Here is a 115,343-nt window from a genome sequence, read left to right on the forward strand (position 1 = left end):
TGCGCGGCGCGGCTGAGGAAGTGCTTGGCCAGGGTCGGGATGTCTTCGCGACGATCTGACAGGCGCGGGATGTGGATGCGGATCACGTTGAGGCGGTGGAACAAGTCCTCACGGAATTTCCCGGCATGCACCAGGGTTTCCAGGTTCTGGTGGGTCGCGGCGATGATTCGCACATCAACCTTCACCGGAACATGACCGCCAACGCGGTAAAACTCGCCATCAGCCAGGACTCGCAGCAAGCGAGTCTGGGTGTCAGCCGGCATGTCGCCAATTTCATCGAGGAACAACGTGCCGCCATCGGCCTGTTCGAAACGCCCGCGACGCAGGTTTGCTGCACCGGTGAACGCGCCTTTCTCGTGACCGAACAGCTCGGATTCCATCAGGTCTTTGGGGATCGCCGCCATGTTCAGCGCGATGAACGGCGAAGCCGCGCGAGGGCTGTGGCGGTGCAGGGCGTGGGCAACCAGTTCTTTACCGGTACCCGATTCGCCGTTGATCAGCACGGTGATGTTGGAGTGACTCAAGCGGCCAATGGCGCGAAACACTTCCTGCATCGCCGGTGCTTCACCGATGATTTCCGGGGTGCGGGTCAAGGTCGGGGCGACTTCCAGGCCTTGTTGTTCCTGGGCGTGCTGGTTGGCGCGTTTGACCAGGGAGACGGCTTCGTCGACATCGAATGGCTTGGGCAGGTACTCGAAAGCGCCGCCCTGATAGGACGCGACAGCGCTGTCCAGATCGGAATGAGCGGTCATGATGATCACCGGCAGCCGGGGGTGCTGCTCGCGAATCCGCGCCAGAAGGTCAAGGCCGCTGGCACCGGGCATGCGGATGTCGGAGATGATCACGTCCGGTTGCTGGCGCGCCAGGCGGCTCATCACGCCATCGGCGCTGTCGAAGCTTTGCGTGGTCATGCCTTCTTGTTGCAAGGCTTTTTCCAGGACCCAACGGATAGAACGGTCGTCATCGACGATCCACACGGTTTCACTACGGCTCATGTCGATGTGGCTCCTTGTTCCAGTGGCAGAAAGATCGAGAACGTGGTGTGGCCGGGGTGGCTGTCACACTCGATCAGGCCCTGGTGCTGGCTGATGATGTTCTGGGTAATGGCCAGGCCCAGCCCGGTACCGTCCGGACGACCGCTGACCATGGGAAAGAAAATGGTTTCCTGGAGTTCCGCAGGAATGCCCGGACCGTTGTCGATGATTTCGATCTTGGTCACCAGGCGATGGCGCACGTGGCCGATGGTGAACTGGCGCATGGCGCGGGTGCGCAGGCTGATGCGGCCCAGGCGCAGCTCGTTCTGGCTGCTGATGGCCTGCATCGCGTTGCGCACGATGTTCAGGACGGCCTGGATCATTTGTTCACGATCGATCAGGACGTCGGGAATGCTTGGGTCGTAGTCGCGCACCAAAGTGATGCAACCTTGGCTTTCGGCTTCGACCAAGTGGCAAACACGCTCCAGCACTTCATGGACGTTGCACATGGCCAGCGACGGCAGCTTGTTGGAGCCGAGCATGCGGTCGACCAGATTGCGCAGGCGGTCGGCCTCTTCGATGATCACGTTGGTGTAATCGCGCAGGCTTTCTTCCGGCAGCTCACGGGCCAGCAACTGCGCCGCACCGCGAATACCGCCCAGCGGATTCTTGATTTCGTGGGCGAGGCCGCGCACCAGCATCTTGCTGGTTTCCTGTTTCGAGAGCTGCGCTTCTTCCTTGGTGATCCGCAGCAAGCGATCCCGTGGATGGACTTCGAGCAGCAGCAGCGTGTCGCCGTTGCTGAGGATTGGGGTGACCGCGTAATCAACCGTCAGGGTCTGGCCGGTGAGGGCGGTGAGCATCGCTTCGCGCTTGGTAAACGGGTGCGCCTGCTGGACCGCCTGGCGCAAGGAATTCAGCGCCTCGGTGGATTCGGTGAACAACTCGCTGATGAACTGCCCGTGGCTGCGCTGGCCGCTGATGGCCAGGAGCATCTCCGCCGCCGGGTTCATGTACTCAAGGCGCAATTCGGCATCGAGCAGGATGGTCGCGGTGGTGAGGTTGTCGAGTAGCAAACGGTGGAGTGCGTCGCTAATGGTCATCGGGACCTCTTTTAGGGCGGAGCATGCGCAAGAAAAAAGCGCTGACACGAGGAAAATGCAAAAACCAAACCAAGGCTCCGAAAAGAAGCGTTCAACCCCTGAAACGGGCGTTTGACGCTCGATTGCGTGGCGCTCTTTCAGCTTTCACGGGTACTTTCGAACCAAAATGGGATGCAATCGGCGCACCGTGCAACCAATCGCACCAATATAGTGCGCAAAGCTGAACGAGGTTAGAAGAACCGCAGGAACGGATTTTTTTCTTCGGCGGGTTTATCGCTGAGCGGGCATTCCGGCCGTTGGCCGTAGTCGTCGAGGGTGCAGGGTTTGACCTTGCGTTTTTGCGCGAGCGACATGCGTTGCATGTGGAATGGCTGATTGGCGGTGCGTTCGACGGTCCGGCCCTGTTCGTCGAGGATTTCCACTGACAGTTGATGAGTGCCTCGGTCGACGTTGCTCAGCGGAAATACCGGACTCGGTCCAGGGTCGGCGGTGGGTTGGCCATCAAGCAGCAATCGATAGCGATGGCCCCGTTGCAAGCCTGGCTCGCTGGTGACGCTGACGATGATTTCGCCGGCACTGCTGCGCACGGTGGCGTCAGGCTCCGGCACCAGAATGCGTAGCATGTCGTAGTGGAACAGTGGTTTTTTCTCGGCCTTCTTTGTGGCAATCGCCGCTGACGTACCTGGTGCGGCCATGCGATTGCCGGTTGCCAGCGGCACACGTTTGGCGTTGCCGGTATTGGGTTGATCGGTGAAAACCCGATTGCCCTGTGCATCAATGTAAGTAAAAACCTCCGCCGTTGCCGGCAGAGCGAACAGGCAAGCGATCAGCAGCCAACACTTCAAGGCTTGTGCACCCGTTGCACGGTAAAGGTCACGCTGGGGCTTTGCTGGACCACGGTTTCGCCGTCGATCACCTGCACGGCGAGGCTATGCATGCCGCGGTCGATGTTCACCAGTTGCAGGATCGGAACATTACTCGGCTGGCCATAGGGTCGTTCGTCCAGTACCAGTCTGAGCAGATGCGGCCCTTGAAGGCGCGGTTTGATCAACACGTTGACGGTGAAAGTGCCGTTGTTGGCGCGCAGGGCTTCGGTGGTGGGCAGGCCGGTCAGTTCCAGTACCTCGTAGGCGTTCTGGGGTTGTTCGTTGGTATTGGGTTGCGTGGGTGCTGCTGGAGGGGTTTGCGGCTCCACGCTGTTGAGCGGTGGCAGCTCGACCGTTTGGGCCTTCACGCCATCCGGCGGTTGATTGCTGTACGCGGTGTTGCCATCGGCGTCCGTGTACTTGTAGATCTGCGCTGCGGCAGGCAGGGCGATCAGCACCAGGATGAAGAGAAAAGCACGACCCATAAAATCAACCGCAAACGAAAGCATTGGGTTGCAGCATAGGTCAGGGGCGGCGGTTGGCCCAGCTTGTTCATGTTTGGGTACAGAAGATCTTTTGATTTGTGATCATAAAAAAGGCCTCCCGAAGGAGGCCTCTTTTTGTCACGCCGCTTGCGCTGGCGCTACCGGATCAGCAGCTGTAGTACAGCTCGTATTCCAGTGGGTGTACGAAGGTGCGTACCTTGATTTCTTCTTCGCTTTTCAGAGCGATGTAAGCGTCGATGAAGTCGTCGGAGAACACGCCGCCTTTGGTCAGGAACGCACGACCTTTGTCCAGCTCTTCCAGGGCTTCTTTCAGGCTGCCGCAAACTTGTGGGATCTCTTTCGCCTCTTCAGGCGGCAGGTCGTACAGGTTTTTGTCAGCTGCGTCGCCAGGGTGGATCTTGTTCTGGATGCCGTCCAGGCCAGCCATCAGCAGTGCAGCGAAGCCCAGGTACGGGTTGGCTGCTGGATCCGGGAAGCGGGCTTCGATACGGCGAGCGCGAGGGCTGGACACGTAAGGAATACGGATCGAAGCGGAACGGTTGCGAGCCGAGTAGGCCAGCATTACCGGAGCTTCGAAACCTGGGACCAGACGCTTGTAGGAGTTGGTCGACGGGTTGGTGAAGCCGTTCAGGGCCTTACCGTGCTTGATGATACCGCCGATGAAGTACAGAGCGGTGTCGGACAGGCCGGCATAGCCTTCGCCTGCGAAGGTGTTCTTGCCATCTTTGGCGATGGACAGGTGGACGTGCATGCCCGAACCGTTGTCGCCGTACAGAGGCTTAGGCATGAAGGTCGCGGTGCGGCCGTATGCATCAGCAACGTTGTGTACGCAGTACTTCAGGGTTTGAACTTCGTCGGCCTTGGCAACCAGGGTGTTGAACTTCACGCCGATTTCGTTCTGGCCGGCAGTTGCCACTTCGTGGTGGTGAACTTCGATGACCAGGCCCATTTCTTCCATGGCGTTGCACATGGAGGTACGGATTTCGTGGTCGTGGTCGAACGGAGGAACCGGGAAGTAGCCGCCTTTGACGCCTGGACGGTGGCCTTTGTTGCCGCCTTCCACGTCCTGGTCGGACATCCACGAACCTTGTTCGGAGAAGATCTTGAACATCGAACCGGAGATGTCGGACTTGAACTTCACTTCGTCGAAGATGAAGAATTCTGGCTCTGGACCTACGAATACGGTGTCACCGATACCGGTCGACTTCAGGTATTCCTCGGCACGCTTGGCGATCGCACGTGGGTCGCGGTCGTAGCCTTGCATGGTCGAAGGCTCGATCACGTCGCAGACCAGGATCAGGGTCGGCTCTTCGGTGAAGGGGTCGAGAACGGCAGTGCTGTCGTCCGGCATCAGGATCATGTCGGAAGCTTCAATGCCTTTCCAGCCAGCGATGGAGGAACCGTCGAACATTTTGCCTTCTTCGAAGAAAGCGTCATCCAGCGCGTCGCGAGCCGGCATGGTCACGTGGTGCTGAGTGCCTTTGGTGTCCGTGAAGCGCAGATCAATCCACTTGACGTCATGATCTTTGATGAGTTGAACCGACTTCGACATACTGTCCTCCGGGTGGATTAGGGCTGGTAGTGGATGCCCTTAAATGTTTGTGATGCCGGCGCGAATACTCTGCCAAGGCAACCTGCCTCACAAGGGAGCAAATTGCATGCCAGTGCCCCACCATGGGTTTTTTGCCCCAAATTCACGCTAATAAAGGTGCAAAGCGCCTTAAAGCGGAAAATCTCGCCCTACAATGTGGCGTTAAAATCTGAAAATGACCTGTTTTGGTGCGTGCAAAACCTTCTGCACATTAACTGGTTAAACCTTGAGCAATTTCCGCTATAATCCGCGCGCCCCTTTTTCGGCAGGCCCTGCGCGCGCTGTTTCCATGAAATTAATCGTAAAAGTCTTCCCCGAGATCACCATCAAGAGCCGCCCGGTACGGATGCGTTTCATCCGCCAATTGGCCAAGAACATCCGTGCCGTGCTCCGCGATCTGGACCCGGCTGTGGTGGTGAATGGCGTGTGGGACAACCTCGAGCTGGAAACCCGCGTCAGTGATCCCAAGGCCCTGAAGGAGATGGGCGAGCGCCTGAGCTGCATGCCGGGCATCGCGCACTTCCTGCAAATCGACGAATACCCGCTGGGCGATTTCGACGACATCGTTGCAAAGTGCAAGCAGCACTACGGCGATGCGCTGGCCGGGAAGATTTTCTCGGTGCGTTGCAAACGCGCCGGCAAGCACCCATTTAGCTCCATCGATATCGAAAAATATGTCGGCAGCCAGTTGCGCCGTCAGTGCGGTGCCGCCGGGATCGACCTGAAAAAGCCGGAAATCGAAGTCCGCATCGAAGTTCGCGACCAACGGTTGTTCGTGATCCACAGCCAACACAACGGCATCGGCGGTTATCCGTTGGGTGCGCTGGAGCAGACGCTGGTGCTGATGTCCGGTGGTTTCGACTCCACCGTGGCGGCCTACCAGATCATGCGCCGCGGCCTGATGGCACACTTCTGCTTCTTTAATCTGGGCGGACGAGCCCACGAACTGGGCGTCATGGAAGTCGCGCATTTCATCTGGAAGAAGTACGGCAGCTCCCAACGCGTGTTATTTGTCAGTGTGCCGTTTGAGGAAGTGCTGGGAGAAATTCTCGGTAAAGTCGATAACAGTCATATGGGCGTAGTTTTGAAGCGTATGATGTTGCGCGCTTCCTCGCAGATTGCCGATCGACTGCAGATTGAAGCGCTGGTCACCGGTGAAGCGATCTCCCAGGTTTCGAGCCAGACACTGCCAAATCTGAGCGTGATCGACTGCGTGACCGACAAACTGGTCTTGCGTCCGCTCATCGCCAGCCACAAGCAGGACATCATCGACCTGGCCAACGAGATCGGTACCGCCGATTTCGCCAAGCACATGCCGGAATACTGCGGGGTCATCTCGGTTAATCCTAAGACCGCAGCCAAGCGCCATCGCGTCGAGCATGAAGAGAAAGAATTCGATATGGCGGTACTCGAGCGTGCGCTCGAAAACGCCAAACTGGTGCCGATCGATCGCGTGATCGACGAATTGGGCCAGGACGTTCAGATTGAAGAAGTCAGCGACGCGCTGGCCGGTCAGATCGTGATCGACATCCGCCACCCGGATGCCGCCGAGGATGACCCGCTGGAACTCGCTGGTATCGAGGTACAAACGATGCCGTTTTATGCACTGAACGCTCGTTTCAAGGAACTGGACCCTACTCGCCAGTACCTGCTGTATTGCGACAAAGGCGTGATGAGTCGCCTGCATGCCCACCATTTGCTCAGTGAGGGGCATGCCAATGTGCGCGTTTATCGACCGAGCTAAGAGCCCGGGGCTGTATGCCTGTGGCCTGCGTCACCGGCCCCCCGACTCTGCCGTCAAGCTGTAACGGCAAGGCCTGACTCTACTGTAATCGCTGCCAAGACTTGTCAGCACACCGAATCCTCTGATCGAGATACACAAGTGATCGAAAATCTACGCAACATCGCCATCATTGCTCACGTTGACCATGGTAAAACCACCCTGGTAGACAAACTCTTGCGTCAATCCGGCACCCTGGAGCGCAACGAGCTCAACGACGAGCGCGTGATGGACTCCAACGACCAGGAGAAAGAGCGCGGTATTACCATTCTGGCGAAAAACACCGCCATCAACTGGAACGGCTACCACATCAACATCGTGGATACCCCGGGCCACGCCGACTTCGGCGGCGAAGTTGAACGCGTAATGTCGATGGTCGACTCCGTTCTGCTGCTGGTTGACGCCCAAGACGGCCCTATGCCGCAAACCCGTTTCGTGACCAAGAAGGCATTCGAAGCCGGCCTGCGTCCAATCGTGGTCATCAACAAGGTTGACCGTCCAGGCGCGCGTCCGGACTGGGTTCTGGATCAGATCTTCGACCTGTTCGACAACCTGGGTGCTACCGAAGAACAGCTGGACTTCAAAGTGGTTTACGCCTCTGCCCTGAACGGTATTGCTGGTCTTGACCACACCGCCATGGCTGAAGACATGACCCCGCTGTACCAGTCGATCATCGACGACGTACCAGCACCGAAAGTTGACCGTGACGGCCCGTTCCAGATGCAAATCTCGGCACTGGACTACAACAGCTTCCTGGGTGTCATCGGCGTTGGCCGTATTGCTCGTGGTCGCATCAAGCCAAACACTCCGGTTGTCGCTATCGACGCCGATGGCAAGAAGCGTACCGGCCGTATCCTGAAGCTGATGGGTCACCACGGTCTGCACCGCATCGACGTTGAAGAAGCAGCTGCGGGCGACATCGTCTGCATCAGCGGCTTCGACCAGCTGTTCATCTCCGACACTCTGTGCGATCCACTGAACGTCGAAGCGATGAAGCCGCTGACCGTTGACGAACCTACCGTATCGATGACCTTCCAGGTTAACGACTCGCCGTTCTGCGGCCGTGAAGGCAAGTTCGTCACCAGCCGTAACATCAAGGAACGTCTGGACAAAGAGCTGCTGTACAACGTTGCTCTGCGCGTTGAAGAAGGCGACTCGGCTGACAAGTTCAAAGTGTCCGGCCGTGGTGAGCTGCACCTCTCCGTACTGATCGAAACCATGCGTCGCGAAGGCTTCGAAATGGGTGTTGGTCGTCCTGAAGTGATCATCCGCATGGTTGATGGCGTCAAGCACGAACCGTACGAAAACGTGACCATCGACCTGCCGGAAGAATCCCAGGGCGCGATCATGGAACAAATGGGCCTGCGTAAAGGCGATCTGACCAACATGGTTCCGGATGGCAAGGGCCGTGTGCGCCTTGAGTACAACATCCCGGCCCGTGGCCTGATCGGTTTCCGTAACGAGTTCCTGACCCTGACCTCCGGTGGCGGCATCCTGACTTCGATCTTCGATCGTTACGACGCGATGAAGTCCGGTGACATGTCCGGCCGTCAGAACGGTGTTCTGGTTTCGGTTGCTACCGGTAAGGCTCTGACCTACTCGCTGGAAACCCTGCAGGCTCGTGGCAAGCTGTTCGTTGAACACGGCCAGGATATCTACGAAGGTCAAATCGTTGGCTTGAACAGCCGCGACAACGACCTGGGTGTAAACCCAACCAAAGGCAAGAAGCTCGACAACATGCGTGCTTCGGGTAAAGACGAAACCATCGCTCTGGTTCCGCCTGTCAAGTTCACTCTGGAGCAAGCTCTGGAGTTCGTACAGGAAGACGAGCTGTGTGAAGTCACTCCTAAGTCCATCCGTCTTCGCAAGAAGATCCTGGGTGAAAGCGAGCGTACCCGCGCTGCGAAGAAGTCCGGTAACTAAGTCATTTAGTTAGCTGGCAAAAAAACGCCCCCGACCGCAAGGCCGGGGGCGTTTTTGTTTGTCTGGGGTTTGTGCGGGACCTTGTGGCGAGGGAGCTTGCTCCCGCTCGGCTGCGCAGCAGTCGTAAAATCTTGGGGTCGCTTCGCAACCCAGCGGGAGCAAGCTCCCTCGCCACAGTTAATGCAATGCGGATCAGAACCGCTCGATCGATCGAGAATTCCGCTCGCGCTCCACTTCCTTCGGCTTGTACGCGCAATACCCCGGCCGTGGGCCGATTTTCGGGTGGTTGCGGCAAGTATCCGGGCGCTTTTCATAAATAGTGCACAGACGGCTCTTACGATCCAGGTAGTAGCAATCATTGTTGCTCATGCGCTGGAGTGTGAAGATTCCTGACTTCTGGTTGAAACGCTCGACCAAACCTTCCTTTTGCAGGCGCTTGGCGATGTTCTTTGGCGGGTCACCCAGCTCGAATTCATCGACGACGCCGATACGGACCAGATCCTTGATCTTGACCTCGACCGGCAGGGTGCAGCAACTGGACATGCACGAGCCGCACATCGGGGCGGAGTACTTGGCCCAGGTATCGAGTCGGTCGATCTCCGCGGCGGCGATCAGGTTCGGCTTCATCATCGGTTGTTACCAGCGTGTGCATCAGGGCGCGCGATCATACCGGGACTGGTGGATTTTTGAACAACCTTTCGCCAGATTTTTTTCTTTGCTGCCTCACAACACCGTTAATCCGGCACGGCCCCTGCATTGATTCAGGCACATGACAATGTATTGCCGACCCGATTCGCACTAACAGGAAAAACTGCCGAACCAGAGCCTCTACCGCCTGTCAGACCGTCTAGGCTCAGACAACTCCAAGCTCGCTCGAGGTCCTATCGATGACTCAAGAACCACTTGTTCGCGAAGCAGAGGTGGCCGCATTCCGCGACGCCGTCTTGACCAAACTCACCTACGCGGTGGGCAAAGACCCGGATCACGCCTTCGACCACGACTGGTTCGAAGCCATTGCCCTGGCCGCGCGGGACCACATGGTCGAGCACTGGATGGACCATACGCGGCAGATCTACCGCAAAGGTCAGAAGCGCGTTTACTACCTTTCCCTGGAATTCCTCATCGGCCGATTGCTCTTCGACAGCCTTAGCAACCTCGGCCTGCTCGACGTAGCCCGCGAGGCCCTGACCGAGCTCGGCGTCGACCTTGAGCGCATCCGCCTGCTGGAGCCCGATGCGGCGCTGGGCAACGGCGGCCTGGGGCGTCTGGCGGCGTGCTTCCTGGAAAGCATGTCGACCCTCGGCATCGCCGGTCACGGTTATGGCATCCGCTATGAACACGGCTTGTTCCGCCAAGCCATCGTCGATGGTTGGCAGCAGGAACAGACCGAACACTGGCTGGATTTCGGTAACCCGTGGGAATTTGAGCGGCCGGAGGTGGTATATCCGATCGGTTTCGGTGGCAGTGTCGAGACCGTCACCGATGAAAGCGGCAAGTCCAAGCAGGTCTGGCACCCGGCGGAAACCGTACGGGCCATTGCGTATGACACGCCGGTGGTCGGCTGGCGCGGGGCGAGCGTGAACACCTTGCGTCTGTGGCGCGCACGAGCCATGGAAGATTTGCACCTGGAACGCTTCAACGCTGGCGACCACCTGGGTGCGGTCGCCGAAGTGGCCAGGGCGGAAAGTATTTCCCGCGTGCTGTACCCGGCGGATAGCACCGAAGCCGGGCAGGAACTTCGTCTGCGCCAGGAATATTTCTTCGTCGCCGCGTCCTTACAGGACTTGCTGCGCCGTCATCGCAACATGCACACCTCGGTGCTGACCTTGGGCGATCACGCCTCGATTCAGCTCAACGACACCCACCCCTCGATCGCTGTGGCCGAGCTGATGCGTCAATTGGTCGACGTGTATGACGTGGCCTGGGACGCGGCATGGCAGGTCACGGTCGACACGCTTTCCTACACCAACCACACACTGCTGCCCGAAGCGCTGGAAACCTGGCCGGTCGGTTTGATGGAACGCATGCTGCCGCGACACATGCAGATCATTTACCTCATTAACGCCCAGCACATTGACTCGCTGCGCGCCAAAGGCATCCACGACTTCGACGTACTGCGCGCGGTTTCGCTGATCGAAGAAGACAACGGCCGCCGCGTGCGCATGGGCAACCTGGCGTTCCTTGGTTCCCACAGCGTCAACGGCGTATCCGGGCTGCACACGCAGTTGATGCGCAAAACGGTGTTCTCCGAGTTGCACAAACTCTACCCGGAACGGATCAACAACAAGACCAACGGCATCACCTTCCGCCGGTGGCTGTATCAGGCTAACTCCGAGCTGACCTCGATGCTGGTCGATGCCCTCGGTCCGGAACTGTTGGACAATCCCGAAGAACGGTTGCTTGGTCTTGAGCCGTTCGCCGAGAAGACCGCGTTCCGCAAAGCTTTTGCCGAACAGCGGCTGCACAGTAAAAAAGCCTTGGCCTACCTGATTCACGAGCGGCTGGGGATTGCGGTCAATCCGGCGGCGATGTTCGACGTGCAGGTCAAGCGCATCCACGAGTACAAACGTCAGTTGCTCAACCTGATGCACACCGTGGCGCTGTACCAGGCGATTCGCGCCGAGCCGGAAATCGACTGGGTGCCGCGGGTGAAAATCTTCGCCGGTAAAGCGGCGGCCAGTTATCACCAGGCCAAGCTGATCATCAAGTTGACCAACGACATCGCCCGGGTGGTGAACAACGACCCGACCGTGCGCGGCTTGCTCAAAGTGGTGTTCCTTCCCAACTACAACGTCAGCCTGGCGGAAAGCATCATTCCGGCAGCGGATTTGTCCGAGCAGATTTCCACCGCCGGTTTCGAAGCCTCGGGCACCAGCAACATGAAGTTCGGCCTCAACGGCGCCCTGACCATCGGCACCATGGACGGCGCCAACGTGGAAATGAGTGAGCGCATCGGCACCGAGCACATGTTCATTTTTGGTCTGAGCGCACAGCAGGTCGAGGCGCGCAAACAGAACCACGAGTTCAACGCGGCGCCGGATATTGCCGCGTCACATCGGCTTAACGATGTGTTGCAGGCCATTCGGGGCGGGGTGTTCTCGCCGGATGACCCGTCCCGCTATGCCGGCTTCATCGACTCGCTGGTGGACTACGACCGGTTCCTGGTCTGCGCCGATTTCGATTCCTACTGGAGCGCGCAGATGCGCGTCGAAGCCCATTGGCATGACTCGCAGCAATGGTGGCGTTCAGCGGTGTTGAACACGGCGCGGATGGGCTGGTTCTCGTCGGACCGGACGATTCGTGAATATGCCACCGAGATCTGGAAGGCGTTGGAGTAAGTCTTCGGTCGGATCGATATACTGGCGCGCCGCAAAAGATCGCAGCCTTCGGCAGCTCCTACAGGATCGCGTATTAAAGCGCTTTTGTAGGAGCTGCCGAAGGCTGCGATCTTTTGTCTGTGGCTACGCTAATCTTTCTGGATTGCGCTCAAGGATATCGACCATGCAATGGATGTTGATGCTGATTGGCCTGGTGCTGGGCTGGATACTCGATGAGTCTTTCGGCGATGCGCTGCTGGGCGCTTTGCTCGGGTTGGCGATCGGTCAGGCCTTTCGTATCGGCAAATTGGCTTCGCAGGCCGACGAGCAACGCCGCTTGTTGGAGAGGGCGCAGGTTGCGTTGCATGGCGTGGAGCAGCGTTTGGCCGTATTGGAACTACCCGGTTTCACTGCCCCTGAAACCCTTGAACCTGATATCAGTGAATCCGTTCCGGCACCTGAGATCATCGTCGCGCAATCCCCTATCGAAACGCCTGAACTGATCTGGGAACTGCCTCCCGACCCCGTCGATGCCTGGAAACCCGAACCGGTCACCCGCGAGCAGCAACAACCGGCCATCCCGAGCGGCCCCAACTTCATCGAGCGCGCCATCAACGGCGCTCGCGCCTGGCTGTTCGGCGGCAACACGGTGTTGCGGGTCGGCGTGGTGTTGTTGTTCCTCGGTTTGGCCTTTTTGTTGCGCTATGCCACCGAAGGTGTGGTGGTGCCGATCGAGTTGCGTTACGCCGGTGTCGCGGCGGCGGCGCTGGGCCTGCTTGGTCTCGGTTGGTGGCTGCGATCGCGAAACAATAATTACGCGTTGATGCTGCAGGGCGCCGGGGTCGCGGTGTTGTACCTGACGGTGTTTGCGGCGATGCGCTTGCATCCGCTTATCGATCCTTCGGCGGCGTTTGGGCTGCTGGTCGCGGTGACGGTGTTTTCGGCAATTCTCGCCATCACCCAAGACTCCTTGGGACTGGCCTCAGTGGCAGCATTGGGCGGCTTCGCCGCGCCCATCCTGGCCTCCACCGGCAGCGGAAGCCACGTGGCGTTGTTCAGCTATTTCGCCTTGCTCAACGCCGGCATCCTTGGCATCGCCTGGTTCAAGGCCTGGCGCCTGCTGAACGTGATCGGCTTCGTCGGCACGTTCGGCATCGGTTTCGCCTGGGGTGCACGGTCCTATACGCCGGAGCTGTTGTGGAGCACCGAGCCGTTCCTGATCCTGTTCTTCCTGATGTATCTGGCCATCGGTCTGTTGTTCGCCCGACGCAAGCTGCTGGAAATGGGCGATGCACCTGAGGATGGCAGCCGCGAGGCGCTGCTGCACTGGTCGGCGCGCAAGGGTGACTACGTCGACGGCACGCTACTGTTCGGTCCGCCCTTGGTGGGCTTCGGTTTGCAGTTCGCGCTGGTGCAGCATCTGGAGTTCGGCGCAGCGTTCAGTGCCTTGGCGCTGGGCATCATTTACATGGGCCTGGCCCGTTTGCTGTTCGCCGGTCGTACGTTGCTGCTGGCGGAAACCTGCCTGGCCCTGGGCGTGATCTTCACCAGCCTGGCGATTCCCCTGGGGCTCGATGCGCGCTGGACCACCGCCGCATGGGCAGTGGAGGGCGCGGGGATCTTGTGGCTGGGCCTGCGTCAGCAACGAGCGTTGGCCCGAGCCTTTGCCTTGCTGCTGCAACTGGGCTCGGCGCTGGCGTTTCTCAGCGAGTTGCGCGATGGGCAGAGCAGCCTGCTCGAAGGCGCACCGTTGGGTGCGCTGATGTTGGGTATCGCGCTGCTGTTCAGTTTCTATCAGTTGCATAAAGCGCAGCCCGAGCAGACGTCGGCATGGGAGCGCAAAGGCCTGCCGGTGTTGGCGTGTCTCGGCCTGTCGTTCCTCTACCTGCTGGCGCCGCTGTTTTTCTTCGCCCATGGCACGGCGATCAGTTGGGCATTGGCCGGGTTAGTCACGTTGCTGGTCGGTTTGCGCCTGCGTTCGCGGACATTTGTCTTCACTGCTTTCGCTGTGCAGTGGCTGGGTGGTGCGTTGTTCCTGGTCGCCGAACCCATGCTCGATGAAGGCTTGCGTCCATTGGCCCATGGCGAATTCTGGACGCCGTTGGTGCTCGGTGTGGCGGGGTTGGTCGGGGCCTGGCGCTTGCAGCTCGCCAGCCTTGCCGGGCTGAGTGCGCAACGCTTGTCCCAGGCATTGCTGGTGTGGGGCGCAGGCTGGTGGGCGCTGGCGTGGGTCAGTGAAGTGCTGCGCTTTGCCCCGTTGTCCTTGCAGGCGACGCTGCTGCTGGCTGTCGCGACCTTGAGTGTTGCGTTGTGGACCGTGCTGGCGCTGCGCCTGAAATGGCCATCGCTGGGGCTGCTTTGCACCGTGCTGATCCCGGCGGCCGGGCTGGTGTTGCTCGCAGCCTGGCATTCGCGCTATCACCCGGCGGCCAGCTTCGGCTGGTTGGCGTGGATAGCGGTGTTCGTCGTGCATTTCATCTCGCTGCGACGCTTGGCGCCGATGCTCCCTGCGTGGGTGCTCAGTACCGCCCATGTGCTCGGTTGCTGGCTGCTGATCGGCGTGCTGGCCCTGGAGTTGCGATACGGCTTGCTGCTGTTGTCCGAGCAATACAATGCCTGGCGCTGGCTGGGTTGGGCGATTTTGCCGAGCCTGTATCTGGTGTTGATGGCCGCGCCGCGTGCCTGGCCATGGCCGATATCGGAGTATTCCCGCGAATACCGCGTGTATGCCGCCGCGCCCTTGGCGTTGTTGATGCTGGGCTGGTTCTGGCTGGCCAACATCTTCAGTGACGGCTTGGCCGAGCCGCTGCCCTACGTGCCGCTGATCAACCCGCTGGAGCTGGGTTTGCTGTTTGCACTGTTCGGCGTTTACGTCTGGTTTCGCAGCGCCGTGTCGCAAGTCGAGCTGCGCCAGGATTTCGCCTCCTCCGCCACACAACTGATCGCTGGCGTCTCGCTGTTCGTGTTCTTTACTGCACTGGTGATGCGCACGGCTCATCACTGGAGCGGCGTGCCGTACGAACTCGATGCGCTGCTTGAATCGATGCGGGTGCAGGCCGGTCTGTCGATCGTCTGGACCTTGATGGCCTTGAGCTTGATGATCGGCGGCCATTTGCGTCATCGCCGCGAAGTCTGGCTGATCGGCGCGGCGCTGATCGGTGTGGTGGTGGCCAAATTGTTCTTTGTCGAATTGAGTAACCGCGGCGGACTGGCGCGGATCGTGTCGTTTATCGGCGTCGGCGTGTTGCTGCTGGTAGTGGGCTACTTCGCCCCGTTGCCGCCCAAGCGCGTCGAGGCTGTGCCGGAAGCTGAAAGACCGGCCCCGGAAACCGAAGGAGTGTCGTCTTGAGTCAGAAGCTGAACCTATGCTGGTTGGGCGCTGTTGCGATGGGCATGGCGCTGACAGCCGTTGCTCAGGAAAAACCGGCGGACTTCGCCACGCAGGTAGCGTTGTCGGTGAGTGGTGAAGGCCCTTGGTATCGCCTCGAATTGCCGCTGGCCGTGCAACTGAATGCACGGCAAAGCGACCTCAGTGATGTGCGCGTCTTCAATGCTGCCGGCGACCAGCAGGCTTACGCCCTGGCCCGCGAAACTGCGCAGACCGACGCCAACCGCACACTGACCGACGTCAAATGGTTCCCGCTGTACAACTCGGCAGACGCCACCGAGCGCGCGCCGAGCGTGCGGGTGCAATCGAGTGCCAACGGCACGCTGGTCGAAGTGCAGCCCTCCAGTCAGCTGGAGGCAGGCGAAGAAGAGTTGCGTGGCTGGCTGCTCGACGCCAGCGGAATCAAAGCACCGTTGCAGCAGTTGATCCTCGACTGGACCAGCGAGCGCGACGGTTTCCAGCGATTTACCATCGAGGCCAGCGACGATTTACAGCATTGGCAGTCGTGGGGCGAAGGGCAGGTCGCGCGGCTGACCTTTGCCGATGAACGGGTCGAGCAGCACGAAGTCGGCCTGCCGGGGCAGTCGGCGCGTTACTTGCGTTTGTTATGGGAAACGCCGCAAACGGCGCCGACCCTGACGTCGGCGCAACTGCAAAACAACCGCAGCCTGCCGTTGCCGTTGGTCTGGTCGCAAGCGTTGGCCGGCAGCAGCGTGAAGGCCGGTGAGTACATCTGGCAACTGCCGATGGGCCTGAACGTCGAGCGTGTGCGGGTCGAGTTGGAACAGCCCAACAGCCTGGCGCCTGTAACCTTGTCGGGTCGCCGCGACAGCAGTCTGCCGTGGCAGGCGTTGAGCAGTGGTTTGCTCTATCGCCTGACCCAGAATGGCCAGGACGTGGTGCAGAACGAATTGCAGTTGTCGGGGCAAATCGTGCAACAACTGAAGCTGACCGTGGACGAACGCGGCGGCGGTCTTGGAGCGCAAGCGCCAACGCTGAAGTTCGCCGTGCGCGCCACGCAATTGGTCTTTCTGGCCCGAGGCCCAGGGCCTTATACGCTGGCGCTGGGCAATTCGACGGTCAAGGCGGCGAACCTGCCGTTGTCGACACTGATTCCGGATTACAACGCTGCGAAGCTGACGACGCTTGGCAGGGCTTCAGTCGATGGCGCGGTGGTGACGGCCTCGACTGCGGCGACAGTACCGGTTGCCGTGGGCACCGACTGGAAGAAATTCGGCCTGTGGGCGGTGTTGCTGCTTAGCGTGTTGTTCCTGGCGGCGATGGCGTTCAGTCTGCTGCGCAAGCCGCCGGTCAAACCCTGAGAAATGCGTACTCCTTGTGGGAGCGAGCCTGCTCGCGATGGCGGTTTATCTGGCGGTAAAAATGTCCATTTCCTACTACGCTGAACCCCGCGCATGAACTCTCTTCAGCCGATCACGTCTGATAGGAGGAAATGCGCCCCGACTCGCGTTAAACTGCGCGGGTTTTTAGCCCCCCATTCCACCGGAGCCTTCCATGTCCCGCGTTACCTTGAGTCGCTATTTGATTGAGCAGACCCGCAGCAACAACACTCCTGCCGATCTGCGCTTCCTGATCGAAGTGGTGGCGCGTGCTTGCAAGGAGATCAACCACGCCGTGTCCAAAGGCGCCCTCGGCGGCGTTCTGGGCAGCATGGGCACTGAAAACGTTCAGGGCGAAGTGCAGAAGAAACTCGACGTGATCTCCAACGAGATCCTGCTCGAAGCCAACGAATGGGGCGGTCACCTGGCCGGTATGGCGTCCGAAGAAATGGACAACGCCTACCAGATCCCGGGCAAATACCCGAAAGGCGCGTACCTGCTGGTATTCGACCCGTTGGACGGTTCGTCGAACATCGACATCAACGCCCCGGTCGGCACGATCTTCTCGGTACTGCGTTGCCCGAACGAGTACCTGAGCCAGAACGAACCTTTGAATGAAAAGGCCTTCCTGCAGCCAGGCACCCAACAAGTCGCCGCCGGTTATGCGATCTATGGCCCACAGACCATGCTGATCCTGACCCTGGGCGACGGCGTGAAAGGCTTCACCCTGGACCGTGAAATGGGCAGCTTCGTACTGACCCACGAAAACATCACCATTCCTGAAGCTACCCAGGAATTCGCCATCAACGCCTCCAACCAGCGTCACTGGGAAGCCCCGGTACAGCGCTACGTCGGCGAATTGCTGGCAGGCGATGAAGGCCCGCTGAAAAAGAACTACAACATGCGTTGGGTTGCCGCGATGGTTGCGGACGTGCACCGCATCCTGACCCGTGGCGGTCTGTTCATGTACCCACGTGACAGCCGTGAGCCATCCAAGCCGGGCAAACTTCGCCTGATGTACGAAGCCAACCCGATGTCGTTCCTGGTGGAACAAGCGGGCGGCGCGTCCACCGACGGCCACCAGCGCATCCTCGACATCCAGCCAGAAGGCCTGCACCAGCGCGTAGCGGTGTTCCTCGGTTCGAAAGAAGAAGTTGCACGCGTCACGGCTTACCACAAGGAATAAATCATGAACGCGCCCTGGCAGCCGTTGCTCGATTGGTGGTTCGGTACAGCCGAAACCTCCAGGGCAATCGCGGCTGACAAGGGCAAGTTGTGGTTCGGCAAGCGCGACAGCCAGGACCTCGAAGCGCGGACGCGTTTCGGGGACCAGGTCGAGCAGGCACTGGCCGGCGGATTGACCGAATGGGCGCAACGCCCCGAAGGTTGGCTGGCACTGGTGCTGTTGCTCGATCAACTCCCGCGAATGATCTTTCGCGACTCCCCCAAATCCTTTTCCGGCGATCTCAGGGCGCAAGCGCTGGTGGCGCAAGGCATAGCCGCGGATTTCGATCGGCAGTTAAGGCCGATCCAGCGAGTGTTCATCTACCTGGTGTTCGAACACAGCGAGAACCTCGCGGTGCAGAACGAATGCATCTCGCGCTACATCGAGCTGGTGGCGCAACAGCCTGAAGTTGACCGGACTCTGTTTGCCGATTACCTGGATTACGCCGAGAAGCATCAGAAAGTGATTGCGCAGTTTGGACGGTTTCCGCATCGCAATGCGGTGTTGGGGCGGGAGTCTACGGCTGAGGAGTTGGTGTTTCTGTCGAAGCCGGGTTCACGGTTTTAGCGATTGTCCAAGCTCACGTGTTCCCTTGAAGCAGTCGCTTCATGAGCAGCGCGGGTAGACTTTTTCGCGAATCAGCAATGATGTGGATGTAAACGGTTTGCTCCCGAACTTCATATATGACTCGGTTCATACCTGAGAGGACTTGCCGGTATTGACTGAGATTGAGCTTCTCGATTTCTTCTGGGATCGATCCTGAATAAGGCTGCAATCCCAAATGACGGATAGCAGTCTTGAGGCTGGCATAGGTGGTTTGCCAGGTTTGGGTAGAGAACTGTTTGACTAGATAAGCGCGAAGTTCTTTCAAGTCGGTTTCGGCGGACTGAAGAATGACGACCTTCAAACTCATTGATGGTCAGCCCCGTCCAATTCAGCGAAGACATCTTCGACGTCGCGAAACTTACCTTCTTCAATTTCGCGATTACCCATCGCCAGAAGCTTTAGCAAGGCCATTGTGTCTTCTTGCTCTTCGAAGCTTTTCACGTCCATGACTACCAGCTTCGCTTCTCCGTTTTGGGTGATCACCAACGGCTCTCGGCTCTCTGTGAGTTGTTTGACGATTTCGGCGGTATGACTTTTCAGGTAGCTGATCGGTTTGATTTGAGATGAAAGCTTCATGGGATAAGCCGCTTCAAGTTGAGTAGGACTGAGTTTAGTCTTAATTCAGTCCTGAGTCAGGTCGAGCCGACCAGCGATTTCTGCGGAGGGAGTGATACCGCAATCGCGAGCAGGCCCACAGTGGATTTGTGAACACCACAGATCAAATGTGGGAGTGAGCCTGCTCCGGGCGGCGTTCCGGCGATGAGGCGGGGGAGTGCAGCTTAAATTCTGAAACTACCCACCAACTGCTTCAGCCGCGCCGCCTGCTGCTCAAGATCCGCACACGCACGCAAGGTCGACTGCAGGTTCTCCACGCCTTCCTGGTTCAGCGTGTTGATCTCGGTGATGTCGACGTTGATCGATTCCACCACGGCCGTTTGCTCTTCGGTGGCTGTGGCGACCGACTGGTTCATGCCGTCGATCTCACCGATGCGCTGGGTCACGCTGCCAAGACGCTCGCCGGCCTGGTTGGCGATGCCGACACTGCTTTCGCTCTGGCGCTGACTGTCGGTCATGGTGCTCACCGCTTCGCGGGCGCCGACTTGCAGTTCTTCGATCATCTTCTGCACTTGCTGCGCCGAATCCTGGGTGCGGTGGGCGAGGTTGCGCACTTCATCGGCAACCACCGCAAAACCACGTCCGGCTTCACCGGCGCGGGCGGCTTCGATGGCGGCGTTGAGCGCCAGTAGGTTGGTCTGCTGGGAGATGCTGGTGATCACTTCCAGAATCTGCCCGATATTGACCGTGTTGCTGTTGAGCGTTTCGATATTGCCGCACGAGTCGCTGATCTTCGCCGAGAGCTGTTGCATCGCCGCGATGGTTTTATCCACCACCTGCTGACCGTCTTCAGCGAGGCTGCGCGCGTCGCTGGAGTGTTGCGAGGCGAGGGCGGCGTTCTGCGCGATTTCCTGGGCGGCGGCGCCGAGCTGGTTGATTGCGGCGGCGACGCTGCTGGTGCGCGAGGCTTGCTGGTCGGAGTTGAACATCGACGAGTTGGAGGCAGCCACCACGCGCAGCGCCACTTCGTTGACCTGGCCGGTGGCCGAGGACACTTCGATGATGGAGGTGTGAATACGCTCGACGAAACGGTTGAACGACAAGCCCAAAGCGCCGAATTCATCGTGGCCGTGGATGGTCAGGCGTTTGGTCAGGTCGCCTTCACCTTCGGCGATGTCGTGCATGGCGCGGCCCATGGTCAGCAGCGGCTGCATCAGCAAGTTGATCAGCATGCCCAGCAACGCAATGATGATCACCACCGCAATCACCATGGCAATGATCGCCGAGGTGCGGAATTCGCTGAGCATCGAGAACGCGGTGTCCTGGTCGAGCACCAGTGCCACATACCAATCCGCCGACGGCACGCCGTTGACGTGGGTGAAGGAGATGAACTGGCGCTTGCCGTCGATCTCGACCTCTTTCATGCCCGGGCTGACTTTCGGCGCACCGTTGGAGTAGGCCTCGGTCAGGTTCTTGAGCACCAGTTTGCTGTCCGGATGGATAAGGATCTTGCCATCGGCGCTGACAATGAACGCATGGCCGTGACCGCCGAAGTTCAGCGAGTTGATGATCGCGCTGACGCTGGTCAGGTCGATGTCAGCACCGGCAACGCCGATCATCTGGCCCTGACGCTGTACCGGGGTCGCTACGGTGATCACCAGTTTGCCGGACGAAGCGGCGATGTACGGTTCGGTAACGATGGTCTGTTGCGCGCTGTTGGCCGCTTTGTACCAGCCACGTGCGCGTGGGTCGTAGTCCGGCGCGCGGTTGCCCGCCGGGATCGAGAACATCACGCCGTCCGCACCACCGAAGTAGCTCAGCTGGAAATTGCCGGTGTAGGCGGGCAGGTCGATGATCCGCTTCAGGCTGGCAGGGGCATTGCCGTCGGCGCTGACTTGCTGGGCCATCGACTGCAGCAACTGCATGCGGCTTTCCAGCCAGGTCTGGATGTTGCTGGTGGTCAGGCTGCCGAGTTCCTGCATCGAGGCCTCGGTGCTGCTGCGCAGGGTCTGGCGCTGGCGATAGTCGTTGAACAGGATGAAACAAGCGAATGCGACGGCCACCACGAGGGCGGCAGCCAGCAAGATCTTGTGGCTGAATTTCATGTTTCTGGTCATTGGATGAGCTACCGCAGGGATCTGGTCAACGAAGAGGGGCAAACGCCACGGGCGTGGCTTTGCGTTGCGTTTTATGTCGACTGAGCGGCGCCAAAGATTAGACACTTTTGACTAAAACCGACGAAATGCCCGATAGCCGCACAAAGTGGCTGATTCTTGGAGAAATGGCAGACGAGCGGCCCAATAAATAGCGGGTCGGCGAGGGAACCAGATGGGGGTTTTCTCTTCTAAGGTTCTGCTTGGCAGCCATGCCAATCCCTTCGCCCCTGGAGTTACACCATGTCGCTGCGATCCATCGCCCTGCTTTCGTTCTGCGTGTTGTTGGCTGCATGCAGCAAGGTCAATCAGGAAAACTACTCGAAGCTCTCGGCCGGCATGGCCAAGGCCGACGTGGAAACCTTATTGGGCAAACCCGCCGATTGTTCAGGCGCGCTCGGCATGTCCAGTTGCACCTGGGGCGACAAGAACAGCTTTATCAGCGTGCAGTACGCCGGTGACAAAGTGCTGATGTTTTCCGGCCAAGGCCTGAAGTAAACCGGGGCTACGCGCCCACGGGAGAAAAACAATGAAGCGGTTATTGATGATTCTTTTTGCCGGCCTGGTACTGGCCGGCTGTGCCAGTTCTGGCCAGGATCCGTTGGCGCCGAAAACGGCCAACAGCGTCAACCTCAAGCGCTACCAGGGCACCTGGTACGAATTGGCGCGCTTGCCGATGTATTTCCAGCGCGACTGCGCGCAATCCGAAGCTCATTACAGCCTGTTGCCCGACGGTAACGTCGCGGTGTTGAACCGCTGCCTGACAGCGCAGTGGCAATGGGAAGAGGTCAAGGGCACGGCTTATCCACAGGTGCCGGGCAAGACCGACAAGTTGTGGGTCGAGTTCGATACCTGGTTTTCCCGGCTGATTCCGGGCATTGCGAAGGGTGAGTACTGGGTGTTGTACGTCAGCGATGACTACAAGACGGCCATCGTCGGCGACCCGAGCCGCAAGTACCTTTGGTTGCTGTCGCGCACGCCGACCGTCAACGGTGTGGTGCGTGAAGAGTTGCTGAGCAAGGCGCGTCAACAGGGCTACGACACCACGCGGCTGATCTGGCGGGCGTCGGATACGCAGATGGCGAAAACCTCGAACTAGCAGGCAGCCTCTAACAAATGTGGGAGCGGGCTTGCTCGCGAAGGCGGACTGTCATTCAACATCTCTGTTGAATGTGACGTCCTCTTCGCGAACAAGCCCGCTCCCACATTTTGTTTTGCGTTAGCCCAGGAGATCGCGCAGGACCTGGGTGAACGCGCGGTTGCTCTCTTCTTCATCAGCATGCCGGCCATCACGCACGACCCACTGCCCATTCACCAGCACATCGCGCACCTGTCGATCACCACCGGCAAACAACCAGCGATTCAAAATCCCGTCGCCACTGGCCGTTGCCAGATACGGATCGTTGCCGTCCAGCACCAGCCAATCCGCACGTTTGCCAACCTCCAACGCACCAATCGGCTGCCGCAACGCCTGCGCGCCGCCATCGAGCGCGGCATCAAACAGCGTGCGCCCGACTATCGGCTGATCCGCGCCATACAAGCGGTTGCGCCGCTGGTCACGCAGACGCTGGCCGTATTCCAGCCATCGCAATTCTTCCACCACGCTCAACGACACATGGCTATCGGACCCGATGCCCATGCGCCCGCCCTGAGCGAGAAAATCCACTGCCGGGAATATCCCGTCGCCAAGGTTGGCTTCGGTGGTCAGGCATAGGCCGGCGATGGCGCGACTCTTGGCCATCAGCGTGACTTCTTCCGGGTTGGCGTGGGTCGCGTGGACCAGGCACCAGCGCTGATCGACGTCGACATTTTCGTACAGCCATTGCAGCGGACGGCGACCGCTCCAGGTCAGGCAGTCGTCGACTTCTTTTTGCTGTTCGGCGATGTGGATGTGCACCGGGCACTGCTTGTCGCTGGCCGCCAGCACTTCGCTGATCTGTTGCGGCGTGACCGCGCGTAGCGAGTGGAAGCAAAGCCCCAGAGCCTGCGCCGGTTGCTGCGCGAGGATTGGTTGCAGCCGCGATTGCAGCTTGAGGTAGTTTTCGGTGCTGTTGATGAAGCGGCGCTGGCCTTCGTTCGGTGTCTGGCCACCGAAACCGGAATGGCTGTAGAGCACCGGCAACAAGGTCAAACCGATACCGGCGGAACTGGCGGCCTGGCTGATGCGCAGCGCCAGTTCGGCCGGATCGGCGTAAGGCTGACCATTGAGGTCGTGGTGCACGTAGTGAAATTCCGCGACCGAGGTGTAACCGGCCTTGAGCATTTCGATGTACAGCTGACGGGCGATGACGCCGAGTTGTTCCGGGCTGATTTTTCCGACGAGGCGATACATCAAGTCGCGCCAGGTCCAGAAGCTGTCGTTCGGATTGCCCGCCACTTCCGCCAGCCCGGCCATGGCCCGCTGGAAGGCGTGGGAGTGCAGATTCGGCATGCCCGGCAGCAGCGGACCGCTCAACCGTTCGGCGTCATCTGCATGGGAATCGGCCCGGATATGGGTCAATACGCCGTCGGCGCTGACCTCAAGACGTACATTGTTGGCCCATCCACTAGGCAGCAGCGCGCGTTCGGCAAAGAAGGCGGACATGGTTCAGCACCCCATCGTGTGTTATTTGTATATACATATACAGACGTTTGCCTGCCCGGTAAACTCCGGCAAGCTAGCAACCCTATCCAAACGAACAAGGATTAACCGTGCCGACTCCGCCTCCAGTCTCTCCGTTGGCCGCGAACATGGGCGACAGTCCGGCGCCCTTGTACGCCCGCGTCAAACAAATGATCACCCAGCAAATCGACAGTGGAAACTGGCCGCCGCACTACCGCGTTCCGTCGGAAAGCGAGCTGGTCAGCCAACTGGGCTTCAGTCGCATGACCATCAACCGCGCCCTGCGCGAGATGACCGCCGATGGCCTGCTTGTGCGCATGCAAGGCGTCGGCACGTTCGTCGCTGAACCGAAAAGCCAGTCCGCCCTGTTCGAAGTGCACAACATCGCCGACGAAATCGCCTCTCGCGGCCATCGCCACACCTGCAAGGTCATCACTCTTGAGGAAGAGGCCGCGGGCTCCGAGCGCGCCCTGGCCCTGGACATGCGCGAAGGGCAGAAGGTATTCCACTCGCTGATCGTGCATTTCGAAAATGACATTCCGGTGCAAATCGAAGACCGTTTCGTCAACGCGCTGGTGGCACCGGATTACCTCAAGCAGGATTTCACCCTGCAAACGCCATACGCCTACCTGAACCAGGTCGCGCCGCTGACCGAGGGCGAGCATGTGGTCGAGGCGATCCTCGCCGAGTCGTCCGAATGCAAATTGCTGCAGATTGAAAAGGGCGAGCCGTGCCTGCTGATCCGTCGCCGCACCTGGTCCGGGCGTCAGCCGGTGACAGCCGCTCGCTTGATCCACCCCGGTTCCCGTCATCGCCTGGAAGGTCGCTTTCATAAATGAGCAGTCTGAAAGTTTTACGCGCCAAAGATTACCCACGCATGCCGTGGAAAAACGGCGGCGGCAGCACCGAAGAAATCACCCGCGACGCCGGCACCGGTCTGGATGGGTTTGGCTGGCGCCTGTCGATTGCCGACATTGGTGAGTCGGGCGGGTTTTCCACCTTCGCCGGTTATGAGCGAATCATCACCGTGTTGCAGGGTGATGGCATGAGCCTGTCGGTTGACGGTCAGAACACACGGTCACTGCTGCCGCTGGACCCGTTTGCCTTCAGTGGTGAGAGCAAGGTTTCCTGCACGTTGCTTGGCGGTCCGATTCGCGACTTCAATCTGATTTATGCGCCGCAGCGTTATGACGCGCGGTTGCAGTGGTTGAGTGGCGAGCAGCGGTTCTTCAGCTCGGCGGGGACAGTGTTGGTGTTTAGTGTCAGCGAAACGCTGGAAGTGAAAGTCGGTAACAGTGCTTCGCAGCTTGGTCGGCATGATTGTTTGCAACTGGGCGGTAACACCGATCTGCTGGACGTATCCATCAATGGCGCATGCTGCGTGATTGAACTGGCTGCACGCTGATCCAAAATCCTTCCCTGTAGGAGCGAGCTTGCTCGCGAAAAACCAGAGGGCGCCGCTGGGCATCTGGTTTTACGCGTCATCGTTCACGACCATCGCGAGCAAGCTCGCTCCTACAGAAAGATCGTTCCCCAAAGCGCACCACTTTGTTACCGAACGCCCCAGCGTGGCGCAAAACCCCGCTCAAGTAACAACGCACACGTCCTCCACAAAATCCCTCCGAAAAATTTCATCTACGCCAGAACCCTTGTTTCAGGCGCTCTCCAGCCGTTTAAGAATTTTTCTTGAATGCCCATCCAACAAGTTGGCCGCTTGATTGCATATGCTTGTATGTACAAGTAAAGACGTATGCGTATGAGTCACGAAGACTCAACCGTCGTCCACTGATTCGCCGGTGTGCACTGATGCCCATCGGCTTGCTCGCCCACTGCCTGGGTTGGTTTTGGATTGATTGCTGAGGAGTTCTTTTCGTGACTAAATTTCGTGACGTTGAAATCCGCGCTGCCCGCGGTAACAAGCTGACCGCCAAGAGCTGGCTGACCGAAGCGCCGCTGCGCATGCTGATGAACAACCTCGACCCGGAAGTCGCCGAGAACCCTAAAGAACTGGTGGTTTACGGTGGCATCGGTCGTGCGGCACGTAACTGGGAATGCTACGACAAGATCGTTGAAAGCCTGACCAACCTGAACGACGACGAGACCCTGCTGGTGCAATCCGGCAAGCCGGTCGGCGTGTTCAAGACTCACACCAATGCACCACGCGTGCTTATCGCCAACTCCAACCTGGTTCCACACTGGGCGAGCTGGGAACACTTCAACGAACTCGACGCCAAAGGCCTGGCCATGTACGGCCAGATGACCGCCGGCAGCTGGATCTACATCGGCAGCCAGGGCATCGTCCAAGGCACCTACGAAACCTTCGTCGAAGCCGGTCGCCAACACTACAACGATGACCTGAAAGGCAAGTGGGTACTGACCGCTGGCCTGGGTGGCATGGGTGGCGCTCAGCCTCTGGCTGCAACCTTGGCCGGCGCTTGCTCGCTGAACATCGAATGCCAGCAGATCAGCATCGATTTCCGCCTGAAAAGCCGCTATGTCGACGAGCAGGCCACCGACCTCGACGACGCGCTGGCCCGCATCGACAAATACACCAAAGAAGGCAAAGCGATTTCCATCGCACTGCTGGGCAACGCGGCTGAAATCCTCCCGGAACTGGTCAAGCGTGGCGTACGCCCGGACATGGTCACCGACCAGACCAGCGCCCACGACCCGCTCAACGGCTACCTGCCGGCCGGCTGGACCTGGGATCAGTACCGCGAACGCGCCAAGACTGAACCGGCCGCTGTAATCAAGGCCGCCAAGCAATCGATGGCCGTGCACGTTAAAGCCATGTTGGACTTCCAGAAAATGGGCGTGCCGACCTTCGACTACGGCAACAACATCCGTCAGATGGCCCAGGAAGAAGGCGTGGAAAACGCATTCGACTTCCCAGGCTTCGTGCCGGCTTACATCCGTCCGCTGTTCTGCCGTGGCATCGGCCCGTTCCGTTGGGCTGCACTGTCGGGCAACGCTGAAGACATCTACAAGACCGACGCCAAAGTCAAAGAGCTGATCCCGGACGACGCTCACCTGCACAACTGGCTGGACATGGCTCGCGAGCGCATCAGCTTCCAGGGTCTGCCGGCGCGTATCTGCTGGGTTGGCCTGGGTCTGCGCGCCAAGCTCGGCCTGGCGTTCAACGAAATGGTTCGCAGCGGCGAGTTGTCGGCGCCAATCGTGATCGGCCGCGACCACCTGGACTCCGGTTCGGTCGCCAGCCCGAACCGTGAAACCGAATCGATGCAGGACGGTTCCGACGCCGTGTCCGACTGGCCACTGCTCAACGCTTTGCTGAACACCGCAAGCGGCGCTACCTGGGTTTCCCTGCACCACGGCGGCGGCGTCGGCATGGGCTTCTCCCAGCACTCGGGCATGGTGATCGTCTGCGACGGTACTGACGAAGCGGCCGAGCGTATCGCTCGCGTTCTGCACAACGACCCGGCGACCGGCGTTATGCGTCACGCCGATGCCGGTTACCAGATCGCGATCGACTGCGCCAAGGAACAAGGGCTGAACCTGCCGATGATTACCGGCAAGTAATGCTTGCCCCTGTAGGAGCAAAGCTTGCTCGCGATAGCGATGTGTCAGCCAACGCAAATGTTGAATTTGCCGGCCTCATCGCGAGCAAGCTCAGCTCCTACAGGGGAATCACACCAACCCAGAATAACAATCCACAGAGGTTGAACCATGGCTGTTAACAGCGAACGTGCAGGCAACAAACCGTTGATCGAGAAGCGCTCGATTGACTACATCCCGGAAGCGGAAAGACACGGTCGTCTGTTCAGCCAGTTCACCCTGTGGATGGGTGCCAACCTGCAAATCACCGCGATTGTCACTGGGGCCCTGGCCGTGGTGCTGGGCGGTGATGTGTTCTGGTCGTTGATCGGTTTGCTGATCGGGCAACTGCTCGGCGGTGGCGTGATGGCGCTTCATGCCGCGCAAGGTCCCAAGCTTGGCCTGCCACAGATGATCTCCAGCCGCGTGCAGTTTGGCGTTTATGGCGCGGCCATCCCGATCGTGCTGGTGTGCCTGATGTACCTCGGTTTCACCGCAACGGGCACGGTACTTTCCGGCCAGGCGCTGGGCCAGTTGTTTGGCGTTAGCGACAGCGTCGGCATCCTCATTTTCGCCAGTGTCATCGTGCTGGTCACGGTGCTGGGTTATCGGGTGATCCATTGGATCGGCCGTATCGCCAGTGTCATTGGTGTGATTGCCTTCGTTTACCTGTTCGCTCGCCTGATGAGCCAGACAGACGTCGGCGCGCTCCTGCAAATCCGCCACTTCAGCTGGAGCAGCTTCCTGCTCGCGGTGTCGCTCGCGGCATCCTGGCAGATCGCCTTCGGCCCTTACGTGGCTGACTATTCGCGTTATTTGCCGAGCAAGGTTTCCTCGGTGAAAACCTTTTTCGCCGCTGGCGCAGGTTCGGTGATTGGCGCACAAGTGGCGATGGTCCTCGGCGTGTTTGCTGCAGCTTCTGCCAATGGGCAGTTCGCCGGGCACGAAGTGGCTTACATCGTTGGTTTGGGCGGTACTGGTGCCACCGCCGCGCTGCTGTATTTCAGCATTGCGTTCGGCAAGGTCACCATCTCCACGCTGAACTCCTACGGCAGCTTCATGTGCATTGCGACCATCATCAGCGGTTTCCGTGGTGACCTGAAGGTAACGCGCTTACAGCGTCTGGTCTTCGTGCTGGTCATCGTCGGTGCCGCGACCCTGATGGCGTTGCTCGGTCAGCACTCGTTCCTCGGTGCGTTCAAGTCCTTCATCCTGTTCTTGCTGGCGTTCTTCACGCCATGGAGCGCGATCAACCTGGTGGACTACTACTGCATCACCCGCGAGCGCTATGACGTACCGGCACTGGCCGATCCGAACGGTCGCTACGGTCGTTGGAACCTTCTCGGCATCAGCGTCTATGTTTTCGGTGTGCTGGTGCAGTTGCCGTTCATCTCCACCAAGTTCTATACCGGTTCAATGGTGGCGGCCCTGGGTGATGTGGATATTTCCTGGATCATCGGCTTGGTACTGCCTGCCGTCGTGTATTACGTGTGCGCAAAAAAATGGCACGGCAGCGTGCCCGATCAATTGATTCTGCCGGTCGAGCAGGACAGCGTTGAACAACCAAAAACAAGCGGGGCCGGTCGCGCTGCGGCGCAGGCCTGACTGGACGTGGACAGGGCTGGATGCCTCTTGACTGCCGTAAGCCCATTCATGATTAGGAGCGTCAATACAATGAAATCGAACAAGACCCTGCTGACCACTTTGCTTTCCATGGGCCTGCTGGCCAGCGCCGGCGCCACTCAGGCGGCGGGTTGGTGCGAGTCGGGCAAACCGGTGAAATTCGCCGGCCTGAACTGGGAAAGCGCCATGCTCCTGACTGACGTGATGCAAGTCGTGCTGGAGAAAGGCTACGACTGCAAGACTGACAGCCTGCCGGGCAACTCCATCACCATGGAAAACGCCCTGGGCAGCAACGATATTCAAGTGTTTGCCGAAGAATGGGTCGGCCGTAGCGAAGTCTGGAACAAGGCCGAGAAGGCCGGCAAAGTCGTCGGCGTTGGCGCACCTGTAGTGGGCGCAATCGAAGGCTGGTACGTGCCGCGCTACGTGATCGAAGGCGACGCCAAGCGCAAGCTGGAACCTAAAGCGCCGGACCTGAAAAACATTGCCGATCTGGGCAAATACTCCGCCGTGTTCAAGGACGCCGAAGAGCCATCCAAGGGCCGCTTCTACAACTGCCCGGCCGGCTGGACCTGTGAGCTGGACAACAGCGAAATGCTCAAAAGCTACGGCCTGGAAAGCACCTACACCAACTTCCGCCCGGGCACTGGCCCGGCGCTGGATGCCGCCGTGCTGTCGAGCTACAAGCGTGGCGAGCCGATCCTGTTCTACTACTGGTCGCCAACGCCGCTGATGGGCCAGGTCGATGTGGTGAAACTCGAAGAGAAGCCAGGCGTGAACAAGACCGTGACCATCAAGGTCGGTCTGTCCAAGACGTTCCACGACGAAGCGCCAGAACTGGTCGCCGTGCTGGAAAAGGTCAATGTGCCAATCGACATCCTGAACCAGAACCTTGGCCGCATGACCAAAGAGCGGATCGAGTCGCCAAAACTGGCCAAGATCTTCTTGAAGGAACATCCTGAAGTCTGGCACGCATGGGTGAGCGAAGACGCAGCCAAGAAAATCGACGCGGCCTTGTAGGTTGAGCTTCTCCGGCTGTCGGCAACGGCAGTCGGATGCTTGATCGCAACCCCTTGATTGAGAGTCTCTTATGTTTCCCGAAAGCTTTACCTTTTCCATCGCCGACTGGGTCAACGGTTGGGTCGATTCGCTGGTCACCAACTACGGCGACGTGTTCCGTCACATCTCCGACACCCTGTTGTGGGCCATCGTCAATCTCGAAAGCCTGCTGCGTGCGGCACCGTGGTGGTTGATGTTGGCCATCGTCGCCGGCGTGGCCTGGCACGCGACCCGCAAGGTCGTGACCACCGCCGTGATCGTCGGCTTGTTGTTCCTGGTGGGCGCGGTCGGCCTCTGGGACAAGCTGATGCAGACACTCGCGCTGATGATGGTGGCGACGGTCATTTCGGTACTCATCGGCATTCCGCTGGGCATCCTTTCGGCGCGCAGCAATCGCCTGCGTTCGGTGCTGATGCCGCTGCTGGACATCATGCAGACCATGCCGAGCTTCGTGTACCTGATCCCGGTGCTGATGCTGTTCGGTCTGGGTAAGGTCCCGGCGATTTTCGCCACCGTGATCTACGCCGCACCGCCGCTGATCCGCCTGACCGATCTGGGCATCCGCCAGGTCGACGGTGAAGTGATGGAAGCGATCAACGCCTTTGGTGCCAATCGCTGGCAGCAACTGTTCGGTGTGCAGCTGCCGTTGGCCCTGCCGAGCATCATGGCCGGGATCAACCAGACCACCATGATGGCCCTGTCGATGGTAGTAATTGCCTCGATGATCGGTGCCCGTGGCCTGGGTGAAGACGTGCTGGTGGGGATTCAGACCCTCAACGTCGGACGTGGCCTCGAAGCCGGTCTGGCGATCGTGATTCTGGCTGTGGTGATCGACCGCATTACTCAGGCGTATGGTCGGCCACGGCATGAGGTGAGCAAATGAACAACGCAACCGTGAGCAAGATCGAAGTCAAAAACGTCTTCAAGATTTTCGGCAACCGTTCCAAGGAAGCGCTGGCCATGGTTGGCCAGGGCAAAACCAAAGAGCAGGTGCTGAACGATACTGGCTGCGTGGTCGGTGTGAACGACTTGTCCCTGAGCATCGGCAGTGGCGAGATCTTCGTGATCATGGGCCTGTCGGGTTCCGGCAAATCGACACTGGTACGGCACTTCAATCGCCTGATCGACCCGACCAGCGGCGCGATCCTGGTGGACGGCGTGGACATCCTGCAATACGACATGGAAGCCCTGCGCGAATTTCGTCGACGCAAGATCAGCATGGTGTTCCAGAGCTTCGGCCTGCTGCCGCACAAGAGCGTGCTGGACAACGTTGCCTACGGTTTGAAAGTCCGTGGCGAAAGCAAAGCCATGTGCAGCGAACGTGCGCTGCACTGGATCAACACCGTGGGCCTCAAGGGCTACGAAAACAAATACCCGCATCAGCTCTCGGGTGGCATGCGTCAGCGTGTGGGCCTGGCCCGCGCCTTGGCGGCGGACACCGACATCATCCTGATGGACGAAGCCTTCAGCGCCCTCGACCCGCTGATCCGCGCCGAGATGCAGGACCAGTTGCTGGAGCTGCAAAAGACCCTGCACAAGACCATCGTCTTCATCACCCACGACCTCGACGAGGCCGTGCGCATCGGCAACCGCATTGCGATTCTCAAGGACGGCCGCCTGATCCAGGTCGGCACGCCACGGGAGATCCTGCATTCGCCGGCGGATGAGTATGTCGACCGGTTCGTGCAGCGTCGGGCGGCGGTGGTTTAAGAGATTTGCGGTGCTTGTTCTGGCCTCTTCGCGAGCAAGCCCGCTCCCACATTTGGAGTGCGATTTTCTGTGGGAGCGGGCTTGCTCGCGAAGGCGTCAGTAAAGCTGCATCAATATTTGGATGAGGTCAAAGATGTCCCAGGCTGAAAAAATCGTTATCACCCAAGCGCAGGTCACCTGGCAGGACGTGGTCGCCGTGGCCCGCGATGGCGCGCAACTTGAGCTGTCGACCTCGATCTGGGCGCGCATCGAAAACGCCCAGGCCATCGTCCAGCGCATCGTCTCCAGCGGCGAACGCGCCTACGGCATCAACACCGGCCTGGGTGCCTTGTGCAACGTCTCGCTGCAGGACGAACAACTCAGCCAGTTGTCGCGTAATACCTTGCTCAGCCACGCCTGTGGCGTCGGCGCGCCGCTGACTAACGAGCAGACCCGCGCGATCATGTGCGCCGCCGTCGTCAACTACAGCCACGGCAAATCCGGCCTGCATCGTCAGGTGGTTGAAGCGCTGCTGGCGCTGCTCAACCGCGGCATCACTCCGCAAGTGCCGTCCCAGGGTTCGGTGGGTTACCTCACCCACATGGCGCACATCGGCATCGCGCTGCTGGGTGTGGGCAATGTCAGCTATCGCGGGCAAATCGTTTCGGCTCAGCAAGCGCTGGCTGAAGAAGGCCTGCATCCGGTAAAGCTCGGCGCCAAAGACGGTTTGTGCCTGGTCAACGGCACGCCGTGCATGAGCGGCCTGAGCTGCCTGGCCATCGCCGACGCCACGCGCCTGCTGCACTGGGCCGACGTGATCGGCGCCATGAGCTTCGAAGCCCAGCGCGGGCAGATTGACGCGTTTGATGCCGAGATCATCGCACTCAAGCCGCACCCGGGCATGCAACAGGTCGGGATCAACCTGCGCGCCATGCTCGACGGCAGTGAAGTGATTGCAAAGAGCAAAGGTATTCGCACCCAGGATGCGCTGAGCATTCGCTCGATCCCGCAGGTGCACGGCGCCGCGCGTGATCAACTGGTGCACGCGATCAAGCAGATCGAAACCGAGCTCAATGGCGCTACCGACAACCCGCTGGTGCTGGGCACTGCGGACAATTACCGCGTGGTTTCCCAGGCCAACCCGCACGGTCAATCCGTGGCGTTGGCGGCGGACCTGCTGGCCATCGCCATGGCGGAAATCGGCTCCATCGCCGAGCGTCGTCTGGACCGTTTGATCAATCCGCACGTCAGCGGTCTGCCGGCATTTTTGGTGGCCAATCCGGGGGTGAACTCCGGGATGATGATCGTGCAGTACGTCGCCGCTTCGCTGTGCGCGGAAAACCGCCAGTTGGCGCAACCAGCAGTGCTCGATAACTACGTCACTTCGGGCCTGCAGGAAGATCACCTGAGCATGGGCACCAATGCCGCGCTCAAGCTGCATCGCGCCTTGGAAAACTGCACGCAGATCCTCGCCATCGAGTATCTGTTGGCGGCCCAGGCGTTTGAATTTTTGAAAGAGCAGCGCTTCGGCGCCGGCACCGATACTGCTTGGCGTCTGCTGCGTGAGCGGGTTCCGGCTTACGATCAGGATCGTTGGCTGGCGCCGGACATTGCCGCCGCTGCCGGCGTGTTGAAAGAAGCGAATTTGCTACACAAAGCTTTACCGAACCTGAACTGATTTCTACATAAGCCAGCGTGCCAAGGCGCCAGCCCCCCAAAAGGTGGGAAGCGACGGACAACGGACATCTCCGGAGCGTCTGGTTAGTTAATAAAAACTCTCAAAAGGAGAATGAACGTGACTGCGCTTAATTTGATCCCTGGCCAACTGACCCTCGCCCAACTGCGTGAGGTGTATCAGCAACCGGTGAAACTGACCCTCGACAACAGCGCCTCGGCGCAGATCGAAGCCAGTGTTGCCTGCGTGGAACAAATCCTCGCCGAGAACCGCACCGCTTACGGCATCAACACCGGTTTTGGTCTGTTGGCCTCGACCCGCATCGCCAGCGAAGACCTGGAAAACCTGCAGCGCTCGCTGGTGCTGTCCCACGCCGCCGGCGTCGGCCAGCCGATCAGCGACGAGCTGGTGCGCCTGGTCATGGTGCTCAAGGTCAACAGCCTGAGCCGTGGATTCTCCGGCATCCGCCGCGTGGTGATCGACGCGCTGATCGCCCTGATCAACGCCGAGGTATACCCGCACATCCCGCTGAAAGGTTCGGTCGGTGCATCGGGTGACTTGGCGCCTCTGGCCCACATGTCGCTGGTACTGCTGGGCGAAGGCAAGGCGCGCTACAAAGGCGAGTGGATGGAAGCCACCGAAGCGCTGAAAGTCGCCGGTCTGGCGCCGCTGACCCTGGCCGCGAAAGAAGGCCTGGCGCTGCTCAACGGCACTCAAGTATCCACCGCGTTTGCCCTGCGTGGCCTGTTCGAAGGCGAAGACCTGTTCGCCGGCGCCCTGGCGCTGGGTGGCCTGACCGTTGAAGCGGTATTGGGCTCGCGCTCGCCATTCGACGCACGCATCCACGCTGCCCGTGGCCAGAAAGGCCAGATCGACGCCGCTGCCGCTTACCGCGATCTGCTGGGCGAGCGCAGCGAAGTGTCCGACTCCCACGAGAACTGTGAAAAAGTCCAGGACCCGTACTCGCTGCGCTGCCAGCCGCAAGTCATGGGCGCCTGCCTGACTCAGTTCCGTCAGGCCGCCGAAGTGCTGGCCGTCGAAGCCAACGCGGTCTCCGATAACCCGTTGGTTTTCGCTGCCGAAGGCGACGTGATTTCCGGCGGTAACTTCCACGCTGAGCCGGTGGCCATGGCCGCTGACAACATGGCTTTGGCCATCGCCGAAATCGGCTCCCTGAGCGAGCGTCGCATCTCGCTGATGATGGACAAGCACATGTCGCAACTGCCGCCATTCCTGGTGGCCAACGGCGGCGTGAACTCCGGCTTCATGATCGCTCAGGTGACGGCTGCCGCACTGGCCAGCGAGAACAAGGCACTGTCCCATCCGCATTCGGTGGACAGTCTGCCGACCTCCGCCAACCAGGAAGACCACGTATCGATGGCTCCGGCAGCGGGCAAGCGTCTGTGGGAAATGGCGGAAAACACTCGCGGGATTCTCGCGGTGGAATGGCTGGCGGCGGTGCAGGGTCTGGACCTGCGCAACGGTCTGAAGACGTCGACGAAGCTGGAAAAGGCTCGCGCCATCCTGCGTAAAGAAGTGCCGTTTTATGAGAAGGACCGGTTCTTTGCGCCGGACATCAATGCGGCGACTGAACTGTTGGCTTCGCGTTGCCTGACTGAATTGGTTCCGGCCAAGTTGCTTCCAAGCCTTTAACCTGTAACCGATCGTTCCCACGCTCTGCGTGGGAATGCCTCTAGGGACGCTCCGCGTCCAGTGACGCAGAGCGTCACGGGCTGCATTCCCACGCAGAGCGTGGGAACGATCATTGTGGAGACTAAGGGATGAAAACCCTCTGGCAACACTGCCACGTCGCAACCATGGCGCAAGGCGTCTACTCGAACATCGAGGATGCGGCCATCGTGACGTCCGGTGCGCTCATAGAGTGGATCGGCCCGCGCGCTGAACTGCCGGCGGGCGAGTACCCGGCGGTCAATGATTTGAACGGGGCCTGGGTCACGCCGGGCCTGATCGACTGTCACACCCACACGGTGTTCGGCGGTAACCGCAGCGGTGAATTCGAACAGCGTCTGCAAGGCGTCAGCTACGCGGAAATTGCCGCTGCCGGCGGCGGCATCGCCAGCACCGTACGCGCCACCCGCGCCGCCAGCGAAGACGAGTTGTTCGCCAGCGCCGCCAGGCGCCTGAAAAGCCTGATGCGCGATGGCGTCACCAGCATCGAGATCAAATCCGGCTACGGTCTGGACCTGGCCAACGAACGCAAGATGCTGCGCGTGGCCCGCCGCCTCGGCACCGAACTGCCGGTCAGCGTGCGCAGCACCTGTCTGGCGGCTCACGCCTTGCCGCCGGAGTACAAGGATCGCGCCGACGACTACATCGATCACATCTGCACCGACATGCTCCCGGCCCTGGCCGCCGAAGGGTTGGTCGACGCGGTGGATGCGTTCTGTGAATACCTGGCGTTCTCGCCTGCTCAGGTCGAGCGCGTCTTCATCACCGCTCAGGAACTGGGCTTGCCGGTGAAACTGCACGCCGAGCAATTGTCGTCGCTGCACGGTTCGAGTCTGGCAGCGCGTTACCACGCATTGTCCGCCGATCACCTGGAATTCATGACCGAAGACGACGCCATTGCCATGGCTGAATCCGGCACTGTCGCCGTGCTGTTGCCCGGCGCTTTCTACTTCCTGCGCGAAACCCAATTGCCGCCGATGGACGCTCTGCGCAAACACGGCGTGAAAATCGCCATCGCCAGCGACCTCAACCCCGGCACCTCGCCAGCACTGTCGTTGCGCCTGATGCTGAACATGGCGTGCACCTGTTTCCGCATGACCCCGGAAGAAAGCCTGGCGGGCGCAACGATTCATGCCGCTACTGCTTTGGGCATGGCCGACACCCACGGTTCGCTTGAACCGGGCAAGTTTGCGGACTTCGTCGCCTGGCAAATCGATCGTCCGGCCGACCTGTGTTACTGGCTGGGCGGCGACCTGGAAAAACGCGTCGTGCGCCACGGCGTCGAAACGAGTCTGTAGGAGATCTGTTGTGGATAAGGTTCTGAACTTCAAACAAGGCCGCGTGCCGCTGCTGATCAGCATGCCGCACGCCGGTGTGCGCCTGACGCCTGCGGTCGAAGCCGGGCTGATCCCCGACGCGAAAAGCCTGCCGGACACCGACTGGCACATCCCGCAGCTTTACGACTTCGCCGCCGAACTGGGCGCCAGCACCCTGGCCGCCGAGTACTCGCGATTTGTCATCGACCTGAATCGTCCGTCTGACGACAAACCGCTGTACGTTGGCGCCACCACCGGCCTGTATCCGGCGACATTGTTTGACGGAATTCCGTTGTTCCGAGAAGGGCTGGAGCCTTCGAAAGAAGAACGCGCGACGTATCTGGAAAAGGTCTGGACGCCGTACCACAGCACCCTGCAAAACGAACTGGCGCGCCTCAAGGCCGAGTTCGGCTATGCGCTGCTGTTCGATGCGCACTCGATCCGCTCGATCATTCCGCATCTGTTCGACGGCAAGCTGCCGGACTTCAACCTCGGCACCTTCAACGGCGCCAGTTGCGATCCACAGCTTGCCACTCAACTGGAAGCGATCTGCGCCGGACATCCGGATTACAGCCATGTGCTGAACGGGCGCTTCAAGGGCGGCCACATCACCCGGAACTACGGCAATCCGGCCGAGAACATCCATGCCGTGCAACTGGAGTTGGGGCAGTGCACGTATATGGAAGAGTTCGAGCCGTTTCGCTATCGGCCGGATCTGGCGGAGCCGACGCGGGTGGTGTTGAAGGAGTTGTTGCAAGGGTTGTTGGCTTGGGGCGAAAAACACTACCAGCGCTAATGTCTGGCGCATAACCCTGTGGGAGCGAGCCTGCTCGCGATAGCGGTCTGCCTGTCACATCTATGTCGACTGATCCACCACCATCGCGAGCAGGCTCGCTCCCACAGTTAAACCTCATCGCCACATTGAACAGTCGCCACTGTGCAAATCACGGTCGCCACAGTTCGCTTTTACCGCTCGTCTGCTGCGTAATGTTCTGGCCACGGTGCACAAAGACACCGGCCTCACAATAATCCGCTGCCGCACGAGACTCATCCCGATGAAAAGACTGTTCACCCGCTGTCTCTCAATCTTCTGCGGCACCGCTCTGTTGAGCGCGGGAGTCATGGCCGCTGACGATGCCTCCTGTAAAGCCGTGCGCATGGGTGTGGTCAACTGGACCGACGTGATTGCCACCAGCGGCATGGCCGATGTGCTGCTCAATGGCCTCGGCTATGAAAGCAAACAGACCAGCGCCGTGCAGCAAATCATCTTCGCCGGCATTCGCGACAAGCGTCTGGACATCTTCCTCGGTTACTGGAAACCGGCGATGGACAAGAACATCGCGCCGTTCCTGGCCGCCAATCAGGTGAAGGTCCTGGACAAGCCAAGCCTGGCCGACGCCCAGGCCACTCTCGCGGTTCCTGACTACGTGGCGGCTGCGGGTTTGAAAACCTTCGCCGACATCGCCAAATTCAAAAACCAGCTCGGCGGCAAGATCTACGGCATCGAGCCGGGCAGCGGCGCCAACACCACGATCAAGACCATGATCGAAACCAATCACTTCGGCCTGAAGGACTTCAAACTGATCGAGTCTGGCGAGGCCGGCATGCTCGCTGCCGTTCAGCGCGCGGTGAACCGCAAGGAGTTCGTGGTGTTCGTCGGCTGGACTCCGCACCCGATGAACATCAACATGAAGATCGCCTATCTGACCGGCAGCGAAGACGTCTACGGGCCGAACGAAGGGGCGGCGACCGTCTCCACCGTGACCGCGCCGGATTACGCCCAGCGGTGCCCGAACGTCAATCGCCTGCTGGAGAACCTGACCTTCACCGCCGCCCAGGAAAGTCAGCTGATGGTGCCAATCATGGAGCGCCAGACGCCCCAGGACGTCGCCAAAAAATGGCTGCGTGACCATCCGGAGGATTTGCAGCGCTGGCTGGCCGGTGTCAGCAGTTTTGATGGCAAGGACGGCGTGGCCACCGTTCAGGCCAGCCTGAAAAACTGACAGCACCGGCTTCTTTGTAGGAGCAAGGCTTGCCCGCGATGGCGGCCTCAAGATCGCCATCGCGGGCAAGCCTTGCTCCTACAAGATTGTCGTAGGTGCATGCAATTGGGCTAATGAAATGTCGGCTTATAGGTTTCAAGCTAATGGCTCACTATCCGCTTTCTGAACAGATGACCGCGTTCGTCGACAAAACCCTGAGTTTCAACACCACCGAAAGCAGCCTGAGCGGCTTGCGCCAGGCCTACAGCGAGATGTGCCGGGCATTCACCCCGCCACGTCCCGCCGGGCTGTATGTCGTCGATTTCGAGTTGGCCGGTGTGGCGGTGCGGTCTTACCAGCCGCCGGCTTCATCGTCGACCGAGGCTGTTCCGTGCATCGTTTATCTGCATGGCGGCGGGTGGGTGGTTGGCGACTTGGATTCCCATGACTTCATTTGCGCCGAGCTGGCCTCGACACTGGGCGTGTTGGTGATCGCTGTCGATTATCGTCTGGCGCCGGAGCATCCGTTTCCGGCGGCGTTCGATGACTGTCTCAGTGTCTGGCGTGCTCTGCGCACCGGTCCGTTTCGAATCGATCCCGAACGCACACTGGTGGCAGGTGACAGTGCAGGCGGCAATCTTGCTGCGGCGCTATGTCTGGCGTTGCGCGACGCGGGTGAGCCGTTGCCGGCTGCGCAGGTGCTGATCTATCCGGGGTTGGGGGGCGATCAACGGTTAGCGTCGCGCAGTGAATGCGTTGATGCGCCATTGCTCAGCAGCAGTGATGTGGATTGCTATCACGCGTTGTATTTGCGCGGCACGGCAAAACCGGGCGCCTATGCGATGCCGTTGCTCGCAGCGGATTTCAGCGGACTGCCACCGGCATGGATTGCCGTTGCGCAATTCGACCCGCTGCGTGATGACGGCGTGCTATACGCCGAACGGTTGAACGCCGCCGGTGTGACCGCGTCGCTGTATTACGGCAACGGACTGATTCATGGTTGTTTACGGGCGCGGGGGCAGGCTGACGAGGTGGATGCGTTGTACGAAACGCTGCTCAGGTATCTCGCGGAAAAACTCTGACCCTGCAAGGGCATGCTCATTGACGTAAATCGGGTTTATGATGCCCAACGGCAGAATAATAGAAGTCCCCCCAGGGATGACCTCGACCCCTTACGGAGCGCGCAATGCAGACTTTGTACCCGCAGATCAAACCCCACGCCCGGCACGATCTGGCCGTCGACGAAACTCACACGCTGTATGTCGACGAAAGCGGTTCACCGGAAGGTTTGCCGGTGGTGTTCATCCACGGCGGCCCCGGTGCCGGTTGTGATGCCCAGAGTCGTTGCTACTTCGATCCCAACTTGTACCGGATTGTCACTTTCGACCAGCGCGGTTGCGGTCGCTCCACGCCTCACGCCAGCCTGGAAAACAACACCACCTGGGATCTGGTCGCCGACCTCGAGAAGATTCGCCAGCACCTGGGTATCGACAAGTGGGTGCTGTTCGGCGGCTCGTGGGGTTCGACCCTGGCGCTGGCCTACGCGCAAACCCACCCGGAGCGTGTGCACGGCCTGATCGTGCGCGGGATCTTTCTCTGCCGTCCGCAGGAAATCGAATGGTTCTATCAGGCGGGTGCCAGCCGTCTGTTCCCGGATTACTGGCAGGACTACATCGCACCGATTCCGCTGGAAGAGCGCGACGACCTGCTGACAGCATTCCATAAACGCCTGGTGGGCAACGATCAGATCGCCCAGATGCACGCGGCCAAGGCCTGGTCCTTGTGGGAAGGTCGCACCGCGACCCTGCGCCCGAATCCGTTGGTGGTTGATCGCTTCTCCGAGCCTCAGCGCGCGTTGTCCATCGCCCGCATCGAATGCCACTATTTCAGCAACAACGCATTCCTTGAACCGAACCAGTTGATTCGCGACATGGGCAAGATCGCTCACTTGCCGGGCGTGATCGTCCATGGTCGCTACGACGTGATCTGCCCGCTGGACAACGCTTGGGAACTGCACCAGGCCTGGCCGAACAGCGAGCTGCAAGTCATTCGCGACGCCGGCCATGCCGCTTCCGAACCGGGCATCACCGATGCACTGGTGCGTGCCGCTGATCAGATGGCACGACGTCTGCTCGATCTGGCTCCCGACGAAGCATGAAGGGCCTGCTGCAACGCGTGCGAGGCGCGCGAGTGGAGGTAGCGGGAGAGGTGGTCGGCGCCATCGATCAGGGATTGCTGGTGCTGGTGGCCGTTGAGCCCGACGACACGCGGGCCAGCGCCGACAAACTTCTCAATAAGCTGCTTAACTATCGAGTGTTCAGTGACGCCGAGGGCAAGATGAATCTGTCCCTGGCGGATGTAGGCGGCGGGTTGCTGCTGGTCTCGCAGTTCACCCTGGCCGCCGACACCAAAAGCGGGTTGCGCCCGAGTTTTTCGACCGCGGCGCCTCCGGCCTTGGGTGAGGAGCTGTTCGACTATCTATTAGGCAAAGCGAAACAGGTGCATGGCACTGTGGCATCAGGTAGATTCGGCGCGGATATGCAGGTGCACCTGGTCAATGATGGCCCGGTAACCTTCCTGTTACAGACCTGAAAGCGCTTGAAACATCTTTTTAAGCGCTTTTCGACTGAAAACAGGCGTTTTTACCGATAAATACTTTGTTACCCCTGATGCGTTGTAACGCGGCCTACTAGATAATCGCGCGCTACGGGGATCAGCGTTCGTTGGTCCATTTTGACTTAGGTAGAGACTTGTACGGATCCGATTGGGGAATCATTTCGCCCCAGCGGAGTCGGAACAATGCTCGCCAACTTGGCAAGAGTGGTCTGCAAGGTCGGCTTTTTCATGCCGCGCACCGTGCAGACCCTTTAACTGGCCGTTGGTTTTTTGATCTGTTTTCGGCGAGGGTTGCTCGTGATTGTTAGTCCCTGTAACGCACCAAAATTGTCTGCCAAACGGTTTCGTAGCGCTCTGGTAGCAGGTTCGGCATTGCTCTGCCTGCTCAGCGCCGGCCAGCTTTGGGCATTCAATCTGGATGATGTGTCGGTCAAGGCAAAAGAGCTGGCCGGTCAGAAGTACGAAGCGCCGCGCAGTAACTTGCCGACCGAATTCCGCGAGATGAAATTCGCGGACTATCAGAAAATTCGTTTTCTGACGGAAAAAGCCGAGTGGGCTGATCAGAAAACCCCGTTCAAGCTGTCGTTCTATCACCAGGGCATGCACTTCGATACGCCGGTTAAAATCAACGAAATCACAGCGAACACCGTCGAAGAGATCAAATACGACCCGAGTCGTTTCGATTTCGGCGACCTCAAGTTCGATCCTAAAGCCACCGAACAACTGGGTTACGCCGGTTTCCGTGTGCTGTATCCGGTCAACAAGGCTGACAAGCAAGACGAAATCATGACCATGCTCGGCGCGAGTTATTTCCGCGTTGTCGGCAAGGGCCACGTCTACGGTTTGTCTGCTCGCGGCATGGCGATCGATACCGCATTGCCGTCCGGCGAAGAGTTTCCGCGTTTTCGCGAGTTCTGGATTCAGCAGCCAAAAACGGGCGACAAGCACCTGGTGATCTTTGCGCTGCTGGATTCGCCACGTGCGACCGGCGCCTATCGCCTGACCCTGCGTCCGGGCAGCGACACCATAGTCGACGTCAAGGCGCAGATGTTCCTGCGTGACAAGGTCGGCAAACTGGGTATCGCACCACTGACCAGCATGTTCCTGTTCGGCGCCAACCAGCCGTCGAAAGTCCTGAACTACCGTCGCGAGCTGCACGACTCCAGCGGCCTGGCGATCCATGCCGGTAACGGCGAGTGGATCTGGCGCCCGCTGAACAACCCGAAACACCTCGCCGTGAGCAACTTCTCGGTCGAGAACCCGCGTGGTTTCGGCTTGCTGCAACGTGGCCGTGACTTCAGCCACTACGAAGACCTCGATGACCGTTACGACAAGCGCCCAAGCGCCTGGATCGAACCGAAAGGCGACTGGGGCAAGGGCTCCGTCGATCTGGTAGAGATTCCGACCGCCGACGAAACCAACGACAATATCGTGGCTTTCTGGAGCCCGGAAACGATGCCTGAGCCAGGCCAGCCGCTGGACTTCGCTTATCGCATGCACTGGACCATGGACGAAGCCGCGTTGCACGCACCGGACAGCGCCTGGGTCAGCCAGACACTGAAGTCCACCGGTGACGTCAAACAGTCCAACCTGATTCGTCAGCCGGACGGCAGCGTTGCCTACCTGGTGGACTTCGAAGGTCCGTCCCTGGCGGCATTGCCACCGGACACCGATGTGCGCAGCCAGGTCAGCGTCGGCGACAACGCCGAACTGGTCGAGAACAGCGTGCGCTACAACCCTGAAACCAAGGGCTGGCGCCTGACCCTGCGCATGAAGATCAAGGACGCCGGCAAGTCCACCGAGATGCGTGCGGCCCTGGTGCAGAACATCATGCCTGCCGACCTGAAGACTTCGATTCCAGCGTCCACCTCTTCCGTTGCCAAGGCCGACAAAGTCGCTGCCAAGCAAGCCGAGAAAGTGGAGAAGGACGCGAAGGCCGCCGAGGCCAACAAGGCCGAAGCCAAGCCGGTTGCAGATGCCAAGGACAAGGCGAACAACAATGACGCCAAGCAGCCTGCTGCTGCCGACGCGGCCCCAGCCACACCGGAATCGGCGCCGACTGAAGAAGTCCTGACCGAGACCTGGAGCTACCAGTTGCCTGCCGATGAGTAATTCTCAAGTACAGCCAGAGACTCTTTCCGAGTATCTGGCGCATCTGCCGATGACCGACCAGCAGCGCGCGGAACTCGCGGGCTGCCAGTCCTTCAGCGAACTGCACGAACGCCTGTCGTCTTCGACGTTCGACGCCCCGACCGAGGCCGCCCAGGCTTCTGTCGGCAAGCGCCTGACCCTGAGCACCGCCGAAGAATTGCAGGACGCCGAAATGCTGGCGCTGGACGCCAGCGGTCGGGTCTGCCTCAAGGCCACGCCTCCGATTCGTCGGACCAAAGTCGTGCCGGAGCCATGGCGCACCAACATTCTGGTGCGCGGCTGGCGTCGCCTGACCGGTCGCACCAATCCGCCCCAGCCGCCGAAGGATGAAAATGTCCTGCCGGCTGCGCGCTGGCGCACCGTCGGTTCGATCCGTCGCTACATATTGCTGGTGTTGATGCTCGGTCAGACCATCGTTGCCGGCTGGTACATGAAAGGCATCATGCCGTACCAGGGCTGGTCGTTCGTCGACCTCGAAGAAGTCCTGCACCAGCCGTTGCTGCAAACCGCCACGCAAGTACTGCCGTATGCGTTGCAAACCAGCATCCTGATCCTGTTCGGGATTCTGTTTTGCTGGGTCTCGGCGGGTTTCTGGACCGCGCTGATGGGTTTCCTTGAGTTGCTCACCGGTCACGACAAATACCGTATCTCCGGTAAAAGCGCCGGTAATGAGCCGATTCCGAAAGACGCGCGCACCGCACTGGTGATGCCGATCTGCAACGAAGACGTGCCGCGTGTATTCGCCGGTCTGCGCGCAACGTTCGAATCGGTCGCGGCCACGGGTGACCTGGATCGCTTCGACTTCTTCGTCCTCAGCGACAGTAACGACGCCGACATCTGCGTTGCCGAGCAACAGGCCTGGCTGGACGTCTGCCGCGAAGCCGGTGGCTTCGGCAAGATCTTCTATCGCCGCCGTCGTCGTCGCGTAAAACGTAAAAGCGGCAACCTCGACGACTTCTGCCGTCGCTGGGGCGGTGACTACAAGTACATGGTCGTACTCGACGCCGACTCCGTAATGAGCGGCGAGTGCCTGACCAGTCTGGTGCGCTTGATGGAAGCCACGCCGGACGCCGGGATCATCCAGACCGCGCCGCGTGCGTCGGGCATGGACACCCTGTATGCGCGCATGCAGCAGTTCGCCACCCGTGTGTACGGTCCGCTGTTCACCGCCGGTCTGCACTTCTGGCAGTTGGGCGAATCGCACTACTGGGGCCACAACGCGATCATCCGCATGAAGCCGTTCATCGAGCACTGCGCCCTGGCGCCGTTGCCCGGTAAAGGCGCGTTCGCGGGTGCGATCCTGTCCCACGACTTCGTTGAAGCTGCGCTGATGCGTCGTGCCGGTTGGGGCGTGTGGATTGCCTACGACTTGCCGGGCAGCTACGAAGAACTGCCGCCGAACCTGCTGGACGAACTCAAGCGTGACCGTCGCTGGTGCCACGGCAACCTGATGAACTTCCGCCTGTTCCTGGTCAAGGGCATGCACCCGGTACACCGCGCGGTGTTCCTGACCGGCGTGATGTCTTACCTGTCGGCGCCGCTGTGGTTCTTCTTCCTCGTGCTGTCGACGGCGCTGCTGGCGGTCAACACGCTGATGGAGCCGCAGTACTTCCTCGAACCGCGCCAGCTCTATCCGTTGTGGCCACAATGGCACCCGGACAAGGCGATCGCGCTGTTCTCGACGACGATCGTGCTGCTGTTCCTGCCGAAACTGTTGAGCATCATCCTGATCTGGGCCAAGGGCGCGAAGGAGTTCGGTGGCAAGTTCAAGGTGACGCTGTCGATGCTGCTGGAGATGTTGTTCTCCATGCTGCTGGCGCCGGTGCGGATGATCTTCCACACCCGTTTCGTCCTCGCCGCGTTCCTTGGCTGGGCCGCGACCTGGAACTCGCCGCAACGTGATGACGACTCCACGCCGTGGAGCGAAGCGGTCAAGCGCCACGGTCCGCAGACCTTGCTGGGCTTCTTCTGGGCCTTGCTGGTGATCTGGCTGAACCCGAGCTTCCTGTGGTGGCTGGTGCCGATCGTCGGTTCGTTGATGCTGTCGATCCCGGTATCGGTGATCTCCAGCCGTGTGGGTCTGGGCCTGAAGTCCCGTGACGAGAGCCTGTTCCTCATTCCTGAGGAATACAATCCGCCACAGGCATTGCTGGCCACTGACCAGTACACCCACGAAAACCGTTACCACGCATTGAACGACGGCTTCGTCCGTTCGGTGGTCGATCCACAGCAGAACGCCCTGGCGTGCTCGCTGGCGACCTCCCGTCACAATCAGGCCGAGCCGATTGAATGGCTGCGGGTGGAGCGGGTGCGGCACGCCATGAAGGTCGGCCCTGAAGGCCTGACCAACAACGAGCGTGTGCAACTGCTGAGCGATCCGGTGGCACTGGCCCGCTTGCATGAGCAGGTCTGGAGCGAAGGGCATGCTGAGTGGCTGGGCGCATGGCGCAGGTCGGTCAATGCCGACCCCCATGCACCGCTGTTGCCGCTCAAGCCGTTGAGTGTGCAGCCTCAGATGGCGTAATGAAAAAAACCCGCGAAAGCGGGTTTTTTTATGCATTGGATTAATCCTTGGATGGATACTGCCGACAGTGCTGATCCTGTAGGAGCGAGCCTGCTCGCGATAGCATCGCCTCGGTCCCAAGCGAACGGAGGCCCTCGCATCACCTCAAACCCTGAACTTGCCCACCAACATCTGCAAATGCGTCCCCAACCGCGCCAGCTCAACGCTGGATGCCGCTGTTTCTTCACTCGCTGCCGACGTCTGGTCCGACACATCCCGCACATTCAGCACGCTACGGTTGATCTCTTCAGCCACGGCGCTTTGTTGTTCGGCTGCGGCGGCGATCTGCTGGTTCATCGCCTGGATCGCCGAGACGGTACGGGTGATGCTTGCCAGTGAGTCACCGGCGCGGCGGGTCAGTTCGACGCTGCTGTCGGTCAGGCTGCGGCTGTTGTCCATGATGGTCGCGACCTGCTGGGTGCCGTTTTGCAGGCCGACGATCAGCTCTTCGATCTCTTCCGTGGACTTCTGCGTGCGCTGCGCCAGGCTGCGAACTTCATCGGCGACCACGGCAAAACCGCGCCCGGCTTCACCGGCACGGGCCGCTTCGATCGCGGCATTGAGCGCCAACAGGTTGGTTTGCTGGGCCACGGACTTGATCACGTCGAGGACGCTGCCGATCTTGTCGCTTTCGCGCTTGAGTTCGCCCATGGCTTCGGTGGAGTTGCCGACTTCCTTGGCCAGACGCTCGATCTGGGCGATGGCTTCGCCGACCACTTTGTCGCCCTCGCGGGCCTGCTGATCGGCGGCGACTGCGGCTTCGGAGGCCTCTTCCGCGTTGCGCGCGACTTCCTGCACGGTCGCGGTCATTTCGTTCATGGCGGTGGCCACCTGGTCGGTCTCGACCTTCTGGCTGTTGACCCCGGCGCTGGTCTGTTCGGTGACGGCCGACAGCTCTTCGGCGGCGCTGGCGATTTGCGTGACGCCATCGCTGATGCCGCCAATCAGTTCGCGCAGGCCCTGGGTCATGCTCTGAATGGCACGTTGCAGCTGACCCAATTCGTCCTGGCGTATGGAGGTCAGGTTGTGGGTCAGGTCGCCGGCGGCAATGCGCTCGGCCACTTTAAGAGTCTGGTTCAACGGGATCACGATCTGCCGGGTGATGGCCCATGCGGCGAATAGACCGAAGATCAGCGCAAGGCCAGTGGCGAGCAACAGCATGTTCTTGGCGTGCGCCACGTCGGTATCGCGCACGAGGGTTTGCGAGACGGTGAGCTTGTTGCTGACGTCGAGCAGGATTTCACCTTGGGCGGCCATGCGTTTGAGGGCTTCGGCACTGGCGACCTGGGAATCGCGGTACTGGCTGACCGCAGCGCGGTAGGCTTTGAGCGAGTCGGACGCCTGTTGCAGGTTGGCAATGTGTTCTTCAGGCAGTTTGGCCGGCAGGCTTTCGAGGTTTTTCAGGGCGTTGTCGATCGCGTCGAGGGCCGGTTGTTCGGCCTCGCTTTTGCCGCTGTAAGTGTAGCCACGCACCTGGAAGCGCGCTTGCTGAAGCAGTTTGCTCAGGTCGATCACGCTGTTGAACGCGGTCACGCTGTCGCCTTGCAGCATGGATTTTTCGACTTCAGCGACCTTGGCCACGGCATTGTCGGCGGTGGCGCCCAGTTTGCTGCGCGCATCTTCACGGTTGGCACCGGCCTGGATCATGGCGGCGAACGCTTGCCTGTACTGGCTTACGGCGGCCAGTTGCTGGTCGATCTTGGCCACGTCGGCGGGCTGCTCGAGCATCTGGCGAGCGGCTTGCAAACCAGTGTCGAGCTTGCCCAACAGGTCGTTGACCGCACCGGGGCCTTGTTCGCCGCGACGCATTTCGTAGTCCAGGCGGGCGATGCGCAGGTCTTTGGTCAGCCCGTTGATCTCGGAAATGAATCCCAGTTTATCGCCGCGGCTGGTTACATCGCTCAGGCCGGTCCAGCCTGTGACGGTGATCAGCAATGTCAGCAGCAACACCAGACCGAAACCGACGCCCAGTTTGCGGTTTACACCTACGTTTCCCAGCTTATCGGCCAGCCATTGGTACATGCTGAAACTCCCTCGGACCACACATTGGTTTTATGGGAGTTGTATCGGCTGTGGGCAGGCAATCTATAGGTGCGGTCTGACAAGCGGATAGGAACGGTTTAGAAGAGTCGAGCCAACAGCGCGGTAACGGCGGTTTCGACGCGCAGGATGCGCTCGCCAAGCTGCACCGGTTGCAGGCCGGATTTGCCGAGCAAATCGATTTCGTAAGGAATCCAGCCACCCTCGGGGCCGATCGCCAGGGTCACCGGTTCGCTCAGCGCGCGGGGGCAGGGCGCGTAATTGCCCGGATGGCCAACGAGACCGAGGGTGCCCTCAGTGATGGCAGGCAGGCGATCTTCGACGAAGGGCTTGAAGCGCTTCTCGATCACCACTTCCGGCAGCACGCTGTCCCGGGCCTGTTCGAGACCGAGGATCAGTTGCTCGCGAATGGCTTCCGGCTCAAGGAACGGGGTTTGCCAGAAGCTCTTCTCGACGCGATAGCTGTTCACCAGCACGACGCGCGGCACACCCATGGCCGCCACGGTCTGGAACACCCTGCGGAGCATTTTGGGCCGTGGCAGGGCTAGCACCAGGGTCAGTGGCAGCTTGGCTGGCGGTGGTTGATCGAGGGTGACGCGCAACTCGGCTTCAGCGGCGTCCAGGCGCAGCACCTCGGCCGCGCCCATCAACCCGCCAATCCGGCCGACGCGCATGCTGTCGCCGACTTCACAGCGGTGGACTTCCTGCATGTGCGTCAACCGGCGATCACGCAGGATTACCCGGTCGGCCGCAATGAAATCGGCCTCTTCGAGGAGCAGCAGGTTCACGCTTGGGTCGCTGGCGGCTGGTCGTTGTGATCGTCAGCCGGTTGGTCGTCCGGGTGCTCGCCACGTTTGCTGATCAGGCTGCCGAACAGGATGCCGATTTCGAACAGTAACCACATCGGCACGGCCAGCAGGGTCTGCGAGAAGATGTCCGGCGGGGTCAGGATCATGCCGACCACGAAGCAGCCGATGATCACGTACGGGCGGATTTTCTTCAGGTATTTGACGTCGACCACGCCGATCCACACTAGCAGTACCACGGCCACCGGAATCTCGAACGCTACGCCGAAGGCGAAAAACAGCGTCATGACGAAATCGAGGTAGCTGGTGATGTCGGTCATCATTTCCACACCGGCCGGGGTGGCGGCGGCGAAGAACTTGAAGATCAGCGGGAACACCAGGAAATAGGCGAACGCCATGCCCGCGTAAAACAGCACGATGCTAGAGCACAGCAAAGGCACTGCGATGCGCTTTTCATGCTTGTACAGGCCAGGCGCGATGAAACCCCAGATCTGATGCAGGATCACCGGGATCGCCAGGAACAGCGAGACCATCATCGTCAGCTTCAACGGCGTCAGGAACGGCGACGAAACGTCGGTGGCGATCATCGTCGCCCCGGCCGGCAGGTACGCGCGCAACGGCGTCGAGACGAAGGTGTAGATCTGCTGGGTGAAAGCGAACAACCCGGCAAAAATGATGAAGATCGCCGCTACGCAGCGCAGCAGTCGGGTACGCAACTCGGTGAGGTGCGAAACCAGCGGCATGTGCTGGTCGTTTTCAGGGAGATCGCTCATGGGGCTCGCGCCGGCAAAGTGGTGTCATTGGGCGCTGGCGTGGTCGGCGCGGCGGCTGGAGCAACGGGTTCAACCGGAGTTGCTGCCACAACGGGCGCTGGCTCCGTAGCCGCTACGGCAGGTGCAGGTGTTGTTGCGACAGTAGCGGCAGGTGCATTAATCGTCTGCGCTCCCACATGCTCAACCGGCGTCGGCTCCTGCTGGATCGGCGTGAAGATCTTCCGCGCCTCCTGCTCAAGCGACAGGATGTGTTCGTTGTGCAGTTGCCGACGAATTTCGTCGGCACCGATTTCACGTTCAACTTCCTGTTTGATCGCGTTGAAGCTGCGCTTCAAACGCCCGACCCACAGGCCGGCGGTGCGCGCAGCGCCCGGCAAGCGCTCGGGGCCCAGCACCAGCAGGGCGACGAGGCCGACGAGCAGCAGTTCAGAGAAGCTGATACCAAACATTAGTCAGTGCTCACACGTCTTTGCGGATCGGCTCTTCAACTTTCTGCGCCTGCACGTCGATGGTGTGCGGCTGGTTTACAGAGGCCTGCGGCTGGACCGGTGGCACCGGTTGGGCCGGGGTCGCAGTCGGGTCGGCCGGTTTTTCGTCGTCGTTCATGGCTTTCTTGAAGCCCTTGATCGATTCGCCGACGTCGGTGCCAAGGTTTTTCAGTTTCTTGGTGCCGAATACCAGCACGACAACAACCAGGATGACGATCCAGTGTTTCCAGTCAAAAATGCCCATGTTGCTGCTCCTCTCTAATCGTTATTCAGGCGGACGGGCGCGAGGCTTTCTCGGCGTGTCCGGACAGACCGAAACGACGGTCAAGTTCATCGAGTACAGCCTGTGGATGCTGCCCCAATTGGGCGAGCATGACCATGCTGTGGAACCACAAATCGGCGGTTTCGTAGATCACATCGCTGCAGTCACCGCTGACGGCGGCATCCTTGGCGGCAATGATGGTTTCGACCGACTCTTCGCCGACTTTTTCCAGAATCTTGTTCAAGCCCTTGTGGTAAAGGCTGGCGACATACGAGCTGTCGGCAGCGGCGCCTTTGCGCTCTTCCAGCACTGCGGCCAGGCGGGTCAGAGTGTCACTCATGTTTGTGTCCTGCGGAATAGATGGCGTGCGGATCTTTCAGAACCGGGTCGACGGTTGCCCAGTCGCCGTTCTCATAGACGCGGTAGAAGCAGCTCTGGCGGCCGGTATGGCAGGCGATGTCGCCGATCTGCTCGACCATCAGGATGATCACGTCGGCATCGCAGTCCAGGCGCATCTCATGCAGGGTTTGCACGTGGCCGGACTCTTCGCCCTTGCGCCACAGCTTGCCACGGGAGCGGGACCAGTAGATCGCGCGATTCTCGGCAGCGGTCAGTTCCAGCGCTTCACGGTTCATCCAGGCCATCATCAGGACGCGCCCGGTCTTGTGATCCTGGGCAATCGCCGGCACCAGGCCGTCGGCATCCCACTTGATCTCGTCCAGCCAGTTTTTCATCTTCAGTTCCTGAAGCAGCCCCAAGCATAAGCTTCAAGCCGCAAGTGAAAGCCAGTGCGCTTCGATCCTTCGTATTGTGCAACGCATATCTACAGGCGTGAATTAAACATGAGTGCTATGAACATCGCTTGAAGCTTGAAGCTTATAACTTGCAGCTGATTGATGCTATCGACGAACGACCAGATACAAACCGACGGCCATCATGATGCCCGCTGGCCAATAGGCCAACTGATTCAGCGGCCCACCCGCGGCGAGGATCGCGCCACCGGCCAGATGTGCCGTTCCGAGCAGGCGCAGGAACCAGTCGTCACGGCGTCGGTGCCACGGTGGCGGCGGGTCGTAGGCGTGGGGCTGGGACATGCGTTCGAGCAGGTCGCGGGCCATGTTGGCCAGGTGCGGGAGCTGTTCGAACTGGCTCTGCACGTTGCCGATCAAGGCTTTCGGGCTGACGCGATCGCGCATCCAGCGCTCAAGGAACGGCTGAGCGGTGTTCCACAAGTCGAGGTCCGGGTACAGCTGACGGCCCAGGCCTTCGATGTTCAGCAGGGTTTTCTGCAACAGAACCAGCTGCGGCTGTACTTCCATGTTGAAGCGGCGCGCGGTCTGGAACAGGCGCATCAACACCTGGCCAAATGAAATGTCTTTTAACGGTTTTTCGAAGATCGGCTCGCATACGGTACGAATCGCCGCTTCGAATTCGTTGAGCTTGGTTTCCGCCGGCACCCAGCCCGAATCGATATGCAGTTGCGCCACACGACGGTAATCACGCTTGAAGAACGCGAAGAGGTTACGCGCCAGGTAATCCTGGTCTTCCGGGGTCAGGCTGCCGACAATGCCGCAGTCGATCGCAATATACTGCGGGCTCCACGGATTCACGGTGCTGACGAAGATATTGCCGGGGTGCATGTCGGCGTGGAAAAAGCTGTCGCGGAACACCTGGGTGAAGAAAATCTCCACGCCGCGTTCGGCGAGCATTTTCATGTCGGTGCGCTGGTCGGCCAGGGTCGCGAGATCGGTGACCTGGATGCCGTAGATGCGCTCCATCACCAGCACTTTCGGCCGGCACCAATCCCAATAGACTTGCGGCACATACAGCAGCGGCGAGCCTTCGAAATTGCGCTTCAACTGGCTGGCGTTGGCCGCCTCGCGCAGCAGGTCGAGTTCGTCGTAGATGGTCTTTTCGTAGTCGCTGACCACGTCCACCGGGTGCAGCAGACGTGCATCGGCCGAGAGTTTTTCGGCGGCGCGGGCGAGGATGAACAGCCACGCCAGGTCCTGGGCGATGATCGGCTTGAGACCCGGACGAATCACTTTGACGACGACTTCTTCACCGGTTTTCAACTGCGCGGCGTGCACTTGCGCCACCGAGGCCGAGGCCAGCGGTTCGACGTCGAAACGGCTGAACACTTCGCTGATTTTCTTGCCGAGCTGTTCTTCGATCAGCTTGACCGACACTTGCGAATCGAACGGCGGCACGCGGTCCTGCAACCTCATCAGCTCATCGGCGATGTCTTCCGGCAGCAAATCGCGGCGAGTGGACAGGATCTGCCCGAACTTGATGAAAATCGGCCCGAGGTCCTGCAACGCCAGGCGCAATCGTGCGCCACGGCTCAGATCGAGGGTCTTGCGCGGAAACCAGCGCCACGGCAAGGCATAGCGCAGCGCCCGCAAGAACCAGGGCAGCGGCAGGGCGAACAGCAGGTCATCGAGGCGGTAGCGGATCACGACGCGCTGGATGCGCAACAGACGGCGGACGGCAAGCAGCTTCATGCGTTATCGCTTGGGTCGAGGGATCGGGAAAGGCGCTCGAAACGCGCCTCGAGACGTTCCAGATCGAGTTTGATCTGGTCCAGTTCACTGAATCGGGCTTCGGCTTCGCGTTGACCGACGAGGGTGCGCGATTCTTCGGCCAGGTATTCGCCCAGGTTCTGGCCCAGGCTGGCAAATCCTTGCTGATACCAGCGGGCGCGGCTGCGCAGGTGACCGCCGACCAATTGCGTGGCAACGGGGCCGAGCCAGCGCGAGAGCTCGTACTCCCAGTCCAGTTCGAGGTCCTGAAGGATCGCCGCCAGTTCCAGCAGCACGCCGCTGTCGCCATCGAGTTCGACTTCAGGGCCATGCAGAACGGAAGTCTTGTCCTTGCTCATCGCCAGTTTCAACAGGCTCGAGGCCGGTGCACGCAAGGTGCAATCGGCGCCGGTTTCCCACTGGGAGGCGAGCATCAGGCCTTCATCGCTGGGCAGGATGAACAGTTGCAGCGCCGGGCTGCGGCAGTCGACGGCGATCACTCTGCCGCTCAAATGCGCGAGCCGGGGCAGCGCCGTGCTGTCGAGGCGCAGCACCCGGTTCAGGCCGAGTTCAACGCTGGCGAGCAGGCCGGCGAGCAGCATCAGGGCTTGATGCCGCGGTGCAGGGCAACGATGCCTGCGGTCATGTTGTGATAGGTCACGCGGTCAAAACCGGCCTCGACCATCATCGACTTCAGGGTTTCCTGATTCGGGTGCATGCGGATCGATTCGGCCAGGTAGCGATAGCTTTCCGAGTCGTTGGTGATCAGCTTGCCCATCAGCGGCATGAAGGCGAACGAGTAGGCGTCGTAGGCCTTGGACATCAGCGCGTTGGTCGGCTTGGAGAATTCCAGCACCAGCAGACGGCCACCGGGCTTGAGCACGCGCAGCATGGAACGCAGGGCGTCTTCCTTGTGCGTCACGTTGCGCAGGCCGAACGCGATGGTCACGCAGTCGAAATGGTTGTCCGGGAACGGCAGCTTTTCCGCATCCGCCTGGACGAATTCGACGTTGCCGGCGACACCCAGGTCCAGCAGGCGGTCACGACCGACCTTGAGCATGGATTCGTTGATGTCGGCCAGCACGACCTGGCCGGTCGGGCCAACGAGGTGCGAGAATTTTTTGGTCAGGTCGCCGGTGCCGCCTGCGATGTCGAGCACGCGGTTGCCAGTGCGTACACCCGACAGTTCGATCGCGAAACGCTTCCACAGACGGTGCATGCCGCCCGACAGGAGGTCGTTCATCAAGTCGTACTTGGCGGCTACCGAGTGGAAAACCTCGGCGACTTTTTCCGCTTTCTGGCTTTCCGGAACGTTTTTGAAGCCGAAGTGAGTGGTGGGTTCGGCATCGCTGCCTTTGCGCTGATCAGTCATATCGCTGTCACCAAAAGAGAATGCGCGACATTCTAATCCCCAAGGGATGCTTTGTCTTGGCAAGGCTGAAGGTAAGATGGATCACCCTCGGGACGTTTTGCCGCAGTGGCGGTCAAGATTCACCGAACAAGCATTCATGGCTGTATTCAAAAAGCAGGAGTCAATCGATGGCCCATATCAGTGTTGAGCGTGCCCACGGCCTGGGTAAGGAAGCGGCGCGGGAGAAGGCCGACAAGCTGGCGCAGAAACTTTCCGAGCAATATGGCCTGGAGCCGCAGTGGTCCGGCGACACCTTGAACCTCAAGCGTTCGGGTGTGAAAGGCGCCGTGCATGTCAGTGACGATTCGATCAAGGTCGACGTGGAGCTGGGCCTGATGATGTCGGCCATGAGCGGCATGATCAAAGCTGAAATCGAGAAGGCGCTGGATAAAGCGTTGGTGTGATCCCGAAAAGATCGCAGCCTCGTTTCACTCGACAGCTCCTACAGGTGTACGCCGTCGTCCCTGTAGGAGCTGTCGAGTGGAACGAGGCTGCGATCTCTTCCAGGCACCACCGGTTTATGTCATTTGTTAGGGTGCCGTTTCTAATTTTTCTCCCTACTTTGTGCCAGTGCCCGACACTTTCGCGGGCAGTTCCTCAAACCTTCTGCGCGTGAGGTGGACCATGGCCAAAGTGATTCTGAAGAAAAAAATCGACGCATCGACCAGTGCTCTGGGCGACGTCAAATCCTATGCCCGCAAAGTCTGGCTGGCAGGCCTGGGCGCCTACGCCAAGGTCGGGCAAGAGGGCAGCGAGTACTTTCAAGAGTTGGTAAAAGCTGGTCAAACTGTTGAAAAGAAAGGCAAAAAAGTAGTCGCTGAAAAACTCGAAGCGGCGAATGCCGAGATCGACGAAGCCAAGAACGAAGTGAGCACTTTCAAGGGCAAGGTCGAGCTTCAACTCGACAAGGTCGAGAAGGCGTTCGACACGCGTGTCGCAAGTGCCTTGAATCGTATCGGCATTCCGTCTAAACATGACGTTGAGACACTCTCTGCTAAGCTCGATGAGCTGACGGCATTGCTCGAACGTGTCGCGCGTAAATCTTAAGGAGAACGGGATGGCTGTTAAAAAGAACACCGAGAAAGAAGGCAGCTCGTGGATCGGGAAGGTCGAAGACTACTCCCGGAAAATCTGGCTGGCTGGTTTAGGCGTGTACTCGAAGATCGACACTGACGGCAGCAAACTCTTCGATGCATTGGTTAAGGACGGCGAGAAAGCCGAGAAGCTCACCAAGAGCGCCGTTGGCAAGAAAGTCGACGCCGCCAAGGACTCCGCTTCTTCGGCCAAGTCGCGCATCAGCGGCGTGAAAGATCGCGCAATGGGCAAGTGGGATGAGCTCGAAGGCGCTTTCGACAAGCGTCTGAACAGCGCCATTTCGCGCCTGGGCGTACCGAGCCGCAATGAAGTAAAAGCATTGCACAGCAAGGTCGATACCCTGACCAAGCAAATCGAAAAACTGACCGGTGCCAAGGTTGCGCCTGTTGCGGCGAAAACCGCGGCGGCTAAACCTGCTGCCAAACCGGCCGCAAAAACTGCGGCTAAACCACTGGTAAAAGCGGCAGCCAAACCTGCTGCTAAACCAGCCGCCAAAACTGCCGCAGCGAAACCTGCTGCAGCCAAGGCAGCAGCTAAACCGGTTGCAGCTAAAGCCGCCGCCAAACCGGCAGCGAAGTCTGCTGCTAAGCCAGCCGCTAAACCTGCTACAAAAACCGCCGCAGCAAAACCTGCCGCCAAGCCAGCAGCAAAACCTGCTGCTGCGAAGAAGCCAGCGGTGAAAAAACCGGCCGCTCCAAAAGCCGCCGCGAAGCCAGCAGTGGCAGCTGCAAAGCCGGCAGCCCCGGCAGCAGCACCGGTGAGCGCATCGAACTCCGCGACCGCGCCGACCCCTGCTGTCACCCCGACTGTCGCGCCGGCTCCATCGACGCCAACCAGTCAGTCCTGATTTTTCAGGGCTCAAGAAAACGCCCGGCCTGCCAAGGTCGGGCGTTTTTGTTTGTGCACGGTTTAATGCGTTCCCTGTAGGAGCCGAGCAAGCTCGGCTCCTACAGGGGTTACTCGTGATCTTCCAGATACTGCATCGCCATCTGCTCGGTCGCAGCCTTGATCGGCGGCAACAGGTGCGGCGCCACCAGCATCATGATCTGGTACACCACCAGGCGCACCTCACCCTCACGGTCGAGAATCCGCTGATAGTCCAGCGAGAACAGCAGCGTCATGGTGATCTGCTCCACCAGTTGCCCCAGCGCTTGCGTATCGCTGACCAATAACCCCTGCGCCTGCAATCTCGCCAACAACGAGGCCAGTGTGCGCTTGAGGGCATTGAGCAGGTTGCGGATGCCCTTGGCCAGTTTCGGCAGGCGCCCTGCCAGGTTCGACAGGTCCTGGAACAGAAAGCGGTAGTGGGCCAGGCGTTCGACGATCAGGTGCAGGAACAGCCAGTAATCTTCAGGAGCCAGTTCGACGTCGGCGGGTGGATCGAGCAACGGGGCCAGCTCGGCCTGAAAGCGTTCGAACAACCCGAGTATCAGCGGTTCCTTGCCGTGGAAGTGGTAGTAGAGGTTGCCCGGGCTGATCCCCATTTCGTTGGCAACTTCCATGGTGGAGACGTTCGGTTCGCCCTTCTGATTGAACAACTGCAGGGCACATTCGAGGATGCGGTCGCGGGTTTTCATCCAGTCTTCTTAGTGATCGAGTCATGCCACGGCCGGCAGCGGCCGTGGGTCGTTTGAGCGTCAGCGCACACGCACGTAAGTACCGGGCGCCGCCTCCATCGGTGGATAGTTCTGGTTGCCGAGGGTCATCAGGGTTTCCTTCTGCGCGCCCGAGCGTTCCTGAATCCAGCTCAGCCATTGCGTCCACCAACTGCCGTCGACCTGCTTGGCGTCGTAATACCAGGCGCGTGGGTCGCTACTCAGTTTTGCACCCTCCACGTAGTTGGCTTTCGGGTTGCTCGGCGGATTGAGAATGCTCTGCACGTGCCCGCTGTTGGACAGCACGAAGCGCCGCTCGCCACCCAGCAGCAGCGTCGAGCGATACACTGCATCCCATGGCGTGATGTGATCGTTGATGCCGGCGACGCTGAAGCTGTCGACGGTGACCTTCTGCAGGTCGATGGGTGTGCCGCACACTTCGAGGCCGCCCGGATGGCTCAGTGGGTTGTGCTTGAAGAAGTCCAGCAGGTCGCCATGCAGGGCGGCCGGCAGGCGCGTGTTGTCGTTGTTCCAGTACAGGATGTCGAACGCGGGTGGCTCCTTGCCCAGCAGGTAGTTGTTGACGAAGTAGCTCCAGATCAAATCGTTGGGGCGCATCCAGGCGAAGACCTTGGCCATGTCGCGGCCATCCAGCACGCCCTTTTGATAGGAGCGACGCTTGGCGGCTTCCAGGGTCTGTTCGTCGGCGAAGAGGGTGGCCGGCGAATCCAGTTGGCTGTCGAGCAGACTCACCAGATAGGTCGCGCTGGAGATGCGGCGCAGTTGTCGCTTGGCTTGCAGGTGACCCTGCAGCGCGGCGATGGTCAGGCCGCCGGCGCAGGCGCCCATCAGGTTGACCTCGCGCGCGCCGGTGATCGCCCGGCAGACGTTCATGGCTTCTTCCACCGCTTCGACGTAGGTCGACAGGCCCCATTCGCGGTGGCGCACGTCCGGGTTGCGCCAGCTGATCATGAAGGTTTGCAAGCCGTTCTTGAGCGCGAACTGAACGAAGCTGTTATGCGGACTCAGGTCGAAAATGTAGTACTTGTTGATCTGTGGCGGCACCACCAGCAGCGGTTTTGAATACTGCTTCTCGCTCATCGGCTTGTACTGGATCAGCTCCAGCAGTTCGTTGCGAAACACCACCGCACCGGTGGTGGTGGCGACGGTCTTGCCGACCTCGAATGCCTGTTTGGTGACTTGCCGGGGCAGGCCATCGTTGTGCAGCAGGTCGTCCACCAGATGGCTGATCCCGCGCACCAGGCTGTTGCCGCCGGAGTTGAAGATTTCCTTGATCGCCAGCGGATTGAGCAAACTGTTGGACGGCGACACGGCATCGTTGAGCAAGGCGAACGCAAAGTGCGCGCGGGCGCGATCGTCCGGGCTCATGTTGCTGTCGTCGATCCAGCTTTTGATCTGCTTCTGCCAGCTCAGGTAGGCCTGCAGGCTGCGACGATAAAACGGGTTGAGGGCCCACGCCGGGTCGGCGAAACGACTGTCCTGCGGGTTGGTCGGGTGCAGGGTGTCGCCCATTATCACGCGACCCAATTGGCCGCCCAGTTTCAAGGCATGTTTGGCGGTGTGCACGGGGTTGCGCAAGCCATGGGCGGCAACGCTGCGCAAAGTCGAAATCAGATCCCGGCCGCGCAGGCCGGTAATCGCACTTTGTGCGTTGATGAACGCGGCGGGAGTGGGTAGTGACTCCCTCGCTGGTTTATCGCGCATGACTCAACACTCCTTCGTCTTCAGGCCAAAAACAAACACACCGAACCAGAACACCATAGACGCTGTAACGGGTTGTTGCGCGGCGCGGCATCCTGCCCACCCCTTTTTACCTATACAAAAACCGGGCCGGTCAGCCGCCCTGTGGTGCCGGATGCGGATGCATCACGGCACGCTGCCGTTCTTCCTCGAGGAACTTCATGATGATCGGCGCCACCGCTTCGGCCCGGGTGATCAGGAACAGGTGCCCGTCATCGATGATGTGCAACTGGGCGTTGGGAATCCGCCAGGCCAGCAGGCGCATGTTGACCAGCGGGATCAGCGGATCGTCATCGCCAGCCAGCACTAGCGTCGGCTGATTGATCTTGTGCAGCCAGTGAATGCTGGTCCAGCCGAGGCCGGCGAACAGTTGCCAGTAGTAACCGAGCTTGCCCGCCGAACGCACCTTCGCCGCGTGGCTGGCGGCCAGCGTCGGGTCGCGACGGAACGAACCGCCATAGATCATCGGCGCAATGCGGATCACGTGTGACGGCTGGATGTAGCGTCTGGGACTGGCCATCATCCACAGCACTTTCGGCTTGCCCGGAACCATCACCGCACCCGCCGCCGTGGCTGCCAGGACAAGCTTCTTGCAGCGTTCCGGATAGTCATAAGCGAACTGCTGGGCAAGCGCGCCGCCCCAGGACACACCGATCACATTGACCTGCCCGTAATCGAGGTAGTCGAGCATGCGTGCCGTGAGTTTCGCCAGGCCTGGAAAACGATACGGACGATTCGGCGTCGACGAACCGCCGACACCGGGCACGTCGAAGGCGATGACTTCCAGGTCCGGGTCCAGCGCCGCGACAAACGGAAAAACCAACTCAAGGTTGGCGCCGATGCCGTTGAAAATCAGCAAGGGCGTCAAGTGAGGCTTGCCGGGGCGCACCGCCGTGCGGAGGGTCTGGCCATCCAGGTCGACGGTGCGGAATATGAACGGTTGCGGCATGCTCAAGCCCTGTTTATGAATTCATCCCCGATCCTTGTAGGAGCCGAGCTTGCTCGCGATGGCGGTGGTACAGCCAACATTGATGTCGACTGACCTGCCGCCATCGCGAGCAAGTTCGGCTCCTACAAGGGCGCGGGGTGTGTCAGTTACCGCTCATGTACATACGTGCCCGGCGCTGCTTCGCCCGCCGGATATGCCTTGTTGCCCAGTTTCGCCGGGGCCTTCTTCAGCTCGCCGGAACGCTGGGCCTGCCAGGCCTGCCAGTGCAGCCACCAGGAATCGGTGTGCTTGGTGGAGTTCTCTTGCCACTCCTCGGCACTGGTCGCCATTTTTTCAGTGCTGGTCATGTAACGGGATTTCGGGTTGCCCGGCGGGTTCAGGATGCTCTGGATATGCCCGCTGCTGGACAGCACGAATTCAACGTTGCCACCGAACAGTTGCGCCGACTTGTAGCAGGACTTCCACGGGGTGATGTGGTCGTTGGTGCCGGCCAGGGAAAAGATGTCGGCAGTCACCTGCTTGAGGTCAATCGGCGTGCCGCACACTTCCAGTGCATTCGAGCGGATCAGTGGATTGTTTTTGAACATCTCGATCAGATCGCCGTGGAACGCTGCCGGCAGTCGTGTGGTGTCGTTGTTCCAGAACAGGATGTCGAACACCGGCGGCTCGTTGCCCAGCAGGTAGTTGTTGACCCAGTAGTTCCAGATCAGGTCGTTGGGGCGCATCCAGGCGAAGACTTTCGCCATGTCGCGGCCTTCCAGCACGCCGGCCTGGTACGAATGACGCTTGGCGGTCTCAAGGGTCTGCTCGTCGACGAACAGGGCTACGTCGCTGTCCAGGGTGGTGTCCAGCACGCTGACCAGCAGGGTGAGGGCATTGACCTTGTTCTCGCCGATCGCGGCGTAGTGGCCCAGCAGCGCGGTGCAGGTGATGCCGCCGGAGCAGGCGCCGAGCATGTTCACGTCTTTGCTGCCGGTGATGGCTAAGACCACGTCGACCGCTTCCTTGAGCGCCTCGATGTAAGTCGACAGGCCCCACTCGCGCTGTTCCTTGGTCGGGTTGCGCCAGCTGACGATGAAAGTCTGCACATTGTTGCGCAGGCAGAACCGCGCCAGGCTCTTGTCCGGGCTCAGGTCGAAGACGTAGAACTTGTTGATCTGCGGCGGCACCACCAGCAGCGGACGCTCGTGGACCTGCTCGGTGATCGGTTTGTACTGGATCAGTTCCAGCACATCGTTGCGGAACACCACCGCGCCTTCGGTCACGCCCAGGCTCTTGCCGACCTCGAACGCGCCCATGTTGACCTGGCTCGGCATGCCGCCGTTGTGCACCATGTCCTTGGCGAGATGCGAGAGACCGTCGAGCAGGCTTTTGCCGCCGGTTTCGAAAAAGCGTTTGACTGCCGCCGGGTTGGCCGCCGTGTTGGTCGGGGCGAAGGCTTCGGTCATCAGGTTGATCACGAAGTGCCCGCGGGCGACATCCTTTGGCCCAAGGTTACTGTCGTCGATCCATTCGTGGAGTTCCTTGCGCCACGCCAGATAGGTTTGCAGATAACGTTTGTAGAGCGGGTTCTGGCTCCAGGCCGGATCCGCGAAGCGACGGTCATCGCTGGTCGGTTGCAGCTCGGATTTGCCGAACAGCACGTTCTTGAGTTCAAGGCCGAAATGCGCAACATGCTTCGCGCTGTGCACCGGTTGCCTGATGGCCTGCCTGAGTACCATGCGAGCAGAAGCCAGTAGATCCTTTCCACGCAGCCCAACGACAGGATTCAGACCCAGGGTGTTTTCCGAGGCCTGATACTTCAAGTCATCGTTATTCTGTTTACTCATCTACGACGCTCCATTGTCCTGAGACGAGTACCCGGTCCTGCTGTGTAGTCACACAGCAAATGCCAGGTACTACTGCTCGGGTGACCGTTAATTCTGCATCGATGCTTTTTGTTCAGAGAGCACTGCAGGGAACTTGCCAGCTCCATTGGTTACCCGACTTTAATTTTTTTCGCAAGCAGGCCAATCGCCGACCCAGAAGCCGAGCATTCAAACAGATGGAATTAGAAAATGCCCTCTAAAGAGCAAGAAGCTCAGGCTAGAGCATCAGCTTGACGACGGATTCGTTCGGGTCGCGAGTCTTTCCGGCAGCTTTGAGCTCGGCAAGATAATCCTCCCAGAGTGCGTCATGACGTCGCCCCAGTTCGTAGAGGTATTCCCAAGTGAACAGGCCGCTGTCGTGGCCGTCGTCGAAGGTCAGTTTCAGTGCGTAGTGACCGGCCGGTTCCAGCTTGCTCAGGCCTACGTTGATCTTGCCAAATTGCAGGATGGGTTTGCCGTGGCCCTGGACTTCGGCGGAAGGAGAGTGCACGCGCAGGAATTCGGCGGGCAGGGTGTATTCCTCGCCGGACGCGTATTTGAGCGTCAGGGTTTTCGAGGCTTTGTGCAGCTTGATGTCGGTGGGGATCATGACCGGATGTCCGTCTGTAGGCGTGTGGTCAGCCCCCTGTAGGAGCACGGCTTGCCGGCGATGGCGATTTCAAGTACGCCATCGCCAGCAAGCTGTGCTCCTACAGGAGGTCACATGACCTACAGGATATAACGGGACAGGTCTTCGTTCTCCGCCAATTCACCGAGGTGGCTGTTGACGTAGTCGGCGTCGATCTGGATGACCTTGCCGTCATGGGTGCTGGCCAGGTCGCCGGCGCTGAACGACACCTCTTCGAGCAGACGCTCGAGCAGGGTGTGCAAGCGACGGGCACCGATGTTCTCGGTTTTCTCGTTGACCTGCCAAGCGATCTCGGCGATGCGCTTGATGCCGCTTGGCTGGAACTCGATACCCAGGCCTTCGGTTTTCAGCAGCGCGCAATATTGCTCGGTGAGCGAAGCATGCGGCTCGCTGAGAATGCGTTCGAAGTCCTGCGGTGACAGCGCCTTGAGCTCGACGCGAATCGGCAGACGACCTTGCAGTTCCGGCACCAGATCGCTCGGCTTGCTCAGGTGGAAAGCACCGGAGGCGATGAACAGGATGTGGTCGGTCTTGACCATGCCCAGCTTGGTGTTGACGGTGCAGCCTTCGATCAGCGGCAGCAGGTCGCGTTGTACGCCTTCGCGGGACACATCGGCGCCGCCGACATTGCCGCGCTTGGCGACCTTGTCGATTTCGTCGATGAACACGATGCCGTGCTGCTCTACCGCTTCCAGGGCCTTGGCCTTCAACTCTTCATCGTTGACCAGGCGGCCGGCCTCTTCGTCGCGCACCAGTTTCAGCGCTTCCTTGACCTTGAGCTTGCGGCTCTTGCGTTTGCCCTTGCCCATGTTGGCGAACAGGCTCTGCAACTGATTGGTCATTTCTTCCATGCCCGGCGGCGCGGAGATATCGACGCCGGCCATTTCGGCCACTTCGATCTCGATTTCCTTGTCATCCAGCTGACCTTCACGCAGGCGTTTGCGGAACAGCTGACGGGTGTTGGAATCGGAGCTCGGGGCGTCGTCGTTGCTGAAGCCCATACGGGCCGGAGGCAGCAGTGCATCGAGGATGCGCTCTTCGGCAGCGTCTTCGGCGCGGTGGCGAACCTTGGTGATTTCCTGCTCGCGCAGCAACTTGATCGCCGCATCGGCCAGGTCACGAATGATCGATTCGACGTCGCGGCCAACGTAGCCGACTTCGGTGAACTTGGTCGCTTCGACCTTGATGAACGGCGCGTTGGCCAGTTTGGCCAGGCGACGGGCGATCTCGGTTTTACCGACACCGGTCGGGCCGATCATCAGGATGTTCTTTGGGGTTACTTCAACGCGCAGCTCTTCAGGCAGCTGCATCCGGCGCCAGCGATTGCGCAGGGCAATGGCGACGGCGCGCTTGGCATCGTCCTGGCCGATGATATGGCGATTGAGTTCGTGGACGATTTCACGGGGAGTCATGGACATAATATTTGACGGACCTTAATCAAGTGAGTCGTGGCGTGCGGCCGAAACAGACTTACTCGTCGCCTTTGGCGCAGTCCTGCTCCTCAATGGTCTGGGTGTGGTTGGTGAATACGCAGATGTCGCCGGCGATGCCGAGAGCGGTCTCGACGATTTCCCGGGCCGACAGGTCGGTTTTTTTCAGCAGCGCGCTGGCGGCAGCCTGGGCGTAGGCGCCACCGGAGCCCATGGCGATCAGGCCGTTTTCTGGCTCTACCACGTCGCCGTTGCCGGTGATGATCAGCGAGGCGTCTTTGTTGGCCACCGCCAGCATGGCTTCGAGGCGGCTCAGGGAGCGGTCGGTGCGCCATTCTTTGGCGAGTTCGACGGCGGCGCGAACCAGATGGCCCTGGTGTTTTTCCAGCTGGCCTTCGAAACGTTCGAAAAGGGTAAAGGCGTCAGCCGTGGCACCGGCAAAACCGGCGAGGACTTCGCCGTGGTACAGGCGACGGACTTTCTTGGCGTTGCCTTTCATCACGGTATTGCCGAGAGAAACCTGGCCGTCGCCGCCCATGACGACTTTGCCGTGGCGACGAACTGAAACGATGGTGGTCAAGGGAAGAGTCTCCACGCAGCGGGGCGAAAGTGCCTTATGCCCATTCATATGGGGGTGGTGGAGTGGATTTCAACTGTTGGGCGGGAGAGGGGACGAGTGGTGCGAGTCAGGTGGGAGATGTGGTGTCTGTCAGTACGCCATCGCGGGCAAGCCTTGCTCCTACAGGTTTTGTGCAAATCCTGTAGGAGCAAGGCTTGCCCGCGATGAACGATGACGCGGTGTTTCTGAAGGGATCAGCGGCTCTGGCGTTGTTGTAACAGCAGGTTGCTGAAACCGGCGCCGGCCAGTTGTTTCTGTGCGGTGGTCAGTTGCTCGCGGTTGCTGAACGGCCCGACCAGAACCCGATACCACGTCTCATCCTTCACCGTGCCCGATTCCACCGCCACAGCCTGGCCGAGCAGAATGATCTGCGCCCGAACCTTGTCGGCGTCAGTCTCCTTGCGGAACGAACCGGCTTGCAGGAAGAACTTGGTCACCGGCGCCGCTTTGGTGACCGGCGGCGGTGGTGGCGGTGTAATCCCGGCCAGTGCGGCCTGGGCGCGGGCGGTGTCGATCTTCGCCGCTTCGGCCGGCGTCACCGGCGTGGTCGGGATGGCCGGCACTTGCGGTGTCGGCAGGGTTTTTTCCGGCACGGCATCCGGCGGCACGATGACTTCCGATTCTGGCAACAGGGTGTAGAAGTCGTACTTCGGCTTCACCGGTTGCGTCGGGCTCGGCGGGGTCTTGTTGGCCTCGGCGATCTTGGTGGCTTTCTGTTGCTGTTCGACCTTCTCGCGTTTGACCGTGTCGCTGCCCTTCCCAGGTTCCAGTTTCATCAGGAACACGATGAATGCGCCGACCGTCAGGCCGATGGCCATCCACAGCCAACCCGGGATCGGTTGCTTCGCTGGAGCTTGGTAACGGCTGGCGCCACGCTTGGGTGCAGGTTTTTTCTTGGCAGCCAACTTACATACGCTCCAGAGTTTCCAGACCCAAGAGTTCCAGGCCTTGCTTGAGAGTTCGTCCGGTCAGCGCGGCGAGGCGCAGGCGGCTCTGCATTTGTTCCGGGGTGTCGGCAGCGAGGATCGGGCAGTTCTCGTAGAAGCTGGAGAACAGGCCTGCGACGTCGTACAGGTAAGTGCAGAGGATGTGCGGCGTGCCTTTCTCGGACACGTTGTTCAGCACTTCGCCGAACTGCGCGAGTTTCGCAGCCAGCTCGTGTTCATGCGGTGCTTCGAGCACGATCTGGCCTTCGACTTCGCTGAAGTCCTTGCCGAGCTTGCGGAACACCCCGGCCACGCGGGTGTAGGCGTAGAGCAGGTACGGCGCGGTGTTGCCTTCGAAGTTCAGCATCAGGTCGAAGTTGAAGCTGTAGTCGCTCGTACGGTGCTTGGACAGGTCGGCGTATTTCACCGCGCCAATGCCCACGACCTTGGCGATGTTGCGCAGGTCGGCTTCAGCCAGTTCCGGGTTCTTGTCCTTCACCAGGGTGTAGGCGCGTTCCTGGGCTTCGGTCAGCAGGTCGATCAGCTTTACGGTTCCGCCATCGCGCGTCTTGAACGGACGGCCGTCGGCGCCGTTCATGGTGCCGAAGCCCATGTGTTCCATTTCCATCGGGTGCGTCACGAAGCCGGCCTTGCGTGCCACGGCGAACACTTGCTGGAAGTGCAGCGCCTGACGCTGGTCGACGAAGTACAGCGCGCGATCAGCCTTGAGCGTGCCGCTGCGGTAGCGCACGGCCGCGAGGTCGGTGGTGGCATAGAGGTAACCGCCGTCAGCCTTGACGATGATCACCGGCAGCGGATCGCCATCGGCATTCTTGAACTCGTCGAGGAACACGCACTGGGCGCCGTTGCTCTCGACCAGCATGCCCGCGGCCTTCAAGTCGTTGACCACGTTGATCAGGTCGTCGTTGTAGGCGCTTTCGCCCATCACGTCGGCCATGGTCAGTTTGACGTTGAGCAGTTCGTAGATTTTCTGGCAGTGCGACAGCGAGATGTCCTTGAACTTGGTCCACAGCGCCAGGCAATCGGCATCGCCGGCCTGCAACTTGACCACCAGGCCACGGGCGCGGTCGGCGAACTCTTCGGATTCGTCGAAGCGTTGCTTGGCGGCGCGGTAGAAGTTTTCCAGGTCCGACAGCTCGTCGCTGGTGACCGGGTTTTCCTGGAGGTACGCCATCAGCATGCCGAACTGGGTGCCCCAGTCGCCGACGTGGTTCTGACGGATCACGGTGTCGCCGAGGAATTCCAGAACGCGGGCCACGCCGTCGCCAATGATGGTCGAACGCAAGTGGCCGACGTGCATTTCCTTGGCCAGGTTCGGGGCCGACAGGTCGACCACGGTGCGCTGCACGGGACCGGCCTTGCGCACGCCGATGTTGGCATCGGCCAGCGCGGCGTCCAGGCGCGAAGCCAGGGCATCGGTGTTCTGGAAGAAATTGAGGAAGCCAGGACCTGCGATCTCGGCCTTGGAGATGTTTTCGTCAGCCGGCAGCGCGGCGATGATTTTTTCCGCCAGATCACGCGGCTTCATGCCGGCCGGTTTGGCCAGCATCATGGCGATGTTGCTGGCGAAGTCGCCGTTCTTCTTGTCGCGAGAATTTTCCACCTGGATCGCCGGCGACAGGCCTTCAGGCAACACACCTTCGTTGACGAGTTGGGTGATGGCTTGTTGGATCAGCTGGCGAATGGTGTCTTTCATGGTCTTCTCTTTCGACCGCTGGCGCGGCGGCGCATCATGCGCTGGTGGAAAAACTGGGCATTATCCGTTGCCGAGGCGGGCTTGCCAACCTTAGCAGGCAGGTTGTGGATGTGTGGTGACAAATGCCTTCATTTGCAGGAGCAAGGCTTGCCCGCGATGGCGCCCTTGAGATCGCTATCGCGGGCAAGCCTTGCTCCTACACATTCAACGGCGATCTCTCGGTCAATACAAATCGACCGGATCAACATCCAGAGACCAACGCACCGCCCGCCCACTCGGCATCTGCTCCAGCACCAGCAACCAGCTCGCCAGCAAGCGATGCAAAGGCGCCCGCGCCGTAGCCTGCAACAATAGTTGCGCGCGATAACGCCCGGCCCGTCGTTCCATCGGCGCCGGCACCGGGCCCAGCAGTTCAATCCCGCTCAGATTCTGCTCGGCCAGCAAGCGCTCAGCCTCGCTGCACGCCTCATCGAGAAAGCCTTCGGCCTGTCCCGGCTTATGCGCTTCAGCGCGCAGCAACGCCAGATGCGCAAACGGCGGCAGGCCCGCCGCACGCCGCTCGCTCAAGGCCTGTTCGGCGAAGGCGAAGTAGCCTTGCTCGGTCAATTGCACCAGCAGCGGATGGTCGGCCAGGTGCGTCTGGATGATCACTTTGCCCGGCTCTTCGGCCCGGCCAGCGCGGCCGGCGACCTGGACGATCAATTGCGCCATGCGCTCGCTGGCGCGGAAGTCGCCGGAGAACAGCCCGCCGTCGGCGTCGAGAATCGACACCAGCGTCACTCGCGGAAAGTGGTGCCCTTTGGCAAGCATCTGGGTGCCGATCAAAATGCACGGCTGACCCTTTTGAATGGTCGCGAACAACTGGTTCATCGCGTCTTTACGCGAGGTGCTATCGCGGTCGACGCGCAGCACCGGATAGTCCGGGAACAGGATTTTCAGGCGCTCTTCGGCCCGTTCGGTGCCGGCGCCCACCGGACGCAAATCGACCTTGTTGCACTTCGGGCACTGGCGCGGGACGCGTTCGACATAACCGCAATGGTGGCAGCGCAATTCGCCATGGCGCTGGTGCACGGTCATGCGCGCATCGCAGCGCTGGCATTCGGACATCCAGCCGCAGTCGTGGCAAAGCAGCGTCGGCGCGAAGCCTCTGCGATTAAGGAATACCAGCACTTGCTGGCCGGCGGCGAGTGTCTGGCCGATGGCCTGTTGCATCGGCCCGGAAATGCCGCTGTCCAGCGGGCGACTTTTCACGTCCAGACGCAGGAAGCGTGGTTGCTTGGCACCACCAGCGCGCTCATTCAGGCGGAGGAGCCCATAACGACCGGTGTAGGCGTTGTGCAGGCTTTCCAGTGAAGGTGTGGCGGAGCCGAGCACAATCGGAATGTTTTCCTGCCGTGCCCGCACCAATGCAAGGTCGCGAGCGTGGTAACGCAAACCTTCCTGCTGTTTATAGGAGCCGTCGTGTTCCTCGTCGATGATGATCAGCCCCGGGTTTTTCATCGGCGTGAACAGCGCCGAACGGGTGCCGATAATGATGTCGGCCTCGCCGTCTCGAGCAGCGAGCCACGCTTCGAGGCGTTCGCGATCGTTGACCGCCGAGTGGATCAGCGCGATGCGCGCATTGAAGCGCTGCTCGAAGCGCGCCAGGGTTTGCGGGCCGAGGTTGATTTCCGGGATCAGCACCAGCGCTTGCTTGCCGGCCTGCAGGGTTTCGCGGATCAACTGCAAATACACTTCGGTCTTGCCGCTGCCGGTGACGCCGGCCAGCAGGAACGCGTGATAACTGTCGAACCCGGCGCGGATCGCTTCATAAGCTGCTCGCTGTTCCGGGTTGAGCGGCAGCTCCGGCTGCGCCAGCCAGTGTTCGTGCCGGGCGCCGGGGGCGTGCTTGCGGACCTCGACTTGCACCAGATCCTTGGCCAGCAGCAAATCGAGGCTGTCCTTGCTCAGCATCAATTTGCTCAGCAGCTGATGGGCCACGCCGTGGGGATGCTGCGCCAGTGTCGCCAGGGCTTCACGCTGGCGCGGGGCGCGGGCGATACGCGGGTCATCAAGGCTCGCGCCTGGCGCGGCAGACCAGAAGCGCTCCTGGCGTGGTTCAGCCAGCTCACCCTGACGCAGCAGCACCGGAAGCGCCCAACTCAAGGTGTCGCCGAGGCTGTGCTGGTAGTACTGGGAAGTCCACAGACACAGCTTGAACAGCGCAGGCGGCAACGGTGGTGTGGCGTCGAGCAGGGCCAGCGCCGGCTTGAGTTTTTCGGCGGGGACTTCGCTGGTGTCGGTGACTTCCACCAGAATCCCGATCATTTCCCGACGTCCGAACGGCACCCGCAGGCGCATGCCGGGATGCAATTGCGCGCGCAGGACACCGGCCGGCGCGCGGTAATCGAACAGGCGGCGCAGAGGCGATGGCAGGGCGAGGCGCAGAATGGCGTCGGGCACGCGTTTTCTCAATGAAGGGGTGAAGTGGCAGGCCGCGAGCCTAGCAGACGACCGGTTTGAGGGACAGCTTGCGTGATTGGCATTGTCTGGTAGAATCCGCGGCCTAATCACGTGCGGTATTCAACAATAGTGTTGGGTGGCGGCACGCTAGCCTGAGGAAGACACCATGAAAGCTGATATCCATCCAGAATACCCAGCAGTTGCTGTTACCTGCAGCTGCGGCAACAAGTTCGAAACCCGTTCGACCTTCGGCAAAGCCCTGGCGATCGACGTTTGCAACGAATGCCACCCGTTCTACACCGGTAAGCAAAAGACTCTGGACACTGGCGGCCGCGTTCAGCGCTTCGCCGACCGTTTCGGTGCTTTCGGCAAAACCAAAGCTCCTGCTGCTGCAGAGTAAGGTTGAAGGGCCCGGTGGGCTTTTCCATGCTGATGAAAAAGGCGTCCCTTGTGGGCGCCTTTTTTGTGTCTGCGATTTGGCTCTCCGCGGCCCAGGCTTTCTGCCCGGCGCCGGGTGGCCTGACACCGGTTGCGGTGCAGCGGGTAGTCGATGGCGACACGCTACGCCTCAACGACGGTCGCAGCGTGCGCATGATCGGCTTGAACACGCCGGAGCTGGGCAAGAAAGGCCGCTCCGACGAGCCGTTCGCCGTGGCCGCGCGCAAACGCCTTGAAGCGTTGGTGGCGGCGAGCGATGGGCGGGTCGGTTTGCTGCCCGGAAAAGAAAGCAAAGACCATTACGGCCGAACCCTGGCCCATGTCTACAGCGCCGACGGTGCCAATCTCGAAGCGCAAATGATCGCCGAAGGTCTCGGTTTTCTGGTGGCGGTTCCTCCTAATGTCGATCTGGTCGACTGTCAGCAAGCGGCGGAACGCAGTGCCCGCCAGGCCGGGCTCGGCGTATGGCGACAGTCACCTGTACTGAAAGCGGATCAGATCAGCGCGTCCGGTTTTGCCGTGCTCAGCGGTCGTGTTAGCAAGGTTCAGCGTAATCGTGGCGGGGTTTGGATCGAATTGCAGGATTCGGTTGTATTGCGCGTTGCACCCAATTTGCTGGCCCGTTTCGATGCGGCCGCGCTTGAAAAGCTCAAAGGCAGGCAAATCGAGGCGCGTGGCTGGGTGCTGGATCGTTCACGCCGCGGCGGGCTCAAGGATGGTCAGGCGCGCTGGATGTTGCCGCTGACGGATCCGGCGATGCTGCAAGTGATGCAGTGATAGAGAATTGTAGACATTTTTTCTGGCGATTGTGAACAGTCCATCCCTTGTGTTCCGCGGCTCTTGGCCCAAAGTCGTAAGGCCGGGCGCTTGACAGGGGTGACCGGTCAGTCTTGTGGGGATTTTGCGAGGCGCGTATCCTCGCTGACCAGTCTGTCCAACAGTAAAAGCGGAATGCCAAAATGTCTGATCTGAAAACTGCCGCTCTCGAATATCACGCCAATCCTCGTCCAGGGAAGCTGAGTGTCGAGCTCACCAAGGCCACCGCTACCGCCCGCGACCTGTCGCTGGCCTACAGCCCCGGCGTAGCCGAACCAGTACGCGAAATCGCCCGCGATCCTGAACTGGCCTACAAATACACCGGCAAGGGCAACCTGGTTGCAGTCATTTCCGATGGCACCGCGATTCTCGGCCTGGGTAACCTCGGCCCATTGGCCTCCAAGCCAGTGATGGAAGGTAAAGGCGTGCTGTTCAAGCGCTTCGCCGGCATCGACGTTTTCGACATCGAAGTCGACTCCGAAAGCCCGCAAGCCTTCATCGACACCGTCAAGCGCATCTCCATCACTTTCGGTGGCATCAACCTGGAAGACATCAAGGCGCCTGAGTGCTTTGAGATCGAACGCGCTCTGATCGAGCAGTGCGATATTCCGGTATTCCACGATGACCAGCACGGCACCGCTATCGTGACCGCGGCCGGCATGATCAACGCCCTGGAAATCGCCGGCAAAACCCTGCCGGAAGCCAAGATCGTCTGCCTGGGCGCCGGTGCTGCCGCCATCTCCTGCATGAAATTGCTGGTGAGCATGGGCGCCAACATCGAAAACATCTACATGATCGACCGTACCGGCGTGATCCACTCCGGCCGTGACGACCTGAACCAGTACAAGGCTGTCTTCGCTCACGCGACCGACAAGCGCACCCTGGCTGACGCGCTGCAAGGTGCTGACGTGTTCGTTGGCCTGTCCGGTCCGAACCTGCTGAGCGCTGAAGGCCTGCTGTCGATGGCGCCTAACCCGATCGTGTTCGCGTGCTCCAACCCTGATCCGGAAATCTCCCCGGAACTGGCACACGCCACCCGTAACGACGTGATCATGGCCACCGGCCGTTCGGACTACCCGAACCAGGTCAACAACGTACTGGGCTTCCCGTTCATCTTCCGTGGTGCCCTGGACGTTCGCGCCAAGCGCATCAACGAAGAAATGAAAGTGGCTGCGGCCAACGCCCTGCGCGAACTGGCCAAGCTGCCGGTTCCTCAGGAAGTGTGCGACGCCTACGGCGGCATCAAGCTGGAATTCGGTCGTGAGTACATCATTCCGAAGCCAATGGATGCCCGTCTGATCACCCTGATCTCCGACGCTGTGGCCAAAGCCGCCATCGAGACTGGTGTGGCGACCCTGCCGTATCCGAAGAACTACCCGCTGAAAAGCGTGGATGACGTGTTCAACGGCTAAGTCGTTGTAGCGCTTCAACCGAAAGCCCTGGCTCGTGAGAGTCGGGGCTTTTTTGTGCCTGAGGGTTTTGCATGGGCTGTCAGGGCCCCTTCGCGAGCAAGCCCGCTCCCACAGGAATCAGCGGCGTACATAAACTCGATGTACACCATCGCCCACTGTGGGAGCGGGCTTGCTCGCGAAGAGGCCGGACCAGGCAACATCAAAACCGGCAGGCAAAAAAAGCCCGCACTTCTCTCGAAGGCGGGGCTTTTCAATGTGGCTGGGATCAGAACAAATCGATCGGCGCCTGCTCATCCGCCGGCAGCGGGCTGCCCGGCGCATTGCCGTTGCCCAGCTCATTCACCGACGGTGGCGTATCTTCGGCCTTGAACAGTTCGAAGTAAGCCCCAGGCGTGCTCGGGGAGGCCGCACGGCCACTGACCGGGTCGACGCGCAGGCTCAGGATGCCTTCCGGCTCTGGCTGCGTGTGAGGCGGCAGGTCCTTGAGGGCGGCGCCCATGTAGTTCATCCAGATCGGCAGCGCGACGGTGCCGCCGAATTCCTTGCGGCCGAGGCTTTCAGGCTGGTCAAAACCGGTCCAGACCGTGGTCACGTAATCGGCGTTGTAACCGGAGAACCAGGCGTCCTTGGATTCGTTGGTGGTGCCGGTCTTGCCGGCAATGTCGCTACGGCCCAGGGCCAGGGCACGACGACCGGTGCCGAGCTTGATCACGTCCTCGAGCATGCTGTTGAGGATGTAAGTCGTACGGCCATCAACGATGCGTTCAGCCACCGCGGGTGCCTGCGGCGTCGGTTGGGCGGTCAGTGCATCGGCCGGTGTCGCGTTGACCGTAAAGGCCTCGGCGACTGGCGCGGCGATACCATCGGTGGCCGCGCCGCCTTTTGGAACGCTCGGCGGATTGGCGACGAACAGCGTGTCGCCATTGCGGCTTTCGACCTTGTCGATGATGTACGGGGTGATCTTGTAGCCACCGTTGGCAAAGGTGCTCCAGCCCGTGGCGATTTCCATCGGCGTCAGGGTTGCGGTGCCCAGTGCGAGGGACAGGTTGGGTGGCAAGTCCTGCTTGTTGAAGCCGAAGCGGGTGATGTAGTCGATGGTCTTGCCAACGCCCATCGCCTGCAGCAAGCGGATCGACACCAGGTTGCGCGACTTGTACAGCGCCTCACGTAGACGAATCGGACCGAGGAAAGTGTTGGTGTCGTTCTTCGGACGCCAGACCTTGTCCAGGTATTCGTCGACGAACACGATCGGTGCATCGTTGACCAGGCTGGCAGCGGTGTAGCCGTTATCCAGCGCGGCGGCGTAGACGAACGGTTTGAAGCTCGAACCCGGCTGGCGCTTGGCCTGCAACGCGCGGTTGTAATTGCTCTGCTCGAAGGCAAAACCACCGACCAGCGAGCGGATCGCGCCATTTTGCGGGTCGAGGGAAACCAGCGCGCCCTGGGCTTGCGGGATCTGGCTGAACTTCAGCGAATTGTCCGGCTGGCGTTGCACGCGGATCAGATCACCGACCTGTGCCACGTCCGAAGGCTGCTTCGGATTGGCGCCCATGCTGTTGGTGTTCAGGAACGGGCGAGCCCACTTCATGGTGTCCCAGTTGACGTGCTCCTGTCCGGTGCGGGTCAGCACTTGCAGACCGGTCTTGTCGACCTGGGTGACGATGGCCGGCTCAAGGCTGCTGATGATGCGCTGCTTGGTCAGTTCGGTGGCCCACGCTTCACGGGTCTTGCCCGGCAGGCGCGATTCAGGGCCGCGATAGCCGTGACGCTGGTCGTAAGTCATCAAGCCTTCATGGACGGCGGTATTGGCCATTTCCTGAAGGTTGCTCGGCACCGTGGTGGTGACGCGGAAACCCTCGGTGTACGCGTCGCTGCCATAGCGACCGACCATTTCGGCACGGGCCATTTCGGCGATGTAAGGCGCGTTCACTTCCGGGGTCGGCACGTGATAGCTGGCGTTCAGCGGCTCGTTGATCGCGGTGGTGTAATCGGCTTCGGTAATTTTGCCGAGCTTGTACATGCGCCCCAGGATCCAGTCGCGACGTTCCTTGCTGCGGGCCGGGTTGGCCAACGGGTTGAAGCGCGACGGGGCCTTTGGCAGGCCGGCGATCATCGCCATCTGCGCCAGGCTGACGTCACGAATCGACTTGCCGTAATAGACCTGCGCCGCCGCCTCGATGCCGTAGGCGCGGTTGCCCAGATAGATCTTGTTGACGTACAGCTCAAGGATTTCGTCCTTGGTCAGCTGCCGTTCGATCTGCAATGCCAGGAGGATTTCTGTGGTTTTGCGCGAGAAGCTGCGTTCGCTGGTCAGGAAGAAGTTCTTCGCCACCTGCATGGTGATGGTGCTGCCGCCGGACTGGATGTGGCCGCTTTTGACCAATTGGGTGGCGGCCCGCATCAGGCTGCTGGGATCGACGCCATAGTGGTTGGCGAAGTTATCGTCTTCAGCACTTAGTAACGCATTAATGAAATTGGGGGGAATGTCGGCGAAACGGATCGGTGTGCGGCGCATTTCGCCGAATTCTGCGATCAACTTGTTGTCGCTGCTGTAGACCCGCAATGGAATCTGCAACTGGATGCTTCGCAGCGCCTCCACGGACGGCAATCCGGGGCTAAGGTAAAGAAACGCCCCGCTCAGACCCAAAAGCAGTCCGCAGAAAACCGCGACGATGGACCAACCGAAAAATTTCAGCAGACGAATCAAGGCTTTTGGATATCCAGGGCAAAGAATGAATTACGCATCAGGGTTCAGGCTAAAGGCGAACGACCCGCGCTTGAGAATAAGCGGAAAAAAACGCTGGGCATTATAAGCATTTTTCCGGCGCAGGCGTCATTGGCGGCTGCTGTCAAGACGGGCGGAGGGAACGCAACACACATTACAGAGTCCGTAACTCACGGATAGTCATAGGGAATTGCTAGTGCCAGGACTCTTCAATAAAAAAGCCAATACGCTTTTAGGGATCGACATCAGCTCCACTTCGGTGAAGCTCCTTGAGCTGAGCCGCCAGGGCGACCGCTATCGGGTCGAGGCCTACGCGGTCGAGCCGCTGCCTGCCAGTGCGGTGATCGAGAAAAACATCGCCGAGCTCGAAGGTGTGGGCCAAGCCCTTTCTCGTGTACTGATCAAGGCCAGGACCAGCCTCAAGAACGTTGCCGTGGCCGTGGCCGGTTCGGCGGTGATCACCAAGACCATCGAGATGGATGCCGGTCTTTCCGACGACGAAATGGAAAGTCAGCTGAAGATCGAGGCCGATCAGTACATCCCTTATCCGTTGGACGAGGTCGCCATCGACTTCGAAGTCCAGGGCGCGTCAGTGCGCAACCCCGAGCGGGTCAATGTGCTGCTCGCGGCCTGTCGCAAGGAAAACGTCGAGGTGCGCGAAGCGGCCCTGGCCCTGGCCGGCCTGACCGCTCGTGTAGTCGATGTCGAAGCTTATGCCCTGGAGCGATCGTTCGGCCTGCTGACGAATCAATTGGCCAGCTCCCGGGAGCGTCTGGTGGCAGTGGTCGACATCGGCGCGACCATGACCACCCTGAGCGTGCTGCTGAACGGGCGCATCATTTATACCCGCGAACAATTGTTCGGCGGTCGCCAATTGACCGAAGAGATTCAGCGGCGATACGGGATGACCGTCGAGCAGGCGGGGTTGGCGAAGAAGCAGGGCGGTTTGCCTGACGATTACGTCAGTGAAGTGTTGCAGCCATTTCGCGAGGCCTTGGTGCAGCAGGTCTCGCGTTCGCTGCAGTTTTTCTTCGCTTCCGGTCAGTACCACTCGGTCGATCACATTTTGCTGGCCGGCGGCACTGCGTCTGTTCCCGGTCTGGATCGCTTGATCGAGCAGCAATTGGGTACGCCGACGCAGGTGGCCAATCCGTTTGCCGAGATGACGCTGAGCAGCAAGGTCAACGCCGCGGCGTTAGGCAGCGACGCACCAGCCATGATGATCGCCTGCGGGCTGGCCCTCAGGAGTTTCGACTGATGGCGCGGATCAATCTTTTACCTTGGCGCGAAGAGCTGCGCGAACAACGCCGCAAACGCTTTTTATTGATTCTGGCTGGCGTGCTCGTGGGGTCGGCAGGGGCTGTATTGATCGCCAATCAGGCGATCAACAGTGCCATCGACCGGCAGGTGGCGCGCAACGATTACATCGGCAAGCAGATTGTCGTGGTCGACGAGCGGATCAAGCAGATCAGCGATCTCAAGGCCCGCCGCCAGCAATTGGTCGAGCGCATGCGCATCATCCAGGACCTGCAAGGCAACCGGCCGATCAGCGGGCGAATTTTTGATCAATTGGCCCGGACCCTGCCCGACGGTGTGTATTTCACGGAAGTGAAAATGGATGGCAAGACCTTGTCCATCACTGGCGCGGCGGAATCCAACAACCGTGTTTCCGACCTGATGCGCAACCTCGATGCGTCGGACTGGTTCGATGCGCCGAGCCTGACGGAGGTCAAGGCGACCACCGCCGGCCAACTGGATCAGGCCAACGTCTTTCAGCTGACCGTTCGTCAGACTCAGCCCGCCGCCGTGGAGGATGGGAAATGAGTCCGTCCGCCTGGTTCGAAGGGCTGCGCAAAATCGATATCAACGAACTGGATACCAGCAACATCGGTTCCTGGCCGCCGGCGATCAAGGTGTTGGTGAGCGTGCTGGTCATGATGCTGGTGCTCGCGCTCGGTTACAGCTTTTCCACGAGTGAGCTTGAGAGTCAGCTTGACCTCAAGCGCGAGGAAGAAACGACGCTCAAAGAGCAGTTCGCCACCAAGGCTCATATGGCGGCGAATCTGGAGTTGTACACCCAGCAAATGAAGGAAATGGAGAACTCCTTTGGCGTGCTGTTGCGGCAACTGCCCAGTGATACCGAAGTCCCCGGTCTGCTCGAAGACATCACCCGCACCGGCCTGGGCAGCGGCCTGGAGTTTGAAGAAATCAAATTGTTGCCTGAGGTCACCCAGCCGTTCTACATCGAATTGCCGATCCAGATCACCGTCACCGGTGCCTATCACGACCTGGCGACTTTCGTCAGCGGCGTGGCCGGACTGCCGCGCATCGTCACCCTGCATGATTTTGACCTGGCGCCGGTCAATCCTGACGGCGGGACAAAGTTGCGCATGAGTATCCTGGCCAAGACCTACCGCTACAACGACAAGGGGCTGCATCAATGAGCCTTGTTCGTGGTTTTTCCGTGGCGGTGTTGCTGGTGGTCCTGAGCGGTTGTAACGGCGGCGATGATGTCAGCGACCTGGACGCCTACATGAACGAAATGCGCCTGCGGGCACCGGGCAAGATTGAACCAACGCCGACATTTCGGTCTTACCCGACATTCACCTACAGCGCCGCCAACCTGCGCAGTCCGTTTTCGCCACAGGTCAGAGTCGACCTGACCGGGCAGAGGCATGGTTCGCGCAATGTCAAACCTGACCCCAATCGGGTCAAGCAGTACCTCGAGGGTTTCAATATCGAGCAGTTTGAAATGGTCGGCACGATCTCCAATGCATCAGGCTCCTTCGCGCTGTTGCGCGGCGCTGGCGGTGTGCATCGGCTGAAAGTCGGCGATTACCTGGGGCGCAACGATGGGCGGATCGTCGCCATCAACGCCTCGCAAGTCGATGTGGTGGAAATCGTCCCGGATGGCGAAGGTGCCTGGCTGGAACGGCCGCGGACCCTCCCTTTGAAAGAACACTCATAGTGGAACTCGAAAAATGAACAGGATTTTCTCCACCCTCGGAGTGTCGCTATGGATAGCGCTGCTGTCGCCGATGGTACAAGCGGCCAACCTCAAGGCGCTGGATGTCGCAGCGCTGCCGGGCGACCGCGTCGAGTTGAAGTTGGCGTTCGATGAACCGCCCCCGGCGCCTCACGGGTACACCACCGAATCGCCTGCGCGGATTGCGCTGGACTTGCCCGGTGTCGTCAGTCAGCTGGCGAGCAAGACCCGCGATCTGGGCGGCGGCAATGCCCGCAGCGCAACGGTGGTGGAAGCCAAGGACCGAACACGGCTGATCATCAACCTCACTCAATTGACCCCGTATGACACCCGGATCGAAGGCAACAACCTGTTTGTGGTGATCGGGCAGGGAGGCAAAAAACCGGCACCGAGGCCGGCCAATGTTGCCACCCCGGCCCCGGCGCGCGCCGTTGCGCCAACGGCCAAGGCCATTCGCGCGGTGGATTTCCAGCGCGGCACCCAAGGTGAAGGCAATGTGGTGGTCGACCTGTCTGATCCGTCCATCGCGCCAGACATTCAGGAACGCGACGGCAAGATCATTCTCGGTTTCGCCAGAACCCGACTGCCCGAGCCGTTGCGTGTGCGCCTGGACGTCAAGGACTTCGCCACGCCCGTGCAGTTCGTCAATGCCAGCGCTACAGGCGACAGGGCCACCATCACCATCGAGCCCAGTGGTGCCTTCGATTATTCGACCTACCAGACCGACAACAAACTGACCGTCAGCATCCGCCCGATGACTGCCGACGACCTGCAAAAGCGCAATGCTGACCGCTACGCCTACAGCGGCGAAAAACTCTCGTTGAATTTCCAGGACATCGATGTGCGCTCGGTGCTGCAACTGATCGCCGACTTCACCAACCTCAATCTGGTCGCCAGCGACACGGTGCAGGGCGGCATTACCCTGCGTTTGCAAAATGTGCCGTGGGATCAGGCGCTGGATCTGGTGCTGAAAACCAAGGGCCTGGACAAGCGCAAGATCGGCAACGTCCTGCTGGTGGCGCCGGCGGATGAAATTGCTGCCCGGGAGCGCCAGGAACTGGAGTCGCAGAAGCAGATCGCCGAGCTTGCGCCTCTGCGTCGCGAGCTACTGCAAGTCAACTATGCCAAGGCAGCCGATATCGCCAAGCTGTTCCAGTCAGTGACCAGCGCCGAAGCGAAAATCGACGAACGGGGTTCGATCACCGTCGATGAGCGTACCAACAACATCATTGCCTACCAGACTCAGGACCGGCTCGACGAATTGCGGCGGATCGTGGCGCAGCTGGATATCCCGGTACGGCAGGTGATGATCGAAGCGCGGATCGTCGAAGCCAACGTTGATTACGACAAGAGCCTGGGCGTGCGCTGGGGTGGTTCGATCCAGAACAAGGGCAACTGGAACACTTCAGGCGTCAGCAATGGTGCGAACGCGTCGTCGACCATCGGCACGCCGGGGAGCACCAGCACCAATTCGCCGTTCGTCGACTTGGGGGCAGTCAACAATACCTCTGGAATCGGCATCGCGTTCATCACCGACAACGTCTTGCTCGACCTTGAACTGACGGCCATGGAGAAAACCGGCAACGGCGAAATCGTCTCGCAACCCAAAGTGGTCACGTCCGACAAGGAAACCGCGAAAATCCTCAAGGGCACCGAGATTCCCTATCAGGAAGCCAGCTCCAGTGGCGCGACTTCGGTGTCGTTCAAGGAGGCCTCGCTGTCGCTGGAAGTGACGCCGCAAATTACCCCGGACAACCGCATCATCATGGAGGTCAAGGTCACCAAGGACGAACCGGACTACCTGAACAAGGTCCAGGATGTGCCGCCGATCAAGAAAAACGAGGTCAACGCCAAGGTCCTGGTCAACGATGGCGAGACCATCGTCATTGGTGGTGTTTTCTCAAATACTCAAAGCAAGGTTGTAGATAAGGTGCCATTTCTTGGCGATGTGCCGTATCTTGGCCGCCTTTTCCGGCGTGACGTGGTTTCGGAGAAAAAATCCGAGCTGTTGGTGTTTCTCACTCCGCGTATCATGAATAACCAGGCGATTGCTGTGAGTCGTTGATTCTGTGCGAAATTTGATTCTTGTAGGACCGATGGGCGCTGGAAAAAGCACCATCGGCCGGTTGCTGGCCAAAGAGCTGCGCTTGCCATTCAAAGATTCCGATAAGGAAATTGAATTACGCACGGGCGCCAATATCCCATGGATCTTCGACAAGGAAGGCGAACCGGGCTTTCGTGATCGCGAGCAGGCAATGATTGCCGAACTGTGCGATTACGACGGCGTGGTGCTGGCGACCGGCGGCGGCGCGGTCATGCGCGAAGCCAATCGTCGGGCGCTGCACGCCGGTGGGCGGGTGGTCTATCTGCATGCTTCTGTGGAGCAGCAGGTCGGTCGCACCTCCCGCGACCGCAATCGCCCCTTGTTGCGTACCGCTGATCCGGCCAAGACCCTTCGGGATCTGCTGGCGATCCGTGATCCGCTTTATCGGGAAATCGCCGATCTGGTGGTGGAAACCGATGAGCGGCCGCCGCGGATGGTCGTGCTTGATATCCTCGAACGCTTGCAGCAGCTGCCGCCGCGTTAAAGCGCCGCACGAAATGCGCTATCCTCGGCGTCCTGCCACGACCGCTCAAGGTTGTGGCGAACGGCTACCGAGCGGCGTCACACCAGCAGACGCCGTGGACATTGGTTAATTCAAGGCACGATGCCTGATTCCATCTTCATTGTGGGGACACATGCAGACACTCAAGGTCGATCTAGGCGAGCGCAGCTACCCGATTCACATTGGCGAAGGTTTGTTGGATCAGCCTGAGCTGCTGGCCCCGCATATTCGCGGACGGCAAGTGGCGATCATCTCCAACGAAACCGTTGCGCCGCTCTATCTCGAACGTCTGACCCGCAGCCTCGCGCAGTTCTCGGTGATTTCCGTGGTGCTGCCCGACGGCGAAGCCTTCAAGACCTGGGAAACCCTGCAACTGATTTTCGATGGTCTGCTGACTGCACGGCATGACCGTCGCACGACAGTGATCGCCCTCGGTGGCGGCGTGATCGGTGACATGGCCGGTTTTGCGGCCGCCTGCTACCAGCGTGGCGTTGATTTCATTCAGGTCCCGACCACGTTGCTGTCGCAAGTCGACTCTTCGGTGGGCGGCAAGACCGGCATCAATCACCCGATGGGCAAGAACATGGTCGGCGCTTTCTATCAGCCGAACGTGGTGCTGATCGACACTGCTTCTCTCAACACTTTGCCGGCCCGCGAGCTGTCTGCCGGCCTGGCTGAAGTCATCAAATACGGTTTGATTTGCGATGAGCCGTTCCTGACCTGGCTCGAAGACAACGTCGACCGCCTGCGTAATCTGGACCAGCAAGCCCTGACCTACGCCATCGAGCGTTCCTGTGCGGCCAAGGCTGCGGTGGTCGGCGCCGACGAAAAAGAGACCGGTGTGCGTGCCACGCTCAACCTGGGCCACACGTTTGGTCACGCCATCGAAACCCATATGGGCTACGGTGTATGGCTGCATGGCGAAGCGGTTGCTGCTGGCACCGTAATGGCTCTGGAAATGTCCGCGCGCCTGGGCTGGATCACCGAACAGGAACGCGATCGCGGCATTCGCCTGTTCCAGCGCGCAGGCCTGCCGGTCATCCCGCCGGAAGAGATGACCGAAGCCGATTTCCTCGAACACATGGCAATTGATAAAAAAGTGATCGACGGTCGTTTGCGCCTGGTGCTGCTGCGCCACATGGGCGAAGCGGTGGTGACCGACGATTATCCGAAAGAGGTTCTACAGGCCACGCTGGGAGCGGATTACCGCGCCCTGGCTCAGCTTAAAGGTTAATAAGAACGCGATGACTAGTTTGCATGCCGACGAGGCTTTCCTCGGCCATTACCAGTTGAATCATGACCCTTTTGCTCCACGGGTTCCTGGCTTCAAGTTTTTCCCGGCCCAGCGCAAACCCGTGCTGGGGCAGCTGCACCATCTGGCGCGTTACAGCCAGTTGTTGCTGGTGGTTACTGGCCCGCATGGCAGTGGCAAGACCCTGCTGCGTCAGGCGCTGGTGGCCAGCACCAACAAGCAGTCGGTACAGAGCGTGGTGGTTTCCGCCCGTGGTGCCGGCGATGCGGCTGGTGTGCTGCGTCAGGTCGCCCAGGCGCTGGACGTTGCCCAGCCCGAGATCGACGCGATTCTGGCTCAGGTGGTGCAACTGGCGCTTACCGGTCAGGAAGTCTATTTGCTGGTGGATGATGCCGAGCAACTCGACGAATCAGCGCTCGAAGCCCTGATGGCGCTGGGCGCCGGTGCCCCGGAAGGTCGTCCGCATGTGTTCCTGTTCGGTGAGTCGTCGCTGATCGCTCAGCTTGAGGCCTTGCAGCTTGAAGAAGAGCGCTTCCACGTCATCGAACTGCAGCCGTACACCGAAGAAGAGACCCGCGAATATCTGGACCAGCGTCTTGAAGGCGCAGGCCGGGGTATCGAACTTTTCACCGCGGATCAGATCTCTGATATTCACGAAAGCTCCGAGGGTTGGCCTGGCAATATCAACCAGGTTGCCCGCGATGCAATGATCGAAGCCATGATTGCCAGCCGCTCAGCGGTCAAGCGTCCAAGTATGGGGTTCAATATGCCGAAGAAACACGTATTGGCGATTTCCGCCGTCGTCGTGGTCGCGGTAGCCGCCGCCTGGTTAATGCCAGGTCGCAGCAAAGCGCCGACCACCGGTGCTCCGGCCAACGAACAGGCACAACTGCCGCTGGGCCAAGGGCAACCAACAGCCAATGGCGGTGCTCCAGCCGTCGAATTCGCCGGCAACACGCAGCCGATGCCATTGCCGTTGGTCGGTAATTCGCAGCCGGTGATGCGCGGTCCGCTGGCTGAAGCGGCCGGTGGCATTACCGAAGGTGACGATGGCGTGCCGCTGGAAGGTTCCAGTGAAACGCCGCCGACCGTTACCACCACCGCACCGCCCGCAGGTGTCCCGGCTGGCCCTGCGCCAACGCCAGCGGCCAAACCGACGCCTGCGCCGACTCAGGTCGCCACCGCGAAGCCGGCACCGGTTCCGGCACCTGCCGCCAAGCCTGCTCCGGCGCCAGCCAAACCGGCCGTTGCCGCTGCTGCCAAGCCTGCCGAGAAACCGGCCACCACAGCCAAGGCTGCTGGCGGCACCTGGTACGCCGGTCAGGCTCCGGGTAACTACGTGGTGCAGATCCTCGGCACCAGCTCCGAAGCGACCGCGCAAAACTTCGTCAAGGAGCAGGGCGGCGAGTACCGTTACTTCAAGAAAGTGCTGAACGGTAAGCCGCTTTACGTCATCACCTACGGTAGTTTCACCAACCGTGATGCAGCTGTTTCCGCCATCAAGGCCTTGCCAGCGAAGGTTCAGGCTGGTAAACCTTGGCCACGCTCTGTCGCCAGTGTCCAACAGGAACTCGCCACAGCTCGCTGAAGATTCGGCGGCCTTACCCAGGCCGCCTCTCCCGGCACCTCAAAATTTCTACAAGCGCATGCCGCCTCTACAGGCCGCGTGCCTTGTGGTGTCTGCGTCACAGTAGTCTTTGAGTCGTTGCAGTCAGAATTAAAAAAGTTTTGACTAGCACAGCAGATCGCTTTAAACCTTTCACAAATGCGACATAGATTTGCGACATTTCGTCGTCAAATTTGTGAGGCCAAGTGTCGGTGTGTACAATGACCTCCCTTTTGCCCCCGCTAAGCCGGCGTACGTTCGGCGCGGAATGCAAGTGGTTGAATTGAAAAGAAATTTGCCTCGACAAGAGGCAGCCTGGTGAGAAAGTGTCTATGAAAGCAGGTCTGTACCAACCAGATGAATTCAAGGATAACTGCGGTTTCGGCCTGATAGCCCATATGCAGGGCGAGCCCAGTCATACCCTTTTGCAAACGGCCATCGAGGCCCTGACCTGCATGACCCACCGCGGTGGGATTAATGCCGACGGCAAGACCGGTGACGGTTGCGGTCTGCTGATTCAAAAGCCGGACGTGTTCCTGCGAGCCATCGCCCAGGAAACCTTCGGCGTTGCATTGCCCAAGCAATATGCCGTGGGCATGGTCTTCTTCAACCAGGACCCGGTCAAAGCCGAAGCCGCTCGCGAGAACATGAACCGCGAGATCCTGGCCGCCGGCCTGCAACTGGTCGGCTGGCGCAAAGTGCCGATCGACACCAGCGTCCTCGGCCGCCTGGCCCTTGAGCGTCTGCCGCAGATCGAACAAGTGTTCATCGGTGGTGAAGGCCTGAGCGATCAGGACATGGCGATCAAGCTGTTCAGCTCCCGTCGTCGCTCGTCCGTGGCCAACGCCGCCGACGTCGATCACTACATCTGCAGCTTTTCCCACAAGACCATCATTTATAAAGGCCTGATGATGCCGGCGGACTTGACCGCCTTCTATCCAGACCTGAGCGACGAGCGCCTGCAAACCGCGATCTGCGTGTTCCACCAGCGCTTCTCCACCAACACCCTGCCGAAATGGCCGCTGGCTCAACCGTTCCGCTTCCTGGCGCACAACGGCGAGATCAACACCATCACCGGTAACCGCAACTGGGCCGTGGCCCGTCGTACCAAGTTCGCCAACGACCTGATGCCCGATCTCGAAGAGCTCGGCCCGCTGGTCAACCGCGTGGGTTCCGACTCCTCCAGCATGGACAACATGCTGGAGCTGATGGTCACCGGTGGTATCGACCTGTTCCGTGGCGTGCGGATGATCATTCCGCCAGCGTGGCAGAACGTCGAAACCATGGACCCGGATCTGCGTGCGTTCTACGAATACAACTCGATGCACATGGAGCCGTGGGACGGCCCGGCCGGCGTGGTAATGACCGACGGTCGCTACGCGGTGTGCCTGCTCGACCGTAACGGTCTGCGTCCGGCGCGTTGGGTGACCACCACCAACGGTTTCATCACCCTGGCTTCGGAAATCGGTGTCTGGAACTACCAGCCTGAAGACGTGATCGCCAAGGGCCGCGTTGGTCCGGGGCAGATCTTTGCCGTGGACACCGAAACCGGGCAGATCCTCGACACCGACGCCATCGACAACCGCCTGAAGTCGCGTCATCCGTACAAGCAATGGCTGCGCAAGAATGCTTTGCGCATCCAGGCGACCATGGAAGACAACGACCACGGTTCGGCGTTCTACGACGTCGATCAGCTCAAGCAATACATGAAGATGTATCAGGTCACGTTCGAAGAGCGCGATCAGGTACTGCGTCCGCTCGGTGAGCAAGGCTACGAAGCCGTGGGCTCGATGGGCGACGATACGCCGATGGCCGTGCTGTCCCAGCGCGTGCGTACGCCGTACGACTATTTCCGCCAGCAGTTCGCGCAGGTCACCAACCCGCCGATCGACCCGCTGCGTGAAGCCATCGTCATGTCGCTGGAAATCTGCCTCGGTGCCGAGCGCAACATCTTCCAGGAGTCGCCGGAACACGCTTCGCGCGTGATCCTCAGCTCGCCGGTCATTTCCCCGGCCAAGTGGCGTTCGCTGATGAACCTCGATCGTCCGGGCTTCGAACGCCAGATCATCGACCTCAACTACGACGAAAGCGTCGGCCTCGAAGCGGCGATCCGCAACGTTGCCGATCAGGCTGAAGAAGCCGTGCGCGCTGGTCGTACCCAGGTTGTGCTGAGTGACCGTCACATCGCTCCGGGCAAGTTGCCGATCCACGCGTCGCTGGCTACCGGTGCCGTGCACCACCGCCTGACCGAGAAAGGCCTGCGTTGCGATTCCAACATCCTGGTGGAAACCGCGACCGCTCGCGATCCGCATCACTTCGCGGTGTTGATCGGTTTCGGCGCCTCTGCCGTTTATCCGTTCCTGGCTTATGAAGTGCTGGGCGACCTGATCCGTACCGGTGAAGTGCTGGGCGACCTCTACGAGGTGTTCAAGAACTACCGTAAAGGCATCACCAAAGGCTTGCTCAAGATCCTGTCGAAGATGGGCATCTCGACCATCACCTCCTATCGCGGAGCACAACTGTTCGAAGCGATCGGCCTGTCCGAGGAAGTCTGCAACCTGAGCTTCCGTGGCGTGCCAAGCCGCATCAAGGGTGCGCGTTTCGTCGATATCGAAGCCGAGCAGAAAGCCCTCGCTACCGAAGCCTGGAGCCCGCGCAAGCCGATCCAGCAAGGTGGTTTGCTGAAATTCGTTCACGGTGGCGAATATCACGCGTACAACCCGGACGTGGTCAACACCCTGCAAGCCGCTGTGCAGCAGGGCGACTACAGCAAGTTCAAGGAATACACGTCGCTGGTGGATAACCGCCCGGTGTCGATGATCCGCGACCTGCTGAAAGTCAAAACCCTCGACACTCCATTGGACATCAGCGAGATCGAACCGCTGGAATCGGTGCTCAAGCGCTTCGACTCCGCCGGTATCTCCCTGGGCGCCCTGTCGCCGGAAGCTCACGAAGCCCTGGCCGAAGCCATGAACCGCCTCGGTGCGCGTTCCAACTCCGGCGAAGGTGGCGAAGACCCGGCGCGCTACGGCACCATCAAGAGCTCGAAAATCAAGCAGGTGGCGACTGGCCGTTTCGGTGTGACGCCGGAATACCTGGTCAACGCCGAAGTGCTGCAGATCAAGGTCGCTCAGGGCGCCAAGCCCGGCGAAGGTGGTCAACTGCCGGGCGGTAAAGTGAACGGTTTGATCGCCAAGCTGCGTTACGCAGTGCCGGGCGTGACCCTGATTTCGCCGCCGCCGCACCACGACATCTACTCGATCGAAGACTTGTCGCAGCTGATTTTCGACCTGAAACAAGTCAACCCGAAAGCACTGGTCTCTGTGAAGCTGGTAGCAGAAGCGGGCGTCGGCACCATCGCCGCCGGTGTGGCCAAGGCCTACGTGGACTTGATCACCATTTCCGGCTACGACGGCGGCACCGGTGCATCGCCGCTGACCTCGATCAAATACGCGGGCGCTCCGTGGGAACTCGGCCTGGCCGAAACTCACCAGACCCTGCGTGGCAACGACTTGCGCGGAAAAGTCCGGGTACAAACCGACGGCGGCCTGAAAACCGGCCTCGACGTGATCAAGGCTGCGATCCTCGGCGCTGAAAGCTTCGGCTTCGGCACCGCGCCAATGATCGCCCTGGGCTGCAAATACCTGCGCATCTGCCACCTGAACAACTGCGCCACCGGCGTTGCGACTCAGAACGAGAAGCTGCGCAAGGATCACTACATCGGCACCGTCGACATGGTGGTGAACTTCTTCACCTACGTCGCCGAAGAAACCCGTGAGTGGCTGGCCAAGCTGGGCGTGCGCTCCCTCGAAGAGCTGATCGGCCGCACCGATCTGCTGGAAATCCTCGAAGGGCAGACCGCCAAGCAGCATCACCTGGACCTGACTCCATTGCTGGGCAGCGACCACGTGCCGGCGGACAAGCCGCAGTTCTGCGGCGTGGAACGCAACCCGCCGTTCGACAAAGGCCTGCTGGCCGAGAAAATGGTCGACATGGCCACCTCGGCAATCAATGACCTGAGCGGCGCCGATTTCGCCCTGGACATCTGCAACTGCGACCGTTCGATCGGTGCGCGGATCTCCGGTGAAATCGCCCGTAAGCACGGCAACCAAGGCATGGCGAATGCGCCGGTCACCTTCCGCTTCAAGGGCACTGCCGGGCAGAGCTTCGGCGTGTGGAACGCCGGCGGCCTGAACATGTATCTGGAAGGCGATGCCAACGACTACGTCGGCAAGGGCATGACCGGCGGCAAGCTGGTCATCGTTCCGCCGAAGGGCAGCGTCTACAAGACTCAGGACAGTGCCATCATCGGCAACACCTGCCTGTACGGCGCTACCGGTGGCAAGCTGTTCGCCGCCGGCACCGCGGGCGAGCGTTTCGCCGTGCGTAACTCCGGTGCCCACACCGTGGTGGAAGGCACTGGCGATCACTGCTGCGAGTACATGACCGGTGGTTTCGTCTGCGTCCTGGGCAAGACCGGTTACAACTTCGGCTCAGGCATGACCGGCGGTTTCGCCTACGTGCTCGACCAGGACAACACTTTCGTTGACCGGGTCAACCACGAACTGGTGGAAATCCAGCGGATCAGCGGCGAGGCGATGGAAGCCTACCGTAGCCATTTGCAACGCGTGCTGAACGAGTACGTCGAGGAAACCGACAGCGAGTGGGGTCGTAACCTCGCCGAAAACCTCGATGATTACCTGCGCCGTTTCTGGTTGGTCAAGCCCAAGGCTGCCACCCTGAAATCGTTGCTTTCCAGCACCCGTGCCAACCCGCAGTGATATGCGCCTGAAGAGTTTGATGAGGTTTTAAAATGGCTGAACGTCTGAATAATGACTTCCAGTTCATCGAGGTCGGGCGCAAGGATCCGAAGAAGAAACTGTTGCGTCAACGCAAGAAAGAGTTCGTGGAAATCTACGAACCGTTCAAACCCCAGCAGTCGGCAGATCAGGCCCACCGCTGCCTGGGTTGCGGTAACCCGTATTGCGAATGGAAGTGCCCGGTGCACAACTTCATTCCCAACTGGCTGAAGCTGGTGGCCGAGGGCAACATCCTCCAGGCCGCCGAGCTGTCGCACCAGACCAACACCCTGCCGGAAGTGTGCGGCCGGGTGTGCCCGCAGGATCGTCTGTGCGAGGGTGCGTGCACCCTCAACGATGGCTTCGGCGCGGTGACCATCGGTTCGGTTGAGAAGTACATCACCGACACCGCGTTCGCCATGGGCTGGCGTCCGGACATGTCCAAGGTCAAGCCGACCGGCAAGCGCGTCGCGATCATCGGCGCGGGCCCGGCGGGCCTGGGCTGTGCCGACGTGCTGGTGCGTGGCGGCGTGACCCCGGTGGTGTTCGACAAGAACCCGGAAATCGGCGGTCTGCTGACCTTCGGCATCCCTGAGTTCAAGCTGGAAAAGACCGTGCTGAGCAATCGTCGCGAAGTCTTCAGCGGTATGGGCATCCAGTTCCGCCTCAACACCGAGGTGGGCAAGGACGTGACCATGGAGCAACTGCTCGAAGAATACGATGCCGTGTTCATGGGCATGGGCACCTACACCTACATGAAGGGCGGCTTTGCCGGTGAAGACCTGCCGGGCGTGTACGACGCGCTGGACTTCCTGATCGCCAACGTCAACCGCAACCTGGGCTTTGAAAAGTCGCCGGAAGATTTCGTCGACATGAAAGGCAAGAAGGTCGTGGTTCTCGGAGGCGGCGACACGGCGATGGACTGCAACCGCACTTCGATCCGCCAGGGCGCCAAGTCGGTGACCTGTGCTTATCGTCGTGACGAAGCGAACATGCCGGGCTCGCGCAAAGAGGTGAAGAACGCCAAGGAAGAAGGCGTGAAATTCCTCTACAACCGCCAGCCGATCGCCATCGTTGGCGAGGACAAGGTTGAAGGCGTGAAGGTGGTCGAGACCCGTCTCGGCGAACCGGACGCCCGTGGCCGTCGCAGCCCTGAGCCGATCCCGGGCTCCGAAGAGATTATCCCGGCCGACGCCGTGGTCATCGCTTTCGGTTTCCGTCCAAGCCCGGCGCCGTGGTTCGAACAGTTCAGCATCCAGACCGACAGCCAGGGCCGTGTCGTAGCCCCGGAACAAGGCCAGTACAAGCACCAGACCAGCAACCCGAAAATCTTCGCCGGTGGCGACATGGTTCGTGGTTCTGACCTGGTGGTGACAGCGATCTTCGAAGGCCGTAATGCGGCGGAAGGGATCCTGGATTACCTGGGCGTGTAACCACTTTCCAGAAATGGAATGCGGTCCAAATGTGGGAGCGGGCTTGCTCGCGAAGAGGGAGTGTCAGTCGACAGTTTTGTTGCCTGACACACCGCATTCGCGAGCAAGCCCGCTCCCACAGTTGTTTCGTGGTGTTACGAATACTGTGTTTACATTGCGACAAATTGACCCGATAGACAAAAGGCTGGCCTGCAACCGTGCCTTTTGCGTCCGGCTCTGAGAAAATGCCCGCACTTTTTTTCCGGATGCCGACATGACTGCCCTGAAGAACGACCGTTTCCTGCGCGCCCTGCTCAAGCAACCCGTAGACGTCACCCCCGTGTGGATGATGCGTCAGGCCGGTCGCTACCTGCCGGAATACCGCGCCAGCCGCGCCAAGGCCGGCGACTTCATGAGCCTGTGCATGAATCCGGAGTTCGCCTGCGAAGTCACGATGCAACCGCTCGACCGCTATCCACAGCTGGACGCGGCGATCCTCTTCTCCGACATCCTGACCATCCCCGACGCCATGGGCCAGGGACTGTACTTCGAAACCGGCGAAGGTCCGCGCTTCAAGAAAGTCGTCAGCACCCTGGCCGACATCGAAGCCCTGCCGATCCCTGATCCACACAAAGACCTCGGCTACGTGATGGACGCGGTCAGCACCATTCGCCGTGAACTGAACGGTCGTGTTCCGCTGATCGGCTTTGCCGGCAGCCCATGGACCCTGGCCACCTACATGGTCGAAGGCGGCTCGTCGAAGGACTACCGCAAGACCAAGACCATGCTCTACGACAACCCGCAAGCCTTGCATCTGCTGCTGGACAAGCTCGCGCAGACGGTCACCAGCTACCTCAACGGCCAGATCATGGCCGGCGCGCAAGCGGTGCAGATCTTCGACAGCTGGGGCGGCAGCCTCTCGGCGGCGGCGTACCAGGAATTCTCCCTGGCCTACATGAAGAAAATCGTCAGCGGCCTGATCCGCGAGCACGAAGGCCGAAAGGTTCCGGTGATCCTGTTCACCAAGAACGGCGGTCTGTGGCTGGAAAGCATCGCCGACGCTGGCGCGGACGCTCTGGGCCTGGACTGGACCTGCGACATCGGCAGCGCCCGCACCCGTGTCGGCGACAAAGTCGCGCTGCAAGGCAACATGGACCCGACTGTGCTCTACGCGAAACCGGAAGCGATTCGCACCGAGGTCGGCCGCATCCTCGCCAGCTATGGCAAAGGCAGCGGCCATGTGTTCAACCTGGGTCACGGCATCACACCGGAAGTCGATCCGGAACATGCGGGTGCGTTCTTGCGCGCCGTGCATGAGTTGTCGGCGCAATATCACGAGTAACAGATTTCTGATGTTGCCAAAGCCTGTCCGGCATGGCGCCGGACAGGCTTTTTTTATGCTCTTTTTTTCTTGTTTAGGGTGGCGCCACAGCTTGTAAGAATTCTCTCATCCATTGTCGGAGAAAGAGCTGTAGAGACCGTTCCTGCGCTCAGCAGAGATTTGCCCTACATAGAAAATTCATTCCTCCACGTAAGGTTCGGACCCTTGCTCAGCCAGTCGCTGAGCAATATCGCAACCATCGGCGTCAGCAATGTGCGCCCTAAATTTCGATAAGAAGTCTGGAACTCATTTGATGAAAAATACTTCGTACAAGGGAAGTGCGTTTGCTGCGTGCACTTCTTCAATGATCCTGTTATCGGCAATGTTGGCGTCCCAAAGTGCTTCCGCTCATGGCTTCCTGGAAGTGCCACCGTCGCGCGCACTGCTCTGTCAGAAAGGCTTGAACACTAACTGTGGCGGCGCGCAATACGAGCCACAAAGTGTTGGCGAAACCTTCAAGGGCTTTCCCGCCGGTGTCGGTGGTGCTCCATTGCAGGGGCCGGTCGATGGCAAGATTCCAAGCGGCGGTCACTCGCTGTTTTCGGCACTGGACGCTCAGTCCGCCACTCGCTGGCACCTGACGGAAATCCACAATCGCACTCTGGATTTCCAATGGCACTACACGGCCGTTCATCCAGCCACCAAACATGAATACTTCATCACCCGCAACGGCTGGAACCCGAACGAAGCGCTCAAGCGCGCTACATTCGAGAGCACACCGTTCTGCACCATCAACGGTGGCAATCAGAAGCCATCCAACAGCGACAAGCACAACTGCACCATTCCCGCCGACAAATCCGGGCATCACGTCATCCTGGGGATCTGGACGGTTGGTGACACCGACGCCGCGTTCTACAACCCGGCGGACGTGAACATCCTCGCGGAGCCGGAGCTGCCGGGTGGCTGGTCCTCCGTCGGCAGCATTGCACCTTCGACCACCTTGCTGGTTGGTGACAAGGTCAAGGCTCGCGCGTTCTCCGCCAACGGCGAGAGCCCGGATTACAGTGTCGAGATTTCCATCAATACGGCCGAGGAAGGTGCACCCAACAACTGGTCGTTCAAGTTGGCAGAAGCGATCAACAAGGCCCATACACTCATCCGCGCGGGCGTTCGTGACGAAGACGGTACGGTCGAGCCGGTCAAAGGCAATAACCGTCTGTTCGCGCAAAAAGCGAGCGGTGTAACGCGCTACGAAGTGCAATTGAACATGCAGGAAGATGCCGCGGCTCGCCTGTCGGTGGCGTCCCAGCAAGCTGAATATGTGCTGGAAAAAGGCTTGGCCAAGGTTGATTTCGGCATTTTGTCCAACCGCAAAATGAACGTCGAAGCGACCCTGTTCAACGAGAGCAACAAGCCAGTCGGCTCCACCTCTGCACAAGTGGACAGCGGCTCGAATTGGCTGGCGATCGATGTGCGCGGCAATCCTGGTGCACATACGCTGACCCTGGTCGGCACCACACTCGATGGCCGCACTACTCGCCAGGATACCCAGACCACGCAACTGACGGGTGAAGGCGCTGGCGCTGACTACGAGTTTGTGTTCCCGGAAGGCATCAGCGGCTACATCGCTGGTACCAGAGTGTTGCAACCGAAGATCAACAAGGTCTTCGAGTGCAAGCCATTCCCGGAGTCGGGCTACTGCAAGCAATACAGCCCGACTGCCAACGGATTCGAACCTGGCGTGGGTGCGCATTCGCACATGGCGTGGAACGAACTCTAAGTCCTCCCGCAGCACTTCAGGCGACCTGAGAAGGGTCGTCTGAAGACGGGGCCTTTCCGTTGAGAATCGAGTGAACCCATCGTGAAACTTTCACTGAAGGTGCTGACCTGTTTCGGCCTGCGCCCGATCACGGCAGGCCTGCTGATTTTGCCGGTGGGCTGCGCCGTTTTTGTCGTGTGGCAGGAGCGGCTTTTTCGTGAACAGTTCACCCGGGCATTACCGGCGATGGTCGCAGTTATCCCCGAGCCTGTCCGCGTGCCGCTGGATGCGACGGCGGTGGCAACGGTATTTGGACTGACCACAGACGACACTCCCCGAACCAGCGCCGAGCCCTTGACGTTGCAGGCCAGTTTTGTCGTCAGCAATGGTTTGTCCAGAGCACTGCTGGCCGATGCTCAAGGTTCGCGTTTGTACCAGGTCGGCGAGCGGTTGCCCGGCGGCAGCGTTCTGCGTCGCGTCGAGGCCAGCCAAGTGATGCTGTGGAACAAGGGGCGCGAAGAACTATTGACCCTTCAATCGCCTGCCGCGCGTTTTCTGCGCCGATTCGAATCTCCAACCGAGCCTCAAACTCCCGTTGTATCAGCGCGTTATCTACGCCCGTTTTCCGGGCCGTCAGAGTGATCAGACCATGAACAGCTTCACTGGCGCGCAGGCCTTGCGCTCCATGCTTCTTCTTGCCGTTCTGGCGACGGCAAGCTTTCCGGCTGCGCTGTCTGCAGCAGAAGAAAAATGGCAATTGGCGATGAACAACGCCGAGCTGCGCGACATCGTCGAGGAAATTTCCAGCATTCTCGGGACCACCGTGGTGCTCGATCCCAGAGTCTCCGGGCGCATCACGGTCATGTCTCGGCAAGCCCTCGATCGAGAGGGTGTTCGTCGTTTGTTTTACTCAGTGCTCGACGCCCATAACTTCACGGTGATCGACGAAGGTGACCGGATTCTGATCACGCCGGTGACCGAAGCCAAAACCCGCGCCGGCAACGGCCCGGCAAAAAACGCCACGCCTTCGCAGTTCGTCACCCGGGTCATCGAGCTGAATACCAGCAGCGCCACTGATATTGGCGGGCTGGTCAGGCCGCTGGTATCGGTTAATGGCTATGTCGGCCCGTCGGTGTCGGCCAATGCGCTGGTGGTCACCGACACGGCGGCTAATGTGCAACGAATCACTCAGGTGGTGCGCCAGCTGGATTCGGGGCAGGGCAACATGCACGCCGTGGTTCAACTGCTCCACGCCCAGGCCAGCGATGTGGCCCCGGTGATGGAAGCCTCACTGGGCAAACGCAATGCCGACAGTACGATCCAGGTATTGGCTGACAGCAGAACCAATCGCTTGATCTTCATCGGCCCGCCCGCAGTTCGCCACCGCCTGGCCGAACTGGCTCGCGGCCTCGATATTCCGACCACGGTGACACCTGACAATGCCCGGGTGATCCGCCTGCGTCACAGCGATGCCAAGCAGTTGGCCGAGATTCTGGAAAGCATGGGGCAGGGCAGAAAATCGGCTCCGAGCCTTGGCAGCAGCAAAGACACTGCGGCCGGCGCTACCTTCATGATCAAGGCCGACGAAAGCCAAAATGCGCTGGTGCTGATCGCCGAGCCGGCGCAGGTGCGAACCATCGAAAGCATCGTGCGTCAGTTGGACCAGCCTCGTGCGCAGGTGCTGATCCATGCCGCCATCGTCGAGATTTCCGGGGACATCGCCGAAGCCGTTGGTGTGCAATGGGGCCTGAACACCGGCGACGCGAAAGGCTTCATCAACTTCCCCGGCACCGACATCCCGATCGTCGGCGGCCTGACATTTGACGAGAACAAGTCGGCGCCGGAAGGCGCACTGCTGCGGCTGGGCAGCGACCGTTTCGGCGCGTTGATTTCGGCGCTGGCCAGCAACACCCACAGCAACCTGCTGTCCACGCCGAGCCTGTTGACCCTCGACAATCAGGAAGCGGAAATCATCGTCGGCCAGAACGTGCCGTTCAAAACCGGTTCCTACGCGACCAACAGCAGCGGTGCGGACAACCCGTTCACTACGGTCGAACGCAAGGACGTCGGCATCAGCCTGAAGATCAAGCCCTACATCAACGAAGGTTCGACGTTGCGCCTGGAGGTTGAGCAGGAAGTTTCGGACATTGCGCCGTCGGTTTCCGGTATCGATTCCTCCGACCTGATCACCAACAAGCGCGCGCTCAAGAGCACCATTCTGGCCGACGACGGCGAAATCATTGTCATCGGCGGCTTGATCCGGGACAGCGTGCGCTCGCAAAAAAGCGGCGTGCCGTTGCTGCGCGACATTCCCTACCTCGGCGCGCTGTTTCGCTGGACCCGCGACACCCAAACGAAAAGCAATCTGATGGTGTTCTTGCGGCCGACCATCGTGCGCAGCAAGGAAGACCTGGTCGACGTCAGCCAGCAGCGTTACAACGCGCTACGCGATTTGAGTCAGCAGGGCGCGGCGGGCAACAACTCGTTGCTGCTGCCAGCGGATGCACGCCGGTTGTTCGAGCCGGGTTCCGATGCGCCGGTGTTTGATCTGCGCCAGCCAATGCCCCATACGCCATGAACCACACGACCGTTTTTTACGAGCCACTGCCCTTCGGTTTCGCCCGGCGTTTCGGCGTGCTACTGGAGTGCGAGGGCGGGGATTGGAGCCTGGCGATGCGCGCCGATACGCCGCTCACGGCTCTGGCCGAAGCGCATCGGGTGTGCGGCCGGGCGCTGCCGTTGCGGCTGCTGTCAGCGGACGTGTTTGCCACGCGACTGGCCGCAGCCTACCGCGAAGGGCAGAGCGCCGCCGAACAGGTCGCTCAAGGGCTGGACGAAGAACTGGACCTGCTCAGCCTGGTGGATCAGGTGCCGCAAACCGCGGATCTGCTGGAGCAGCAGGGCGATGCGCCGATCATCCGCTTGATCAATGCGCTACTCAGCGAAGCCGTGCGTGAACAGGCCTCGGACGTGCACCTGGAAACCTTCGAGCAATACCTGTCGGTGCGCATGCGGGTCGATGGGCAATTGCGCGAAATGCTTCGGCCACGGCGTGAATTGGCGACGCTGCTGGTGTCGCGAATCAAGGTCATGGCGCGGCTGGATATCGCTGAAAAACGTGTGCCCCAGGATGGTCGGATAGCCCTGCGGTTGGCCGGGCATGAAGTCGACGTGCGGGTCTCGACCTTGCCCTCGGCTCACGGCGAACGAGTGGTCTTGCGCCTGCTCGATAAACAGGCCGGACGCCTGGAGTTGCAACGTCTGGGCATGCCGGAAGACACCCTCGCGGACCTGCGCCAACTCCTGGGCAAACCCCACGGCATTCTGCTGGTCACCGGCCCGACGGGTTCCGGCAAGACCACCAGTCTGTACGCCGCGCTGAGCAGCCTGAACGACCAGACCCGCAACATCCTGACGGTCGAAGACCCCATCGAATATCACTTGCCCGGCGTCGGGCAGATGCCGGTCAACCCGAAAGTCGACATGACTTTCGCCCGGGGTTTGCGGGCGATTCTGCGTCAGGACCCGGACGTGGTGATGGTCGGTGAGATCCGTGACCGCGAGACCGCGGAAATCGCCGTGCAGGCTTCGTTGACCGGCCATCTGGTGCTGTCGACGTTGCACACCAACAGCGCGGTTGGTGCGGTGACGCGTCTGGTGGACATGGGGGTGGATGCGTATCTGTTGGCATCGTCGCTGGTGGGCGTTTTGGCCCAGCGGTTGTTGCGTACTTTGTGCCCGCATTGCAAGGCACCGTACAGCGCTGGTGCGGCTGCCTGCCAGCGTCTGGGGCTCGACACTGGCGCGTCGTTGCAACTGTTCAGAGCGGTGGGTTGCGAACAGTGTCAGCACGGTTATCGCGGGCGGATCGGGATCTATGAATTGATCAGCGTGACGCCGGCCATCTCGGCGCTGATTCATCAGGGCGCCGGTGAGCAGGCATTGACCGCCGAGGCACGCAAGGTGTCGCGCAGCCTGTTTCAGGACGGCCGGCAACGGGTGATCGACGGGCAGACCAGCCTCGACGAGTTGCTGCGCGTGACGCGGGAGGACTGAGGCATGCCGACATTCGACTATCGCGCTGACGATGCTCAGGGTCGCCGGTGCAAGGGACAGCTGGAGGCCGACAGCGACCGTCATGCGCGGCAACTACTGCGTGAACGCGGCTTTTGGCCGCGCAGCGTGAGTGCGGTCCAGATCGCGGATGGTGTGAATGCACCGCGTGGCACCGGACGGTTGAGTGCCGCCGATCTGGCGCTGCTGACGTTGCAATTGTCGACGCTGGTACAGGCCGGTTTGCCGTTGGAGGAGGCGCTTGATGCCGTGGCAAAACAAAGTGCCAAACGGCGGGTCGCGGGCCTGCTGTCGGCGGTCAGAAGCCGGGTGATGGAAGGGCATGCTCTCGCCACGGCATTGGCGCAGTTTCCCAAGGCGTTCCCGGAGTTGTTCCGCGCCACCGTGGCTGCCGGGGAACGTTCCGGGCATCTGGGCCATGTGCTGGAACAACTGGCCGCCTACACCCAGGCCCGCCAGGCGTCACGGCAAAAGATCCAGATGGCCTTGGTGTATCCGCTGATCCTGATGCTGACCAGCGTGGTGATCGTCGGTTTTCTGCTCGGTTACGTGCTGCCGGACGTGGTGAAAATTTTCGTCGACAGCGGCCAGCCATTGCCGTGGTTGACCCGGGCGTTGATCAGCGCCAGTGACGGCCTGCGCAACCATGGTCTGTTGCTGCTCGGCGCGTTGGCGATGGTGGTTGGCCTTTGGCGCTGGAGTTTGCGTCAGCCGGTCTGGCGGCTGCGTTGGCATCGTCTGGTGCTCGATGTGCCGGTCTTTGGTGAAGTGCTGCGGGCGATGGAAGCCGCACGTTTCGCCAGCACCCTGGCGATCCTCGGCAAAAGTGCGGTGCCTTTGGTAGACGCGCTGGAGATCGCCGCCGCCGTGATAGGCAACCTGACCATTCGCGCGCGTATGGCCGATGTCGCCCGCTCGGTCCGCGAAGGGGGAACCCTGACCCGTGGCCTGGAACTCGGCGGCGACATTCCGCCGATGATGCTGCACATGATCGCCAGCGGCGAACGCGCCGGTGAGCTCGACCGGATGCTGGCCCGCGCCGCCGAGCAACAGGAAAGCAGCCTGGCCGCGCGTATCGCCCTGGTGGTGAGCCTGTTCGAGCCCGCCATGCTGGTGCTGATGGGCGGCGTGGTGCTGCTGATCGTCCTGGCCATCCTGCTTCCGATTCTCAGCCTCAACCAATTGGTGAATTGACCCATGAACACTCCCCGTCGCAGAACGTCCCAACGCGGTTTTACCCTGATTGAAATCATGGTGGTGGTGGTCATCATCGGCATTTTGGGGGCCATCGTGGTGCCGCAATTCATGAGCCGCCCCGACCAGGCTAAGGTCACCGCCGCCAAAGTCGACATCCAGGCCATCTCTACTGCGCTGGAGATGTATCGCCTCGACAACTTCCATTACCCCTCGACGCAACAGGGGCTGGAAGCCTTGAACAAACGCCCGTCCGGCCTGCCGGCGGCGCGGAGCTGGAACCCCAACGGCTACCTGAAAAGCCTGCCCGTGGACCCATGGAACACACCCTATCAATACCTCAATCCCGGCGTGAAATCGGCCGATGGCAGCTACGACTTGTATTCCCTCGGCTCCGACGGCGTGGTGGGCGGCGAAGGGCATGCGGCCGACATCGGCAACTGGGGCGGTTGATTCATGCGGTGTCGTTGTCGGGGGTTTACCTTGCTGGAACTGATGATCGTGATCGTGTTGATCGGCGTGCTGGTGGGCATGGTGAGTTTTGCCACCGGCATGAATCCTGCCCAACAGGCCCGACAAGAAGCAGCTGCTCTCGCCGGGGTGATTCGACAGTTACGTGAACGGGCGGTGCTTGAAGGCCAGGAATACGGCGTGCGATTGAGTGTCGACGGCTACCGGGCGATGCGCCTGGATGTGCGTGGCTGGGAGTCGCTCACGGCCCTTTATCGATGGCCCGATCACCTGCGGCTGCGTCTGAAGCACGATGGCTATTCCGTGACACTGGGCGCTGACGCAGGCCCGCCTCAGTTGCTGATGCTCAGCAGTGATGAAACCAGCACCTTCACGCTGACGTTCGAGACCCGGGACAGGATCTGGTCGAGCCTGTCCGCCGATGGCATCGGCGAGGTGGTGATCGATGGTTAGGCTGCAACGCACGCCCCAGATGGCCGGCTTCACCCTGCTGGAAATCATGGTGGCGCTGGCGATTTTCGCGACCCTGGCGACCGCTGTGTTGTCCGCCAGCCAATACGTGCTGAAGCAGTCTGTTGCCGTCGAGGAGCGACTATTCGCGGCGTGGGTGGCCGACAACCAATTGAACGAGTTGCGCCTGCAATCTGCTCCAGCCGATGGGCAATCGCAATACGCTGTGCACATGGCAGGTCGTGATTGGCTGCTGCGTGAGCGTATCAGTGCCACCCCTGAGCCGCGTTTGCAAAAAGTCGAGATGGAGGTCAGCCTGGCCAATCGCGACCAGCCCCTGCACCGCGCCAGCGGCTGGATACTCAACTCCGATGAATAGGCAAACCGGTTTCACCTTGCTGGAGCTGGTGATCGCCATTGCGATATTCGCCTTGCTGGGACTGGCCAGCTGGACGCTGTTCGAAGGCGTGATGCGCGTGCAACAAGGCAGCATGGCCCACGAACGTGAATTCAGAAACCTGCAACGTGCCATCGCGGTGGTCGAACGCGACTTGCTGCAGATCACGGAACAGGCACTCGTGTTGGAGCAGGCACAGCTGCAATGGCAACGCGGTAATTGGCGCAACCCGCTGGACCTGCCGCGTAGCGAGCGACAAACGCTGACCTATCGTCTCGACAACGGTGTGCTATGGCGAGACAGCCGGGCAGAAGGCTCGCCAATCGTGCAGCGGCAAAAACTGCTCGACGATGTTCGCGACTTGCGCTGGCGGCTGTTTGACGGTCGCACGGGTTGGCGTAGCGACTCGCCGACCGGGCAGAACACGCAGGCACCGCTGGCGGTGGAGATGCAGTTGTCGGCGGGACGTTACCAGGCAATTCGCCGGGTGATTTTGCTGCCAGGGGCGCTGCTATGAGAGCGCGCCAACGCGGTGTGGCGTTGGTCAGTGTGTTGCTGGTCATGAGCCTGGCGCTGTTGATCATCGGCGGGGTGCTGCGCAGTCATCGGCTGTTGCTGCAAAGCAGTGGGCAACAGCTACAGCAACTGCATCTGCGTCAACTCGGCATGGCCGGGGAAACCTGGGCTTTGTCATTGCTCAAGGCGCAGCAAAAAGACAGCGACCGGATACCTGATCCGGCCCCGGACTTCGATGTGGAAGACGCGCAAATCCACATCAACATCGAGGACCTTGCCGGGCGCTTCAATCTCAATTCCCTGTTGATTGAGGGGCAAACTGATCAGGTCACGCTCAAGCGCTGGGCGCGCTTGCTGGCGCTGCTTGAACTGCCGGATTTGCAACTGGAGCAAGTGGGCGCTTTGCGAGAGCTGAGTCAGTTGCGCCTGCTGCCCGGTGTTGACGGTGAACGCCTGCGTCGGCTGGAACCCTGGGTCGCGTTGTTGCCCGCAAGCGCCGCACTGAACATCAACACGGCCCCGGCGCTGATTTTGCGCACACTCGATGGCATCGAAGCAGTCGAGACGGATGCCCTGTTGCGCCAGCGCTCAACGGCGCCATGGCCGAGCGTTCAGGCTTTTACCCAAGACCCGTTGTTATCCGGCAAGGGCTTGAGCAGCCACGGCTTGGGCATCGACAGCCGTTGGTACCGGATCACAGTTCAGGTGACGCAGGGGCAGCGCCGTCTGCGTTTGGCCACTGATGTCGAACGCGATGCCAAGACACGCCAATGGAACATCCTGCAACGACGCGTTCTGCCGTCGAACAGCAACGAGATCGCGCAATGAAAAACTGGCTCTACCTGACGGCCGACGGCTTGGGCACCGTGACGTCCGACTGGCCCTGCTGCATGTGGTCACCGACCGGTCATCGACAGCGCATGCCACTGCAGCAAGCGGCGCAAGCGTTGAACGGGCAAGCAGTGGATCTGCTGTTGCCCATGGAACTATGCAGCTGGTTGCGCAGCGAACCGTGGCCTTCCCGGCGTCGACCCGATAGCCAAACCATTGCGTTCGCGGTTGAGGAACAATTGAGCGAACCACTGGAGAAGCTGCACCTATGCGTCGGCGCTCGCGATGCGCAGGGACGCTATCCGGTAGTGGTGATTGATCGAAAGCGATTTGCGAGCGTGCTTGAATTGTTGGCCGGGGCGGGCATTGAAGTACGCTCGGTTTACGTCGATGCCGATGTGTTGCCATCCGGTCAGCCGTTAGCTGTCTGGTGGTTCGGTCGATGGCTGCTGGGTGGCGGGTTATCCGCGCGCCTGACGCTGATGGAAGACGAGGTGGCCTTGCTCAGGCCGGGCTTGTCGCAGGATATCCAGTGGCGCGACGAGCGTCAGGACACTGTCGGGTCCGACCAGTGGCTCAACGGTACTCACGAGCACGCAATCGATCTGTTGCAAGGTGATTTTGCCCCCCGCCGAAAACGCCTGCCGTGGCGCCTCGGTGGCATGGCGATGTTGATGGTGTTGCTGCTGACTTGGGGAGCGAGTGAAACGCGCATCCGATTTCTCGAACATGAAAGTCGTCAGCTTTACAGCCGCAGCGAGCAACAGTTCAAGACGCTCTACCCGGAGCAGACCCGCATCGTTGATCTCGCGGCGCAACTCAAAACCCTGCAAAGCCAAGGTTCGGAGCCGCAGGGCGGTCGTATCGCCGGTTTGGTCAACCTGGTCGAGCATGTCATCGGCGCCAGCAACGTCGAGGTCCAGCGCATCGAATTTCGTGAAGGCGATGGCTGGAAAATCCAGCTGACCGCCAATAGTTTTGCCGAGCTGGAACTGCTGCGTGAACGTGGACGACAGCAAGGCATCGCAGTGCGGCTCGACAGCTCTAACAAGGACCGCGACCGAGTGCAGGCAACCCTGTCCGTGGAGCAAGGCACATGAAGTTGATGGAATTGAAATCGGTGGTCGTGAAGTTTCAGCGTCTGTCCCTGCGCGAGCAGCGACTGCTGCTGGCGCTGGGTGTTTTTGTTCTGAGCGTTATGGCATTCGCGCTGATCTGGCAGCCGACGCAACAACGGTTGGCGACAGCCGAGCGCCAATATCAGCAGCAACTGGCACTGGCCGCGCAACTGCAACAGGCGCGACCGCGCAGCCATATTCCGCATCCGGTCGACCAGCCACTGTCATTGCGTATCAGCGAAAGCGTACTAACGGCGGGACTTGAACTGCATCAGATGGACAGCGACAACGAACTGCTGCGCCTGACCCTCAGCGGCGACGCCATGGCATTGCTGCCATGGCTGGACCGTATTGAAAGCGAGGGCATTGCCCTGCAATCACTGACCCTGGAAAAACGTGACGCGGTGCTGGAGGCGCGGGTGGTGCTCAGATAGTCGTGCCGCTTCCCGGCAGTGGCGGCAACTTCGCCAGTTTCAACGCCACCAGCAGCGCTACCACCAGCAATGACCCGATGAACAGACCGATGCCATTCCAGCCACCCAGGTGCCAGAACACGCCGCCCGCCGTACCGGCGATGCTCCCCCCGGCGTAGTAGCTGAACAGGTACAAGGACGATGCCTGGCCCTTGGCTTTGGTGGCGCGGCGGCCGATCCAGCTGCTCGCCACCGAGTGGGCGCCGAAGAAGCCGAAGGTGAAGATCAGCATGCCGATGATCACCAGCGGCAACGGTGTGAACATCGTCAGGGCGAGGCCGCTGATCATCAGCGCGATGGTGCTCCAAAGCACTTTTCGGCGGCCGAGTCGGTCGGCCAGCGAGCCGATTTTCGCCGAGCTGTAGATGCCCGACAGGTACACCACTGAAAGCAATCCGACGAAAGCCTGTTCCATGTGATACGGCTCGGCCAGCAAGCGATAGCCGATGTAGTTGAACAGCGTGACGAACGCACCCATCAACACAAAGGCTTCGAGGAACAGCAGCGGCAGACCGGCATCGCGAAAGTGCATGGTGAACCCGTCAACCAGACTGCGCGGGTGCAGCGAGCGGGGGCGGAAGTTGCGCGATTCGGGGAGGATTTTCCAGAACACCGCTGCCGCAATCAGCGCCAGGCCACCGATCACCAGCATCGCCGTGTGCCAGCTGACGAAGTCGATCAACACGCCGGTGATCAAGCGACCGCTCATCCCGCCAATCGCGTTGCCGCCGATGTACAGACCCATCGCCAGGCCGATGTGCTGCGGGTGAATTTCTTCGCTCAAATAGGTCATCGCCACCGCTGCCAGACCGCTCAGCGACAACCCGATCAGCGCACGCATCGCGAGCACGCCGTGCCAGCTCGGCATCATCGCGCTGGCCATGGTGCACAGTGCAGCGGCGAACAGTGCCGCCACCATCACCGGTTTACGCCCGATGCGGTCGGAGATCGGACCGGTGATCAACAGGCCGATGGCAAGCATGCCGGTAGCGATAGACAGGATCAGGCTGCTTTGCGCCGCGTTGATGGAATATTCGTGGGACAGCAGCGGCATCATCGGCTGCACGCAGTAGAGCAGGGCGAACGTCGCGAAGCCGCCGCAGAATAACGCCAGCACCGTGCGCATGAACGCCGGTGTGCCTTTTTCGATGTAGATCTCCGCCAGCTCAGCGACGACATCGCCTTGTGCGACGGGTGGAACTTCATGGGCGAGTGGGGCGACAGCAGTTTTCACGGGGGACCTCGGAGGAGCGCGGCCGGTCAGGCAATGAAAAAAGCATATAGCCGGCTAATGATTCAATCCAATATATTGTTCGACCTGTTTGATAGCTTTTACGACCTAATGGGGTTTTCATGGAATTGCGTCATCTGCGCTACTTCATCGCCGTCGCCGAAGAACTGCATTTCGGCCGCGCCGCACAGGTGCTGGGCATCTCTCAGCCGCCGCTGAGCCAGCAGATTCAGGCGCTGGAGCAGGAAGTCGGCGCGCGTTTGTTCGAGCGTACCAATCGTCGGGTCGAACTGAGCGAGGCCGGTCGGCTGTTCCTCGAAGAGGCGCGGCTGGTGCTGGCGCAGGTCGACAAAGCGGCGGATGTAGCGCGGCGGGCGCAACTGGGTGAGCTGGGCGAACTGAAAATCGGCTTCACCTCGTCGGCACCATTCAACTCGACCATTCCCCAGGCGATTTTTTCGTTTCGCCAGCGCTTCCCGGCGGTGCATCTGAACCTGCGGGAGATGAGCAGCACCCAGGTGGCCGATGCGCTGGTGGACGAGTCGATCGAGGTCGGCATCATGCGCCCGCTCGGGTTGCCGGATTGCCTTAGCGTGGTCGAGTTGATGCGCGAACCGTTGGTCGCCGTTCTCAGTTCCAAGCATCCCTTGGTCAACGGCAGTGAAGAGGGGTTGTTCCTGTCCGCGCTGGCCCTCGAACCCTTCGTGTTTTTCCCGCGCAGTTACGGCAGTGGGCTTTATGCACAATTGCTGAGCCTGGCCCGAGATGCCGGTTTCAGCCCGCACTTCGCTCAAGAGGCGGGCGAGGCGATGACCATTATCGGTTTGGTGGCAGCGGGGCTAGGTGTATCGGTGCTGCCGGCGTCTTATCAGCGGATGCGCATTGATGGCGTGGTCTATCGGCCATTGCTTGACCCCGCGGCGGTGTCGGCGGTGTGGCTGGTGCAGCGCAAGGATCAGAAGTCGGCGATGGCCAAAGCGTTTGTGGAGTTGTTGACGAGGAAGGTCGAGCCATTGAAACCGTGACGGCTGCGCAGCCAATCGCGAGCAGGCTCGCTCCTACAGGGTTGCGTGGTGGAAACACGATGTTCGCCACACCACCAACCCACTGTAGGAGCGAGCCTGCTCGCGAAAGCCTCCGAGAGAACGATGAAGACATTTCAAGTAACGGATTCGGCTTAGGGGCTGGTCCGAAACTTAAGCAGAATCGATTTCTTTCGGCGAGTGCCATGGATGCCACTTCTATACCAACCAAGGGAAGGCAGCGTTTTGATTTGTGATTTCAGGGGCTATGAATTGCCTGAAATGGTCAAGGTCAGGCCTGTCGTCGTGATTCGCAAACACCGAACCAACAGCTTATTGGTAACGGTCGTACCGCTTAGTACTACCGCTCCGGCTCAAATGCTTGAACACCATCTGGAGCTTCCAAATCATCTGCATGGAGCCAGTCCGACTTGTTGGGCAAAATGCGACATGGTCGCCACTGTGTGTCTTGCCAGGCTCGACCGGATCAAGAGCAGAGATCGTCGGGGTAAGCGTACTTTCGTTATTTCACAACTTGAAATAGACGAGTTTGTTGCGATCAAGGTCGCAGTGCGTAAGGCTTTGGGTCTATAGAGGTTGCAAACATGATCAACTGGGCCAGCTGCCACCTGTTGTTTGCAGAATGAATTCGGACAATACTGGCCGCGTTCCCGAAAGGGGCTTGTGAGACTCTGAGGATCCTGGGTAACCAGCCATCGTAGAGCCAGACAGGTACAGGGCGATGACAAGCCGACCTGTTTGTGAAAGGGCGCCGAAAGGCGCCCTTAGTCGTTTTTGGCGCTACGACCAGCGCTTGAAAATAAGCGAAGTATTTACCCCGCCAAACGCAAAATTATTGTTCATCACGTACCGATTGCTCATCTGCCGAAACTCGCCACGCAAGTAATCCAGCTTGCCGCAGTGGGGGTCCACTTCGTCGAGGTTCAGGGTGTGCACGTACAAATCGCGGTTGAGCATTTCGATGCTGAACCAGGATTCCAGTGCACCGCAGGCGCCGAGGGTGTGGCCGAGGAAGCTTTTTTGCGAGCTGATCGGCATGTGTTCGCCGAACAGGCTGCTGGTGGCCTGGGTTTCGGCGATGTCGCCCTGTTCGGTAGCGGTGCCGTGACCGTTGACGTAGCCGATGTCCGACGGTTGTAGCCCGGCGTCTTCCAGCGCCAGTTCCATAGCCCGGCGCATGGTGACTTGTTCGGGACGGGTGGTGTGCTGGCCGTCGGCGTTGCTGCCGAAACCGACGATCTCGGCGTGGATGTGCGCGCCGCGCGCCAAGGCGTGTTCCAGTTCTTCAAGCACCAGCATGCCGCCGCCTTCACCAATCACCAGGCCATCGCGGCCGCTGTCATAAGGGCGTGGGGATAGCTGCGGGGTGTCGTTTTTCAGGCTGGTGGCGTAAAGCGCGTCGAAGACCATGGCTTCGGTCGGACACAGCTCTTCGGCGCCACCGGCGAGCATCAGCGGCAGGCGGCCGAACTTGATCGCTTCGTAGGCATAGCCGATGCCCTGGCTGCCGCTGGTGCAGGCGCTGGAGGTGGGGATCAGTCGGCCGGTGAGACCGAAGAAGATGCTGATGTTCGCCGCCGTGGTGTGCGGCATCATGCGTACATAAGAGTTGGCGTTCAGGCCCTCGGCCACCGAGTTGAGCAGCATGTTGCCGAACGCCTTGATCTCGTCGGTGCTGCCGGTGGATGAACCGCAGGCGACGCCCATACGCCCGTCCTTGATCGATTCGTCACCGAGCAATCCGGCGTCGGTCAGGGCCTGTTCTGCCGCGCCGACCGCCAGTCGTGATACCCGGCCCATGCTGCGCAGTTGCTTGCGCGTCCAGTGGCTCGGCACCTTGAAGTCATCGATAGGGCCGGCCAGACGTGTATTGAGTTCGGTGAAGCGATCCCACTCGTCCATGCGGCGGATACCGCTGCGGTTGGACGCAAAGTTGCAGACGATGGTGTCCCAGTCGCTGCCCAGGGACGTGATGCCGGCCATGCCGGTGACGACGACGCGCTTCATCAGCACAGGCCTCCATTGACGGCCAGAACCTGCCGGGTGATGTACGAGGCTTCCGCCGACATCAGGAAATTCACCGCGCCGGCCACCTCTTCAGGGGTGCCCATGCGTTGTGCAGGGATCATTTTCATCAGTTCTTCCACTGGCACATTTTCGTCGAGCATGGCTGTGTCAATCAAGCCGGGGGCGACACAGTTAACGGTGATTTTGCGCTTGCCCAACTCAATCGCCAATGCCTTGGCCGCGCCGATCAGCCCGGCCTTGGAGGCGCTGTAATTGACCTGGCCACGGTTGCCGATCAAGCCGGACACCGAGGTGATGCAGACAATTCGCCCGGCGGCTCGACGACGGATCATCGGCATCATCACCGGGTGCAGCACGTTGTAGAAACCGTCGAGGTTGGTGCGCATCACCACATCCCAATCATCCTCGCTCAGTGCCGGAAAAGCACCGTCACGCGTCAGCCCGGCGTTGAGCACCACGCCGTAATAGGCGCCGTGGGTTTCCACATCGGTCTCAAGTATCGCTTTGCAGGCGGCGCGGTCGGAGACGTCGAACTGGAGGATGCGCGCCTTGCGTCCCAAGGCTTCGATTTCGGCTTGTACGGCCGTGGCCTCGGTCAGGCCGCTGCGGCAATGCAGCACGATGTCATGCCCGGCCTGGGCCAGACGCAAGGCAATGGCGCGGCCGATGCCACGGCTGGAACCGGTGACCAGTACGGATTCAGTCATGGCTGGGCTCCTTGTGAAGAGCTGAGGGGTTCATGAAGATAGTGGGCCGCCTGAGGCGGGCGATACACGTTCAGACGGGCGGTGGCGTGAATGCCCGGCGCGTTGATGTGGCATTCGAACACGCCCATGCCGTTGTCGTCTTCCAGCGAGCGGATCCCGTGGATGGTCAACTCGGTGCCGGCCGGAAAACTTTCGACGTTGCATTCGAACTTGCGGCTGCCGAGCAGGAAGCCAAGTTCCACCGCATCGCCGCGCTGGCGCGCATGGCAGCCGGCGAAGGCGGCCACGCTTTGGGCCATCAGCTCAATACCGACCCAGGCCGGCAGGCTGCCATCGGGGCGACTGAACAGACCATCGGGTTTGACGGTGAGGCGGGTGTGAATCTGCTCTTCATCGAACGCCAGGATCTGATCGATAAAGATCATGTCGCCAGCGTGGGGCAGCAGTTCGGCGAGCGGCCAGTCAATCATGGGGCGTCTCCGATAATCAGGCTGACGTTGTTGCCACCGAAGGCGAAGGAATTGCTCATCAGGTAGCGAGGTCTTGTGGACGCCAGGCGATCGGCCGGGGTCACCCATTTCAGGGCCGGTAGTTCGGGGTCTGCCTGACCGTCCCAGATATGCGGCGGTAACGCATGCTCGCAATTGTCTGCGCTCAGGCTCAACCAGCAGAACGCAGCCTCCAGCGCGCCAGCCGCGCCGAGGGTGTGGCCGGTCATGGGTTTGGTCGACGAGCAGGGCACACCGGCCGGAAACAGTGCGGCCACTGCCTGACTTTCCATGGCGTCGTTGTGCTGGGTGGCAGTGCCATGCAGGTTCAGGTAGGCGATCTGTTCAGGTTGCAGATTGGCCCGGCTCAACGCCTTGCGCATTGCCTGTTGGGCGCCACGCCCCGTGGGCTCTGGTGCAGAAATGTGGTGCGCATCGGAGCTGGCGCCACTGCCGAACAGGGCGATCGGTTGGCTGTCACCCGCCTGCTTGCTCATCAGGAACAGCACCGCTGCTTCGCCGATGTTGATGCCGTTGCGGTTCACCGAGAACGGATTGCAGCGCTGTCCGGACACCGCTTCCAGCGCTGAAAAACCATTGAGGGTCAGCTTGCACAGGGTGTCGACCCCGCCGCACAACACTACGTCGCACATGCCCAGATCGAGCAGACGCTGGGCGCTCATCAGCGCACGGGCGCTGGAGGTGCAGGCAGTGGAAATCACATACGCCGGGCCGCTCAATTGCAGCCAGTCGGCAAGGAAGTCCGCCGGTGCGCCGAGTTCCTGTTGCTGATAGTCGTACTCTGGCGGGAATTGGTGTTCACGAACGTAATGGGCCAGGCCCTGGCTGGCTTCGTCGATGCCAGAGGTGCTGGTGCCGAGCACGACGCCGATGCGATGGTGACCGTAAGTCTGAATCGCTTGGTCGATGTCCTGACGAATTTGCAGGGCGGCTTCGAGCAACAGTTGGTTGTTGCGGCTGCGTTGTCGGGTCAGCTCGGCGGGGATCGCCGCCAATTCGCCATCCACCGCGCCCACCGGCAACGACCGGTCCGGCACCCAACCGGCTTCGCTGCGCATGCCGGAGCAATCGCCGGCAAACAGGTTGCGCGCGACTTCCTGCTTGTCGCGGCCCAGGGAGCAGATCACCCCGAGCGCGTTCAGGTAGGCCGTCATGGGGTGTCACCGCTCAGGGGTGTGATTTGATAGTTCGGGCCTTTGGGCAGGTTCAATTCGAAGCTCAATGGTCGTGAGTAGTGAACGTCCCAGCGCTCTGGCAGCGAACGTTGCATCCCGTGTTGCCAGGCGGTGGGGTAGTTGCCTGACAGTTCATCTTGTGGAGTCAGCGCAAACAGCAACGCTGCGAACAATTCCCGGGCTTCCGGATTCGGCGGCAGCAGGCCATCAGCCTTCCATTGGTTACCCACCAGTTTCTGGCGTGCCTGCGGAATACCCAGCAAGTCCATCATCGACCAGCGAATGCCAGGTTCTTCACGCTGGATGACCAGCACCCAGTCCTGACGCTGTTCGGCTTGCAGGCGCTGGATGTGCAATTGCAAAGGTAGCGCCAGGCTCGGCGTTTGCTCGGGCAGCGGCGCCTGACTGGCGCAGGCGCTGAGCAACAGGGCCACGCCGAGTAGCAGAATGCCGGTGATCCATGTGGGAGCTAGCCTGCTAGCGATGGCGGCGTCACAGTCGGCATACCGGTTGACTGACCCACCGCCATCGCGAGCAAGCTCGCTCCCACAGGTTATGCGTTCGGCAATTAGCATCACACAACACCTTCCAACGGCTTGCGCGCCACCACATTGACCAGGGTTTCTTCCCGCTGGCCAAAGGGTTTCGGCTGGCGCAGGCCCAAGCGTTCGAGCAGGCCGAAATCCTTGGCGCGGCTCCACCACAAGTACGGATAAGACACGTTTTGCGCGCTGAATTCGAAACCCTGGTGGCGAATCATCTCCAGATACTGCGCGGCACTTTTCTGCACGTGCATCGGATGGCGGAAAAGCCAGCGAATCACCCAGGTATCAATGTAAGCCTCGGTGGATTCGGCGAACAGCAGATAACCGCCGGGCTTGAGCACGCGATAGAACTCGGCGAGTGCCTGTTCCTGCTCGACCAGATGATGGAACGTCTGATGACAGAACAGCAGATCGACGCTGGCATCGGGCACGGCAAGCGTCGCGCAATCGCTGCCGATCAACTCCACAGCAATACCCTGGTTGACCGCTTCTTCGCCACTCTGGTTCAGGCTGTGCGGGTCGGCGTCCACGCCGATCAGACGCTCGGGCATGAAGGTCTGTTGCAGATAGCGGAATGACTTGCCCTGACCACAACCGGCATCCAGCAGCACCGGGTTACCGGGCAGCGTTTCGCTGAACAGGCTGCGCAAATCATTGATCGCCACGCGTAACACATAGTGCTGCCAGGTACGGCTGCGCAGGAACCAGAGCCCGAAACGGGTCTCTTCGACGTACGTGTTGCTCAAATAGCTCATGTGGCATTCCTTGCACAGAGTTCCGACAGCATCCGCAGTCGGCGTTTGGGTTCGGCGACGAACGGGTTGCGCTCATCCCAGGCATAACCGGCGAGGATCGAGCTGATCATGCGGCGGATGTCTGCGGTACCTTCAGGGTAAAAAATCACATCCTGGAATGTCCCGGCGTACCAGCCTTCGACGTAGCAGCGGAAGGTATCGACGCCACGCTTTAGCGGTTCGGCGAACTCGCGTTGCCAGTCGACCGTTTCACCTTGCAACTGGCGGTGTAAAACCCCGGCAGCCATGCTCGCCGAACGCATGGCGATGGTCACGCCGGAGGAGAACACCGGGTCGAGGAATTCCGCCGCATTACCCAGCAAGGCGAAACCCGGACCGTGCAGGGTTTTGACGTTAGCCGAGTAACCGCCAATGGTGCGCGCCGGCGTGTCCCAAGCGGCATTTTCCAGTACGCCTGCAAGGCTGGGCGTTTCGGCGATAAAGCCGCGCAGGCAATGGTCCAGATTGTCGCAGCGTCCCTCGAAATGCTCCGCTGCCGCGACCACGCCGACCGAGCAGCGGCCGTTGCTGAAGGGTATGGTCCAGAACCACACATCGCGCTGGGTCGGATGGGTGGTGACGAGGATTTTCGTGCGGTCGAAATTCGGATTGTCGATATGGTCTTCGACATGGGTGAACACGGCCTGACGCACCGGGAAATTCGACGGTGCCTCCAGGTCGAGCAAGCGCGGCAGGACGCGGCCATAGCCACTGGCGTCGAGCATGAAGTCAGCTTCGATGCGGTACTCGCTACCGTCTTCGCGCTGAACACCGAGCAGCGGTCTGGCCTGATCGATATCGACACTGACGATGGTTTCGCCGTAGCGAATTTCCACGCCTTGCAGCGCAGCCTGATCAGCCAGCAGTTTGTCGAAGTCGGCGCGCTGCACCTGAAAAGTCGTCGGCTTGCCCTGAGTGAATGTGTCACCGAAATCGAAGGTGCTGTAGCGCTCGCCCCAGGCAAACGCTGCCCCGGTTTTCACCTGGAACCCGGCTGCGTTGACGGCGTCAAGCATGCCCGCTTCTTCGACGAAATCCAGGCAGTGCGACAGCAGGCTTTCACCGATGGAAAACCGTGGGAAATGCTGACGCTCGATTAACAACACGTCGTGACCTTTGCGCTTGAGCAGTGCGGCGGCGATGGCTCCGGAAGGACCGGCCCCGATGACCACGATCGTGCGGCGTTGCATTTCAACGGTTGGCATGGGGGCTCCTTGCCGGGCCGGCAGCTTTCAGGGGAATCCGGTGCATGCCGGCCAGTGCCGGCAGCAGTGTCGCGATCAGGCCCATCAGCATCAGCGCAAAGTACAGCGCCGGGCTGATCAGCTGTTGTTGCAGCAGCAGGTTGAGAAAGACGATCTCACTCAAACCGCGAATGTTCAGCAGCACACTTTCTCGCCAACGACTGGCGCCCTGGAACGAGGCGCCGGCCCAGCCGAGGCCGATCCAGTTGCCGAGCAATTTGCTGGCAATCGGCAACAGCAGCAGAGCTGTCAGTTGCAGCCAGCCGAGGCTGTCCATCGCGCTGTGCACGTTGATCTGCACAATGCCGAAGGTGAGGATCAGCGGAATGGCAATGTACGTTTGCAAGCGGCTCATCCAGATCGCCGGCAGCGGCAACACCAACGGTGCCTTCAGCGCAGCCATGATCAGTACATAACCGATGCCGAAAATCAGTGCATTGAGCTTGTAGTGTTCAGCGACCACCAGCAGTGCGAAGAAGCCCAGGCTGTACAGCCACAACTGGCGCAGGCCGAGCAGCCGCAGCAACACCGGCAGGCACGCGCCAACCAAGGGCAGCAACAAACTGCTTAGATGCAGGCTGCCTTGGGCCAAGGCGAACAGGGTCCAGCAGGCGAGGTCGATCAGGATCGCCGTTTGCACCAGTCGCCGGGTGGCGGCGGGCGGGTAATCGATATGCCGCAGGTACAGATACAACACCGGGATCGCGGTAATGGCGAACAGCAGGCCGACTGCCAGCGAGCTGATCCACGGTTGCGGCGGCAACAGCCAGACCGCCGTGACCAGGCCGCAGGCAAACGGAATGCAGAAACTCGGCAAGGCGATTTTCAGGCTCTGGCGATCCAGTTGCAGATCGATCACGTCGCTGAGGATGTAGCCCAGCAGCAACGCAAAACTCAGGCTGTAGAGGTTTTTCAGCCAGTCCGGCGACACCAGTGTCGCGCCGCTCAGTTGCCATTGCGGCTCGATCCAGAAGTACATCAGCAGGGGCAACCCGATGGTCGCCAAGAGCAATTGGCTGACGATCGGGATCAGGCCGAAGTGGCGGCCAACGCGGGTCGCCACCGCGAACAGCGCCAGGGCCATCGCCCAAAACAGCGCGATCATCATGCTGCCGGCTCTGTGACGGGGAGTGCATGCACTTGTCGACCGGCCCATGGGGCGAGCAGGAAGCTGAAGATCAGGCCCAGGCTCACCGACAGGCCGAAGTTGCTTACCGCTGGCGTACTTGAGACCGCCAGCAAGCCGAACGACAACCATGTGGTCAGCGCCGCCAGCAAGGTGCCCAGCAGGCTCACGGCGGCGCCGCCGACCTGTTCGCGCATGAGGATCGCGTAGTCGACGCTGATTGCCGTCACCAGCAACAGGCCGAACAGGCTGAACAGGGTCAACGGCTGCCCCAGCCAACCAAGGCTGGCCAGACTGCACAGTGCAGCCAGCAGCGGCAGGGACACGATGCGCAATGCGCCGCCAAAGCCGAATGGCAGGATCAACACGAGGACGATCAGCACGCAGGAGGCGAGTTTCAGTTCGGCGGCGCTGATCTGGGTGGCGGCGAAGACGCTGTTCAGCTCGCCCAGTCGATCCACCAGCACTACGCCCGACAAATCCTCAGCCTGGACTTGCAGCAAGGTCGGGTTGTTGATGCCTTGCAGGCTGACCATCGCCGCCACGCCGTCATCAGTCGGCCCCAGCCACAACAGGCGATAAGGTTCCGCCAGCGGTCCGGCCAGTGCTGCGTCGATGTCTTCAACGGGCAGAGCCTGAAGCTTGGTCAATTCCGCTTGCAGGGCTTCGACCGGCACGCCGACATCCAGCAGCGGCTGCCAAAACTGCGGCAGCTTGCCCAAGGCTTCGCGGACTTGTTGCTGATCGCTTGGCTGGCCTACCAATTGGTTGAGCGACAGATAGCCCTGGAGTTTTTCCAGGTTGACCAACTGATCCAGACGCTCACTCAAGGCGCTCGATCGTTCGAGCAATTGCTGTTGGTTGGCGCCTTGCACCAGGAAGAACTGGCTGGTGGGCTGATAACCGGTAATCCGCGCGATGGTCTGCGCTTCGTCGGTCAATTGCTGTGGAGCGCTGACCCATTGGCGGATGTCGTTTTTCGTTTCGAGCTGCAAAAGTCCACCGATGCAAAAGGCAATCAGCAGGGCCAGCAGGACGGGTGTACTCAGGTGTTTGAGCAGTGCTTCGCGGCGCCCCAGCAAAAACTCGGAAACCCGCAGCGGCCATTGCGCCGGACGTAGATCGGCGCCTTTGAGCAACGCTGGCAGCAGGCATACGGCGGACAAATAAGCACCGAGCAAACCGGCAGCGGAGAACACCGCAATCTGCGTCAGCGCCGGGAACGGTGTCCAGGCCAGGGCCAGGTAACCGATGGCGCTGGTGATCAGGCTCAGGGTCAGGCCCGGCAAGGTCAGACGCAACGCCGGCCAGGCGTGCCAGGGTTTCAGGCTCCAGCTTTTGGACAGGTAATGCAGCGGGTAATCCACGGCGACGCCGATCAGGCTCGAACCAAGCACCAAAGTCATCACATGCATATGACCGAACAACGCCACGCAGGCCACCGCGCCAAACAGCATGCCCACCAGCACCGGAACAAACGCCAGCAGCACGCGCCAACGACGGAAGGCCAGCAACAGCAACAACAGGATGCCGACCGTGGCACCGCCGCCGACCCAGGTCATTTCGCGGGACGCCTGTCGCCGGCCGTTGGCTGCGTACAGCAAGCCGCTGGCGGCCAGCAGTTGAACGTCAGCCTTGGCTGCTTCTTCGCGACTGAACTGGAGCAGGTCGGCCACTTGCAGCGGCAGGTTCATGTCGAAGGCGTTACCGGTGGTTCGTGCGCGCAGCAGCACCCAGCTCTTGCCGTCGGCATCGGCAATCAACGCGCCACTGCCGATGTCCAGTTGCACCGCGCCGTGCTGTGGCTGGCTGTTCTGGATGCGTCCGGTCAGGCCCAGCCAATCATCCTGGCTCGGCACCAGGCTGAAACCGGTGAAGGGGTCGAACAGCGCCTGAACGCGTTGCTGGATAAAGGCGTCGGGATGTTCGATCAACTGCTGCCGGTCATCGGCGGACAACATTGCCAATCGACCTTGCAGCAACTGCGTGCGCAGTGCCGGCAAGTCGGCTTGCAGGTTCCACTGGACCTTTTCGAACAGGCCGCTGGCTTGCCATTGATCGCCCAGCTTTTGCGCCATGGCGATGGCTTGTTCACGATTCTTATGGCCGACCAGCACCAGCATTTCGCGGTTCAACGGCTCCTGCATGCGCTGTTCGGCGCGCAGTTCCAACGCGTCCGGCGCGGTGCCGGGGACCAGTTCCATCAGGTTGGCGGACAGCGGAGCGCCGTTACGCCATTGCCAACCGGCGAGCGCCAGCACTGCCAGCAGCAGGATCAGGAACAGCCACGGCAGCCTGCGTTCACTGGGCAAAGTCATGTTGCTCCGCGTCGCTCAGCGGTTGGGCGCTGGTGCTGTCCTGCATGCGCAACAAGGTGCTGTCGCCCTGGGTTTCCAGCAGTTCGATGCTGTGCACCAGTTCGCCACCGGTAATGTTGATCTGGTTGAACACTTGCTTGAGCAACATTGAGCGCGGCAGCAACGTCAGCTTCCAGTTCTTTGCGTCACCGCTTAGCGACAATTCGAAATCCCGTTGCAGGCCGCTGCTGTCGCCTTGCAGCACGGCGAGGAACAAGCGGTTCTGCTCGGCGCCGGCGCTCTTGCCCGGCAGCATTTGCCAACCGGCGGCATCCCGCCGGGCAATGCCTTTGTCGGTAATGCGGTAATCCTGTTGCAGCGGTGTTTTCAGCAGCCACAGCAGACCGTGGTTTTTCGCCAGGACGAAAGTGCCTTTGCTGGTCAGCGGCTGGGGCAGGGCGCGCAGGTGTTTTTCCTGGATGAAGCTGCCGTGGATGACATCGGGCTTGGCCAGTTGATCGCTGAGTTGTTGCAGGTCGAAAGCGTTGGCCAACCCAGGAATGCCCAGCAACACGCAGAACACTGTAGGAGCGAGCCTGCTCGCGAAAAACCTGAGAACACCACGGAGTGTCAGGTGCCCAGCGTCATCGTTAACGACCATCGCGAGCAGGCTCGCTCCCACAGGGGAACGGGGGCGGCAGATAATCATGGCAGGGCCCTCTCTACCGCATCGGTGAAGACCTTCGGCGAAGCCAGTTGCATCTCGCGATTGCTCATGTCGACCGCGACCTGCACGGAAACCGCGCGGG

100 protein-coding genes (2 of these 100 running past the window's edge) are annotated in these 115,343 nt (G+C 60.4%); 57 read left to right on the plus strand and 43 right to left on the minus strand.

Annotation, left to right across the window (positions count from 1 at the left end; translation table 11 throughout):
- From ntrC to glnA, 5 genes are all read right to left on the minus strand, one after another.
- Positions 1-995, minus strand: partial view of a nitrogen regulation protein NR(I) gene (gene ntrC, locus V6Z53_RS04010; RefSeq protein ID WP_338584252.1) — the 5' portion only. 442 nt of this gene lie to the left of the window's left edge; only the first 995 of its 1,437 coding nucleotides appear in the window; its start codon is at positions 993-995; its stop codon lies off the left edge, out of view.
- Positions 992-2,077: a nitrogen regulation protein NR(II) gene (gene glnL, locus V6Z53_RS04015; protein ID WP_056852211.1), complete on the minus strand. Its 1,086-nt coding sequence runs from the start codon at positions 2,075-2,077 to the stop codon at positions 992-994. The genes ntrC and glnL overlap by 4 nt, the downstream gene beginning before the upstream one ends.
- Before the next feature lie 230 nt (positions 2,078-2,307).
- Positions 2,308-2,922, minus strand: coding sequence for a DUF4124 domain-containing protein (locus tag V6Z53_RS04020; protein ID WP_338584253.1), 615 nt, complete (start codon positions 2,920-2,922; stop codon positions 2,308-2,310).
- Positions 2,919-3,428, minus strand: a complete 510-nt coding sequence (locus V6Z53_RS04025) for a DUF4124 domain-containing protein (RefSeq protein ID WP_338584254.1) — start codon at positions 3,426-3,428, stop codon at positions 2,919-2,921. Before V6Z53_RS04025 ends, V6Z53_RS04020 begins: the two co-directional genes overlap by 4 nt.
- 166 nt (positions 3,429-3,594) lie before the next feature.
- The gene (gene glnA / locus V6Z53_RS04030) at positions 3,595-5,001 is read right to left on the minus strand and encodes a glutamate--ammonia ligase (RefSeq protein WP_338584255.1); all 1,407 of its coding nucleotides are present in this window, start codon (positions 4,999-5,001) and stop codon (positions 3,595-3,597) included.
- Positions 5,002-5,329: 328 nt separating this feature from the next.
- Between glnA and thiI the strand changes: the two genes are divergently transcribed.
- Together thiI and typA are read left to right on the plus strand one after the other, a co-directional pair.
- Positions 5,330-6,784: a tRNA uracil 4-sulfurtransferase ThiI gene (thiI, locus tag V6Z53_RS04035; protein ID WP_338584256.1), complete on the plus strand. Its 1,455-nt coding sequence runs from the start codon at positions 5,330-5,332 to the stop codon at positions 6,782-6,784.
- Positions 6,785-6,922: 138 nt separating this feature from the next.
- Entirely contained in the window at positions 6,923-8,743 is a 1,821-nt protein-coding gene (typA, locus tag V6Z53_RS04040; protein WP_338584257.1) for a translational GTPase TypA, read from the plus strand.
- 192 nt (positions 8,744-8,935) lie between these two features.
- On the opposite strand, the gene V6Z53_RS04045 is transcribed toward typA, so the two are convergent.
- Complete coding sequence (locus V6Z53_RS04045; protein ID WP_085725491.1) at positions 8,936-9,373, minus strand: YkgJ family cysteine cluster protein; 438 nt, start codon at positions 9,371-9,373, stop codon at positions 8,936-8,938.
- A 257-nt stretch (positions 9,374-9,630) separates the two neighbouring features.
- Here V6Z53_RS04045 and V6Z53_RS04050 point away from each other — a divergent pair, with 257 nt between their 5' ends.
- From V6Z53_RS04050 to V6Z53_RS04070, 5 genes are all read left to right on the plus strand, one after another.
- Positions 9,631-12,081, plus strand: coding sequence for a glycogen/starch/alpha-glucan phosphorylase (locus V6Z53_RS04050; protein WP_338584258.1), 2,451 nt, complete (start codon positions 9,631-9,633; stop codon positions 12,079-12,081).
- A gap of 163 nt (positions 12,082-12,244) precedes the next feature.
- Positions 12,245-15,409, plus strand: coding sequence for a DUF2339 domain-containing protein (locus V6Z53_RS04055; RefSeq protein WP_338584259.1), 3,165 nt, complete (start codon positions 12,245-12,247; stop codon positions 15,407-15,409).
- Complete coding sequence (locus tag V6Z53_RS04060; protein ID WP_338584260.1) at positions 15,406-16,770, plus strand: DUF3999 domain-containing protein; 1,365 nt, start codon at positions 15,406-15,408, stop codon at positions 16,768-16,770. The genes V6Z53_RS04055 and V6Z53_RS04060 overlap by 4 nt, the downstream gene beginning before the upstream one ends.
- A gap of 193 nt (positions 16,771-16,963) precedes the next feature.
- Positions 16,964-17,974: a class 1 fructose-bisphosphatase gene (locus V6Z53_RS04065; RefSeq protein WP_015093094.1), complete on the plus strand. Its 1,011-nt coding sequence runs from the start codon at positions 16,964-16,966 to the stop codon at positions 17,972-17,974.
- A 3-nt stretch (positions 17,975-17,977) separates the two neighbouring features.
- Positions 17,978-18,580: a DUF924 family protein gene (locus V6Z53_RS04070; RefSeq protein ID WP_338584261.1), complete on the plus strand. Its 603-nt coding sequence runs from the start codon at positions 17,978-17,980 to the stop codon at positions 18,578-18,580.
- 13 nt (positions 18,581-18,593) lie between these two features.
- Here the strand turns inward: V6Z53_RS04070 and V6Z53_RS04075 are convergent, their stop codons facing one another.
- From V6Z53_RS04075 to V6Z53_RS04085, 3 genes are all read right to left on the minus strand, one after another.
- The gene (locus V6Z53_RS04075; protein WP_338584262.1) at positions 18,594-18,926 is read right to left on the minus strand and encodes a type II toxin-antitoxin system RelE/ParE family toxin; all 333 of its coding nucleotides are present in this window, start codon (positions 18,924-18,926) and stop codon (positions 18,594-18,596) included.
- Positions 18,923-19,195, minus strand: coding sequence for a type II toxin-antitoxin system Phd/YefM family antitoxin (locus tag V6Z53_RS04080; protein ID WP_338584263.1), 273 nt, complete (start codon positions 19,193-19,195; stop codon positions 18,923-18,925). Before V6Z53_RS04080 ends, V6Z53_RS04075 begins: the two co-directional genes overlap by 4 nt.
- Before the next feature lie 203 nt (positions 19,196-19,398).
- A complete protein-coding gene (locus V6Z53_RS04085) occupies positions 19,399-21,291 on the minus strand; it encodes a methyl-accepting chemotaxis protein (RefSeq protein ID WP_338584264.1) in 1,893 nt (630 codons plus the stop codon).
- Positions 21,292-21,570: 279 nt separating this feature from the next.
- Between V6Z53_RS04085 and V6Z53_RS04090 the strand changes: the two genes are divergently transcribed.
- Positions 21,571-21,825 (plus strand): hypothetical protein, encoded by a 255-nt coding sequence (locus tag V6Z53_RS04090; protein WP_090328096.1) that lies wholly within the window; start codon positions 21,571-21,573, stop codon positions 21,823-21,825.
- Positions 21,826-21,856: 31 nt separating this feature from the next.
- Positions 21,857-22,426 carry a lipocalin family protein gene (locus tag V6Z53_RS04095; RefSeq protein ID WP_338584265.1) on the plus strand — a complete coding sequence of 190 codons (570 nt, stop codon included), beginning with the start codon at positions 21,857-21,859 and terminating at the stop codon, positions 22,424-22,426.
- Between the two features lie 120 nt (positions 22,427-22,546).
- On the opposite strand, the gene V6Z53_RS04100 is transcribed toward V6Z53_RS04095, so the two are convergent.
- Positions 22,547-23,911 carry a formimidoylglutamate deiminase gene (locus V6Z53_RS04100; protein ID WP_338584266.1) on the minus strand — a complete coding sequence of 455 codons (1,365 nt, stop codon included), beginning with the start codon at positions 23,909-23,911 and terminating at the stop codon, positions 22,547-22,549.
- 146 nt (positions 23,912-24,057) lie between these two features.
- Here V6Z53_RS04100 and hutC point away from each other — a divergent pair, with 146 nt between their 5' ends.
- The 17 genes from hutC to mdoH all read left to right on the plus strand — a co-directional run bounded on the left by hutC (position 24,058) and on the right by mdoH (position 45,808).
- Positions 24,058-24,768, plus strand: coding sequence for a histidine utilization repressor (gene hutC / locus V6Z53_RS04105; protein ID WP_173677901.1), 711 nt, complete (start codon positions 24,058-24,060; stop codon positions 24,766-24,768).
- A complete protein-coding gene (locus tag V6Z53_RS04110; RefSeq protein WP_338584267.1) occupies positions 24,765-25,334 on the plus strand; it encodes a HutD family protein in 570 nt (189 codons plus the stop codon). The genes hutC and V6Z53_RS04110 overlap by 4 nt, the downstream gene beginning before the upstream one ends.
- A gap of 467 nt (positions 25,335-25,801) precedes the next feature.
- Positions 25,802-27,469, plus strand: coding sequence for a urocanate hydratase (gene hutU / locus V6Z53_RS04115; RefSeq protein ID WP_338584268.1), 1,668 nt, complete (start codon positions 25,802-25,804; stop codon positions 27,467-27,469).
- Between the two features lie 147 nt (positions 27,470-27,616).
- Complete coding sequence (locus tag V6Z53_RS04120) at positions 27,617-29,089, plus strand: cytosine permease (protein ID WP_338584269.1); 1,473 nt, start codon at positions 27,617-27,619, stop codon at positions 29,087-29,089.
- A gap of 69 nt (positions 29,090-29,158) precedes the next feature.
- Positions 29,159-30,127, plus strand: a complete 969-nt coding sequence (locus tag V6Z53_RS04125) for an ABC transporter substrate-binding protein (RefSeq protein ID WP_338584270.1) — start codon at positions 29,159-29,161, stop codon at positions 30,125-30,127.
- 70 nt (positions 30,128-30,197) lie between these two features.
- Positions 30,198-31,049 (plus strand): proline/glycine betaine ABC transporter permease, encoded by an 852-nt coding sequence (locus V6Z53_RS04130; protein WP_338584271.1) that lies wholly within the window; start codon positions 30,198-30,200, stop codon positions 31,047-31,049.
- Positions 31,046-31,876 carry a glycine betaine/L-proline ABC transporter ATP-binding protein gene (locus V6Z53_RS04135; RefSeq protein WP_338584272.1) on the plus strand — a complete coding sequence of 277 codons (831 nt, stop codon included), beginning with the start codon at positions 31,046-31,048 and terminating at the stop codon, positions 31,874-31,876. Before V6Z53_RS04130 ends, V6Z53_RS04135 begins: the two co-directional genes overlap by 4 nt.
- Before the next feature lie 133 nt (positions 31,877-32,009).
- Entirely contained in the window at positions 32,010-33,533 is a 1,524-nt protein-coding gene (gene hutH / locus V6Z53_RS04140) for a histidine ammonia-lyase (RefSeq protein ID WP_338584273.1), read from the plus strand.
- A 111-nt stretch (positions 33,534-33,644) separates the two neighbouring features.
- Complete coding sequence (gene hutH, locus V6Z53_RS04145; protein WP_338584274.1) at positions 33,645-35,183, plus strand: histidine ammonia-lyase; 1,539 nt, start codon at positions 33,645-33,647, stop codon at positions 35,181-35,183.
- A 128-nt stretch (positions 35,184-35,311) separates the two neighbouring features.
- Positions 35,312-36,517, plus strand: coding sequence for an imidazolonepropionase (hutI, locus tag V6Z53_RS04150; protein ID WP_338584275.1), 1,206 nt, complete (start codon positions 35,312-35,314; stop codon positions 36,515-36,517).
- A 10-nt stretch (positions 36,518-36,527) separates the two neighbouring features.
- Complete coding sequence (gene hutG, locus V6Z53_RS04155; protein ID WP_338584276.1) at positions 36,528-37,331, plus strand: N-formylglutamate deformylase; 804 nt, start codon at positions 36,528-36,530, stop codon at positions 37,329-37,331.
- Between the two features lie 259 nt (positions 37,332-37,590).
- Entirely contained in the window at positions 37,591-38,538 is a 948-nt protein-coding gene (locus tag V6Z53_RS04160; protein WP_338584277.1) for a choline ABC transporter substrate-binding protein, read from the plus strand.
- Between the two features lie 143 nt (positions 38,539-38,681).
- Complete coding sequence (locus tag V6Z53_RS04165) at positions 38,682-39,599, plus strand: alpha/beta hydrolase (RefSeq protein WP_338584278.1); 918 nt, start codon at positions 38,682-38,684, stop codon at positions 39,597-39,599.
- A gap of 104 nt (positions 39,600-39,703) precedes the next feature.
- On the plus strand, positions 39,704-40,675 hold the full coding sequence (pip, locus tag V6Z53_RS04170) for a prolyl aminopeptidase (protein ID WP_338584279.1): 972 nt from the start codon (positions 39,704-39,706) through the stop codon (positions 40,673-40,675).
- On the plus strand, positions 40,672-41,109 hold the full coding sequence (dtd, locus tag V6Z53_RS04175) for a D-aminoacyl-tRNA deacylase (RefSeq protein WP_056852236.1): 438 nt from the start codon (positions 40,672-40,674) through the stop codon (positions 41,107-41,109). The genes pip and dtd overlap by 4 nt, the downstream gene beginning before the upstream one ends.
- A gap of 321 nt (positions 41,110-41,430) precedes the next feature.
- Entirely contained in the window at positions 41,431-43,245 is a 1,815-nt protein-coding gene (locus V6Z53_RS04180) for a glucan biosynthesis protein G (RefSeq protein ID WP_338584280.1), read from the plus strand.
- Positions 43,238-45,808: a glucans biosynthesis glucosyltransferase MdoH gene (mdoH, locus tag V6Z53_RS04185; RefSeq protein ID WP_338584281.1), complete on the plus strand. Its 2,571-nt coding sequence runs from the start codon at positions 43,238-43,240 to the stop codon at positions 45,806-45,808. The genes V6Z53_RS04180 and mdoH overlap by 8 nt, the downstream gene beginning before the upstream one ends.
- 144 nt (positions 45,809-45,952) lie before the next feature.
- Here mdoH and V6Z53_RS04190 read toward each other — a convergent pair whose 3' ends face one another.
- From V6Z53_RS04190 to ubiE, 10 genes are all read right to left on the minus strand, one after another.
- On the minus strand, positions 45,953-47,869 hold the full coding sequence (locus V6Z53_RS04190) for a methyl-accepting chemotaxis protein (protein WP_338584282.1): 1,917 nt from the start codon (positions 47,867-47,869) through the stop codon (positions 45,953-45,955).
- Between the two features lie 98 nt (positions 47,870-47,967).
- Entirely contained in the window at positions 47,968-48,675 is a 708-nt protein-coding gene (locus tag V6Z53_RS04195) for a 16S rRNA (uracil(1498)-N(3))-methyltransferase (protein WP_338584283.1), read from the minus strand.
- Entirely contained in the window at positions 48,672-49,466 is a 795-nt protein-coding gene (gene tatC, locus V6Z53_RS04200; RefSeq protein ID WP_085725460.1) for a twin-arginine translocase subunit TatC, read from the minus strand. Before tatC ends, V6Z53_RS04195 begins: the two co-directional genes overlap by 4 nt.
- Positions 49,463-49,915, minus strand: coding sequence for a Sec-independent protein translocase protein TatB (gene tatB / locus V6Z53_RS04205; RefSeq protein ID WP_338584284.1), 453 nt, complete (start codon positions 49,913-49,915; stop codon positions 49,463-49,465). The genes tatC and tatB overlap by 4 nt, the downstream gene beginning before the upstream one ends.
- A gap of 10 nt (positions 49,916-49,925) precedes the next feature.
- Positions 49,926-50,198, minus strand: coding sequence for a twin-arginine translocase TatA/TatE family subunit (locus V6Z53_RS04210; protein WP_218439040.1), 273 nt, complete (start codon positions 50,196-50,198; stop codon positions 49,926-49,928).
- A 25-nt stretch (positions 50,199-50,223) separates the two neighbouring features.
- Entirely contained in the window at positions 50,224-50,556 is a 333-nt protein-coding gene (locus tag V6Z53_RS04215; RefSeq protein ID WP_090328169.1) for a phosphoribosyl-ATP diphosphatase, read from the minus strand.
- The gene (hisI, locus tag V6Z53_RS04220) at positions 50,549-50,950 is read right to left on the minus strand and encodes a phosphoribosyl-AMP cyclohydrolase (protein WP_338584286.1); all 402 of its coding nucleotides are present in this window, start codon (positions 50,948-50,950) and stop codon (positions 50,549-50,551) included. The genes V6Z53_RS04215 and hisI overlap by 8 nt, the downstream gene beginning before the upstream one ends.
- A gap of 165 nt (positions 50,951-51,115) precedes the next feature.
- Positions 51,116-52,720 (minus strand): ubiquinone biosynthesis regulatory protein kinase UbiB, encoded by a 1,605-nt coding sequence (gene ubiB / locus V6Z53_RS04225; RefSeq protein WP_338584288.1) that lies wholly within the window; start codon positions 52,718-52,720, stop codon positions 51,116-51,118.
- Positions 52,717-53,340 carry an SCP2 domain-containing protein gene (locus V6Z53_RS04230; protein ID WP_338584289.1) on the minus strand — a complete coding sequence of 208 codons (624 nt, stop codon included), beginning with the start codon at positions 53,338-53,340 and terminating at the stop codon, positions 52,717-52,719. The genes ubiB and V6Z53_RS04230 overlap by 4 nt, the downstream gene beginning before the upstream one ends.
- Positions 53,340-54,110 carry a bifunctional demethylmenaquinone methyltransferase/2-methoxy-6-polyprenyl-1,4-benzoquinol methylase UbiE gene (gene ubiE, locus V6Z53_RS04235; RefSeq protein WP_007948968.1) on the minus strand — a complete coding sequence of 257 codons (771 nt, stop codon included), beginning with the start codon at positions 54,108-54,110 and terminating at the stop codon, positions 53,340-53,342. The genes V6Z53_RS04230 and ubiE overlap by 1 nt, the downstream gene beginning before the upstream one ends.
- 167 nt (positions 54,111-54,277) lie before the next feature.
- On the opposite strand from ubiE, the gene V6Z53_RS04240 reads away from it, so the two are divergent.
- The 3 genes from V6Z53_RS04240 to V6Z53_RS04250 all read left to right on the plus strand — a co-directional run bounded on the left by V6Z53_RS04240 (position 54,278) and on the right by V6Z53_RS04250 (position 56,091).
- Positions 54,278-54,553, plus strand: coding sequence for a polyhydroxyalkanoic acid system family protein (locus tag V6Z53_RS04240; protein WP_338584291.1), 276 nt, complete (start codon positions 54,278-54,280; stop codon positions 54,551-54,553).
- A gap of 220 nt (positions 54,554-54,773) precedes the next feature.
- Entirely contained in the window at positions 54,774-55,196 is a 423-nt protein-coding gene (locus V6Z53_RS04245; protein WP_338584292.1) for a phasin family protein, read from the plus strand.
- Between the two features lie 10 nt (positions 55,197-55,206).
- Entirely contained in the window at positions 55,207-56,091 is an 885-nt protein-coding gene (locus tag V6Z53_RS04250) for a phasin family protein (protein ID WP_338584293.1), read from the plus strand.
- A 109-nt stretch (positions 56,092-56,200) separates the two neighbouring features.
- Here the strand turns inward: V6Z53_RS04250 and V6Z53_RS04255 are convergent, their stop codons facing one another.
- The 10 genes from V6Z53_RS04255 to V6Z53_RS04300 all read right to left on the minus strand — a co-directional run bounded on the left by V6Z53_RS04255 (position 56,201) and on the right by V6Z53_RS04300 (position 69,179).
- Positions 56,201-56,821, minus strand: coding sequence for a TetR/AcrR family transcriptional regulator (locus V6Z53_RS04255; protein ID WP_338584294.1), 621 nt, complete (start codon positions 56,819-56,821; stop codon positions 56,201-56,203).
- Between the two features lie 60 nt (positions 56,822-56,881).
- On the minus strand, positions 56,882-58,564 hold the full coding sequence (gene phaC, locus V6Z53_RS04260; RefSeq protein WP_338584295.1) for a class II poly(R)-hydroxyalkanoic acid synthase: 1,683 nt from the start codon (positions 58,562-58,564) through the stop codon (positions 56,882-56,884).
- Between the two features lie 130 nt (positions 58,565-58,694).
- Entirely contained in the window at positions 58,695-59,549 is an 855-nt protein-coding gene (gene phaZ / locus V6Z53_RS04265) for a poly(3-hydroxyalkanoate) depolymerase (protein ID WP_338584296.1), read from the minus strand.
- Between the two features lie 146 nt (positions 59,550-59,695).
- Entirely contained in the window at positions 59,696-61,378 is a 1,683-nt protein-coding gene (gene phaC, locus V6Z53_RS04270) for a class II poly(R)-hydroxyalkanoic acid synthase (RefSeq protein WP_338584297.1), read from the minus strand.
- Between the two features lie 256 nt (positions 61,379-61,634).
- A complete protein-coding gene (locus V6Z53_RS04275) occupies positions 61,635-62,006 on the minus strand; it encodes a DUF971 domain-containing protein (protein ID WP_224539478.1) in 372 nt (123 codons plus the stop codon).
- Between the two features lie 119 nt (positions 62,007-62,125).
- Positions 62,126-63,463 (minus strand): HslU--HslV peptidase ATPase subunit, encoded by a 1,338-nt coding sequence (hslU, locus tag V6Z53_RS04280; RefSeq protein ID WP_338584298.1) that lies wholly within the window; start codon positions 63,461-63,463, stop codon positions 62,126-62,128.
- A gap of 52 nt (positions 63,464-63,515) precedes the next feature.
- On the minus strand, positions 63,516-64,055 hold the full coding sequence (gene hslV / locus V6Z53_RS04285; protein WP_077045027.1) for an ATP-dependent protease subunit HslV: 540 nt from the start codon (positions 64,053-64,055) through the stop codon (positions 63,516-63,518).
- 233 nt (positions 64,056-64,288) lie between these two features.
- Positions 64,289-64,999, minus strand: coding sequence for an SPOR domain-containing protein (locus V6Z53_RS04290; RefSeq protein WP_338584299.1), 711 nt, complete (start codon positions 64,997-64,999; stop codon positions 64,289-64,291).
- A gap of 1 nt (position 65,000) precedes the next feature.
- The gene (gene argS / locus V6Z53_RS04295; protein WP_338584300.1) at positions 65,001-66,737 is read right to left on the minus strand and encodes an arginine--tRNA ligase; all 1,737 of its coding nucleotides are present in this window, start codon (positions 66,735-66,737) and stop codon (positions 65,001-65,003) included.
- A 222-nt stretch (positions 66,738-66,959) separates the two neighbouring features.
- Positions 66,960-69,179, minus strand: coding sequence for a primosomal protein N' (locus V6Z53_RS04300; protein WP_338584302.1), 2,220 nt, complete (start codon positions 69,177-69,179; stop codon positions 66,960-66,962).
- Positions 69,180-69,345: 166 nt separating this feature from the next.
- Here V6Z53_RS04300 and rpmE point away from each other — a divergent pair, with 166 nt between their 5' ends.
- From rpmE to V6Z53_RS04315, 3 genes are all read left to right on the plus strand, one after another.
- The gene (rpmE, locus tag V6Z53_RS04305) at positions 69,346-69,579 is read left to right on the plus strand and encodes a 50S ribosomal protein L31 (RefSeq protein WP_128606293.1); all 234 of its coding nucleotides are present in this window, start codon (positions 69,346-69,348) and stop codon (positions 69,577-69,579) included.
- A gap of 26 nt (positions 69,580-69,605) precedes the next feature.
- Positions 69,606-70,394, plus strand: a complete 789-nt coding sequence (locus tag V6Z53_RS04310; RefSeq protein WP_338584303.1) for a thermonuclease family protein — start codon at positions 69,606-69,608, stop codon at positions 70,392-70,394.
- A 182-nt stretch (positions 70,395-70,576) separates the two neighbouring features.
- A complete protein-coding gene (locus V6Z53_RS04315) occupies positions 70,577-71,845 on the plus strand; it encodes a malic enzyme-like NAD(P)-binding protein (RefSeq protein WP_217872650.1) in 1,269 nt (422 codons plus the stop codon).
- Between the two features lie 265 nt (positions 71,846-72,110).
- Here V6Z53_RS04315 and V6Z53_RS04320 read toward each other — a convergent pair whose 3' ends face one another.
- Complete coding sequence (locus tag V6Z53_RS04320; protein ID WP_338584304.1) at positions 72,111-74,552, minus strand: penicillin-binding protein 1A; 2,442 nt, start codon at positions 74,550-74,552, stop codon at positions 72,111-72,113.
- Between the two features lie 214 nt (positions 74,553-74,766).
- Between V6Z53_RS04320 and V6Z53_RS04325 the strand changes: the two genes are divergently transcribed.
- The 23 genes from V6Z53_RS04325 to gspM all read left to right on the plus strand — a co-directional run bounded on the left by V6Z53_RS04325 (position 74,767) and on the right by gspM (position 101,796).
- Complete coding sequence (locus tag V6Z53_RS04325; RefSeq protein WP_338584305.1) at positions 74,767-75,828, plus strand: pilus assembly protein PilM; 1,062 nt, start codon at positions 74,767-74,769, stop codon at positions 75,826-75,828.
- Entirely contained in the window at positions 75,828-76,394 is a 567-nt protein-coding gene (locus V6Z53_RS04330; RefSeq protein ID WP_338584306.1) for a PilN domain-containing protein, read from the plus strand. The genes V6Z53_RS04325 and V6Z53_RS04330 overlap by 1 nt, the downstream gene beginning before the upstream one ends.
- Positions 76,391-77,014 (plus strand): type 4a pilus biogenesis protein PilO, encoded by a 624-nt coding sequence (pilO, locus tag V6Z53_RS04335; RefSeq protein WP_338584307.1) that lies wholly within the window; start codon positions 76,391-76,393, stop codon positions 77,012-77,014. The genes V6Z53_RS04330 and pilO overlap by 4 nt, the downstream gene beginning before the upstream one ends.
- On the plus strand, positions 77,011-77,538 hold the full coding sequence (locus V6Z53_RS04340) for a pilus assembly protein PilP (RefSeq protein ID WP_338584308.1): 528 nt from the start codon (positions 77,011-77,013) through the stop codon (positions 77,536-77,538). The genes pilO and V6Z53_RS04340 overlap by 4 nt, the downstream gene beginning before the upstream one ends.
- A 13-nt stretch (positions 77,539-77,551) precedes the next feature.
- A complete protein-coding gene (locus tag V6Z53_RS04345; protein ID WP_338584309.1) occupies positions 77,552-79,621 on the plus strand; it encodes a type IV pilus secretin PilQ family protein in 2,070 nt (689 codons plus the stop codon).
- A 4-nt stretch (positions 79,622-79,625) separates the two neighbouring features.
- Positions 79,626-80,144: a shikimate kinase AroK gene (aroK, locus tag V6Z53_RS04350; RefSeq protein WP_056725695.1), complete on the plus strand. Its 519-nt coding sequence runs from the start codon at positions 79,626-79,628 to the stop codon at positions 80,142-80,144.
- 151 nt (positions 80,145-80,295) lie between these two features.
- Positions 80,296-81,396 carry a 3-dehydroquinate synthase gene (gene aroB / locus V6Z53_RS04355; protein ID WP_338584310.1) on the plus strand — a complete coding sequence of 367 codons (1,101 nt, stop codon included), beginning with the start codon at positions 80,296-80,298 and terminating at the stop codon, positions 81,394-81,396.
- Positions 81,397-81,406: 10 nt separating this feature from the next.
- On the plus strand, positions 81,407-83,002 hold the full coding sequence (locus V6Z53_RS04360) for an AAA family ATPase (protein ID WP_338584312.1): 1,596 nt from the start codon (positions 81,407-81,409) through the stop codon (positions 83,000-83,002).
- Positions 83,003-83,352: 350 nt separating this feature from the next.
- Complete coding sequence (gene gltB, locus V6Z53_RS04365) at positions 83,353-87,801, plus strand: glutamate synthase large subunit (protein WP_338584313.1); 4,449 nt, start codon at positions 83,353-83,355, stop codon at positions 87,799-87,801.
- 32 nt (positions 87,802-87,833) lie between these two features.
- Positions 87,834-89,252, plus strand: coding sequence for an FAD-dependent oxidoreductase (locus V6Z53_RS04370; RefSeq protein WP_218439012.1), 1,419 nt, complete (start codon positions 87,834-87,836; stop codon positions 89,250-89,252).
- Positions 89,253-89,505: 253 nt separating this feature from the next.
- Positions 89,506-90,573 carry a uroporphyrinogen decarboxylase gene (gene hemE / locus V6Z53_RS04375; RefSeq protein WP_338584314.1) on the plus strand — a complete coding sequence of 356 codons (1,068 nt, stop codon included), beginning with the start codon at positions 89,506-89,508 and terminating at the stop codon, positions 90,571-90,573.
- A 292-nt stretch (positions 90,574-90,865) separates the two neighbouring features.
- The gene (gene gbpA, locus V6Z53_RS04380) at positions 90,866-92,332 is read left to right on the plus strand and encodes an N-acetylglucosamine-binding protein GbpA (protein WP_338584315.1); all 1,467 of its coding nucleotides are present in this window, start codon (positions 90,866-90,868) and stop codon (positions 92,330-92,332) included.
- A gap of 81 nt (positions 92,333-92,413) precedes the next feature.
- Positions 92,414-92,953 carry a type II secretion system protein N gene (locus V6Z53_RS04385; protein ID WP_338584316.1) on the plus strand — a complete coding sequence of 180 codons (540 nt, stop codon included), beginning with the start codon at positions 92,414-92,416 and terminating at the stop codon, positions 92,951-92,953.
- Between the two features lie 7 nt (positions 92,954-92,960).
- On the plus strand, positions 92,961-94,889 hold the full coding sequence (gspD, locus tag V6Z53_RS04390; RefSeq protein ID WP_338584317.1) for a type II secretion system secretin GspD: 1,929 nt from the start codon (positions 92,961-92,963) through the stop codon (positions 94,887-94,889).
- Positions 94,886-96,367 (plus strand): type II secretion system ATPase GspE, encoded by a 1,482-nt coding sequence (gene gspE, locus V6Z53_RS04395; RefSeq protein WP_338584319.1) that lies wholly within the window; start codon positions 94,886-94,888, stop codon positions 96,365-96,367. Before gspD ends, gspE begins: the two co-directional genes overlap by 4 nt.
- Before the next feature lie 3 nt (positions 96,368-96,370).
- Positions 96,371-97,579 carry a type II secretion system inner membrane protein GspF gene (gspF, locus tag V6Z53_RS04400; protein WP_338584320.1) on the plus strand — a complete coding sequence of 403 codons (1,209 nt, stop codon included), beginning with the start codon at positions 96,371-96,373 and terminating at the stop codon, positions 97,577-97,579.
- Between the two features lie 3 nt (positions 97,580-97,582).
- On the plus strand, positions 97,583-98,032 hold the full coding sequence (gene gspG, locus V6Z53_RS04405) for a type II secretion system major pseudopilin GspG (protein ID WP_338584321.1): 450 nt from the start codon (positions 97,583-97,585) through the stop codon (positions 98,030-98,032).
- A gap of 3 nt (positions 98,033-98,035) precedes the next feature.
- Positions 98,036-98,503, plus strand: a complete 468-nt coding sequence (gspH, locus tag V6Z53_RS04410; protein ID WP_338584322.1) for a type II secretion system minor pseudopilin GspH — start codon at positions 98,036-98,038, stop codon at positions 98,501-98,503.
- The gene (gspI, locus tag V6Z53_RS04415) at positions 98,496-98,879 is read left to right on the plus strand and encodes a type II secretion system minor pseudopilin GspI (RefSeq protein WP_338584323.1); all 384 of its coding nucleotides are present in this window, start codon (positions 98,496-98,498) and stop codon (positions 98,877-98,879) included. Before gspH ends, gspI begins: the two co-directional genes overlap by 8 nt.
- Positions 98,872-99,414, plus strand: coding sequence for a type II secretion system protein GspJ (locus V6Z53_RS04420; RefSeq protein WP_338584324.1), 543 nt, complete (start codon positions 98,872-98,874; stop codon positions 99,412-99,414). The genes gspI and V6Z53_RS04420 overlap by 8 nt, the downstream gene beginning before the upstream one ends.
- Positions 99,411-100,241 carry a type II secretion system protein GspK gene (locus V6Z53_RS04425; RefSeq protein ID WP_338584325.1) on the plus strand — a complete coding sequence of 277 codons (831 nt, stop codon included), beginning with the start codon at positions 99,411-99,413 and terminating at the stop codon, positions 100,239-100,241. Before V6Z53_RS04420 ends, V6Z53_RS04425 begins: the two co-directional genes overlap by 4 nt.
- Positions 100,238-101,344 (plus strand): type II secretion system protein GspL, encoded by a 1,107-nt coding sequence (gspL, locus tag V6Z53_RS04430; protein ID WP_338584326.1) that lies wholly within the window; start codon positions 100,238-100,240, stop codon positions 101,342-101,344. Before V6Z53_RS04425 ends, gspL begins: the two co-directional genes overlap by 4 nt.
- The gene (gspM, locus tag V6Z53_RS04435) at positions 101,341-101,796 is read left to right on the plus strand and encodes a type II secretion system protein GspM (RefSeq protein WP_338584327.1); all 456 of its coding nucleotides are present in this window, start codon (positions 101,341-101,343) and stop codon (positions 101,794-101,796) included. The genes gspL and gspM overlap by 4 nt, the downstream gene beginning before the upstream one ends.
- On the opposite strand, the gene V6Z53_RS04440 is transcribed toward gspM, so the two are convergent.
- Positions 101,789-103,069 carry an MFS transporter gene (locus V6Z53_RS04440; protein WP_338584328.1) on the minus strand — a complete coding sequence of 427 codons (1,281 nt, stop codon included), beginning with the start codon at positions 103,067-103,069 and terminating at the stop codon, positions 101,789-101,791. The two genes, gspM and V6Z53_RS04440, sit on opposite strands and share 8 nt — an antisense overlap.
- A gap of 119 nt (positions 103,070-103,188) precedes the next feature.
- Here V6Z53_RS04440 and V6Z53_RS04445 point away from each other — a divergent pair, with 119 nt between their 5' ends.
- On the plus strand, positions 103,189-104,091 hold the full coding sequence (locus V6Z53_RS04445; protein WP_338584329.1) for a LysR substrate-binding domain-containing protein: 903 nt from the start codon (positions 103,189-103,191) through the stop codon (positions 104,089-104,091).
- 279 nt (positions 104,092-104,370) lie between these two features.
- Positions 104,371-104,682, plus strand: a complete 312-nt coding sequence (locus V6Z53_RS04450; protein ID WP_338586446.1) for a type II toxin-antitoxin system PemK/MazF family toxin — start codon at positions 104,371-104,373, stop codon at positions 104,680-104,682.
- A 207-nt stretch (positions 104,683-104,889) separates the two neighbouring features.
- On the opposite strand, the gene V6Z53_RS04455 is transcribed toward V6Z53_RS04450, so the two are convergent.
- The 11 genes in view from V6Z53_RS04455 to V6Z53_RS04505 are tightly spaced (each overlapping or abutting the next) and all read right to left on the minus strand, a layout consistent with a single transcriptional unit that may run on beyond the window.
- Positions 104,890-106,116 carry a beta-ketoacyl-ACP synthase gene (locus V6Z53_RS04455; RefSeq protein WP_338584330.1) on the minus strand — a complete coding sequence of 409 codons (1,227 nt, stop codon included), beginning with the start codon at positions 106,114-106,116 and terminating at the stop codon, positions 104,890-104,892.
- Positions 106,116-106,844, minus strand: a complete 729-nt coding sequence (fabG, locus tag V6Z53_RS04460; RefSeq protein WP_338584331.1) for a 3-oxoacyl-ACP reductase FabG — start codon at positions 106,842-106,844, stop codon at positions 106,116-106,118. The genes V6Z53_RS04455 and fabG overlap by 1 nt, the downstream gene beginning before the upstream one ends.
- Positions 106,841-107,314, minus strand: coding sequence for a hotdog family protein (locus V6Z53_RS04465; RefSeq protein WP_338584333.1), 474 nt, complete (start codon positions 107,312-107,314; stop codon positions 106,841-106,843). The genes fabG and V6Z53_RS04465 overlap by 4 nt, the downstream gene beginning before the upstream one ends.
- Positions 107,311-108,507 (minus strand): beta-ketoacyl-[acyl-carrier-protein] synthase family protein, encoded by a 1,197-nt coding sequence (locus V6Z53_RS04470; protein WP_338584334.1) that lies wholly within the window; start codon positions 108,505-108,507, stop codon positions 107,311-107,313. Before V6Z53_RS04470 ends, V6Z53_RS04465 begins: the two co-directional genes overlap by 4 nt.
- Positions 108,504-109,103, minus strand: a complete 600-nt coding sequence (locus tag V6Z53_RS04475) for a hypothetical protein (RefSeq protein ID WP_338584336.1) — start codon at positions 109,101-109,103, stop codon at positions 108,504-108,506. The genes V6Z53_RS04470 and V6Z53_RS04475 overlap by 4 nt, the downstream gene beginning before the upstream one ends.
- Positions 109,103-109,828, minus strand: a complete 726-nt coding sequence (locus V6Z53_RS04480; RefSeq protein ID WP_338584337.1) for a class I SAM-dependent methyltransferase — start codon at positions 109,826-109,828, stop codon at positions 109,103-109,105. The genes V6Z53_RS04475 and V6Z53_RS04480 overlap by 1 nt, the downstream gene beginning before the upstream one ends.
- Positions 109,825-111,072, minus strand: coding sequence for an NAD(P)/FAD-dependent oxidoreductase (locus V6Z53_RS04485; RefSeq protein WP_338584338.1), 1,248 nt, complete (start codon positions 111,070-111,072; stop codon positions 109,825-109,827). Before V6Z53_RS04485 ends, V6Z53_RS04480 begins: the two co-directional genes overlap by 4 nt.
- Positions 111,059-112,219 carry a sodium:proton antiporter gene (locus V6Z53_RS04490; protein WP_338584339.1) on the minus strand — a complete coding sequence of 387 codons (1,161 nt, stop codon included), beginning with the start codon at positions 112,217-112,219 and terminating at the stop codon, positions 111,059-111,061. The genes V6Z53_RS04485 and V6Z53_RS04490 overlap by 14 nt, the downstream gene beginning before the upstream one ends.
- Positions 112,216-114,555 carry an MMPL family transporter gene (locus tag V6Z53_RS04495; RefSeq protein WP_338584340.1) on the minus strand — a complete coding sequence of 780 codons (2,340 nt, stop codon included), beginning with the start codon at positions 114,553-114,555 and terminating at the stop codon, positions 112,216-112,218. Before V6Z53_RS04495 ends, V6Z53_RS04490 begins: the two co-directional genes overlap by 4 nt.
- On the minus strand, positions 114,539-115,243 hold the full coding sequence (locus tag V6Z53_RS04500; RefSeq protein ID WP_338584341.1) for an outer membrane lipoprotein carrier protein LolA: 705 nt from the start codon (positions 115,241-115,243) through the stop codon (positions 114,539-114,541). Before V6Z53_RS04500 ends, V6Z53_RS04495 begins: the two co-directional genes overlap by 17 nt.
- Positions 115,240-115,343, minus strand: partial view of an acyl-CoA thioesterase gene (locus tag V6Z53_RS04505; RefSeq protein WP_338584342.1) — the 3' portion only. Its footprint extends 322 nt past the window's final position; 104 of the gene's 426 nt are visible here — the last part of the coding sequence; its start codon lies beyond the right edge, outside the window; the stop codon is at positions 115,240-115,242. The genes V6Z53_RS04500 and V6Z53_RS04505 overlap by 4 nt, the downstream gene beginning before the upstream one ends.

It is taken from the genome of Pseudomonas sp. MAG733B, from assembly GCF_036884845.1.
Taxonomy (GTDB): domain Bacteria; phylum Pseudomonadota; class Gammaproteobacteria; order Pseudomonadales; family Pseudomonadaceae; genus Aquipseudomonas.

Bases quoted from the DNA above. Each gene is read 5' to 3' on its own strand.
- V6Z53_RS04050 (WP_338584258.1), top strand. From the start codon at position 9,631: ATGACTCAAGAACCACTTGTTCGCGAAGCAGAGGTGGCCGCATTCCGC.
- V6Z53_RS04135 (WP_338584272.1), top strand. From the start codon at position 31,046: ATGAACAACGCAACCGTGAGCAAGATCGAAGTCAAAAACGTCTTCAAG.
- phaC (WP_338584295.1), bottom strand. From the start codon at position 58,564: ATGCGCGATAAACCAGCGAGGGAGTCACTACCCACTCCCGCCGCGTTC.
- V6Z53_RS04310 (WP_338584303.1), top strand. From the start codon at position 69,606: ATGCTGATGAAAAAGGCGTCCCTTGTGGGCGCCTTTTTTGTGTCTGCG.
- hslU (WP_338584298.1), bottom strand. From the start codon at position 63,463: ATGTCCATGACTCCCCGTGAAATCGTCCACGAACTCAATCGCCATATC.
- argS (WP_338584300.1), bottom strand. From the start codon at position 66,737: ATGAAAGACACCATTCGCCAGCTGATCCAACAAGCCATCACCCAACTC.
- V6Z53_RS04495 (WP_338584340.1), bottom strand. From the start codon at position 114,555: ATGACTTTGCCCAGTGAACGCAGGCTGCCGTGGCTGTTCCTGATCCTG.
- V6Z53_RS04065 (WP_015093094.1), top strand. From the start codon at position 16,964: ATGTCCCGCGTTACCTTGAGTCGCTATTTGATTGAGCAGACCCGCAGC.
- ubiB (WP_338584288.1), bottom strand. From the start codon at position 52,720: ATGAAGCTGCTTGCCGTCCGCCGTCTGTTGCGCATCCAGCGCGTCGTG.
- phaZ (WP_338584296.1), bottom strand. From the start codon at position 59,549: ATGCCGCAACCGTTCATATTCCGCACCGTCGACCTGGATGGCCAGACC.
- V6Z53_RS04455 (WP_338584330.1), bottom strand. From the start codon at position 106,116: ATGAAGCGCGTCGTCGTCACCGGCATGGCCGGCATCACGTCCCTGGGC.
- hutI (WP_338584275.1), top strand. From the start codon at position 35,312: ATGAAAACCCTCTGGCAACACTGCCACGTCGCAACCATGGCGCAAGGC.
- V6Z53_RS04210 (WP_218439040.1), bottom strand. From the start codon at position 50,198: ATGGGCATTTTTGACTGGAAACACTGGATCGTCATCCTGGTTGTTGTC.
- V6Z53_RS04130 (WP_338584271.1), top strand. From the start codon at position 30,198: ATGTTTCCCGAAAGCTTTACCTTTTCCATCGCCGACTGGGTCAACGGT.
- gspE (WP_338584319.1), top strand. From the start codon at position 94,886: ATGAACCACACGACCGTTTTTTACGAGCCACTGCCCTTCGGTTTCGCC.
- V6Z53_RS04070 (WP_338584261.1), top strand. From the start codon at position 17,978: ATGAACGCGCCCTGGCAGCCGTTGCTCGATTGGTGGTTCGGTACAGCC.
- tatC (WP_085725460.1), bottom strand. From the start codon at position 49,466: ATGAGCGATCTCCCTGAAAACGACCAGCACATGCCGCTGGTTTCGCAC.
- V6Z53_RS04240 (WP_338584291.1), top strand. From the start codon at position 54,278: ATGGCCCATATCAGTGTTGAGCGTGCCCACGGCCTGGGTAAGGAAGCG.
- rpmE (WP_128606293.1), top strand. From the start codon at position 69,346: ATGAAAGCTGATATCCATCCAGAATACCCAGCAGTTGCTGTTACCTGC.
- gspM (WP_338584327.1), top strand. From the start codon at position 101,341: ATGAAGTTGATGGAATTGAAATCGGTGGTCGTGAAGTTTCAGCGTCTG.
- V6Z53_RS04255 (WP_338584294.1), bottom strand. From the start codon at position 56,821: ATGAAAACCCGCGACCGCATCCTCGAATGTGCCCTGCAGTTGTTCAAT.
- V6Z53_RS04330 (WP_338584306.1), top strand. From the start codon at position 75,828: ATGGCGCGGATCAATCTTTTACCTTGGCGCGAAGAGCTGCGCGAACAA.
- ubiE (WP_007948968.1), bottom strand. From the start codon at position 54,110: ATGACTGATCAGCGCAAAGGCAGCGATGCCGAACCCACCACTCACTTC.
- V6Z53_RS04100 (WP_338584266.1), bottom strand. From the start codon at position 23,911: ATGTCCGCCTTCTTTGCCGAACGCGCGCTGCTGCCTAGTGGATGGGCC.
- glnL (WP_056852211.1), bottom strand. From the start codon at position 2,077: ATGACCATTAGCGACGCACTCCACCGTTTGCTACTCGACAACCTCACC.
- V6Z53_RS04090 (WP_090328096.1), top strand. From the start codon at position 21,571: ATGTCGCTGCGATCCATCGCCCTGCTTTCGTTCTGCGTGTTGTTGGCT.
- pip (WP_338584279.1), top strand. From the start codon at position 39,704: ATGCAGACTTTGTACCCGCAGATCAAACCCCACGCCCGGCACGATCTG.
- V6Z53_RS04425 (WP_338584325.1), top strand. From the start codon at position 99,411: ATGAGAGCGCGCCAACGCGGTGTGGCGTTGGTCAGTGTGTTGCTGGTC.
- fabG (WP_338584331.1), bottom strand. From the start codon at position 106,844: ATGACTGAATCCGTACTGGTCACCGGTTCCAGCCGTGGCATCGGCCGC.
- gspH (WP_338584322.1), top strand. From the start codon at position 98,036: ATGCGGTGTCGTTGTCGGGGGTTTACCTTGCTGGAACTGATGATCGTG.
- V6Z53_RS04370 (WP_218439012.1), top strand. From the start codon at position 87,834: ATGGCTGAACGTCTGAATAATGACTTCCAGTTCATCGAGGTCGGGCGC.
- hemE (WP_338584314.1), top strand. From the start codon at position 89,506: ATGACTGCCCTGAAGAACGACCGTTTCCTGCGCGCCCTGCTCAAGCAA.
- hutH (WP_338584273.1), top strand. From the start codon at position 32,010: ATGTCCCAGGCTGAAAAAATCGTTATCACCCAAGCGCAGGTCACCTGG.
- gspG (WP_338584321.1), top strand. From the start codon at position 97,583: ATGAACACTCCCCGTCGCAGAACGTCCCAACGCGGTTTTACCCTGATT.
- V6Z53_RS04025 (WP_338584254.1), bottom strand. From the start codon at position 3,428: ATGGGTCGTGCTTTTCTCTTCATCCTGGTGCTGATCGCCCTGCCTGCC.
- gspI (WP_338584323.1), top strand. From the start codon at position 98,496: ATGGTTAGGCTGCAACGCACGCCCCAGATGGCCGGCTTCACCCTGCTG.
- gbpA (WP_338584315.1), top strand. From the start codon at position 90,866: ATGAAAAATACTTCGTACAAGGGAAGTGCGTTTGCTGCGTGCACTTCT.
- V6Z53_RS04165 (WP_338584278.1), top strand. From the start codon at position 38,682: ATGGCTCACTATCCGCTTTCTGAACAGATGACCGCGTTCGTCGACAAA.
- V6Z53_RS04315 (WP_217872650.1), top strand. From the start codon at position 70,577: ATGTCTGATCTGAAAACTGCCGCTCTCGAATATCACGCCAATCCTCGT.
- V6Z53_RS04480 (WP_338584337.1), bottom strand. From the start codon at position 109,828: ATGAGCTATTTGAGCAACACGTACGTCGAAGAGACCCGTTTCGGGCTC.
- V6Z53_RS04075 (WP_338584262.1), bottom strand. From the start codon at position 18,926: ATGAGTTTGAAGGTCGTCATTCTTCAGTCCGCCGAAACCGACTTGAAA.
- V6Z53_RS04445 (WP_338584329.1), top strand. From the start codon at position 103,189: ATGGAATTGCGTCATCTGCGCTACTTCATCGCCGTCGCCGAAGAACTG.
- V6Z53_RS04340 (WP_338584308.1), top strand. From the start codon at position 77,011: ATGAGCCTTGTTCGTGGTTTTTCCGTGGCGGTGTTGCTGGTGGTCCTG.
- V6Z53_RS04250 (WP_338584293.1), top strand. From the start codon at position 55,207: ATGGCTGTTAAAAAGAACACCGAGAAAGAAGGCAGCTCGTGGATCGGG.
- phaC (WP_338584297.1), bottom strand. From the start codon at position 61,378: ATGAGTAAACAGAATAACGATGACTTGAAGTATCAGGCCTCGGAAAAC.
- V6Z53_RS04120 (WP_338584269.1), top strand. From the start codon at position 27,617: ATGGCTGTTAACAGCGAACGTGCAGGCAACAAACCGTTGATCGAGAAG.
- V6Z53_RS04055 (WP_338584259.1), top strand. From the start codon at position 12,245: ATGCAATGGATGTTGATGCTGATTGGCCTGGTGCTGGGCTGGATACTC.
- V6Z53_RS04450 (WP_338586446.1), top strand. From the start codon at position 104,371: ATGGTCAAGGTCAGGCCTGTCGTCGTGATTCGCAAACACCGAACCAAC.
- V6Z53_RS04485 (WP_338584338.1), bottom strand. From the start codon at position 111,072: ATGCCAACCGTTGAAATGCAACGCCGCACGATCGTGGTCATCGGGGCC.
- gspD (WP_338584317.1), top strand. From the start codon at position 92,961: ATGAACAGCTTCACTGGCGCGCAGGCCTTGCGCTCCATGCTTCTTCTT.
- V6Z53_RS04500 (WP_338584341.1), bottom strand. From the start codon at position 115,243: ATGATTATCTGCCGCCCCCGTTCCCCTGTGGGAGCGAGCCTGCTCGCG.
- V6Z53_RS04160 (WP_338584277.1), top strand. From the start codon at position 37,591: ATGAAAAGACTGTTCACCCGCTGTCTCTCAATCTTCTGCGGCACCGCT.
- tatB (WP_338584284.1), bottom strand. From the start codon at position 49,915: ATGTTTGGTATCAGCTTCTCTGAACTGCTGCTCGTCGGCCTCGTCGCC.
- gspL (WP_338584326.1), top strand. From the start codon at position 100,238: ATGAAAAACTGGCTCTACCTGACGGCCGACGGCTTGGGCACCGTGACG.
- V6Z53_RS04045 (WP_085725491.1), bottom strand. From the start codon at position 9,373: ATGATGAAGCCGAACCTGATCGCCGCCGCGGAGATCGACCGACTCGAT.
- V6Z53_RS04110 (WP_338584267.1), top strand. From the start codon at position 24,765: ATGAGCAGTCTGAAAGTTTTACGCGCCAAAGATTACCCACGCATGCCG.
- V6Z53_RS04230 (WP_338584289.1), bottom strand. From the start codon at position 53,340: ATGCTGCTCGCCGGCCTGCTCGCCAGCGTTGAACTCGGCCTGAACCGG.
- V6Z53_RS04420 (WP_338584324.1), top strand. From the start codon at position 98,872: ATGAATAGGCAAACCGGTTTCACCTTGCTGGAGCTGGTGATCGCCATT.
- V6Z53_RS04190 (WP_338584282.1), bottom strand. From the start codon at position 47,869: ATGTACCAATGGCTGGCCGATAAGCTGGGAAACGTAGGTGTAAACCGC.
- gltB (WP_338584313.1), top strand. From the start codon at position 83,353: ATGAAAGCAGGTCTGTACCAACCAGATGAATTCAAGGATAACTGCGGT.
- aroB (WP_338584310.1), top strand. From the start codon at position 80,296: ATGCAGACACTCAAGGTCGATCTAGGCGAGCGCAGCTACCCGATTCAC.
- V6Z53_RS04475 (WP_338584336.1), bottom strand. From the start codon at position 109,103: ATGCTAATTGCCGAACGCATAACCTGTGGGAGCGAGCTTGCTCGCGAT.
- V6Z53_RS04215 (WP_090328169.1), bottom strand. From the start codon at position 50,556: ATGAGTGACACTCTGACCCGCCTGGCCGCAGTGCTGGAAGAGCGCAAA.
- V6Z53_RS04085 (WP_338584264.1), bottom strand. From the start codon at position 21,291: ATGACCAGAAACATGAAATTCAGCCACAAGATCTTGCTGGCTGCCGCC.
- mdoH (WP_338584281.1), top strand. From the start codon at position 43,238: ATGAGTAATTCTCAAGTACAGCCAGAGACTCTTTCCGAGTATCTGGCG.
- V6Z53_RS04080 (WP_338584263.1), bottom strand. From the start codon at position 19,195: ATGAAGCTTTCATCTCAAATCAAACCGATCAGCTACCTGAAAAGTCAT.
- V6Z53_RS04125 (WP_338584270.1), top strand. From the start codon at position 29,159: ATGAAATCGAACAAGACCCTGCTGACCACTTTGCTTTCCATGGGCCTG.
- V6Z53_RS04490 (WP_338584339.1), bottom strand. From the start codon at position 112,219: ATGATGATCGCGCTGTTTTGGGCGATGGCCCTGGCGCTGTTCGCGGTG.
- V6Z53_RS04095 (WP_338584265.1), top strand. From the start codon at position 21,857: ATGAAGCGGTTATTGATGATTCTTTTTGCCGGCCTGGTACTGGCCGGC.
- hutC (WP_173677901.1), top strand. From the start codon at position 24,058: ATGGGCGACAGTCCGGCGCCCTTGTACGCCCGCGTCAAACAAATGATC.
- V6Z53_RS04360 (WP_338584312.1), top strand. From the start codon at position 81,407: ATGACTAGTTTGCATGCCGACGAGGCTTTCCTCGGCCATTACCAGTTG.
- glnA (WP_338584255.1), bottom strand. From the start codon at position 5,001: ATGTCGAAGTCGGTTCAACTCATCAAAGATCATGACGTCAAGTGGATT.
- V6Z53_RS04470 (WP_338584334.1), bottom strand. From the start codon at position 108,507: ATGACGGCCTACCTGAACGCGCTCGGGGTGATCTGCTCCCTGGGCCGC.
- pilO (WP_338584307.1), top strand. From the start codon at position 76,391: ATGAGTCCGTCCGCCTGGTTCGAAGGGCTGCGCAAAATCGATATCAAC.
- gspF (WP_338584320.1), top strand. From the start codon at position 96,371: ATGCCGACATTCGACTATCGCGCTGACGATGCTCAGGGTCGCCGGTGC.
- thiI (WP_338584256.1), top strand. From the start codon at position 5,330: ATGAAATTAATCGTAAAAGTCTTCCCCGAGATCACCATCAAGAGCCGC.
- dtd (WP_056852236.1), top strand. From the start codon at position 40,672: ATGAAGGGCCTGCTGCAACGCGTGCGAGGCGCGCGAGTGGAGGTAGCG.
- V6Z53_RS04465 (WP_338584333.1), bottom strand. From the start codon at position 107,314: ATGATTGACTGGCCGCTCGCCGAACTGCTGCCCCACGCTGGCGACATG.
- hisI (WP_338584286.1), bottom strand. From the start codon at position 50,950: ATGAAAAACTGGCTGGACGAGATCAAGTGGGATGCCGACGGCCTGGTG.
- V6Z53_RS04275 (WP_224539478.1), bottom strand. From the start codon at position 62,006: ATGATCCCCACCGACATCAAGCTGCACAAAGCCTCGAAAACCCTGACG.
- hutH (WP_338584274.1), top strand. From the start codon at position 33,645: ATGAACGTGACTGCGCTTAATTTGATCCCTGGCCAACTGACCCTCGCC.
- V6Z53_RS04245 (WP_338584292.1), top strand. From the start codon at position 54,774: ATGGCCAAAGTGATTCTGAAGAAAAAAATCGACGCATCGACCAGTGCT.
- V6Z53_RS04345 (WP_338584309.1), top strand. From the start codon at position 77,552: ATGAACAGGATTTTCTCCACCCTCGGAGTGTCGCTATGGATAGCGCTG.